This is a genomic window from Streptomyces sp. NPDC088810 (genome assembly GCF_044750305.1).
Lineage (GTDB): Bacteria > Actinomycetota > Actinomycetes > Streptomycetales > Streptomycetaceae > Streptomyces.
The window spans coordinates 767,738-876,282 of sequence record NZ_JBIVJQ010000001.1 but is presented as its reverse complement, the minus strand read 5'-3'; the positions used below and the strand labels follow the sequence as shown (position 1 = coordinate 876,282).

The following is a 108,545-nucleotide window of genomic DNA, read 5'->3' as shown; positions in this document are numbered from 1 at the left end:
GCGGGTGGCTGTCGCACAGCGCGGTCAGCTCGGGCAGCGCCCGCTCGGCCTCGCCGAGGGCGAGGGCGGCGGTGTGCCGGGCGCGCAGCGCGTCGAGCCGGCGGGTCTCCCAGCGGGCCGCCTCGGCGGTGCGGTCGGGCAGGTCGGCGAGCGCGGGGCCGCGCCACAGGGCGAGGGCGTCGTCGAGGACGGCGGCGGCCTTGGCGGGGTCGCCGTCGGCGAGGGCGCGCAGGCCGTCGCCGGTCAGCCGGTCGAAGCGGGCGAGGTCGACGTCGTCGGGTGCGGCGGTGAGCCGGTAGCCGCCGTCGGCGGAGGCGACGGCGTCGGGGCCGAGGGCCCGCCGGAGCCGGCCGACGAGCGCCTGCAGGGCGCCGGCGGCGTCGGCGGGCGGGTCGGCGCCCCACACCTCGTCCACGAGGACGCCCGCGGGCACGGTCCGGCCGGCCCGGAGCGCGAGCACGCTCAGCAGGGCACGCAGCCGCGCCCCGCCGACCGGGACGGCCGTGCCGTCGGGGCGGATCGCCTGGGTGGTGCCGAGCAGCGAAAAGCGCACGGGGTCCATTGTCTCCGTCAGTGGTCAGCGGCGGTCACCGGGTTGCGTCGGCGTGCCGCCGGGGACGTCCAGGGCGACGAGGACGCCGACGGCGCGGCGGACCCGGTAGGGAACCCGCCGGGGCGGTTGTTCCTCCTGCTCGAAGGCGTCGAACCACTTCGGGCAGGTGTCGACGGGTTCCAGGGTGGGGGCGCCGGGCACCGGCTCCAGGCGGCGCCCGGCCGCGACGAAGATCACCTCGCCGGGTTCGGCGGCGGGCGGTGCGACGGCGCGCGGGTCGTGGCGGGCGAGGAACTCCTGGTGCACCAGCTCGATGCCCCGGACCCGGCCGGTGGTCGCCCGGTCGGGGCCGCCGTGGTTCTCCACCCGGGCGGCGGCGCCGTAGTGGTCGTCCGCACGGGCCGCGGGGACCAGCCGCCAGGAGACCTCGTCCCCGACGGCGAACGGCGTGCCGCAGCACTCCATCTCCGCGTGGTCGTAGAACACCCTGATCCGTGGCATTCCCCCAGGGTCCAGGAACCCGACGGGCACCGCGAGACGTTTTCCCCGCGTGTCCGCGGCCGGTACGGTCGCAGTTCCCGACCGTCACCGGCCCGCACAGGAGCTCGCCCATGACCACCGCCACCACCCGCCACGGCGACCGGCAGATCAGTCCCGTGTTCGTCGGCATCCTGGCCGTGACGGCGGTGACCGGCTGGGCCACCTGGACCGGGTTCGCCGCGCAGCCGGGCATCGCGGTGTTCCTGTTCGTGACCGCGGCCTGGATCGTCTCCCTGTGCCTGCACGAGTACGCGCACGCGCGCACCGCACTGCACAGCGGGGACATCACGGTCGGCGCGAAGGGCTATCTCACGCTGAACCCGCTGAAGTACACGCACGCGCTGCTGAGCATCGTGCTCCCCGTGCTGTTCGTGATCATGGGCGGGATCGGTCTGCCCGGCGGTGCGGTGTTCATCGAGCGCAACCGGATCCAGGGGCGCTGGCGGCACAGCCTGATCTCGGCGGCGGGCCCGCTGACGAACGTGCTGTTCGCCGCGGTGTGCACGGCCCCGTTCTGGCTGGACGCGCTGGACGGTGTGCCCGCGGACTTCCGGTTCGCGCTGGCGTTCCTGGCGCTGCTCCAGGTGACGGCGGCGCTGCTGAACTTCCTGCCGGTGCCGGGCCTGGACGGCTACGGCGTGATCGAGCCGTGGCTGTCGTACAACGTGAAGCGGCAGGTGGAGCCGTTCGCTCCGTTCGGGCTGCTGTTCGTGTTCGCGCTGCTGTGGCTGCCGGCCGTCAACAGCGCGTTCTTCGACGTGGTCCACTCGGTCCTGCGCGCCCTCGATGTGGACCTCTTCTCCACGTACGGCGGGCAGGAGCTGTACCGGTTCTGGCAGGGCGGCAACCAGTGAGGGGCGGTCAGCCGGTGACGGACCCGCCCCGGGCCGCCTTGCCACGCTTCACGTAGTACCACGTCATGTTGGACGACAGGCCCGCCAGCAGCACCCAGACGATCCCCAGCCAGCTGCCCTGGACGAAGGAGACGACGGCGGCGGCCACGGCGAGGACGCAGACGACGAGGGTGTAGAGGGCGATGCGGGGCATGGGGGTCGGCTCCGGACTGTCGGGGGGACACTGCTGAGGCCACCAGTGTCCCCCATGGGCCGCCCGGCTCACACGTCGGTGACGCGCAGCCCGGCGTGTGCCTTGTACCGGCGGTTGACGGAGATCAGGTTCGCGACCAGCGACTCGACCTGGTGGGCGTTGCGCAGCCGGCCCGCGAAGATGCCGCGCATGCCCGGGATGCGGCCGGCCAGCGCCTGCACGATCTCCACGTCGGCGCGCTCCTCGCCGAGGACCATCACATCGGTGTCGATCTGCTCGATCTCCGGGTCCTGGAGCAGGACGGCCGACAGGTGGTGGAAGGCGGCGGCGACCCGGGAGTCCGGTAGCAGGGCGGCGGCCTGCTCGGCGGCGCTGCCCTCCTCCGGCTTGAGCGCGTAGGCGCCCTTCTTGTCGAAGCCGAGCGGGTTGACGCAGTCCACGACGAGCTTGCCGGCCAGTTCGTCGCGCAGGGACTTCAGGGTGTCGCCGTGGCCCTCCCACGGGACGGCGACGATCACGATGTCGCTGCGGCGCGCCGTCTCGGCGTTGTCGGCGCCCTCGATGCCGTGGCCGAGTTCCTCGGCGGCGGCCTGCGCGCGCTCGGCGGCGCGGGAGCCGATGATCACCTTCTGGCCGGCCCGGGCGAGCCGGTAGGCGAGGCCCTTGCCCTGCGGTCCGGTGCCGCCGAGCACGCCGACGACGTACCCGGAGACGTCGGGCAGGTCCCAGGGGTCCTTGGCGGGGGCCTTCTGTGCGCTGTCGGTAGAGGTCATGGCCCGACTCTACGTCCGCCGCCGGGCGCGTACCGGCTCAGGTCAGCCGGTGCACGGGCACCCGGCGGAAGGTGATCGTCTCGTAGGCGCCGAAGTCGCCGGTCTCGTAGAGCAGACCGACCGTGTGCGGATCGACGCGGACCAGGTCGGAGTAGGCGGCGGGCAGCCCGTCGACGGTGAACGCCGGGCGCCAGGTGGTGCCGCCGTCGGCGGAGGCGCGGATCGTCATCAGGGCGCGGGCGCCGCCGGGGTCGGCGGGGCCGGAGAAGAGCAGCAGGTCGGGGTCGCGGAGCTGGAGGACGGAGGCCTCGCAGACCGGCGCGGTCAGCCCGGCCTGCGGCCGGAAGGGCTTCACGAGGGTCTTCCCGCCGTCCCCGGAGTGGGCGTCGGCGCGGGTGCCGGGCGACGGGGAGTCGTTGCGGGTGTTGAGGTAGACCCGGCCGTCGGGGAGTTCGGCGGCGGTGGTCTCGTTGGCGTTGACGTAGCCGTCGGTGTTCTCGTCCAGGTAGCCGAGGTACCAGGTCTCGCCGCGGTCGTCGCTCAGCAGGCAGTGCCCGCTGTGGTACCTGGCCTCGGCGCCGGTGTCGGTGCCGGTGGGCGGCAGGGTGTGGTTGGCCGGGACGAGGACGCGGCCGGAGGTGAGCTGGAGGGCGTGCCCGGGGGTGGTGGCGTACCAGCGCCAGCCGGGCCGCTTCACCTGCAGGGTGATCTCCCTGGGCCGGGACCATGTCATTGCGTCGTCATCGCTGTGTTGCACCCACACCCGCCGCCCGTCGGCGTCCGCGACCTGGCCGCGCAGGATGGCGGCCTCGGTGGCGGAGGCGGCGGCCCGGATGTGCACCAGCAGGATCCGGCCGGTGTCCAGGACGACGGGGGCGGGGTTGCCGGCGAGGTTCTCGCCATTGCGCGCGGCCACCTGGAGCGGTCCCCAGGTACGGCCGCCGTCCGTGGACCGCTTCAGCACGATGTCGATGTGTCCGTGGTCGGCGGCGGAGTCGACGCGGCCCTCGCAGAAGGCGAGCAGCGTGCCGGACCGGGTGGCGACGACGGCCGGGATACGGAAACTGGCATACCCCTCGCGGCCCGCGCGGAAGGGGACGGTCACGTCGGTCATCCCGTCACCGTCCCCACGTCGGGCGAATTCGGGGTGAACTCCGCGTCACAACTGTCCGTTTGCGGCAGTATGCGGTCGCATGGACGCCGTACGGGTCGCGTTGCTGCGCGAAGTGCTCGCCGGGACCGAGTGGCTGGGGGCCACCCGGAGGTTCGCCGGAGTGCTGCGCGGGTCGGTGGTGGCACACGGGGGCGGGCTGCTGCTGGTCGGCACGCCTCGGTACGAGCCCTGGCACCTGGCCGCGCATCTGGTGGACGAGGCCGCGTGGTCGGGCACGCCCGAGCTGGCGCCGACGCTGGTACGGCATCACGCGCGCCCCTCCGATCCGCCCCACCTGGCCGTCGGCCCGGGCCGGATCGCGGCGGCGCGGCGCGGCGAGACCCTGCTGGTCGTAGCGCCGGAGGAGCCCGCGCCGCTGCTGGAGCGGGTGCACGACGCCCGGCGGGCCGGGGTGACGGTGCTGGCGCTGGGCGCGGGCGGGGGCGAGCTGGCCGCGATGGCGCACGACACGCTGGCCGTGCCGGCGGGGGCGGAGCTGGACCTGGACACCGTCCAGCACCTGGTCAGCGCGGCGGCCGGCGAGAACGGGGGCTCTCCGAGGGTGCGACGGGGTTTCCGGGACAGACTGACCCGCCTGACAGAGGCCCTGACAGCACCCCCGCCGGCCCCTTGGTGAACAGTCCGGTCAACCCGTGATCAGTCGGTGATCAGTCCCCGTCGGTCTTGCCGCCGGACGGCGCGTCGTGCCAGCGCGGGTCGTTCTCCCACTGGAGGTTGCGCTCGGCGGCGGTCTCCATCGCGTGCTGGGCCTCCTCTCGGGAGGCGTACGGCCCGAAGCGGTCCTTGCCCGGGCAGTCCGGGCCTTCCTCGACCTTCTTGTGCTCCAGGCAGTAGTACCACTCCCCCGGCTTGCCGGCGGTGCGCTTCTTGAACAGGGCCATGAACAGCTCCTCTCGCCACCGACATGTTCCCCCATGTCCGCTGGTTAGACTCGCTGGCATGTCTGGCCAGTCGCTGCTCGTACCAGGGGAGCTGTCTCCCACCCGTTCGGTCCCCGGAAACATCCGCCGCCCCGAGTACGTCGGCAAGCCCGCGCCGACGCCCTACACCGGGCCGGAGGTGCAGACCCCCGAGACCATCGAGGCGATGCGGATCGCCGGCCGTATCGCCGCGCAGGCGATGGCGGAGGCCGCGAAGATCATCGCGCCCGGGGTCACCACGGACCAGCTGGACAAGGTCGCCCACGACTACATGTGCGACCACGGGGCGTACCCGTCCACGCTCGGCTACCGCGGCTTCCCGAAATCGCTGTGCACGTCGGTCAACGAGGTCATCTGCCACGGCATCCCGGACTCGACGGTCCTCAGGGACGGCGACATCGTCAACCTGGACGTGACCGCGTACATCGGCGGGGTGCACGGCGACAACAACGCCACCTACCTGGTCGGCGAGGTGGACGAGGAGTCCCGGCTGCTGGTGGAGCGCACCCGTGAGGCGCTCGACCGGGCGATCAAGGCCGTGAAGCCGGGCCGGCAGATCAACGTCATCGGCCGGGTCATCGAGTCGTACGCCAAGCGCTTCGGCTACGGCGTCGTCCGGGACTTCACCGGGCACGGCATCAGCACCTCGTTCCACTCCGGGCTGATCATCCCGCACTACGACAGCCCGCACGCCACGACGGTGATGCAGCCGGGGATGACGTTCACGATCGAGCCGATGCTGACGCTCGGCACCCACGACTACGACATGTGGGACGACGGCTGGACGGTCGTGACGAAGGACCGCAAGCGGACCGCGCAGTTCGAGCACACCCTGGTGGTCACGGACACCGGCGCGGAGATCCTCACCCTGCCCTGACGCACCGCCCCGGCCGCCGCCCGGCCCGCTCCCTGACGGGGGCGGGCTTTCTCTTGTAGAGTTTTACCGACAGGCTGTCGGCAAAGGATGTGCCCATGGACCCCCACTCGTCGCACTCCTTCTCGTCCCTCATCCGGAGCGCCTCGCACGAGCAGCACGCAGAGGCCGAGACCTCGACGTTCATGAGCGACCTGCTCGGCGGCCGGCTCGGAGTCGCGGCCTACGCGCGGTACACCGAGCAGCTGTGGTTCGTCTACGAAGCACTGGAGAGCTCGGCCGAGCGGCTGGCGGCGGACCCGGTGGCCGGGCCGTTCATCCGGCCGGAACTGTTCCGACTGCCCGCGCTGGAGCGGGACCTGGCGCATCTGCGGGGACCCGGCCGGCGGGCGGCCCTGAGCGCGCTGCCCGCCACCAGGGCGTACGCGGACCGGGTGCGGGAGTGCGCCGAGCGCTGGCCCGGCGGTTACGTCGCCCACCACTACACCCGCTACCTCGGCGACCTCTCCGGCGGGCAGATCATCCGGGACAAGGCGGAGCGGACGTGGGGCTTCGCCAAGAAGGGGGACGGGGTCCGGTTCTACGTCTTCGACGCGATCCCCAACCCGGCCGCGTTCAAGCGGGGTTACCGGCAGCTGCTGGACCGGATAGGGGTGGACGACCTGGAGAAGCAGCGGGTCGTCGCGGAGTGCAAGCGGGCCTTCGCGCTGAACACGGCGGTCTTCCGGGCCCTCGGCGAGGAGTTCCCACTGTCCGCCTGAGCCCGGAAGACCGGGCCCCCCGCCGCCTGTGCGGGGGGAGACCCGGTTCGCATCAGCGCAGGTAGGTGCTGCAGTGGGCGCCGGACCAGGAGATGTGGTTCTCCAGCGAGCTCAGTTCGCCGGCGTACGGGCTGCAGACGGCCTCGCGGTCGTCCCCGGTGTCGTGGGCGGACGCGCCGGCCGTCGTCGCGCCGGTGGCGGCGAGGGCGGCGGCGAGGACCGTCGCTGCCAGGACTGATCTGATGCGCATGGTGCTCCTCTCGGGGAGGCGGAGTGGTCACGCCCAGAGGTCCCCGTTCGCCTTCGCACGCACACGCGGATCCACCCGAACGGGGGCGCGGACGCGTCAGCGCTCCAGGTGGACCCGGCCGCCGACCTCGACCCACCCGTGCGGCTGGGGCGCGGTGAGGATCTGCGAGCCCCGGCCCTGGACGATGTTGAGGGCCCGGCCCAGCCGGTCGGTGAGGAGCAGGGCGGCCGCGCCCGAGGCCTCGTCCTCCTCGATGCCCCCGGTGCGAACACCGGCTCCACCGGAGCGGATGTCGCCGCGCTCATCGACGCGGCCGGTGAAGGCGCGGGCCCGCACCCGCCCGGCGGCCTCGTCCTCCCAGGCCCAGGCGTACAGCCTCCCCAGGACTTCGTCCGGGGGGACACCCATCTCGCTTCGCTCACCCGGCGGCGGCACGTCGAGGGCGTCCACCTCGGCGGCGCTCGCGTACTGGCGCAGGGTGCGCGGCGGCACCCACTCGGCGCGGGCCTCGATCCAGCTGAACTCGCCGTCCAGCCGGGTCCCGACGACCCCGGCGGGGGTGACCAGTTCGGGTACGTCGAGCAGCCAGGCCGTGCCCACGCAGGCGTGACCGGCGAAGGGCAGGCGCAGGGCGGGGGTGTAGATGTCGATCACTCCGCGCTCGGGGTCGTCCACGAACACGGTCTCGCTATAGCCGAGTTTGGCCGCCAGCTCCTGCCGGTCGCTCCGCTCGGGCAGCACCGAGCCGTCGCGGACGACGCCCAGCTCGTTGCCGTAGCCGCCGTTCGGCCCGCAGAAGACGCGGAGTACGTCGTAGTCAGTCACCGGGGAATTGAAACATCGCGGCCTGAGCGACCGCTTCCCAGGCGGGGACACCGCCGGGCAGGGGCCAGGACCGGGTGCGGGCCTCCTCGTACGGCAGGCCGGAGACGGTGTCGGCGTAGGCCCGCGCCTGCGTCTCGCGCTGCTCGGCGCCCGCAGCGGCCGACCGCACCCGATGGGCTTCGGTCGCCTCGCGGACCTCCCGCCGCCAGTCCTCCTCGTCCGGCACCCGGGCGAGCACCACGCACGGCGGAGTGCGCCCCTCCGCGACCGCCGCGACGGCCCTGTCGTGCCCGTCGAGCAGCAGCCAGCCGTCGAGGGCGGTGACCCACCAGAGCAGCACCGGCGCGAGGGTGCCGTCGCGGGCGTGTTTGCGGTAGGCCCGCACCCGGGGCGCGTCCTCGGCAGAGAGCGGACGCAGGGGCACGACTCCGTGCCAGCCGTCTCCGGACCAGTCGAGGTGGCAGTGGGGCCACGGGCGGACGAAGTCGGCGGCGTGCCAGACGTACGGGGGGAACACCGTGCGCATCCGCAGATGCCAACGGGAGTCGTGCAAGGGGCCGTGGTGCGTCTCCTCCAGCCACCGGGCGCAGGCGTGCACCCAGTTGCCCGGGTCGCGCATCAGCGCGGAGCGCATCGGCGGGAGGGGCGGGCGGTAGCCGGCGTACCGGCTGACGTACACGCCCTGGTTCGCCTCCTCCACCCGGGCCAGCAGCAGCACCCGCTCGTCCTGCCGCAGCAGCATGCGGCCGCCGCCGGCCGTCTCGAAGCGCAACGGCGGCGGCCCCGGCCGGTTGCGTACCTCCAGCACCAGGCCGCCGGGCCCCAGCAGTTCTCTGCGCGCGCTCCCCATGGCCGCCACCCTGCCACCGCTTGGCGTCGCCTTTGCCGTTTGTTGCCGTCTCTTTTGAGACATCGCGATCAAGCCGTGTCTGTGATCTTTCTGTGAGAGCTGAATCACGACCCCGACGGATATGGGTGAGGTTAGCCTCATGTAAGTTAGGGCAGCCTCACCAGACCAGATCCGCTTGGAGCCTGCATGCGCGCCGTCCGACTGACCGTCACCGCCGCCGCCACCGCGGCGGCTCTGACCGCCCTCTCGGCCTGCACCGCGAAAAGCGATGCCAAGGACGCTGACGCCATCCAGGTCACGGCCGCCGACTCCAAGTGCGAGACCTCCAGCACGTCCGCACCGGCCGGCCAGGTCACGCTGAAGATCGAGAACAAGGGCTCGAAGGCCACCGAGGTCGAGATCCTGTTCCCGGACGACCGGATCGTCTCCGAGAAGGAGAACATCGGCCCCGGCACCAAGTACACGCTCACCGCCGAGGTGAAGGCCGGCTCGTACGAGATCGCCTGCCGGCCCGGCATGAAGGGCCACGGCGTCCGGCAGAAGCTCACCGTGACCGGCGGCGCCGGCACCGCCAAGCGCGACCCGAAGCTGGACACGGCCGTCGCCCAGTACCGCATGTACGCCCAGGACCAGGCCGACGAGACCCTGCCGAAGGCCGAGGCCTTCGTGAAGGCGGTCAAGGCCGGCGACCTGGACGCCGCGAAGAAGGCCTACGGCCTCTCCCGCCTCGGCTGGGAGCGCACCGAGCCGGTCGCCGAGTCCTTCGGTGACATCGACCCGAAGGTCGACGTCCGCGAGGACGGCCTGGAGGCCGGCCAGAAGTGGACCGGCTGGCACCGGCTGGAGAAGGCGCTCTGGCAGGACAAGAAGATCGGCGCTGAGGAGAAGGCCCTCGCCGACCAGCTGCTGACGGACCTCAAGGACTGGCAGGGCCGGGTCGGCAAGGCGGAGATCACCCCGACCTCCATGGCCAACGGCGCCAAGGAGCTGCTGGACGAGGTCGCCACCGGCAAGGTCACCGGCGAGGAGGACCGCTACGCCCACACCGACCTGGTCGACTTCAAGGGCAACGTCGAGGGCGCCCAGAAGGCTTACGAGCTGCTGAAGCCGGTCGCCGCGAAGAACGACCCGGCGCTGGCCAAGGAACTGGACAAGCAGTTCGCGGCGCTCGACACGCTGCTCGACCAGTACCGCTCGGACAAGACCTCGTACGACTTCGTCTCCTACGACAAGGTCACCAAGGACCAGCGCAAGGAGCTGTCGGACGCGGTGAACGCGCTCGCCGAGCCGCTGTCCAAGCTCGCCGCCGCGGTCGTGAAGTAAGCAAGGGGGACAGGGCGATGACCGAGACCCAGGAGACTCAGGCCACTCCGTCGCGTCGTGCGCTGATCGGCTGGGGCGGTGCCGGGCTCGCGCTCGGGGCCGCCGCGGCCGGCGGGGCCGTGGCGATGGCCAAGACGGGCAACGACATGGACCCGGCCGCCGCCGAGACCGGTGGCGCGGTGGAGTTCCACGGCGCCCACCAGGCCGGCATCGCCACCCCGGTGCAGGACCGGCTGCACTTCGCCGCGTTCGACGTGAAGACCGAGGACCGCGACGAGTTCGTGCAGATGCTCAAGGACTGGACCGAGGCGGCCCGGCGGATGACCGCGGGCAAGGCGGTCGGCGAGGGCGCCTACGGCGGGCTCGCCGAGGCCCCGCCGGACGACACCGGCGAGGCGCTCGGGCTCAAGCCGTCCCGGCTGACCCTGACCATCGGGTTCGGTCCGTCGCTGTTCGGCAAGTTCGGGCTCGCGGACCGGCGGCCCGAGGCCCTGGTCGACCTGCCCAAGTTCCCCGGCGACAACCTGGACAGGTCCCGCACCGGCGGCGACCTGTGCGTCCAGGCCTGCGCCGACGACCCGCAGGTCGCCGTGCACGCCATCCGTAACCTCGCCCGCATCGGCTTCGGCAAGGTCGCCATCCGCTGGTCCCAGCTCGGCTTCGGCAAGACCTCCTCCACCACCCCGGACGCGCAGACCCCGCGCAACCTGATGGGCTTCAAGGACGGCACCCGCAACATCGCGGGCACCGAGACCGACCGGCTGAAGAAGTTCGTGTGGGTCGGCGGCGAGGACGGACCGGACTGGATGACCGGCGGGTCGTACCTGGTCGCCCGGCGCATCCGGATGAACATCGAGACCTGGGACCGCACCTCCCTGCAGGAGCAGGAGGACGTGTTCGGCCGGGACAAGCGCGAGGGCGCCCCGGTCGGCAAGGCCAAGGAGCACGACGAGCCGTTCCTGAAGGCGATGAAGCCGGACGCGCACGTGCGGCTCGCGCACCCCGACTCCAACAACGGGATCACCATCCTGCGCCGGGGCTACTCCTTCACCGACGGCACCGACGGTCTCGGCCGGCTGGACGCGGGCCTGTTCTTCCTCGCCTACCAGCGGGACGTGCGCAAGGGGTTCATCCCGCTGCAGCGCAACCTCGCCGCGCACGACGCGCTCAACGAGTACATCCAGCACGTGGGTTCGGCGGTCTTCGCGGTCCCGCCCGGCGTCCGGGACTCCGGCGACTGGTGGGGGCGCACGCTGTTCTCGAAGGAGGCGTAGGCCCGTGTTCTCCAACTACCTGATCGGTCTGCGCGAGGGTCTGGAGGCGTCGCTCGTCGTCTGCATCCTGATCGCCTACCTGGTCAAGACCGGCCGCAAGGACGCCCTGCGGCCGATCTGGATCGGCATCGGCATCGCGATCGCCATCGCCATGGGCTTCGGCTGCGCCCTGGAGTTCGGCTCGCAGGAGCTGACCTTCCAGGCGCAGGAGGCCCTCGGCGGCTCCCTGTCGATCGTCGCCGTGGGCCTGGTGACCTGGATGGTGTTCTGGATGCGGCGCACCGCCCGGCACCTGAAGTCGGAGCTGCACGGCAAGCTGGACGCGGCCCTCGCGCTCGGCACGGGCGCGCTGGTCGCCACCGCGTTCCTCGCGGTCGGCCGGGAGGGCCTGGAGACCGCGCTGTTCGTGTGGGCGTCGGTGCACGCGGCCTCCGACGGCACCCCGCGCCCGCTGGTCGGAGTCGCCCTCGGCCTCGCCACGGCGGTGCTCCTGGGCTGGCTGTTCTACCGGGGCGCCCTGAAGATCAACCTGGCCAAGTTCTTCACCTGGACCGGCGGCATGCTGGTCGTGGTCGCGGCGGGCGTGCTCGCGTACGGCTTCCACGACCTGCAGGAGGCCGACTGGGTCCCGGGCATCAACCACCTGGCCTTCGACATCAGCGGCGCCATCCCGCCGGACAGCTGGTACGGCACCCTGCTGAAGGGCGTCTTCAACTTCCAGCCTGACCCGACGGTCGTTCAGATCACGGTGTGGGCGCTGTACCTGGTCCCGGTGCTCGCGCTGTTCCTCTCCCCGGTAGGGTTCGCCTCCGGAAAGGGGAAGGTGAAGGAGCCCGATGACCAGCGAACGCAGCCGTCGACGGCTTCGCAGGCGTGACCGGAACGCACTCATAGCGGCCTCGCTGACCGCTTTGTCGCTGACCGCGAGCGGATGCGTGGTGGTGCACGGGGAGCGTGTCGTGCTCCCCGCGAGCACCCGCGCCGAGGCCGCCAAGGCGCTCGCGGCGTTCACGACCGCGTACAACAAGGCCGACAAGGCCTACGACAGCTCCCTGGACGCGCCCTATGTCACCGGCGCCGTCGCCGACATCGACTCCGCCCGGCTGGAGGCCGGGCACGTCAACAACCCGTCGGGGAACCGGGCCCACACCCCGCTGACGCTGACGGACGTGAAGTACACGATCCCGAAGAAGGCCGGCTGGCCGCGCTGGTTCGTCGCCGACGGCCAGGGCAACAAGGGCGGGAACTTCCGCTGGGTGCTGGTGTTCACCCGCAACGACCTCGGCGAGCGGTGGCAGGTGAGCTATCTGACGCTGATGGCGCCCGGCACCGTACCGGAGTTCAAGAAGGACGCGGACGGCTGGGCCGAGGCCGTGCCGGCCGACACCGCGCAACTGGCCGTCCGGCCCGACGAGCTGAGCAAGACGTACGCCGCCTATCTCAAGAGCGGCGGGCAGACCTTCGCGGACGGCCGCGACACCAGCGGGCTGCGCGCGGACCGCAGGAAAGCGGCCAAGAAGCCGGGCCTGGTCCGGCAGTTCATCGACGAACCCCTCACCCACGGCGACTACGCGCCGCTCGCGCTGCGCACGGCGGACGGCGGGGCACTGGTGTTCTTCACCACACACCACTACGAGAAGCAGACCGCCTACACCGGCGGCACGGTGTCGGTCCCGAACAAGGACGTGCAGGCCCTGGTCAAGGGCGAGGTGAAGCAGTCCCTGACGCTGGAGTCGATCGCCAACGAGGCGGTGCTCGACCCGGCCGGCAGCGGCCCGGTGCGGATGCTGGGGCGCGTGCAGGGCCTGACGGCCGCGCAGGGCGAGTAGCCGGCCGGCCCGTCAGTGGTGCAGGGGCCAGGCCGCGCCCTGGGGGCCGGCCTCGGTCCCCACGTGCCGGGCGCAGGCGTCGGTGAGCGCCTCCAGCAGGCTGAGCGGGTCGGGCAGCGCATGCTCCGGGCCGCGCAGCCAGCGCACCTGCTGGCCCGCGTCGCCGGGCAGCCGGGCGGGCGGTACGAGGACGTAGGAGCCCCGGCAGTGCCAGCGCAGGCCGGGGTGCTCGTCCATCGTCTCCGGGTGGCAGTCCAGCTCGCACGGCCACCACTCGTCCTCGTCCTCGGGGGTGCCCCGGGTGAGGGTGAAGAACAGCATGCGGCCGTCGTCGCTCTCGGCGACCGGTCCGACCTCGACGCCGGAGCCGAGCAGCCGCTCCATGGCCTCCCGGCCGGCCTCCAGGGGCACGTCCAGCACGTCGTGGACCATGCCGGTGGCGGTGATGAAGTTCGCCTGCGGCTGGTGCCGGGCCCAGCGCTCGATCTGGGCGTGGTCGGTGGTGGACTGCGTCTGCCAGGCGAACGACACCGGGTGCCGGGCCGGGGTGGGACAGCCCACGCGGTCGCAGGAACAGCGGTAGCCGTCGGTGGGGTGCGCGGCGGGGGCGAGGGGCAGTCCCGCCGCGGCGGCGGCGAGCAGCAGGGCCTCACGGCCGCCTTCGTCGGCGGCCTCCTTCGGGCGGCGTCCGAGCAGCCACTGGGAGAGTTTGCCCTGCCGGCCGGTCCGGCCGCCGAACGTCGCGCTCATCTATCCCCTCGCCTCGCTGTTGTGCGGACAGCATGCCCTATCGTCCCATCTTCACGTGCTTCGGGGGTCTGAAAACCGGCGGGACGGGGGGCGGGCGGGGGTCAACGGGGCGCGATTCCGTGCAGGGCGTACTCGACGAGGGTGTCCGTGTACGCGTACGAGATCGGCCCGGTCCGTTGCAGCCAGCGTTGCGCGAGCGGCGAGACGAACAGTTCCAGGGCGATCCGGGGATCGACGTCGTGCCGTACCTGCCCGGCGTCCTGCGCTGAGCGCAGGCGGGCCACGTACAGCTGGAGCTGCGGTTCGAGGAGGGTGCTCACGAACTCGCGGCCGAGCTGCTCGTTGACGAGGCCTTCCGCGGCCAGCGCCCGGGAGGGCACTGCGAAGCGCGGGTCGAGCAGTTGGTCCACCGTGATCCGCAGCACGGCCTTGAGGTCGGCGGCGAGGTCACCGGTGTCCGGGATGACGTACGACTCCTGGCCCGCCTCCTGGGCCGCCTGCCTGGACAGGTCGAGGAACGCCTCCAGCAGGACGTCCGCCTTGGAGGACCACCAGCGGTAGATCGTCTGCTTGCCGACCCCGGCGCGGGCGGCGATCCCTTCGACGGTGGTCCTCGGGTAGCCCACCTCCCCCACCAGGGCGAGGGCGGCGGCGTAGATCGCTCTGCGGGACTTCTCGCTGCGGCGGGTGGCGTCGGGGGCGGGCTTGTCGACCATGGGGTCGAAAGTAACAAGCCACGGCCGTGGGCTACGAGGCGGAGTCGTACGGTGGCCAGGCGTCACCCCAGTCGGCGTCCCGGGCCGCCTTGTACAGGTCGCCGTGGCGCTTGGTGACCGTGGTGCGGCGCAGCCGCTCCTCGGCCTCGCACAGGTCGAGCAGCACCTGGCCCTTGCGGATCTGCGGGCGGCGGACCACCCGGGCGGCGGCGGGTTCGGCGGGCAGCCGGGTCGCGGCGACGTAGCTGAACTTCTCGTCCTCGTACGCCAGCGAGCCGCCCTTGACCTGCCGGTGCAGGGAGGAGCGGCCGACCCGGGCGGAGAAGTGGCACCAGTCCGTGCCCGGCGCGATGGGGCAGGCGGCGCTGTGCGGGCAGGGGGCGGCGACGCGGAAGCCGGCCCGGATCAGCCGGTCGCGGGCCTCGATGATCCGCCGGTAGCCGGCCGGGGTGCCGGCCTCGACGATCACGACGGTCCGCGCGGCGCCGGCGGCGGCGTCGACGAGGGCGGCGCGGTCGGGTTCGGCGAGTTCGTTGAGGACGTACGACACCGTGACCAGGTCGGTGTCGTCGAGTGTGAGGTCCGCGCCGATCCGGGCGCGCTGCCAGCGGGCGTCCGTCAGGTCCGGGTGGGCGGCGGCGAGCTGCCGGCCGAGGGTGAGCGCGGGCTCCGCCCAGTCCAGCACGGTGACGCTGCGCTCGCCGGGCCAGGTTTCCGCCACGGCCCAGGTGGCGGCGCCGGTGCCGCCGCCGATGTCGACGTGACTTCCCGGGGTCCAGTCGGGGGCGGTCTCCGCGAACGCCTCCAGCGCGGAGCGGACCGCTTCGAAGGTGGCCGGCATGCGGTAGGCGGCGTACGCGGCGACGTCGGCGCGGTCGCGGAGGATCGGGGCGTGGGTGGGGGTGTCGCCGCGGTAGTGGGTGATCAGGCGGTCCACGGCGGCGGTCACCTCCGTGGGGGGCAGACCGTCCAGCAGCTCGGCCAGTGCGGTGCGGAGGGGGTCGTTCACCCGGCGATTCTATGGCGCCCGGCGCCGGTGCCGGACGGCTGGGAGGGGGTCGGCGCCGGGGGGTCAGATCACTGCCTTGGCCAGGTGTGTCGCCAGGGTCGCTCTGGGGACGTTGTCCGGGTGGCGGCGTCTGGGGTGGACCGTGTTGGCCAGGAGGATCAGGAAGGTGTCCGTGGCCGGGTCGAGGATCAGGGACGTGCCGGTGAAGCCGGTGTGGCCCGCCGCGCCGCGGCCCGCCAGCTCGCCCATGAACCACGGCTGGTCCAGGACGAAGCCCAGCCCGGGCGGGGTGAACAGCAGCTCCACGAAGTCGGGGCCGAGGATGCGCGCGGGACCGTAGGAGCCGCCGGCCAGCAGGGTGCGGCAGAAGACGGCCAGGTCGGGCCCGGTGGAGAACAGGCCGGCGTGGCCCGCGACCCCGCCGAGCGCCCAGGCGTTCTCGTCGTGGACCACGCCCCGCAGCATCCCCCGGTCGGCCTTCGCCCACGGCCGCCGCTGGTCCTCGGTGGCCGCGGCACCGGGGCAGGGCCCGAACGCGGTGGCGGTCATGCCGAGCGGGCGGGTGATGCCGTCCCGGACGAGGACGTCGAGGGTGCGGCCGGTGATGCGCTCCAGGACGAACTGGAGCAGCAGCATGTTGAGGTCCGAGTAGAGGCGGTGGCCCGGCTCTGCGGACGGGGCCTCGGCGCGCAGCAGGTCCAGGCGGGTGGCGTCGTCGGGGCAGTCGTACAGGGGCAGCTCGGGGCGCAGCCCGGAGGTGTGGGTGAGCAGCTGCCGTACCGTGATGCCGTGCGCGGCGGCGGCGTGGAAGTCGGGCAGGTAGTCGCCGACCCGGGCGTCCATGCCGAGGGTGCCGCGCTCGATCTGCTGCACGGCGGCGACGGACGTGAACAGCTTGGTGAGGGAGGCCAGGTCGAAGGTGGTGCCGAGGGTGGCCGGGACCCGGGCGGCGGGCGGCAGTTCGACGCCGGTGCCGGTCTCGGGGTCGTAGGAGGCGTAGCGCACCGCCCAGCCGGCGGCCTCGGCGACGGCGATCACGGGCCCGCGGCCGGCCAGCACGACGGCTCCGGCCGCCCAGGGGCGTTCGCCGACGGTGAGGGCGTGCACCTCCTCGACCAGATGCCCGAGCGCGACGGGGTCGAGCCCGGCCCGTTCCGGTGTGCCGGTGCGCAGTCTCGGTGCGCTCAGCTCTCGTCTCCCTCCGCCCCGGCACGGGTGGTCTCCCGTGCCGTCCAGGGACGGCACAGTCCCACGAAGCAGGCCGCCGCGACCAGTGCCCCCGCCAGCTGGACGACGGCCATCGGGACGGCGGTGCGCTCCCCGGCGACGCCGACGAGCGGGGACGCGATCGCGCCGACGAGGAAGGAGGAGGTGCCGAGCAGCGCGGAGGCGGAGCCGGCGGCGTGCCGGGTGCGCAGCAGGGCGAGGGACTGGGCGTTGGGCAGGGTGACGCCCATGGCGGACATCAGGACGAACAGGGCGGCGGCGACGGGTACGAGCCCGGTGTCGCCGAGGGCGCCCGTGGCCATCAGCAGCAGGGCGGTCGCGGCGAGCACGATCACGGTCAGTCCGGCGGCGAGCACCTTGTCTAGGCTGACCCGGCCGACCAGCACCTTGCCGTTGAGCTGGCCGGCGGCCACCAGGCCGACGGAGTTGAGGCCGAACAGCAGGCTGAAGGTCTGCGGGGAGGCGCCGTAGATCTCCTGGATCACGAACGGGGAGGCGCTGACGTAGGCGAACAGCGCGGCGAAGGCGAACCCGCCGGCGAGCATGTAGCCGGTGAAGGGCCGGTCGGTGAGGAGGCCGCGCATCGCGCGCAGGGCCTCGCCCACTCCTCCGCGGTGCCGTTCGGCGGGCGGCAGGGTCTCGGGCAGCCGGGCCCAGACCAGGGCGGCGAGCAGCACGCCGACCGCCGTGAGGACCACGAAGACGCCCCGCCAGTCCGTCACCCGGAGGATCTGCCCGCCGACGAGCGGCGCGACGATGGGCGCGGCGCCGGATATCAGCATCAGCGTGGAGAAGAAGCGGGCCATGGCGACCCCGTCGTACAGGTCGCGGACGACGGCCCGGGCGATGACCACCCCGGCCGCGCCGGCGAGGCCCTGCACCAGCCGGAAGGCGATCAGCGTCTCGACGGTGGGCGCGAGGGCGCACAGGGCGGTGGCGACGAGGTAGACGGCGAGTCCGGTGAGCAGCGGGCGGCGCCGGCCCCAGCGGTCGCTCATGGGGCCCACGACCAGCTGGCCGAGCGCGAGTCCGGCCATGCAGGCGGTGAGGGTGAGCTGGACGGTGACGGCGGGGGCGTGCAGGGAGCGGGTGACCTCCGGCAGGGACGGGAGGTACATGTCCATGGCGAGCGGGGTCGTCGCGGTGAGGCCGCCCAGCAGGAAGGTGACGAGCGGGCCGGTGCGGCGCGGGGCGCGGGCCGGTGCCGGTGCGGAGGGGGACGGGTGGCCCTGTTCCGGTGTCGGTGCCGCCGCATGCTCCGGCATGTGCCCTCCCTGCTGCTCTTCCCCGCTTCTCTGACATCGGTGTCGCTGACGCGACCGGCACCTATGCTCTCAGCTCGTACACACTGCCGAGGCACACATGAGCGAGGGCGGGGCGGCGATGGCGAAGCAGAGCGTGCGGTGGGGGATCCTGGCGACCGGCGGGATCGCGGCGGCGTTCGCGGCGGATCTGGTCGGTCTTCGGGACGCGGAGATCGTGGCGGTGGCCTCGCGCCGGCAGGAGTCAGCGGAGGCGTTCGCGGAGCGGTTCGGCGTGGAACGGGCGTACGGCGACTGGGAGTCGCTGGCCACGGACCCGGACATCGATGTCGTGTACGTCGCCACCCCGCACTCGGCGCACCGGGCGGCGGCCGGGCTGTGCCTGGAGGCGGGCCGGAACGTGCTGTGCGAGAAGCCGTTCACGCTGAACCTGCGCGAGGCCGAGGAACTCGTGACGCTGGCGCGGGAGCAGGACCGCTTCCTGATGGAGGCGATGTGGATGTACTGCAATCCGCTGGTGCGGCGGCTGAAGGCGCTGGTGGACGACGGGGCGATCGGTGACGTGCGTACCGTGCAGGCCGACTTCGGGCTGGCAGGCCACCTCTTGCCGGAGGCGAGGAATGGAGCACTGCCGCCGGCGCACCGGCTGCGGGATCCGGCGCTGGGCGGCGGGGCGCTGCTGGACCTCGGGGTGTACCCGGTGTCGTTCGCGCAGCTGCTGCTGGGCGAGCCGGACGGGATCGCCGCGCGCGCGGTGCTGTCGGAGGAGGGCGTGGATCTGCAGACGGGCGCGCTGCTGTCCTGGGACGACGGGGCGCTGGCCTCGGTGCACTGCTCGATCGTCGGCGGTACGGGGGTCACCGCGTCGGTGACCGGCACGCGCGGCCGGATCGACGTCCCGTCCGGGTTCTTCCACCCGGACCGGTTCGTGCTGCACCGCGACGGCCGTGACCCCGAGGAGTTCGCCGCCGACCCCGCCGACGGGCCGCGCACCAGCCTGCGGCACGAGGCGCAGGAGGTCATGCGGGCGCTGCGGGCGGGCGAGAAGGAGTCGCCGCTGGTGCCGCTGGAGGGGACGCTCGCGGTGATGCGCACGCTGGACGCGGTGCGGGAGCGGATCGGGGTGCGGTATCCCGGGGACGCGGTCACGGCCTCCGCGTAACCGTATGGCGGACACCGGATTCCGTATGGCGGATGTTCCGCCTACGCTGCGGTGTCATGACCGACAGGAACTCGAAGATCGCGGTGGTGACCGGCGCCGGCTCCGGCATCGGGCGGGCCGTCGCCGTGGAGCTGCTGCGGGCCGGCTGGTCGGTGGCGCTGGCCGGCCGTCGCGCCGAGCCGCTCACGGAGACCGCGGCACTGGTGCCGGAGGCGGCCTCCCTCGCCGTACCCACCGACGTGTCCCGGCCCAAGGACGTGGACGCGCTGTTCAAGGCGGCCGTGGAGCGGTTCGGGCGGGTGGACCTGCTGTTCAACAACGCGGGGACCTTCGGGCCCGGCGGGGTGCCGGTGGAGGAGCTGTCCTACGACGCCTGGCGGCACGTGGTGGACACCAACCTCAACGGGGCGTTCCTGTGCGCGCAGGCGGCGTACCGGCGGATGAAGGAGCAGGACCCGCAGGGCGGCCGGATCATCAACAACGGCTCCGTCTCGGCGCACACGCCGCGCCCGCACTCGGTCGCCTACACCGCGACCAAGCACGCACTGACCGGCCTGACCAAGTCACTGTCCCTGGACGGGCGGCCGTACCGGATCGCGGTCGGGCAGGTGGACATCGGCAACGCGGCCACCGACATGACGGCCCGGATGCAGGCCGGCGCGCTCCAGGCGAACGGGGAGGTGGCCCCGGAACCGGTGATGGACGTGGCCGATGTGGCGCGCACCGTGCGGCACATGGCGGAGCTGCCGCTCGAGGCGAACGTGCAGTTCGCGACGGTGCTGGCGACGACGATGCCGTACATCGGGCGGGGCTGAGCCGCGCCCCCCGCCCGCACAAATGGAATTTGAACATCCGCGCTATTGCGGCCGGTCGCGCCCGTGTGCTCTTCTTTTCTCCACGAGAGCTTCACAGTTGGCACACAAAATGTCCGCAGCCACTCCGAGGGGGGAGGCGGCGGCCGTTCCACCGGGCCGGAGTTGGGGGTGGACCTCGCGGGCGGACCGCGGGTACACGCCGGCCGGTGGAACGGCCGCCGCACACCGTCTCAGGGCCGTCGTGCGCCGCGCGCCCCCGGATCGCCGCCCTCCAGGGCCGTCGCCGTCCGGGTCCGGCGCCTGCGCAGGGCCCAGGCGCCCAGGCCCAGCACCGCGAGCGCCCCGGCGGCGCCCTCCGTGACCTGCCACGCCGAGCCGCCCCCGGACGCCGGGCCGGGCGCGCCGGCCGCCGCCTGGACGGTCTTGCGCGCGGGTGCCCGGCTCGCGCCCGCCCCGCCCTCGCTGAGCGGTTCGACCAGCAGGCCCACGGGCTGCGCCGAACGCCCGTGGGTGAAGCCCCAGTCGAGCAGTGCGGCGGTGTGCTCGTAGACGGCGTTGCCGCCGGAGTCGGGGTGCATCACGGTGACCAGCAGGGTGCGCCCGCCCCGGGTGGCCGCGCCGGTGAAGGTGTTGCCGGCGTGGCTGGTGTAGCCGTTCTTGACACCGATCAGGCCGTCGTATGTCTTCAGACCCCATGCCCCGGTCAGCAGGCGGTCGGTGTTCTGGATCTGGAAGGTCTTCTTGCCGCCCGCCGGGAAGTCGGCGGTCCGCGTGCCGCAGTAGTCGCGGAAGTCGGCGTCCTTCAGGCCGTGTCGGGCGAAGAGCGTGAGGTCGTACGCCGAGGAGAGCTGCCCTTTGTGGTCGAAGCCGTCGGGGCTGACCACATGGGTGTCCAGGGCCTGCAGGTCCGCGGCCTTGGCCTGCATCTCGGCGACGGTCTTCGCGATGCCGCCGTTCATGCGGGACAGCACGTGCACGGCGTCGTTGCCGGAGCGCAGGAACACGCCCTGCCACAGCTGCTCGACGGTGTAGGTGATGCCGGGCTTGATACCGACGAGGCTGGAGCCGGCCGGGACGTCGGCGAGGTCCGCGTCGGTGACCTTGTACCGCTGGGCGCGGTCGAACTTCCTCAACACGGTGTCCGCGAACAGCATCTTGAGCGTGGACGCGGGCGCGAGCCGCCGGTGCGCGTCGAACGACGCGAGCACCTCCCCGCTCGCGCAGTCGGCGACCAGCCAGGAGCGGGCGGTGAGCTTCTTGGGCAGTGCGGAGGCGCCGCGCACCTGGACGCCGGTGCGGGCCAGCCGCTCGCCGCCGACGACGGCGGTCGTGGCGGCGGCCTCGGTGGCCGTGGACAGGGGAAGGGCGGCGGCCGTCAGCCCGAGGACGGCACGCCGGCTGAGCCGGGAACATTCGCGCACCCGGGGACCGTACACCGCTTCGAGCAGGGGATTCGCGAGCTGAGGCCGATACGGAGCGGAATGTGCCGCGTTATGAAAGTCAGATGAGCTACCCCGCTTTCGCGGTTCTACACATCTTTTGCCCGGGACCGCTCACCGGCCGAGCAGGCGGTCGATCTCGGCCGACTGCGCGGCGGTGAACGGCCCCTTCGCAAGCGCGCCGGCGTTCTCCTCGGCCTGGGCGACGGTCCGGAAGCCGGGGATGGGCACCGTGTGCCGGCTGCGGGCCCACAGCCAGGCGAGGGCGCCCTGGGCGAGGGTGCGGCCGTCGCTGGTGAGGACGGAACGCACCGCATCGATCCGGGCCAGCCACTCGGGATCGGCGCCGGAGCCGTCGTCCGCGAACCCGGGGAGCCAGGCGGGCGGCCGGCTGCGGATGTCCCCGGCCTCCAGCGCCCCGTCGCGCCGCCCGGCCAGCAGGCCCATGGCCAGCGGGCTGCGGTTGACACCGGCCAGTTCCAGCCGCTCGCACAGTGCCACGAGCCCGGGAGCGTCCTGCAGGACGTTGAGGCCGTACTGGACCGCGGTGCAGTGCGGGCCCTCGGCGAAGACGGCGGCCCGCTCGGGGTCGTCGGTGCTCCAGCCGTAGGCGCGTACGAGCCCCTCGCGGACGAACTCCTCGCAGGCATCGCGGAGTTCGGCGGCGCGTGCCGGGTCGGCGTCGGAGAGGTGCAGCTGGTACAGGTCGATGTGATCGGTGCCGAGGCGGCGCAGGGAGGCGGTGAGGGCCCGGCGGGCGTACTCCGGGGTGTCGTCGGTGCCGGTGAGGGTGCGGGTGGCGGCGTCGAAGACGTTGCCCCATTTGGTGGCGAGGACGACCTCGTCCCGCCGCTTGCCGAGGGCCCGGCCGAGGATCTCCTCGCTGTGCCCGGTGCCGTAGGAGTCGGCCGTGTCGAAGAAGGTGACGCCCAGGTCGAGCGCGCGGCGGACGGCCCGTACGGACTCGTCGTCGTCGACCTTCCCCCAGCCGACGGGCTGCCCGTCGGCGGTCCGGTGCTCACCCCCGATGGCCCAGCACCCGAAGCCGAGCGCGCTCACCTGGATGCCACTGCGTCCCAACGTCCGTGTCGTCATGGGCGTGGACGCTAGAGGTTGAAGTGCACGCGAGCACAAGCCTCTGAGGCCTGCTACGCCTGCCCGGTCTCGAACCGTGAGATCCGCCCGTCGTCGTCGACGGTGAAGTTCCACTTGGTGCGCATCTCGCCCCAGGCGTCGTTGCTGTAGCGGGCCAGCAGGGTCCGGCCGCCGTCGGACTCGTTGTCGACCTCCATGTGGCCGTGGGAGGAGAAGATCTCCCGGTCGATCCACTCGGCGAGGTCCCGGTCGGAGCCGTCGTCGGCCATGGTGGCGCCGGGCGCGAGCAGGGCCATGAAGCCCTCGCGGTCGTGCGAGTTGACGGCGTGCACGAACGCCCGGACGGCCGGGTCGCTGAGCTTGGCTGGCTGAATCGTCATGGCGTCAGGCTCACACCGCTCCCCCGGTCCCGCCACCCGAACGGCAGCCAGGACGAGCCGGGCGCCGTCGGCGGTGTGAGGGTGGGCACGCGGGAGGGGACCTGTCCGCCTGTCTGCTGGGGAGTCACCGTGACCTGTTACGACCGACGTGATCTGGGCCTGCTGCTGCTCCGGCTGGGCACCGGCGGGGTGCTGGCGGCGCACGGCGCGCAGAAGCTGTTCGGCTGGTTCGGCGGCCACGGCATCGAGGGCACCGGACAGTTCATGGAGTCCGTCGGCTACGCGCCCGGCAAGGCGAGCGCGACGGCCGCCGGCCTGGCGGAGGCGGGCGGCGGCGTGCTGCTGGCGCTGGGCCTCGCCACCCCGGCGGCGGGCGCGGCGGCGGCCGGCGCGATGGCGGGGGCCTCCGCGGTCCACATGCCGAACGGCTTCTTCGCCCAGGAGGGCGGCTACGAGCACGCGGCGAGCCTGGGCCTGGCCGCGGCCGGACTCGCCGTCACCGGCCCCGGCCGGCTCTCCCTCGACCACGCCCTCGGGCACGTTCTCGACCGCGGCTGGATGGTCCCCGCCGCCCTCGGTGCGACGGCGGCGGCGACGGCCGTCGTGGTGGGGGCGCGGAACCGGCGGGTGCGGCGGCAGCAGGAGGGCGAGCAGGAGGCCCTCTTCGAGGAGTGAGGCGCCCCCCGAGAGGCGGCGCGGCGAGATGTCTCCGCGCCGTCCGTCGTCAGGAGGCGAGGCTGTCGCTGTCCTCGCGGGCCTCGGCGACGGCGTGGGCGAGGTCGTCCAGCAGGCCGGCCAGAGCCGCGCGGGTCGGCTCGTCGGTGACCCGGCCGCCGGCGATCCTCAGGGTGGCCTGCGGGATGCGCAGCTCCCGCGGGATCACCCGGGCGTCCATCGCGGCGAGCGTCTCGGCGAGCCAGGCACGCGCCCGGTCGCCACCGGTGATCGCGGGGGACGCGCTGGCCAGGGCCACCGGCTTGGCGGCGACCTCGCCTCCGCCGACCAGCCACTCCAGGGCGTTCTTCAGCACGCCCGAGGTGCCGTGGGCGTACTCCGGGGTGACGATCAGCAGTGCGTCGGCCGCGCCGACCGCGGCCCGCAGCTCGGCCACGACCCCCGGGAGCGCGGTCTGCTCGACGTCGGCGTCGAAGAAGGGCAGGCGGTCCAGGCCCGGGTCGACGGCGAGTTCGCGCGGGGGCAGGGTCAGTTCCGCAGCCGAACGCAGCACGGCCGCGTTCAGCGACCCGGACCGCAGACTTCCGCACAGACCGAGGATCTTCACACCGGTCACCCTACGTTCCCGGGGGCCGGGGGTGGCGGGGGTGGCGGCAGACGAGTCGGGCTGTACGCCGGGTTCTGTTCCCCGGTGTCCTCGCGGACGCCGGGGCGACGGCCATCCATCTAGGGCCGGCGTTGCCGCCGGCCTCGTGCGGTCTACCCGCGGACTCGGGCGGGCAGCCCTCGATCGTCCGCGCAGGGACACCGGGGTGTCCCCTCTTGACCTTGCTCCGGGTGGGGTTTACCTAGCTGCCCAGGTCACCCTGGGCACTGGTGGTCTCTTACACCACCGTTTCACCCTTACCAGGGGCCGGAGCCCCGGGCGGTCTGCTTTCTGTGGCACTGTCCCGCGGGTCACCCCGGGTGGCCGTTAGCCACCACCCTGCCCTGTGGAGCCCGGACGTTCCTCGGGAAGCCCCCTAGGGGGACTCCACGCGGCCGTCCGCCCGGCTCGTCTGCCGTGCCGACCATCGTACCCGGCGGGAGCCGGGCCGCGGACCGGTGGCGGTGGCCAGGACCGAGCCGGCCAGGATGAGCGCGAACGCGGCCAGCACCGGGAGGGTGAGCCGCTCGTGCAGGAACAGCGCGCCCGCGGCCACCGCGACCGCCGGGTTGACGTACGTGATCACCGTGGCCCGGGTGGGGCCGGCCTCCCTGATCAGTTCCAGGAACGCGACGAAGGCCACCGCGGTGCAGATCACGCCCAGTCCGGCCAGCGCGGCCAGCACGCTGGGCGCGGGCACGGCGGACGGGCGGGTCAGCGCGGCGGCGGGGGCGTAGACCAGGGCGGCCAGGGTCAGGCAGGCGGCGGTCAGGTGGAGGGACGGGACCTCCTTGAGGCGGCGGGCCGCGATCAGGGGCGCGGTGGCGTAGCCCAGGATCGTCAGCAGGACCTCCAGCAGGGAGCGGGCGTCGCCGCCGGTGAGGTGCGGCAGGGTGAGGACCGCCACCCCGGCGAGGCCCAGGGCCAGGCCCGTCACGCGGCGGGCGCCGAGGTGTTCCGTGTCGCCGAGGAGCCGGGCCAGGACCACGCCGACGATCGGCACGCCCGCGATCATCAGGCCCGCCGTCGAGCTGGACAGGTGCCGTTCGGCGTCGGTGAGGGTGAACCAGGGGATCATGATCTCCAGGACCGCGAAGGCCAGCAGCGGGCGCCAGTGGGTCCGTATCGCCGTGCCGAAGCCGCCTTGGCGCAGGGCGAACGGGAGCAGCAGGAGCGCGCCGAGCGCGCACCGCGTGAACACCACCACCGGCGGGGACACCGCGTCCACCGCCACTTTGATCATCAGATAGGGGACGCCCCAGACCACTCCCATCAGGGAGAACAGGAACCAGCCGCGCGCAGTCATGCGGCCGAGTGTCGGCCTCCCGGCCCCGGGCTGTCTTGAACGCTGTTGCGATAGGCCGCGGGGGTCACCCCGAGCACCCGGCGGAACCAGCGGGTCAGGTGCGCCTGGTCGGCGAAGCCGACCAGGGGGGCCACCTCGGCGGGACGCAGGCCGCTCTCCAGCAGGACCCGCGCCTTGGTCACCCGGTGCTGGGCGAGCCAGGCGTAGGGGGGTATGCCCATCGTCGTACGGAAGGCGCGCAGCAGCTGGTAGCGGGAGAGGCCGAGGTCGGTGGCGAGCAGGGCGAGGGAGGGCGGGTCGGTGAGTTCGTCGGCGAGGCGGTCGCGGACCGTGCGGGCTATGGCGTCGGCGCCGGGGACGCGGTCGGGGACCGGTCTCGCGGTGGAGTGGCGCTGGGCGAGGGCGGTCAGCAGCCAGGGCAGGACGGACTCGGCCTGCAGGGCGTCGGGGCAGGCGCTCAGTTCCGTGTGGGCGGTGCGCAGGGCCGCGGCCAGCGCGGGGTCGTCGATGAGGGGTTCACGGAAGTGCGGCAGGCCGCCGAGGGTGCCGTCGGCCAGCAGGGACGGCTCGGCGTACAGGGCCCGGTAGGCGTAGCCGTCGGTGGCGTTGCCGGGGCCGCCGGTGTGCATCTCGCCGGGTTCGAGGACGACGATCCTGCCCGGGCCGGTGCGGATGTGGCCGCCCCGGTAGTCGATGATCTCGGAGCCGCCGACGCAGACCCCGATGGTGTACTCGTCGTGGGCGTGCGGGGCGTAGACGTGCCGGCGGAAGCTCGCGGTGAGCAGGTCGAGCGGGGGTCCGCAGCGGCCCAGCCGGGCCCGTGTCCACCGTGCCTGTTCCCCCATCGGACCCTCTCCTTCGCGACGCCCCTGCCCAGGGTGCAACGCCGTACGGTCCCGTTTCCATACCGTCGGGCCGGGCCCGGATCTCTGGTGACCAGCGCCTTCGCCGTCACCGGTCCCGAGGGGCTTCCGGCGAGCGCGGGCCGGGGCGGGGCGGGTGGTACGCCGTACCCTGGCGCGGAGGTCTACGTAAGGAGTACGTGTTGCTGGTCCTGCTGCCGCCCTCCGAAGGCAAGGCGAACTCGGGCGAGGGCGCCCCGCTGGAGCTTGTGTCGCTGTCCCTGCCGGGGCTGACCGCCGCCCGGGAGGCGGTGCTCGGGGAGCTGGTGGAGCTGTGCTCCGGCGACGAGGAGAAGGCCCGCGAGGTGCTCGGGCTGAGCGAGGGCCTGCGGGGCGAGGTCGCGAAGAACGCCGGGCTGCGCACGGCCGGCGCCCGCCCCGCCGGGGAGATCTACACCGGTGTCCTCTACGACGCCCTGGGCCTGGCCACGCTGGACGCGGCCGCCCGTCGGCGCGCGGCGGACTCGCTGCTGGTGTTCTCCGGGCTGTGGGGCGCCGTGCGGGTGACCGACCGGATCCCCTCCTACCGCTGCTCGATGGGCGTGAAGCTGCCGGGACTCGGCGCGCTGGCCGGGCACTGGCGGGCGCCGATGGCCGAGGTGCTGCCGGAGGCGGCCGGGGCGGGGCTGGTGCTGGATCTGCGGTCCTCGGCGTACGCGGCGGCCTGGCGGCCGAAGGGCGAGGTGGCCGGGCGGACGGCGACGGTACGGGTGCTGCACGCGCCGACCCGGAAGGTCGTCAGCCACTTCAACAAGGCGACGAAGGGCCGGATCGTGCGCAGCCTGCTGACCGCCGGGGCCGTGCCCGAGGGCCCCGCCGAGCTGGTGGCGGCGCTGCGGGACCTGGGGTACGCCGTGGAGGCGGAGGCGCCCGGGAAGGCGGGCAAGGCGTGGGCGCTGGATGTGCTGGTGGACGAGATCCACTGAGCACTCCCGCTGCGTTGCAGTATGCGCAACGCTCATTGCGCGTGATGCACTCCCTGGGCACGATGAGGGCATGACCTCGCCGCTGCCCTCCTCCTCGGCTGCCTCCGTCCTGGATCTCGCCCCCGTCGTGCCCGTCGTGGTGCTCGCCGACGCCGCCGACGCCGTACCGCTCGCGCGGGCGCTGGTGGCGGGCGGGCTGCCCGCGATCGAGGTGACCCTGCGGACCCCGGCGGCACTGCACGCGATCCGGGCGATCGCCGAGGGGGTCCCCGAGGCCGTGGTCGGGGCGGGCACGGTGATCACACCGGAGCAGGTGGGCGCGTGTACGGCGGCCGGGGCGCGGTTCCTGGTCAGTCCCGGCTGGACGGAGGCACTGCTGGCGGCGATGCGCGGGTCCGGGGTGCCCTTCCTGCCCGGGGTTTCGACCACCTCGGAGGTGGTCGCGCTGCTGGAGCGCGGGGTGCGGGAGATGAAGTTCTTCCCGGCGCAGGCGGCGGGCGGTACGGCGTACCTGAGGTCGCTCGCGGGGCCGTTGCCGCAGGCCCGGTTCTGCCCCACCGGCGGGATCGGCCCGCAGACCGCACCGGAGTACCTCGCCCTGCCGAACGTCGGCTGTGTGGGCGGGAGTTGGATGATCCCGGCGGAGGCGGTGGCCGCCGGGGACTGGGCCCGGATCGAGCGGCTGGCGCGAGCCGCGGCCGGGCTCAGGGACGCAGGTGAGAGGTGTCGTTGAACAGCCGTACGCTCGCGTTGCCGTCCGCGTAGTACGCCACCGCCGACAGGGAGGCCGCCGAGAGTTCCATCCGGAACAGCGACTCGGGCGGGGCGCCGAGGGCGAGCCGGACGAGGGTCTTGATCGGGGTGACGTGCGTGACCAGCAGGACCGTACGGCCCGCGTGGGCCGCGACCAGCTTGTCCCGGGCGGCGGCGATCCGGGTGGCCGTCTCGGCGAAGCTCTCGCCGCCGCCGGTGGGACGGGCCTCCGGGTCGGCGAGCCAGGCGTTCAGGTCGTCCGGGTGGCGCTCGCGGACCTCGCCGAAGGTCAGGCCCTCCCACGCGCCGAAGTCCGTCTCGCGCAGGCCGCCTTCGACCGTCACGTCCAGACCCAGGCGGGCGGCGACGATCTCCGCGGTCTCGCGGGTACGGGCGAGGGGGGAGGCCACGATCGCCTGGATCGTGCCGCGCCTGGCGAGTGCCTCGGCGACGCGGTGCGCCTGCTCGCGGCCGGCGGCGGAGAGGGCGGGGTCGGTACCGCCGCTGCCGGAGAAGCGCTTCTGGGGGGTGAGGGGGGTCTCGCCGTGCCGGAGGAGGACGAGGGTGGCGGGAGCGCCGAGGTCGGGGGCGGCGCTCCAGCCGGGGGTGCTGGTCAGGCGCTGCTCGCCGGGGGGTGCCGCCGCGGCGGCCTCCGTCTCGCGTACCGCTTCCGCTTCGACGTCGTCCTCGGCCGGAGCCGCCACCGGCCTCGCCTGACCGGCGGTCCGGCCCTCCGCCAGCGCCGCGCGGGCCTTCGCCGCACCCGCCGCCGCGTCCCCGGGCGGGCCCGACGGCCCGGGGACGGCGGGCGGGGTGTCCAGGGCCGCCCTGGACTCGGACGGGGACCACTGCCGGCCCTTCGCGCCCGCGTCCATCGCCTCGTTCGCCAGGCGGTCGGCGTGCTTGTTCTGCTCGCGCGGGATCCACTCGTACGTGACCTGGTCCGGCGGGAAGACCGACCTCGCCTCCGTGGCCAGGGGCTTCATCGAGGGGTGCTTGATCTTCCAGCGGCCCGACATCTGCTCGATGACGAGCTTGGAGTCCATGCGGACGTGGACCCGCGCGGCGGGGTCGAGCGCGTGGGCGGCGCGCAGGCCGGCCAGGAGGCCGCGGTACTCGGCGACGTTGTTCGTGGCGACGCCGATGTACTCGGCCGCCTCCGTCAGGGTCTGTCCCGTCGCCGCGTCGCAGACCACGGCCCCGTAACCCGCGGGCCCGGGATTGCCCCGCGACCCGCCGTCGGCCTCGACGATGAACTCCCGCACCCCTGAAGCCCCTTACAGACCCGACTCCGCCGTACGCACCAGGATGCGGCGGCAGTTCTCGCAGCGGATGACCGTGTCCGGCGCCGCCGAGCGGATCTCGTTCAGCTCCGTGATGGCCAGCTCCTGCCGGCAGCCCTGGCAGGTGCGGGCGTACAGCTTGGCCGCGCCGATGCCGCCCTGCTGCGCGCGCAGCTTGTCGTACAGCTTGAGCAGGTCCGCGGGGACGGACGCGGCGACGATCTCGCGCTCCTTCGTCACCGAGGCCACCTCGCCGTCGATCTCCTCGAACGCCGCGTCCCGGCGGCCGGTCGCGTCGTCGATCTTCGACTGCACGGAGGCGACCCGCCCCGTCAGTTCGCTCACCCGCTCCTGCGCGGCCTCGCGGCGCTCCATGACCTCCAGGACGACGTCCTCCAGGTCGCCCTGCCGCTTGGCGAGGGAGGCGATCTCGTGCTGGAGGTTGGACAGGTCCTTGGGCGAGGTGACCGCGCCGGAGTCCAGGCGCTGCTGGTCGCGGGCGGCGCGCTGGCGCACCTGGTCGACGTCCTGCTCGGCCTTGGTCTGCTCGCGGGCGCAGTCGCTCTCCTCGGTCTGCGCGGCCACGAGCAGGTCACGCAGCTGCGTGAGGTCCTTCGTCAGCGACTCGATCTCGGCGTGCTCGGGCAGGGACCTCCGCTTGTGCGCGAGCTGCTGCAGGCGGACGTCGAGGGCCTGGACGTCGAGGAGGCGGATCTGGTCGGCGGGCGCGGCGTTCAGTTGGGGGCTCCTGTTAGCTAGAGGGGGTGGTGGACGCCGCGTGGGCGGTCCAGGGGTCGGTGACCGTCTTGGAGACGTGGACGCGCAGGTCCCAGCCGTGGCGGTCGGAGATCTCGTCGAGCTGGCTCGCGGCCAGCTCGCACCAGGGCCACTCGGTGGCCCAGTGCGCCGCGTCGAGCAGCGCGAGGGGACCGTGGGCCACCGCCTCGGAGGCCGGGTGGTGGCGCAGGTCGGCGGTGAGGAAGGCGTCGACGCCGGCCGCGCGGACCTGGTCGAAGAGGCTGTCGCCGGAGCCGCCGCTGACGGCGACCGTGCGGACGACGGCGTCGGGGTCGCCGGCCACCCGGATGCCCTGCGCGGTGGCGGGCAGCCGCTCGGCGGCGCGGGCGGCCAGTTCGCGGACGGTGAGGGGGTGGTCGAGTTCGCACACGCGGCCGAGGCCCCGGCACCCGTGCGGGTCGGTGGGGTCCGGTACGAGGGGCCGTACGACGCGGAGGTCGAGGGCTCCGGCGAGGGCGTCGGAGACCCCCGGGTCGGCGGTGTCGGCGTTGGTGTGGGCGACGTGCAGCGCGATGTCGTTCTTGATGAGGGTGTGCACGACCCGGCCCTTGAAGTGCGTGGCCGCGACCGTGGTCGTCCCGCGCAGGTAGAGCGGGTGGTGGGTGACGAGCAGGTCGGCGCCGAGCTTCACGGCCTCGTCGACGATCTCCTGCACGGGGTCGACGGCGAACAGGACCCGGCTGACCTCCTGGTCGGGGTCGCCCACCACCGTGCCGACCGCGTCCCAGGACTCGGCCCGCTCGGCGGGCCACAGGTTCTCCAGCGCGGCGATGACTTCAGACAGACGGGGCACGGCCCAAGGCTACCTGGCTGTTCGGCGGGGCTGTACCGCATGCGTCCGGTCTGCCCCGGGTCAGCACAGACGCCCCGGTTTCCTCAGGTGAATCGCTTCTGCGCCACCCGTACGTGTGAAGCGGGAGACAGGGGGTCCCCCGCCTGTGCGTGCGAAAACTAGCTTCGTCGCCGGAGGTGACCGAACGATGACGGTCTGTGCTATCGAACCGCCGTCCGCGGGCGGGGCCGACGGCGTGCCGCGAGCGGGGTGCGCGATCACGGCGGACGGCTCGTACGCCGCCCGGCTCGCGCGGGACGGTGACTCGTGGTTCCCGGAGCGCTGGACCCTGGACGGCCCGGAGCCGTACGCGGTACCGCTGCCCGGCAACCAGCCGGAGGAGCCCGGCACCGAGGTGCAGCCGATGGGCGACGGGCGGGTGCTGATCCACCGGCTGGTGGAGCTGCGGCACGCCTTCGCGCTGCTGTATCCGACCGGGCCCGGCACCGGCGAGCTGCCGCTGGGCGCGGTGGAGTGCCCCGAGCCCGGCACCCGGCTCACCCTGCTGCCGCCGGCGCCGGGGGGCGTGCGGGCGTACGCCCTCGCCGTCGGGCCGCGCTCCAGCGTGGTGTGGCTGGTGGCGGGCGGGGCGTTCGGCCCCGAGCGGCTCGCCGAGGTGCCGGGGCGCTGCTCGGGCGGGGTCTGGCTGGACGGCGCCGGGCGGCTGCTGGCGCTCGACCGGGAGCTGGGCGGGCACACCAAGACGGTGGTGCTGGACCTGGAGCGCGGGGAGGTCTCGCCGCTGTTGCAGATCGCGGAGGGCAGCGTCGACCGGCTGCTGCTCGCCGACCCGGACAGCGGCCTGTTGCTGATCTCCTCCGACGCGCCCTCCCCGGGGCAGGAACGATTGGGCTGGGGCGTGCTCGGCAGCACCCTGCCGGTGCGGTTCCCGGAGTGCCTGCGGGTGCCGGAGTGCGTGGTGACGCCGTTCGCGATCCAGCCGGAGCAGGTGCTGGTGCCGGAGAACTGCGCGGTGGGCCTGCGGATCGACGGCGCGTTCGGCACCTGGGTGGGCACCTGGCGGCCGGCCGAGCGCCGGGTCCGGCACCTTCCGGCGCCCGAGGGCTGGCTGGCGGGGGCCGGGGTGTGGACGCGGGAGGGGCTGCTGCGGCTGCCGTACGCGACGGAGGAGGTGCCGTGCGGTGTGGCGGCCCTGACGGCACCGGTGGATCCCGTCCCGGAGAGCGGTGCCGAGGGGGTGCCCGAGCACGTCCCGCCGGTGGCCGAACCGGAGCCTGCGGTACGGGCGGTGACCCGGCCCGTGCCCTTGCAGCAGGCACCTCTGGGACGTCTTGTAACGAACTAGTGCCGGTTGGCGTGTGCGCCTGGATTCGGGCCGTGGTGTGCCGGTTAGACTCGCCCGGCTGTACGAAAGATCATGGTTGACGGGGTGAATACGTCCGATGAGCGACACCAGCACGACTGAGCAGCTGTCTGCCGACTCCAAGACCGCCGGCCACGGCCGGCACCGCGGCCCGGTCGCGGCCCAGGAGAGCGACACGACTCCGCACGGCCGGCACCGCAAGCCGGTCCAGGAGACGGTCGAGGCGGCTGCCTGACGGCAGTGAAGAGGAGGGGGCGTCCGCTCGGCGGGCGCCCCCTTTGCCTTGCCCCCCTTTGCCTTGCCCCCGAGCCCCTGTGTCTCATCCCCGCCTGAGCCCCAGCACCTCCGCCGCCGCGAAGGTCTCCCCCGGTGGCCGGTCCGCGTAGTGCGGGGTGAGCAGCGCGTCCAGTTCGTCGTAGGTGAAGGCCTCCTGCTTGCTGTCGAACTTGGCCTGCACCCGCGGCCGTTCGAGCACGGCGACCATGCCGCCGTGGACGACGAGCAGCTGGCCGTTGACCCCGGCGGCGGCCGGCGAGGCCAGGTAGCCGACGAGCGGGGCGACATGCTCGGGAGCGAGCGGGTCCAGGCCCTCGTCCGGTTTCCGCAGGCCCGCGAAGACGTCCTCGGTCATCCGGGTCCGGGCGCGCGGGCAGATGGCGTTGGCGGTGACGCCGTACTTGGCGAGGGCGAGGGCGGTGGAGGTGGTCAGGCCGACGATTCCGCCCTTCGCCGCCGCGTAGTTGGGCTGACCGGCGGACCCGGCCAGGAACGCCTCCGAGGAAGTGTTCACGATCCGCCCGTACACCGCTCCCCCGGCCGCCGCCTTGGCCCGCTGCCGCCAGTGCGCGGCGGCGAAGCGGGTGGTGTTGAAGTGGCCTTTGAGGTGGACGCGGATCACCGAGTCCCACTCGTCCTCTGTCATGGAGAAGACCATGCGGTCGCGCAGGATGCCGGCGTTGTTGACGAGGATGTCCAGCTTTCCGAACGCGGCGATCGCCGACTCGACCAGCTCGCCCGCCTGTGCGAAGTCGGAGACGTCGCCGGTGTGCGGTACGGCGGTGCCGCCGGCCGCCCGGATCTCCGCCGCGACCTGCTCGGCGGGCCCCGCCGACGCGGCACCCGAGCCGTCCCGCCCTGGCTGCCCGTAGTCGTTGACGACGACCGCCGCGCCGAGCCGGGCGAGTTCCAGGGCCTCGGCCCGCCCGAGCCCGCGTCCGGCGCCGGTGACGATCGCGGAGAGGCCCGCAAGTGGCAGTGGCATGCGGCGTCCTCAGATCTCGATGCAGGTGCGCAGGGCGGTCCCGGTGCGCATCTGGTCCAGCGCCTCGTTGATCCCGGCGAGCGGCACCCGGTGGGTGATCAGCCCCGCGAGGTCGACGCGGCCCGCCCGCCACAGGGCGATCGTGCGCTCGTAGGAGCGCAGCACGTCCCCGCCGCCGTACATGGACGGCAGGATGCGCTTCTCGTCGAAGAACAGCTCGAACATGCTGAGCTGGAGGAAGTCGTCCATGGCGCCGGCGCCGACCACGACGAGGGTGCCGCCGCGCCGGGTGGCGTCGTAGGCGGTGCGGGCGGTGGCGGACCTGCCGACGACCTCGAAGACGTAGTCGAAGCCCTCGCCGCCGGTCACCTGCTGCTTGGCGTCGGCCAGCTCCTCGGGCGAAACGGCCCTGGTGGCCCCGAACCTGAGGGCCGACTCGCGCCGGGAGGCGACCGGGTCGACGGCGACGATCTCGGCGGCGCCCTTCAGCCGCGCCCCCTGGACGGCGGAGATGCCGACGCCTCCGCACCCGATGACGGCGACCGACGAACCGGCGGCCACGTCGGCGGTGTTGAGGGCGGCGCCGAGCCCGGTGGTCACCCCGCAGCCGATCAGGGCGGCGATGTCGAAGGGCACGTCCTCGGGGATCGGTACGGCGCAGCCGGCGTCGACCACGACCTCCTCGGCGAAGGTGCCGGTGCCCGCGAAGCCGAACACAGCGCCGCCGGAGCGCCGGAAGTTGGGGGTGCCCGCGTTCATGAACCCGGCCAGGCACAGCTGGGTCTGCCCGCGCTTGCAGGCCGGACAGGCACCGCAGGCCGGCAGCCAGCACAGGACGACCCGGTCCCCGGGCTTCAGGTGCCGTACGCCGTCGCCCACGTCGAGGATCTCGCCGGCGCCCTCGTGGCCGGGCACGAAGGGGGCCGGCTGGGGCAGCACGCCGTTCATCGCGGACAGGTCCGAGTGGCACAGCCCGGTGGCGCGCACCCGGACCCTGACCTTGCCGGGGCCGAAGCCCACCGCCTCGACGTCGTCGAGGACCTCCAGCTTTTCCTGGCCGATCTCGTGCAGTACGGCTGCGCGCATGGTGCGGCTCCCCTCACAGGCTTCTCAGGAGTGCTGAACGATGGTGTCGGCGAGCACCGGAGCGTCCCCGCGCTCCACGGCACCCACCGTGACCCGCACCCGCCCCTCCTCGCGCCACATCCGGATGCGCAGGGTCTCCCCCGGGAACACGACCCCGGCGAACCGGGTGGCGTAGCCGCGCACCCGGGTCACGTCGCCGCCGAGCAGGGTGTCCACGACCGCCTTGAGGGTGATGCCGTAGGTGCACAGACCGTGCAGGATCGGCTTGTCGAAGCCGGCGAGCTTGGCGAACTCGGGGTCGGCGTGCAGGGGGTTGTAGTCGCCGGAGAGGCGGTAGAGGAGGGCCTGGTCGGTGCGGACGGGCCGGTCGACGGTCCGGTCGGGGTCGCCGGCGGGCGGGTCCCGGCGGGCGGAGGGTCCGCGGTCGCCGCCCCAGCCGCCCTCGCCGCGTACGAAGATCTGGGCGTCGTTGGTCCACAACGGTCCCTCGGCGTCGACGACTTCGGTGCGCATGACGAGGACGGCGGCCTTGCCCTTGTCGTACACGGCGGCGATCCGGCCGGTGGCGGTGGCGGTGCCGGCGACCGGGATCGGCCGGTGCAGGGTCAGGCTCTGGCCGCCGTGCAGGACCTTGGCCAGGTCGACGTCGACACCCGGCATGGACAGTCCGCTGATCACCCCGGGGGAGCCGGCGCCCGCGACGGTGGCGAAGCTCGGCAGGACGTGCAGCCGGGTCTCCAGGGTGTAGCGCAGCTCGTCCGGATCGGTGGCGGGGCTGTCCTTGTCCGGGTTGGCGCCCGCGCCGATGCCGAGGTGGTAGAGCTGGACGTCCTTGGCGGTCCAGCCGATCTCACCGGAGCGGGGTTCGGCGGCGAGGGCCTGGGCTGCGTCGATGGGCATGGTGCTCCTGACGGGTCTCGAGACCTCGGTGCGGACGTCCGCACCGTCGGCCGCACCGAGGTCGTCCACGCGCGGACCTAGAACGCGTTCCAGTCCGGCGCCCTCTGTATAGCCCAGCGCTCCGCAGTTGTGAAGGCTCCTGACGTCGTGTCAGCTCGGCTGGCGGAGGCTGTGACATCTGTCCCGCCCGGGTCCGTACACGTGTGTCTGCCGGGGGCGGGGCGGTTGTTCGTACGCTGTGCTGTCGTACCGCCGTCGGCGGGCACATCTGACCGGGGGAAACATCAGACATGACGTGGATGCGGGGAGTTCGCTGCCACATACGGACCCTGAGGACCGAGCGCCGTCGGTGGCGGGCCGACCTGGAGCGTTTCCGGGCCGCTCGACGGGCCACCCGGAAGCGGGGCGGGGAGCCGGACGTCGACCATCCGGGCCCGCCGCCCACCGGCTTCTCCCTGCTGCCCTGGCTGCTGATGGGCATGGGCTCCTTCTCCAACCTGCTCCAGGGCCGGACCCCGAACCCGTGGATCGGCGGCCTGGGCCTGCTGGCCTTCAACTCCCTCTACGTCTACGTCACCTTCCGCGCCTTCGACCGGGCCAAGCGGGAGTCGGCGTCCACCCGGGTGGCGCTGGGCCTGCTCGCCCTGCTCACCACGGGCCTGGCCCTCGGCTACGGCGGCAGCTGGCTGATGTTCTTCCCGCTGCTGGGCCTGGCCACCGGCGCCGTCCTGCGCGGGCCGTGGCTGGGCCGCACCGGCATCCTGCTGGCGGTGTACGCGGGTGCCGTCTCCGCCGTCCGCGACGACTGGGCGAACGCGACGACCATGGCCTACGGCACCTTCATCTCCGCCATGGTGACCGCGGCGATCCTCAGCCTGTCCGAGGCCGTACGGGAACTGCGGGCCGCCCGCGAGGAGCTGGCCCGGCGCGCGGTGGAGCAGGAGCGGCTGCGCTTCTCCCGCGACCTGCACGATCTGCTCGGGCACACGCTGTCGGTGGTCGTGGTGAAGTCCGAGGCGGCCCGCCGGCTGGCCCCGCGCGATCTGGTCGCGGCGCTGGCGCAGATCTCGGACATCGAGTCGGTGGGCCGGCAGGCGCTCACCGAGATCCGGGAGGCGGTGACCGGTTACCGCGAGGGCAGCCTGGCCACCGAGCTGACCCGGGCCCGGTCGGCGCTGTCCGCGGCGAGCGTGCAGCCGGTGGTCCGCCAGTCCGGGGCACCGCTCGCCCCGCAGACCGAGGCACTGCTCGGCTGGGTGGTGCGCGAGGCGGTCACCAACGTCGTCCGGCACAGCCGCGCGAGCCGCTGCGAGATCACCGTGGAGGGAGCCGCCGAACAGGTCCGGCTGACGGTCACGGACGACGGCAGGGGCACCGGCACCGGCGGCGGTGCCGGCGGTACCGGGCTGAAGGGGCTGGCCGAGCGCCTCGCGGCGGCGGGCGGCTCCCTCACGGCCGGCCCGGCGCCGCGCGGCGGCTTCACGGTCACCGCCGACCTCCCGGCCGGCGGTGCCGAGGCGGCGTCGCCTGCGGCTACGGGGCCCAGGGCGAACCGGCCGCCCAGCTGACGTCGTTCGCCCAGGACGTGGCGCTGTCGAAGGCGTTGGATCCGCCGTTGCTCGCTATGTACAGGTTGTAGTCGTAGTGGCGCAGGTACCTCGTCGGGTAGTTGTACGAGGCGAACGAGGTGCCGGTGCCGCTCTTGCCGGTCTGCGGGCAGAAGGTGGCGTCGGCGCGGAACCGGGCGGTGCCGTCCATGGGCTGGCGGTAGACCCGGTAGTCGGAGTGGCGCAGGAAGTCACCGGGATAGTTCCGCGACTCGAAGGAGACGCAGGAGCTGTCGGCCAGGCCCCGGCGGACGATCCAGGTGGCGTCGCCCTTGTCGACGGACGAACTGCTCGACGTCACCGGGGAGATGACGGCCGCGTTGTTCTGGTGGCGGACGTAGTCGCTGGTGCAGCAGGAGGTCGTGGCGCGCAGGGAGATCTCCGAGCCGGGGTTGAGCGTGCCGGTGCTGCCGGTCGGGCCGCCGTAGCCGACGGAGACGATGTCGGCCTGGACGGCGTTGTCGGCTGCGTCGGTCGGGATGCCGGAGGTCATCACGCCCTCGAAGAAGGAGCCGATGGAGCCGTTGCTGTTGTCGCCGCCGGTGCCGAGGACGATCGCGCCCTCCTGGTGCATCGGCGAGTAACCGCCCGCGGTCGGCTCACCCCCGGAATAGGTGGTGGTCAGCCCGCCCGACCGGGCGTTTCCGTATTTCAGCGCGAAATGGTCCCGGCCGTTGTTCTTGAGCAGCGCGGTCACGAACGGCAGGGGTCCGGTGCCGGTGTTGGAGGTGTTCCTGCTGTAGCCGGCGTCGGACTGGAACAGCCCGTTCTCCAGGTCGGCCTGCACCCACGGCCCCTGCCCGTAGCAGGGCGAGAACCAGCACTCGGTGCCGAAGTTGATGGCGTCCATGTGGCCGTTGCCGGTGTCCAGGTTGTTGGTCTCGGCGTTGCCGTAGTCGAAGCAGCAGCGGTTGTTGACGTGCGTGCCCGAGGTCACCATGTACATCCCCTCGGCCTGCCCGTTCACGGCCACGCCCGAGGTGGAGTTGTCCCGGTAGCCCATGCCGGCGGAGATCTCCAGACCGTAGACCTGGTGGCCGCCGACGGTCACCGGCAGGGCGTCCGCGGGCGCCCCCACATCGGCGGCCCCGGCGCCGCCCGCGCCCTCGATCGTGAGGTCGTTGTGGCGCGGGGACTGGTCGTAGATCTCGGTGATGATGCAGGTCGTGCCGGAGCAGAAGGAGTCCTGGGCGGCGGCGTTGGCATACCCGCCGGCGGCCGACAGACCGATGTTCGTCTTCGCCCCGTCCGAGGCCCGCTGCACCTGGTACAGCGGCCCGTTGTACGACCCGTACAACGCCCGGACCAGGCTGTGCGCGGCCACACAGGGGGTGCCGGCGGCGCCGTAGAGGTCGCAGGGCAGCGAACTCGCGGCGGCGGCCGGGGGCGCGCCGGTGCCGAGGAGCAGCGCGGTGAGGGCGGCACAGACGGCCAGGAGGGAGAGGAGGGCGCGGGGGGTTCTCATGGGTACGGTGCACCTCGGGTTCGTCGAAAAGGGACGTTCGAGATACCGGACGCCGTTCGACCGATATACCGAACCTGTTCATGTGCCGAATTTCCCGGGATTCCTGCGAAGGCAGAGGCGATTGTTTGGGGGTCGCCCAAAGCCGTCAACCCCCGCCGCACCGAACCATGCCGATTCTTTGCAGCCGAGCCCTTACCGCCGACCCGTCACAAACCGGCGAGCAGGCCGTGGAGCGGGGCCGGAATGCGGGCGGGGTCGAGCGCCTCGGCCAGAACGCGGCCGTAGTGGATCTTGCGGCCCTTCTTCGTGCCGAGGAAGCGCCGCAACTGCTGCTGCGGGCTGCGGCCTTGCTGTGCGGGCTGGCGCAGGAAGGTCTCCAGGGCACGCACGTCGCCCTCGGCCCGGACCAGCTCCGCCACCCGGGACACACCCAGCGCCCGGATCAGTTCGTCCTCCAGGTCCGCCGCGCAGACGAAGAACCCGTGCCGTGCCGCACCGGCCCGCTCCCAGCCGCGGGCGTAGTAGCCGCGCTCGCGCTCGTCGCACAGCCCCGTGAGGCGCAGGTCCAGCCCGGGCGGCCCGAGGAGGCGGGCGAAGCGCCCGACGTTCATCGCCCCGCCCATCGACAGGACGCAGACCCCTTCGGCCGCCAGGTCCCGGCCGCGGCGCGCGGCCAGCGCGCCGACCGCCGCGGCGTCGCTCGGCCCTTCCAGCAGGACGACCGTCCGGACGGACAGCCGCGCGGCCAGCTCCCGCGCCGGGCCCTCGGACCCCCCGGCCGCCCACGCGGTGACCGCCTCCCGGAACGCCCCCAAGTCAGCCATGGGACGAGTCTGCGCCCTGCACCGCCGCGCGGGTAGCCGATTTCCCCCGGGCACGAGGGCCGTGCGACGGCCGGGAGGAGGCCGTCTCTTCAGGGGGCAGCCGTATGTGCCCGGGGTCGTACCGGTGCGGTGCCGGCCCGGCTCCCCCGGCCGCGTGCCGCCGTAACCTGGCTCCATGAACGAGATGCCCCGGGACCGCCGGCCCGCGAAGTGCATCCGGGTGCTGCTCGCCGAGGACCAGGGCATGATGCGTGGCGCTCTCGCCCTGCTGCTCGGTATGGAGGAGGACATCGAGGTCGTGTCCCAGCTGGGGACGGGGGACGGCATCGTGGACGCCGTGCTCACGCACCGGCCGGACGTGGCCCTGCTGGACATCGAACTGCCGGGCAGGAGCGGGCTGGACGCGGCGGCCGAGCTGCGGGACCAGGCGCCCGACTGCCGGGTACTGATCCTCACCACCTTCGGCCGGCCGGGCTATCTGCGCCGGGCCATGGAGGCCGGTGCGGCCGGTTTCCTCGTCAAGGACGGGCCGGTGGAGGAGCTGGCCGCGGCGATCCGGCGGGTGCTCACCGGGGAGACCGTGGTCGATGCGGCGCTGGCCGCCGCCGCGCTCAGCGCCGGGCCGAATCCGCTGACGGCCCGCGAGTGCGAGGTGCTCCAGGCGTCGGTGGACGGGGCGACCGTCGCCGACATCGCCGGGAAGCTGCACCTGTCCGAGTCCACCGTCCGCAACTACCTCTCCTCCGCGATCGGCAAGACCGGCACCCGCAACCGGGCCGAGGCGGTGCGGGAGGCCCGGCAGCAAGGCTGGCTGTGAGCGGTGCCTCCGCCGCCCCGGCTCACTTTGTCACGTCCGCCTTCTCGTAGGTCGTCCCCTCCGGGGCGACGCACACGAACCAGTTCCCTCCCGGGTAGCCCGCCACCGGGCGGATCAGCGAGGTGCCGTCATCGGCGGCGGGCGCGGATCCCGCCGGCCGGGCCACGGTGGAGCGGCCGTCCTTCCAGCGGCAGGTGACCTCACGGGCGGTCTTCGCCACATGGCCGACCACCAGCCGTTCGGGGGCCGCGGGGCCGACCTCCTCCAGGCTGACGGCCGCGGCCTGGAGGTCGCTGCCCGAGAGGCGGTCGACCCTCTTGTGCGTGTCGGACATGACCACCAGGGAAAGGCCGTCGCCGTAGGACCGCATCGAGAAGTACGACGTCTTCCCGACCAGGTCGGCGGCCTTGTCCACCTCCGGCCCCAGGCCCCTCCGCTTCATGGCGTCGAACTGCCGGTGCGCCTCCCACGTGTCACGCGGCGCACCCCACACCTCGACCCACACCCGCCACCGCTTGCCGTGCTCGGTGCCTCGCGCCAACTCCGTCTGCTGCGGGTCGTACACATGTCTCTCCTCGCCGGATGCCGGGCCGGACGCCGGCGGTGTCCCCCGGTCGGCGCGCTCCCCGGGCAGCCCGCCCAAGGCCAGCGTCGCCCCCGTCGAGCCCGCCAGCACCAGGGCCGTGGCCGCCGCCACCGCCCAGCGCCGCGCCCTGCGGCGCCGGCCACCGCGGATGACGGCCTGGACCGGGGCTGTGCCGATCTCGGCCTCGTCCGCCGCGTCCGCGAGCAGGAGCGCGATGTCCGTCTGCGTCATGTCGTGGTTCTCCCGGTCCGCGCTCATCACTTCCGTCCTCCGTACGTCACCGTGTCGGCCAGTCCCGGTACGGCGCGGAGTTTCGCGATCCCCTTGGCCGCGTTGCTCTTCACCGTGCCGACCGAGCAGCCCATCGCCTCCGCCGTCTGGGTCTCCGTCAGGTCCTCCCAGTAGCGCAGGACGACCGCCTCCCGCTGCCGCGGGGGCAGTTGGGCGAGCGCCTTGAGCAGGGCGCTGCGGTCGTCGGCCTGGGCGATCCGGTCCCCCGTGTCCGCCACCTCGCGCACCAGGCCGGAGTCGTCCTTCGGCGCCAGGAACTCCCTGAGCCTCCGGCGGTGTCTGCGCGCATGCGCGTTGATCATCACCCGCCGTACGTACGCCTCCGGGTCGTCGGCGGCGCCGACCCGGCGCCAGGCCGCATAGACCTGTTCGAGCGTCGACTGGACCAGGTCCTCGGCGGCGTGCTGCTCCCCCGTGAGGAGAAATGCCGTGCGCACCAACCGCGGCCAGCGGCCGACCACGAAGCTCTGGAACTCCTCGTTCCGAGTCTGCTTCCCGTCCCCCATGGGCACCTCCTAGATATTCAAAGGAGTCCATGGGCCGCCCGGACCGTTGCCCGGTCCGCGCGATTCGGCGAATTTCCCGGGCCTGACGCCGCTCTCCTACACCGCCGCCGCCCGCAGCACCGTCACCACCGCCGCACCGCCCAGCCCGATGTTGTGCGCGAGGCCGACCCGCGCCCCCGGCACCTGCCGCGCGCCCGCCTCGCCGCGCAGCTGCCACACCAGCTCGGCCGTCTGCGCCAGACCGGTCGCGCCCAGCGGATGGCCTTTGGAGATCAGCCCGCCGGACGGGTTCACCACCCACCGCCCGCCGTACGTCACCGCCCCCGACTCCACCAGGGCGCCCGACTCCCCCGGCGCGCACATGCCGAGCGCCTCGTACGTCAGCAGTTCGTTGACGGAGAAGCAGTCGTGCAGCTCGATCACGTCGACGTCCTCGATACCGAGCCCGGAACGGCCGTAGACCTGCCGTGCCGCCGCCCGGGACATCGGCTGCCCGACGACGTCGATGCAGGAGCCGGAGGCGAAGGACTCCTCGGTGTCCGTGGCCATGGCCTGCGCGACGATCTCCACCAGGCCGGTCAGGGAGCGTTCCTCGGCGAACCGCTCGGACACCACCACGGCCGCCGCCGCGCCGTCCGAGGTCGGCGAGCACTGCAGCTTGGTCAGCGGCCGGTGGACCGTACGGGAGGCGAGGATGTCGTCGACCTCGTACACGTCCTGGAACTGGGCGTAGGGGTTGTGGGCCGAGTGGCGGTGGTTCTTGGCGGCGACGGCGGCGAGCTGCGCCTCGGTGGTGCCGTACCGCTCCATGTGCTCGCGGGCCGCGGCGCCGAAGATCTGCGCGGTCGGCGGGGTCGCCGCGAAGCCGTGCCGGGCGGCCATGACGCCGTAGTGCCGGGCCACCGGGGACGCCGAGAAGTCGCCGCCGTCGGCCCCCGCCCCGAGCGCCCCCTTCTTCATCCGCTCGAACCCCAGCGCCAGGACGCAGTCGGCCGCGCCGCCCTCGACCAGCTGCCGGGCCAGCATGAGCGCGGTCGCGCCGGTCGCGCAGTTGTTGTTGACGTTGTAGACGGGGATGCCGGTCAGGCCGAGCTCGTAGGCGGCGCGCTGGCCGGCGGCCGAGGGCTGGAAGCAGTAGCCGACAGGAACCTGTTCCACGTCGATGTAGGCGACGCCCGCGTCCTCCAGCGCGGCGGTCCCCGCCTCCCGCACCATGTCCCAGTACTGCCAGGGTCTGGTCTCGGGCTTCTCGAAGCGGGTCATTCCGACCCCGGCGACATAGGCCTTCATGGCGCGCAGACTAGAACGTGTTCCACCAACATACCAGCCCCTGACAGCCGGTCAGAATTCCATGGAACGGTCAAGGATTCGTTAGAGGCCCGAAGCAACGGAATAGTTGCCTGTGCATACGAGGTTTACCCACCACTTATGACACGCGGAAGGCCTCACCCCATGCCAGACACGACGACCGACCAGCCCAGCCGGAGAGCGGGCGGCGCCGTTGTCCCCGTGCTCGCCTTCGCGGGCATCGTGGTCGCGGTGATGCAGACGCTGCTCGTGCCGGTCATCAAGGACCTGCCGCAGCTGCTGGACACCGCCCCCAGCAACGCCACCTGGGTGCTCACCTCGACCCTGCTGTCCGGCGCCGTCGCCACCCCGATCATGGGCCGGCTCGGCGACCTGTACGGCAAGCGCCGCATACTGATCCTCAGCCTCGCCGTGATGGTGGCCGGCGCCCTGGTCAGCGCGGTCACCAGCCAGCTGCTCGTCATGATCGCGGGCCGTACCCTGCAGGGCTTCGCCATGGGCGCGATCCCGCTCGGCATCGGCCTGATGCGCGACATGCTGCCCCGCGAGAGGCTCGGCTCGGCCATGGCCCTGATGAGCTCCTCGATCGGCGTCGGCGGCGGCCTCGCGCTGCCCGCCGCGGCCCTGGTCGCCCAGCACACGGACTGGCACGCCCTGTTCTACGGCGCCGCCGGTCTCGGCGCGCTCGCCATCGCCCTCACCCTCCTCGCCGTACCGGAGTCCCCGATGCGCGCCGAGGGCTCCTTCGACCTGCTCGGCGCGCTGGGCCTGTCCGCAGGCCTGGTACTGCTCCTGCTGCCCATCACCAAGGGCAGCGACTGGGGCTGGTCGTCGGGTACGACGCTCGGCCTGTTCGCCGGGGCCGTCGTGGTCCTGCTGCTGTGGGGCGTGTTCGAGCTGCGCGTCCAGGCGCCCCTGGTCGACCTGCGCACCACCGCCCGCCGCGAGGTGCTGCTCACCAACCTCGCCTCGATCATGGTCGGCGTCAGCTTCTACGTCGTCTCCCTCGTCCTGCCCCAGCTGCTCCAGCTGCCCACCGCCACCGGCTACGGCCTCGGGCAGTCCATGGTCGTCGCGGGCCTGTGCGTGGCCCCGCTGGGCCTGACGATGATGTTCACGGCCCCGGTCTACGCCCGGCTGTCCGCCCGCTACGGCCCCAAGGTCACCCTGATCACCGGCCTGCTGATCATCGCGATCGGTTACGGCGGCGGCCTCGGCCTGATGGACGCGGCCTGGCAGACGGTCGTCACCTCCGTGGTGCTCGGCGCGGGCATCGGCCTCGCCTACTCCTCGCTGCCCGCGCTGATCGTCGGCGCGGTCCCGGCCTCGGAGACCGGTGCGGCCAACGGCCTGAACACGCTGATGCGGTCCATCGGTACGTCGGTGTCCAGCGCCGTCATCGGCATGGTGCTGGCCAACACCGCGAACGACGTGGGCGGCGTCGCGGTCCCGACCATGCACGGCTTCCGGGTCTCCTTCCTGATCGCCACGGCCGCCGTCGCGGTGGGCCTGCTGCTCGCGCTGTGCCTGCCGAAGGCCGTCCGGCCGGCCCAGCACACGCAGCTGCGGGCGAGCAGCGAGGAGGAGGCCAGCCTGGAGCGGGCCGAGGAGGTGCTGCGCGGGTTCCGGGGACGGGTCCTGGACGCCGGCGGCGCGCCCGTCGCCCGGGCCAAGGTCACCCTGATCGACCGCCGGGGCCGGCAGGCCGGCGCGACCCTCTCCGAGGCGGACGGCAGCTATGTGCTGGCGGTGCCGGGGGAAGGGGCGTACGTGCTGGCCGCGCGGGCCTCCGGCCATGGGCCGCTGGCCTCCTCGGTGACGCATTCCGGTGCGGAGCGGGCTGTCGATCTGGATCTCGCCCTGCCCGGGGAATCGGTGAGCGCCTAAGAGCTCGGGGACAGCCCGCGCCCCTTCGGGGCGTTGCACGTACCCCCTGTCATCATGGGCGGTCGGACTGACGTACGACCGAAAGGCGCCCCATGCCCGCCGCTCCCAAGCCCGAGATCCTGGCCGCGTTCGAGGCGGCGAAGGGGTTCATGCCCCTCGACGAGGGGCTCGCCCTGTACGACGCCGCCGTCAGCGCCGGCCGGCTCGGGCTGCCGGTGCTGGAGGTGGGCACCTACTGCGGGCGGTCCACGGTCCTGGTGGCCGACGCGGCCCGGGCGGCCGGGGTCACCGCGCTGACCGTCGACCACCACCGGGGCAGCGAGGAGCAGCAGCCCGGCTGGGACTACCACGACCCGGAGACGGTCGACCCCGAGATCGGCCTGATGGACACCCTCCCGGCCTTCCGGCGCACGCTGTTCAAGGCGGGCCTGGAGGAGCACGTGGTCGCCCTCGTCGGCCGGTCCCCGCAGGTCGCGGCGATCTGGAACTCCCCGCTCGGGTTCGTGTTCATCGACGGCGGCCACACCGACGAGCACGCCACCGCGGACTACGAGGGCTGGGCGCCGCACGTCGCCGAGGGCGGGCTGCTGGTCATCCACGACGTCTTCCCCCATCCGGAGGACGAGTTCACCGGCCAGGCGCCGTACCGGGTGTACCTGCGGGCCCTGGAGTCCGGGGCGTTCACGGAGGTGTCGGCGACCGGCTCGCTGCGTGTCCTGCGGCGAACGGGAGCGGGGATCTGACGCCCCGGTTAGAGTCGCAGACGTGTCGTACACAGGCCCGGACTTCGATCCCCCGCAGCAGCGTCGGCCCCGGCGCGGCCCGCTGACCGTGGCGCTCGCCGCGCTGGTGCCCGGCGCGCTGCTCGGCTGGATGGTGTACGAGGCGGTGGGCGGCGGGTCGGGCGGCGAGGACCGTACGGTCTCCCCCGCGCCCCTCCCGCGCAGCGCCACGGTGTCCTCCGCGACGCCGCCCGCCTCCCCGAGCGACGACGCCAAGGCGTCCGGCTCCCCCTCCGCACGGCCGGGCGGCACCGGCCCGCTCGAGGGCAGGGTCGTCGTCATCGACCCGGGGCACAACCCGGGCAACTTCCGGCACACGGCGGAGATCAACCGCCAGGTGGACATCGGAACCAACCGCAAGGAGTGCGACACCACCGGGACGTCCACCGACGACGGCTACACCGAGGCGCGGTTCACGCTCGACGTGGCACACCGGCTGCGGACCCTGCTGGAGCGTCAGGGCGCCACGGTGAAGCTCACGCGCGACGGCGACAGCCCGGCGTGGGGTCCGTGCGTGGACGAGCGGGCCCGGATCGGCAACACCGCGCGCGCGGACGCGGCGATCTCGATCCACGCCGACGGCTCCGCCGAGGGCAACCGCGGCTTCCACGTCATCCTGCCGGGGTCCGTGCACGCCGGTGCCGCCGACACCCGTGCCATCGTCGGCCCGTCCCACGACCTCGGGGTGCGCATCGCGGGCAACTTCCTGCGCGAGACGGGCGAGCCGCCCTCCAACTACCTCGGCGACGGTACCGGTCTCGTCACGCGCACGGACCTGGGTGGTCTCAATCTGTCAACGGTTCCCAAGGTGTTCATCGAGTGCGGCAACATGCGCGATAGCAAGGACGCGGCACTGCTGACCAGCGGCGCCTGGCGGCAGCGGGCGGCGCAAGGGATCTCTGAGGGAATCGTGAGTTTCCTGCGCGAGTCGTGACCGGCGGGCGGAACCGGGCGGACAGCCGGATCTTGCGGACGGTAGTGTCTACCGACGACGAGACGACTACGAAGGACCTGAAGTGAATATCCGCTCCCTCACTAGAGGCGACGGCGTGGTGATCGGAGCAGCGGTGGTGCTGTTCATCGCGTCGTTCCTCACCTTCCAGAGCTACTCCTTTTTCGGCGCCTCGGCCGACGGGAACGCGTGGGACAGCCTGGGCATGGGCCTGGGCGTCTACATGGGTGCGGTGCTCGGTGCCGTCCTCATCGTCGTCAACCGCTGCCTGCCGCAGCCCCGCAAGGTGCTCGGACTCGACCTCGCCCAGGTCGGCACCGCGTTCCCGGTCCTGACGGCCTGGGTGCTGCTGTGGACGTTGATCGACACGCCTGACGGTGCGGACGTCGGCGCCGGTCTCGTCCTCGGTTTCATCGCCGCCCTGGTTCTCGCGGGTGCCGCCATCGCCACCCCGCTGGTCCCCGCCCTCCAGGCCGCCCTGCTCCCGGCCCCCAAGCCGGTCGCCCCGCAGCCCTACGGCGCCCAGCCGCCCGGTGGTTACGGCTACCCGGGCGCCCAGCCGCAGCAGCCTTACGGTGCGCAGCCGCAGCCGGGCCAGCCGTACGGGCAGCAGCCGCCGGCCGCGCAGGCCGCCCCGGCGCCGCAGCCGGCCGCCGCCGACTTCTCGCCGTTCTGGTTCGCCGTGCCGGTGACCCGCCCGCTGTTCGCGGAGGACGGCTCGCCCACCCCGATCGCCGAACTGGCGCCGGGCACCTGGTACCTGGCCGTCGAGCAGCGCGGGGCCGCGCTGGTCGCGCAGACCCAGGACGGCCGCCGTGGCGTGCTCCAGGACACCTCGGGCATCCAGCGCGGCTGATCCGGCCGCCGCACCGCACCGGCCCCCCGCCCTTCCGGGCAGGGGGCCGTTGTCGTACAGTCGGCTCCCGGCTGGTATCTGACGGATCGTCAGGAGGCAGGCACATGCGGCTCGGTCTCGCACTCGGCTACTGGGGCCGCGGTCCGGACGCCGGCCATGTGCCGCTCGCCCGGGAGGCGGAACGGCTCGGCTACGACTCGGTGTGGACGGCGGAGTCCTGGGGCTCGGACGCCTTCACCCCGCTGACCTGGATCGCCGCGCAAACCTCGACGATCAGGCTGGGTACGGCCGTTGCGCAGATGGCCGCCCGCTCGCCGGCCGCCACCGCGATGCACGCGCTCACCCTGGACCACCTCTCCGGCGGACGCGTGCTGCTCGGGCTGGGCCTGTCCGGGCCGCAGGTGGTGGAGGGCTGGTACGGCCGCCCGTTCCCGGCGTCGCCGCTGACCGCGACCCGGGAGTACGTGGACGTCGTACGGCAGGTGCTGCGCCGCGAGGCGCCGGTGGCGGTGGACGGACGGTTCCACCCCCTCCCCTACCGGGGCCCGGACGGCACCGGGCTCGGCAAGCCGCTCAAGCCGATCACCCATCCCCTGCGCCGCGACCTCCCCGTCCTCCTCGGCGCCGAGGGCCCGCGGAACGTCGCCCAGACGGCCCGCATCGCCGACGGCTGGCTGCCGCTGTACTGGGCGCCGAGCCGGCCCGAGGTGTACGGGGACGTGGTGCGCACGTTGCCTGAGGGGTTCCTGGTGGCGCCGATGGCCCGGGTGAAGGTGTGCGACGACGTCGCCGAGGGGCTGCTGCCCGTGAAGGCCATGCTCGGCTTCTACATCGGCGGGATGGGGAACGCGGCCCGCAACTTCCACGCCGACCTGATGGCCCGCATGGGGTACGAGGCCGAGGCCCGGCGGATCCAGGAACTGTTCCTCGCCGGGCGCCGGGAGGAGGCCGTGCTGGCCGTGCCGGACGCCTTCGCCGACGAGATCTCCCTGGTCGGCCCGCGCGAACGCATCGCCGAGCGGCTGGAGTTGTGGCGCGCGGGCCCGGTGACGGACCTGCTGGCCCTGTCACCGGACCCGCACAGCCTGCGGGTGCTGGCGGAGCTGAACTCCTAGCCCTTGGTGAGCTGGGAGCCGGAGGGCACCTGGTCCTTGACCGGGGCGCCGGCGCTCTGGCCCGCGTCCTTGACCTTGCTGATCATGTCGCCGAAGGGGCCGACCGCGCCCTCGTCGCCCTTGCGGAGCTTGGACGGCAGGTTCTTCAGGGCCTCGATGCCACTGGTGAGGGGCGCGAGCGCCTTGGAGAGGGTCGGGTCGGCCTGGGCGTTCTTCTGGGCCGCCTTGAGCCGGTTGTAGGCGAAGGCGCCGGCCAGGGCGGCCTTGACCAGGGCCAGCTTGCGGCCCTTGGCGCCCTTCTTGAACTTGCCGGCCTTCCAGGGCTTCACGATCCACTGGTAGGTCGCGCCGGCGGCGAGGCCCGCGTCGATCACGAAGCGGGTCTTGGCGAACTTGCGCTTCTCCGCGGACGTGGTCGGGCTGGGGGTGACGGCGGCGGGCTCGGCCCGCACCTCCCCGGTCTCCTGCGCACTGCTCGTCGTGCTGGTCCTGGTACTGCTCGCCTGCTCACCGCCGCAGGCCGTGGCACCGGCCACCAGGGCACAGCACAGGGTGAGCGCCACGACGAGGCGCCGTATCGGTACGGGCACGAGGTCCTCCGGACGTGTCCTCCCCGAGCGGTCTGCTTCCTCCGGCAGCCTCACCCGAGCCGGCCGGATCCGCCACCCGGGGGACGCCGTCCGGGTGCCGTCCCGGTTCCGTCCGGGTCCTGTCCGGGTTTCACCGGCCGTCGCCCGGCAATCCGCAAGGTATGTCCCCTCGATATCGCAACGGTGCGAATCAGGCCGGGACGGTCATCGCGATCGTCGCCGACATCATGGCGCTGATACTCGGCCTGTGGATCCTGATGTACCTGCTGGACGCGAACCGGGCCAACAGCCTGGTCCAGTTCGTCCACGACGCGGCCTCCTGGCTGGCCGGGTGGTCGCACGACCTGTTCACCTTCGACAAGGCATGGGCGCGGGTCGTCGCCGGATACGGCCTCGCCGCCGTGGTCTACCTGTTCGTGGGCCACGCCATCGCCAACCGGATGCACCGGCACTGACCGCTCAGCGGCAGCAGTCGGGATCGAGCCCCGCCGGCAGAAGGTCGCCGCCGAACACCGCGCACGTGGCGTCGTGGCCGCCCAGTGCGGCCACGGCCAGCAGCAGGGAGCCCGCCGTCCAGGTGGTCAGCTCGCGGGGCCAGATCGCGTCGTCGTCGAAGACGTAGCCCGTCCAGTACAGGCCGCTGTCCGGGTCCCGCAGGTGCTGGATGGACTGGAGGATCTCCAGGGCGCGGTCGGACTCGCCCATCGCCCACAGGGCCAGGGCGAGTTCGGCGGACTCGCCGCCGGTCACCCACGGGTTGGGCACCACGCAGCGCACCCCGAGCCCGGGGACGACGAACCGGTCCCAGTCCGCCTCGATACGGGCCTTGGCCTCCGCTCCGGTGAGCGCGCCGCCGAGGACCGGGTAGTACCAGTCCATCGAGTAGCGGTCCTTGTCCAGGAAGCGCTCGGGGTGGCGGCGGATCGCGTGCCGCAGCGCCCCGGCCGCCAACTCCCAGTCCGGCTGGGGCTCTTCCCGCTCCTCGGCGATGGCGAGGGCACAGCGCAGGGCGTGGTGGATCGAGGAGCTGCCGGTGAGCAGGGCGTCGGCGGTGGGCGTGCCGTCGTCCTCGCGGCGCCAGCCGATCTGCCCGCCCGACTGCTGCAGGCGCAGCACCCACTCGACGGCCGCGTAGACGGTCGGCCACATCCGGTCCAGGAACGTGTCGTCGCCGGTGGACAGGTAGTGGTGCCAGACGCCGACGGCTATGTAGGCGACGAAGTTGGACTCGCGGGCGCGGTCGGTGACCTCGTCGTGGGCACCGTCGGCGTAGGCGGCGTACCAGGAGCCGTCCTCGTTCTGGTGCCGGGCGAGCCAGCCGTAGGCCCGCTCGGCGGCCTCGTGCTCGCCGGCCGCGTCCAGGGCCATGGCGGCCTCGGTGTGGTCCCACGGGTCGAGGTGATGCCCGCGGAACCACGGGATCGCGCCGTCCTCCCGCTGCACGGCGAGGATGCCGCGGACGGTCGCGGCGGCCTGCTCGGCGGTGAGGACCCCGGGCAGGACGAGGTGTTCCGTCCGGGGGGTGGTCACTTGGCGGCCACCCCGTCGGTCTCGGCGAGCCGGGGCAGGTGCGGCTTGGTCGCGTAGACCACGAAGCTCTTGCCGATCAGCGGGTTCAGCGCCTGCTCGGCGAGCCGGGTGGCGAGCGGCTTCTTCATGATGTCCCAGACCAGCAGCTTGTGGTACGCCCGCACCGGCAGCGCCTTGTCGTTGTCGACGCCGAACGCGCACTTCAGCCACCAGTACGGCGAGTGCAGCGCGTGCGCGTGGTGGGTGCCGTACGGCTTCAGGCCCGCCTCGCGGACCTTCCCGACCAGTTCGTCCGCCTTGTAGATGCGGATGTGGCCGCCCTCGACCTCGTGGTAGGCGTCGGACAGCGTCCAGCAGACCTTCTCGGGGCCGTAGCGCGGCACGGTGATCGCGATGCGGCCGCCCGGCTTGAGCACGCGCACCATCTCCGCGAGCACGCCCTTGTCGTCGGGGATGTGCTCCATCACCTCGGAGATGATGACGACGTCGAAGGACTCGTCGGGGAAGGGCAGGGCCAGCGCGTCGCCCTCCATCGCGGTGGCGGTGGCGCCCTCCGGTGCCTCCCCGGCCTCCTTCATCGCCGCGAACCACTTGGCGACCTCGCGGATCTCCTCGCCGTTCTGGTCCAGCGCCACGACCTGGGCGCCGCGCCGGTAGCACTCGAAGGCGTGCCGGCCGGCTCCGCAGCCGAGGTCCAGGACACGGTCGCCGGGGGCGAGCGGGAACCGGGAGAAGTCGACGGTCAGCACGTGGCCCTGCTTTCGGAGGAGACGCCTGCAACACTTGCCGGGGCCGCGGAGCGGCCGGGGGTCGGGGCCGCGGAGCCGCTGTGGCCCGCCGCGGGGCGGTGGGGGCCCGCGGAGCGGGCGATGGCCTCGCGGTAGTGGGCGACCGTGCCCTCGGCGGCGCGGGCCCAGGTGAAGTTGCGCAGCACCCGTTCGCGGCCCGCACGGCCCAGCCGCACCCGCAGCTCCGGGTCGCCGAGCAGCCGGCTCAGCCCGGCGGCCAGCGCCCCCGCGTCGCCGGGCGGTACGGCCAGACAGGTCTCCCCGTCCGGGCCGGCGACCTCGGGGATCGCGCCGCCGGTGGTGGCGAGCAGCGGGGTGCCGGTGGCCATGGCCTCGGCGGCGGGCAGCGAGAAGCCCTCGTACAGGGAGGGCACGCAGGCCACCTCGGCGGAGCGGATCAGGTCGACCAGTTCGGCGTCGGAGATGCCCTTGACGAAGTCCACGGCGCCTTCGAGGCCGTACCGCTCGATCGCCTGGGCGACCGGGCCCTTCTGCGGGCGCTTGCCGACGACGACGAGGTGCGCGGCCGGGTGCTCGGTGCGCACCTTGGCGAGCGCCTCCACGAGGAACACCAGCCCCTTCAGCGGCACGTCCGCGCTGGAGGTGGTGACGATCCGGCCCGGCACCTCGGGGACGGCCGGATTCGGCGAGAACAGGTCGGTGTCGGCGCCGATGTGGACGACGTGGACCCGGTCGTCGCGGACGCCGAGGTGGTCCACGATCTCCTGGCGGGAGCTGCCGGAGACGGTGAGGACCGAGGGCAGCCGGCGGGCGACACGCTTCTGCATCCGGGTGAAGGCGTACCAGCGGCGCACCGAGTAGCGGCGCTGCCAGGTGTCGGCGGCGTCCAGCTCCAGCTGCCGGTCCACGGTGATGGGGTGGTGGATCGTGGTGACCAGGGGGGCGCCGATGTCGCCCAACAGGCCGTACCCGAGGGTCTGGTTGTCGTGGACGACGTCGAACTCGCCGCGCCGGGCGCGCAGATGGCGGCGGGCGCGCAGCGAGAAGGTCAGCGGCTCGGGGAAGCCGCCGGTCCACATGGTGCCGACCTCCAGGGCGTCGATCCAGTCCCGGTACTCGTCCCGCCCGGGGGTGCGGAACGGGTCGGGCTGGCGGTAGAGGTCGAGGCTGGGCAGCTCGGTGAGGGTGAGACCGGGGTAGCCCTCGTCGAGGACGGGGTACGGCTGCGAGCCGATCACCTCGACGCGGTGGCCGAGCCGGGCCAGCTCGCGCGAGAGGTGTCGTACGTAGACACCCTGCCCGCCGCAGAACGGGTTCCCCTTATAGGTGAGGAGCGCGATGTCGAGCGGTCGCTCGCCGTCGGCAGCGGGTTCCTGATCGGCACCCGCTTCCCGGGCCTCAGCGGTCACTCCGTGCCCCCTTCTGCCTGCACTGTCCCGCGAGACTACGACGGGACGCTAATCTAGAACAAGTTTCAGACTTGATCGTTCAAGAGGCTCTGAATCTACCGGCAGGTAGGGGCGCTGTGAGCAGTGGATCAGGTGATTCGCGCCACGGCGCGCGGCCCTGCCATCCTGTCTGATCACGAGCCCTACAGACACCCTCACCGACTGTCACGGAACGGGACCCATGCCTGCGGAAGCCAGCACCTCGCGCCCGGCCTCGTCACCCCTCACGGAGCGGCAGGAGGCCCGCCGGCGCAGGATCCTGCACGCCAGCGCGCAGCTGGCCAGCCGGGGCGGGTTCGACGCGGTGCAGATGCGCGAGGTCGCCGAGTCCTCCCAGGTCGCCCTCGGCACGCTGTACCGCTACTTCCCGTCCAAGGTGCACCTGCTGGTCGCCACCATGCAGGACCAGCTGGAGCACATGCACGGCACCCTGCGCAAGAAGCCGCCCGCGGGCGACACGGCGGCCGAGCGGGTCGCCGAGACCCTGATGCGGGCCTTCCGCGCCCTCCAGCGCGAGCCGCATCTGGCCGACGCGATGGTCCGTGCGCTCACCTTCGCCGACCGCAGCGTCTCGCCGGAGGTCGACCAGGTCTCCCGCCAGACCACCGCGATCATCCTGGACGCGATGGGCCTGGCGGACCCGACCCCCGAGCAGCTCTCCGCGGTCCGCGTCATCGAGCACACCTGGCACTCGGCCCTCATCACCTGGCTGTCGGGCCGCGCCTCCATCGCCCAGGTGAAGATCGACATCGAAACGGTGTGCCGCCTGATCGACCTGACGGACCCGGCCGCGCGCAGCTGACCGACCCGACGGATCCGGCCCCTCGCCTCCGGTCCGGTCACCCCCGCCTCCGGCGCCGCAGCGCCCCCAGGAGCCGGTCGAGCACCTTGAGCGCCGCGGTGCGCCGGGCCGGCCGGCGGGACCACACGGCGGGCAGGACGACCCCGGCCCAGACGGCGAGGAAGACGAGCGCGGCGAGCAGGACGGGCAGCTGAGCGGCGACCGGCAGCTGAAAGATCACGGCATTCCCTCCGGGACGAACGACCGACGACGTGCACGACGACCTTCGCCCCCTGGCGCACCCTTCTGGCCGTACCCCGAATCCCCCCGAACTCCGGGCGAAACCCGCAGGTCAGGCCGTACCCTTCGGAGACATCCGCCGAATCGCACCGAAGGGGTGGGGAGTTGGCCGCACCACCGGCGGGTCCCGTCGCGGACTTCTGCGCCGAACTGCACCTCCTGGTGCGCAAGTGCCGCGTGTCGCAGGGCGAGATCGCCGAGGTGCTCGGACTGCGCAGCACCAGCACGGTCTCGGAGCTGCTCAACGGGCGGCGGCGGAAGGTGCCGGACTGGGACGTCGTCCGGAAGATCGTGAGCCTGTGCACCGAGCGGAACGGATCCCAGGCGCCGCCCCCGGGGATGAACCTCGACGCCGGGTACTGGAAGAGCAGGCACACGGAGCTGGAGCGGACGGCGGAGACGGCGCCCGAGCGGGTCGGGCGGCTACCCGGGCCGGTGGCACCGGTGCCCACGCCGCGCGTCCATGCGACGGACTGCGTCGAGATGGGCGTCGGGGAGGCGGTGCGGCTGTTGGCCGGGGGCCGCGAGCAGCTGATGGCCGCGGTGGACACGCTGATGACTCCGCCACGAGGCGACCGAGAGGAGCCTCATGCCCTGGCCCGTCTCCTGCGCTACCTCCCGGGGCGCGTACGAGCGGCACACGGGGTCGAACGTGCCGCACTCCTCCAGGCCGCGCGTGTCGTGCTGGTGGCTGCCGCGGTGGTGAGGTCCACGAATCTCGCCGACGCCTACCCGCTGATCCGGGACCTGGCAGACGGGACCCATGGGACGCATGCGTCCCCGCTCGCGCCCTTCAGGACCGGCATCGACGCCGTCCAGGCGTCGCGCATCACCGCCGAATACCAGCGCCTGGCGGCGGTACTGGCCGATGCCTGCACCGAGTTCGCGCTGGTGGCGGGCGTGCCCTCAGCCGTCGGGGACGGCCCGGCGGCCGGCCCTGCTCCCACGGGGCTGGCCGGGCTCGGCGACCTCCTGGCGGAATGCACCGGCCGGCCGGGGGACTTCGCACCCGCCGCAGCGGTACTCCGGGCCCCGATCGCGTCCATCGATGCTCCCGGCCCGCGCCTGCCCAGCCTCGCGGACGGCTACGTCACCCCGCGCTACCGGCTCGCACCTCCGTCCCGGAACGCACGGTCCGGGGTCGCCTCGGACAAGTGGTGGGGCCGGCAGCCGTTGTACGACGACATCGAGCGGTTCCTCGCCGCCCACGTCCTCGGCCTCCCCGCCCTGCTGGCGCCGCTCCTCGTGCTCGGCCACCCGGGCGCCGGAAAGTCCCTGCTCACGAAGCTGCTGACGGCCCGGCTCCCGGCCGGTGAGTTCCGCCCCCTGCGGGTGGAGTTGCGGCACACGCCGGCGGAGACGGACCTGCAGACCCAGCTGGAACATGCGCTGAAGCGGAACACCGGACGGGAGGTGACCTGGCCGGACTGGTACGACCAGGAGCCCGGCGGCCCCCTCCCCGTGGTCCTGCTCGACGGATTCGACGAACTGCTCCAGGCCGGTGCGCACAAGCTCGGTCGCGGGCGCCAGTGGGGCTATCTGCAGGAGATCAAGGAGTTCCAGACGCGTGAGGCGGGGCTCGGCCGCCCGCTGATCGTGATCGTGACGAGCCGCACGGTGGTCGCCGACCGCGCGGACATCCCGTACACCAGTCAGGTGATCCGCCTGGAACCCTTCGACGAGCCGGAGATCGAACGGTGGCTCGCCGTCTGGAACGCCACCAACCAGGACCACTTCGCCCGGCACGCCCAGCCGCCGCTGCCCCTCGAGGTCGTCCTCCCCCACCGGGACCTGGCCGCACAGCCGCTGCTGCTGCTCATGCTGGCGCTGTACGACTCCACCGGTCACGCCCTGCGCCTGCTGGGGAACGAGGACATCAACCGCACGCAGTTGTACGACCGGCTGTTGCGGGAGTTCGTCCGCCGCCAGGTCGACAAGGACGGCCCGCTGCCTCCGGCCGAGACGGCCACCGCCGTCGACCGCGAACTGCACCGGCTGTCCGTGGTCGCCCTCTCGATGTTCCACCGGGGTGCCCAGGCGATCAGCGGCGAGGACGCCGACCGGGACCTGCGGGCACTCGGCGCCTCGGCACCCGGTGCGGCGGACGATGGTTCGGGACTGCTGTTCGGCCGCTTCTTCTTCGTGCACGAGGCGCAGGCCGTCGTCACGGAGCAGCGGCTGCGCAGCTACGAGTTCATGCACGCGACCTTCGGCGAGCATCTGGCCGCCCGGCTGATCGAGCAGGCGCTGCGCCGGCTCGCCGCGGGCCCGGCGTCGGACGACGGCGAGTCGTACGCGCTGCTGTCCTTCGCCCCGCTCACCGACCGGGCGCAACTCGTGCAGAACCTGCGGGACATGCTCGCGGCCTGGCCCGCGGACCGCGTCCGTGCCGCCTTGGTCCCGGCCCTGGTCGGCCTGTTCCGCACCGTCGGATGGGACGCCGGGCACCGCACGCCCGTCGCCTACGCGCCGGTGCGGTTGCGCAGGGCGTACCGGGATGCCGTGTACGAGGTGAACCTGCTGCTGATCGCCGTACTGGCGGCGGGTGCGGTGCTCGGCTCGCAGCTCGTCGACGCCGACGGGGACGCGGCGGACGGGTGGCGGCGGCATGCGCTGCAGTGGCAGGGGCAGCTTTCCGTGGAGTCCTGGACCGCGCTGACCTCGACGCTCCACGTCGAACGCTGCTGGCGCCCCGATCCGGGGGAACGGGGCACACAGCGGCCGGACGTGAAGATCAGCATGCGCGAGTCTCCGCTCACCGACCACGTGCTCAACTGGTCGCTCCGGACGTCTCCGCCCGGCAGGACCAGAGCGCTGTCGCCCGCGCTGGAGCGGCGGCCGGCCTTCGCGCAGCGCGTCACGGATCTGATCAGGCGGGTCTCGTTCGTCTGCGACCGCGACACCGAGAAGCTGCTGCATCTCGGCTATCCCGTGCTGCTGCAGTTCCCGACCACCGTCTCCCTCTCCGCCGACTTCGCAGGCACGGGGCACCGGTCGGCGCTGCAGCCGCTGCTCGCCCTGCTGACCCGCGACGTCTACGCACCCGAGGCACTGCCCGACCTGTACGCCGAATGCCTGCACCACTCGATCGTGCCCGAGTCGGACGAACGCAACGCCTACCTCGAAGCCGTACTGCGCCAGCTCGTCCACGACGCCCCCGACCTGCCCGACGAGGCTCTCGCGTCGGTGCTCTCCCTGCTGCGGCACGTGCTGAGCGAGGGAGAGGTGCGCATCACGGAACGGATGGAGCACGCGCTCCTGGAGTGCCTGGCCCACGCCGTGGACCGAGGGAGCCCGGCCCTGGCCGACACGTCGGCCCTGCTGCTCCCGCTCCTCGTCCGGGACGCTCCGACGCCCCTGCGGTCCCTGCTGGAGACCACTCGCCTGAGCCGTTCCACGCGCACGTGGCGCTGGTCGGGCTCCCTGACCGGCGCAGCCGCCGCCCACCGCCTCGACCAGCTCCTGGACAGCCTGGATCTGCCCGCGGTCGCCACCACCCACCCCACGGCCCTCATCAGCCTCCTGCGCCTCGCGGCGGAGCTGGGCCTGGACGACTGGCTGGCCGCGCACACGGCGGAGATCCTCGCCGCGCTGCCGCCGGCAGCCTTCGGCCTCCTCCGCCCCTTGGACCTCCCCCACCTTCGCGCGGCCCTGCCACCGGGCGCCTACGCCGGGCGGTTCGAGCAGGTGGAGCGCACCTGGCGCGGCCAGGAACCGACGCCACCCTGACGCCCCGCACATGAAAGACCTACGAGACGGGTTCCCTTCGCCGGCATGGTCCGGATCAGGTATTGGGGGTCGCCGTACGGCCTGACTGCTGCCTTCCGGCCTCTCAGCCCTACCGTCGCTGTCGGCCCGGGCGGATGCCTGAGCGTCTCGCCCAAGTCGGCTACTCCGGTGGGGCTCCCTCACTCGCCTCGTAGGCTGATACCAGCATAGAACGGGACACCGCTGACGGAACCGTCCAATTCCCACCATTTGCCAACATGGGGTCCGACGCGCCTACTCCTCCGGCGGAAACACCGCTTCCCCGCTGTCCCGCAAGGTGATCACGATCGCCTCCACCGGGCAGTTCTCGGCCGCTGCCAGGATCTGTTCGCTGGCGTCCGTGTCCGGGGCGGTCGGGCGGGACTGGCGGGCGGGGTCGAGGTGGAAGCCGGCCGGGGCGTGGTGGAGGCACTGGGCCGAGCCGATGCAGAGCGACCGGTCGACCTCTACGTGCCAGCGGTCGCCCATCGGCTACGCCCCCGCCGGGAGGTGGATCATCTTGTGCTCCAGGTACGCGCCGTACCCCTCCGGACCGAACTCCCGCCCCAGGCCCGAGTTCTTGTAGCCGCCGAACGGGCCGAGCATGTCGAGGCTGAAGGTGTTGACGGAGTAGGTGCCGGTGCGGACCTGCCGGGCGATGTCGACGCCGTGCTCGGTGTCCGCCGTCCACACGCTGCCGGACAGGCCGTAGTCGGAGTCGTTGGCGATCTTCACGGCCTCGACCTCGTCGCCGTACGGCAGCAGGCAGATGACCGGGCCGAAGATCTCCTCGCGGGCGATGCGCATGGAGTTGTCGACGTCGCCGAAGAGGGTGGGTTCGACGTACCAGCCGCGCTCCAGGCCGTCCGGGCGGCCGCCGCCGGTGAGGATCTTGGCGCCCTCCTCCTGGCCGATGCGGATGTAGTCCAGGTTCCGCTGCTGCTGGCGCCGGGCGACCAGCGGGCCGACCTGGGTGGCCGGGTCCAGCGGGTCCCCGACGACGAGCGCGCGCGCCGCCTGCGCGAAGGCGTCGGCGAACTCGTCGTAGCGGGCGCGCGGGACGAGGATGCGGGTCTGGGCCACGCAGGCCTGCCCGTTGTTCATCCAGGCCGCCGGGACGATCCCGGAGACGGCCGCCTCCAGGTCCGCGTCCGGCAGCACCAGCGCCGCCGACTTCCCGCCCAGCTCCAGGGTGACCCGGGTGAGGTGGCGGGCGGCGACCTCCATCACGCGCTTGCCGGCCGCGACCGAGCCGGTGAAGGAGACCTTGTCGACGCCGGGGTGGCCGACCAGGTACTCGCTGACCTCGCGGTCGGCGGGGACGATGGACAGCACGCCGTCCGGGAGGCCGGCCTCGCGGGCGATCTCGCCGAGGAGGTAGGCGTCCAGCGGGGACTCCGGGGACGGTTTGAGGACGACGGTGCAGCCGGCCAGCAGCGCGGGTGCCAGCTTGGCGGCGGCGACGAACTGCGGGACGTTCCAGGGCACGACGGCGGCGACCACGCCCACCGGTTCCCGCCGGACCAGGATCGGGCCCAGTACGCCGTCCCTGCGTTCCTCGTGGGGGAAGTCCCGCGCGACCCGGATCGCCGCGTCCCAGACCATCATGGCGCCGAGCGCCTGGGCGAGGACGCTCCAGGAGTACGGGGAACCGTTCTCCGAGGAGATCACCCGGGCGATCTCCTCGTGCCGGGCGGCGATGCCGTCCTTGATGCGGGTGACGACCGCGATCCGCTCCTCCAGCGTGGCCCGGGGCCAGGGCCCTTCGTCGAAGGCGCGGCGCGCGACGGCCACGGCCCGGTCGACGTCGGCCCGGGACGCGTGCGGCACCCGGCCGATGACCTCCTCGGTGTGCGGCGAGATCACCTCGATCACGTCCCGGCCCAGCGGGTCGGTCAACTCCCCGCCGATGAACAGCTGTCCGTGTTCCACGAGCTCGGTCATGGCCGACTGCCTCCCGCCGCACCGCACCGCATCCGTCGTTTCTGACGCTATTTCAGAACTGATACCAGTTCTAGTTGAAGTAGTCCACGGAAGCGACGAGAATGCCCTTGACCAGCGGTTTCCCGGCGATCAGGGGCGGGTGCGGATCCCGTGGGCCGTCAGGGATCCGTCGGGGACTTGTGGGCCGTGCGGTACATCGCGTCGACAGCCTTCCGCGTACGCGTCTCACTGCTCGGCATGAGATGGGTGTAGGTGCGGAGCGTGAACCCGGCGTCGGCATGGCCGAGGTAGGCGCTCAGGGCCTTGATGCTCTCCCCTGCGTCGATTAGGACCGAGGCGTCTACGGCTTCGCGACCCGGCGCCTGCCCCTGCTCCTGGCCGACGCACTCATCGCCGCCCAGTCCTATCAGGGCCGAGAGCGAGAGCGGGCACACGAGCTGACGGCCATGACGTACCAGGGCGCGGCCATGGTGCTCACCAAGCTCGGTGAGACCGACCTGGCATGGATCGCAGCCAACCGCGGCTTGGCAGCAGCACAGCAGTCCGGCAACCCGGTCGTCACCGGTTCTATCTTCCGATCCGTCGCGCACTGCCTGCTGTCCAACGGCCGGTTCGACGCAGCCGTCCAGCTGGTCGGAGACGCGGGCGAATACCTCAGGCCTGGACTCCAGGAGCCGACTCCCGAGTTCCTGTCCATCTACGGAACCCTGTTCCTGGCCGGGTCCATGGCCTCAGCCCGTGCGGACGACCGGACCACCACGCGGACCCTCCTGGACGAGGCGAAACGGGCAGCCGACCGACTCGGCACCGACGCCAACCACGTCTGGACCGCCTTCGGGCCGACGAACGTCGCCATTCATCGAGTGGCCACGGCGGCTGAGCTGGGCGACATGCAGGTCGCGGTCGACCTCGGCCCGCAGATCGACACGACAGGACTGCCGACGGAACGCCGTACGCGACACAACCTCGAAGTAGCCCGAGCCCTCAGCGCCTACAACCGGATGGACGACGCGCTGGCCAAGGTCCTCGAAGCAGAGAGCTGGGCACCGGAGCAGGCGCGGAGCCACTACCTGGTACGGGAACTGGTGCTCACCTGGGTGCAAGGGCGGCGCGGCCGGCCGAGCCGGAACCTGGCGGACCTGGCCGACAGGCTGCGCGTGGTCTGACCTGGGTACCCTCGGCTGCATGGCGCCGAATGCACACGAAGCGAAGATGGCGCACCCGCGTATGGCAGCGGGTGCGCTCTTCTTTGATGCCGTCGGACGAGTCCTCATGGTCGAGCCCTCCTACAAGGACTACTGGGAGATCCCCGGCGGGTACGTCGAGACCGGCGAGTCCCCGCTGCACGCCGCCATCCGTGAGGTCCAGGAGGAGCTGGGGATCACACCTCCCATCGGGCGCCTACTCGCGGTCGACTGGGCCCCCAACGAGGCCGAGGGCGACAAGGTGCTGTACCTGTTCGACGGCGGCCAGCTCACCCAGGACCACCTGGAAGCGATCACCTTGCAGCCGGAGGAGCTGAAGAGCTTCGCGTTTGTCCCTCCGAAGCAGATCACCGAGCGTACGATCCCGCGCCTGGCCCGACGCATCCTCGCAGCCGCAGAGGCCCGCAACGAAGCTGCACCGGTCTACCTTGAACACGGACAGAAGCCTGGCAGCGAGGCGGCATGACGACGCCCCGGACCATGAGCCGAGAGGAAGCCATCCTGCTCGTGCAGCGACTCATGGACGCCGACTACGCCGACGAGGCGGAAGCCGACCAGCTCATCGCAGCAGTGAAACGCGGTCTCGGCTGCCCACACATCAGTGACTACATCTTCTGGGACCTCGATCCGCAGCTGACGGCTGAGAAGGTCGTGGACCGAGCACTGGCCCACGAGCCGTTCGCTCTGTGATCATAGTGCGGTAAGACTTTCCCTACTTCATCAAGGCCCGCGCACGGCGCGGGCGCGCGCCGCCTGTACGGCGGGGCCGCCGCCCTGTCTTCGCCAGCGGCGGCCCCGCCCGGCGGCGCGCCGGCGGCAGCGGGCATGCAGGGGAAGACACCCTCTGTGGCTGGGGCGGTCGGCTCCACGGCTTTAGGCAGCCAATTTGGCGCGAGCCTCGAAGATCATGGCCCAAGATCGGGCACTAACGGGCAGGCTCACAAACCTGCCCGATCCGCTGGCTAGCGTAATGGGCCATGATCACTCGCGCCAAATCAGCTCCAGCCCAAAGGCGTTCCACCGACCTTTTGGCGCAGGGAGTCGTCCGAGCTATGAGAAATGCGTGGTCATGTGACTCAAGAAGTCATCTGCCGCCATCTCTTGAGTGGAGCTGCCGACCCTTACGAAGAAGCGACCATCATAGCTGATTGGCTTCCCAACCGACTTCGGCCTCATCTCCCATAGCAGCAAGCCGTCACAGTAGACGGGCTTGAAGGTGTGAGCCAAGCTATTAGCGAACTCCGGCGCGAGTTTGGAGGTTTGAATCTTGCTCTGCCATTTACGCCACCACTTATCAACATCATACCCGAGGTGGCTGATCTGCTCTGCGGTGCCAACAACAAGTTGGCCCTGAATAAGAAGAGCCTTGACACCGAAGAGCTGTTCAAGCCGAGCTGCCGCAGACGGCTTGTCTGCTACACCTATCAGAATCAGCCCCTCAGCAGCCTTCCCCTGGTTAGCCATTCCAACGGCTGTTTGGATCACTTGCTCGAACAGCTCGGCATCTTCCGCCGGCGGATCAGAGAGAGTGCAGAATCCCTGCTTCAGCTCGATGAGAGGTTCTTCAGCGATTGGCCCCTGAAGAAGGGAATCGATGTACATACGCGAATTCAGTTGGATGGTAGCGCGTCGCGGCTCCGGCTTATAGAAAGCCCTCTTCAGTTTTTTCTTAACGTCCGGATAGAGGGCCTGCTTTTTCTCCTTACCCCAGGCACTGCCTCCCGTGGGAATGGAAAGGCCTCGACCCCAGAAGTTGTCCAGGACAGTACGCACAGCGTCGTGGGACTTCGGGACCATGCCATCGTCGAACGTCAGGGAATACAGAGCCGCGAAAACAGCTTGGAACTGCCGCTGCGTTCCTTTGTCGTAAGTCTCGAGCTTCACCATGTGCCGACCGAGTGAGCCATGCCCTTGCATGACATCGTCGATCAGGCCGACGACGGAGAGGATCCTCTGGTGCAGTTCCTCTACGCCTACAGCGTCAACTGCTCGGTTCACCTCTTCGGACGAGGCACTGCGGATCTTCCTATGAACCCCGTAGGCCATGTCACGGTTCTGCCAACCGCTGGTTGGCCAGGGGCGAATCACGGCATCAAGGACCAGATCCAACACCATTTCTTCATCACCAGAAGACCTGATGTCGTCTTGCGCGACAATGTCATGGCGGACCCAGAACATGTCTTCCATGGCGAGACCATACTGAAGTCCTCGACGAGAGATGCTCAACTGATCCATATCGTTCAGAGCAACGGTTTCAGAGAACGTCCCGTCCCCCCGGATTGAGGCACTAGCCCGCCTAACCACATCAGCGAGCGACCCCAGAACTCCCGCCTGTCGGATTTCCTGAAGACTCAGGCGCCTACCGCCGCTATTAATGCGACGGAACACTTCGTCGATTGCGGAAGTGGACGCATCCCGGTAAATGGAAACCGGGATCTGATAATTCGCAATAGCGAGCGATTCGGATCGCGAAAGCTTCTCCTCGCCCTGCTCAATGTCGCCGCCGTCAAGGCGTGCTTTCGTGTCGCCGATCGTATCAAGGTCGAAGTATTTGCCATCGTAGGCAAATTTATTCTCCATGAAGGAGAAAAATGCGTCCAGACGCTGCAGACCGTCGATGATCTCGTACGTTTCTACGCCGGACTTTTTGCGCTGTGCCAGCAGGATCAAAGGGATGGGTAGCTCGTTGACCACAGAGTCGATGAGCTTCACTTTCTCTTCGACGCTCCATACCAGCTTGCGCTGATAGCGCCGGTTGACGGAAAGCCTCTTATTGAAGTAGAGATTGTAAAGGGTTTGAAGGCTCTGCCCCTGCACGGAAAGCTCAGAACTCTGCACGGGCTAACCCTAGGTTCATCACAATGTCTTTGCAACGGACTTGACAAAAGTGGGCGATCCGTCCGCACCCCTGCGCCGTTGGGCCTTCAGGTGGCCGCTGGCTAGTCCTGTTGGTGAGGCAGACCGGTGATCAGTAGGCCGACATAGCGGCTTCGCCCGTCGCACCTGTCGGCAGTGACGGCAGCGCTGACGGCAGCCATGGCGGACGGCAGCAGCGCTTGGCGACCCGGCGCGGCGGCGCTGGTCGATCGGACCAGCGCACCACGGCGTGCCCGAATCTTCTAAGCGCCGGCACTGGCGCCACGAGCACCGCTCTAAAGGCTGGGCCGTCTCTGGGCCGTCCGGCAGTAACCAACATCGACAAGCGATGACGGGGAGCGGAGACATCAGCACAGGTCAGCTCAACGCCCCACCGCATCCGTCGACTTGAGCACCCACTGAAACCAGTTCTAGTTATAGTGGGCCATGGCCGTGGGGCGGAGGGGCGGAGGTCCATGGTGGTGGCGTTCGATCACGGCGGGGGTGTGCGGGCCGTTCAGGTGCCCATCCCGGACAACCCCCTCGGGTACACGCTGGTGTACGTGGTGGACACCGACCGGGGTCCCGTACTGATCGACACCGGGTGGGACGACCCCGGGTCCTGGGAGGCGCTGGCGGCGGGGTTGGCGGCCTGCGGCACGGGGGTCGGGGAGGTGTACGGCGTCGTCATCACTCACCATCACCCGGATCACCACGGTCTGTCGGCGCGGGTGCGTGAGGCCTCCGGCGCCTGGGTGGCGCTGCACGCGGCGGACGCGGCGATCGTGCGGCGGACGCGGGAGACCCGGCCGGAGCGGTGGTTCTCGTACATGGCGGCCAAGCTGACGGCGGCCGGGGCGCCGGAGGAGCACGTGGCGCCGCTGCGGACGCCCCGCGCGCGGACCCTGCCCGGCCTCTCCCCGGCCCTGCCCGACCGGGAGATCGTGCCCGGCGAACTCCTCGACCTGCCCGGCCGCCGGCTGCGTGCGATCTGGACCCCCGGGCACACGCCGGGCCATGTCTGCCTGCACCTGGAGGAGGAGCACCCGGCCCGACTCGCGGGCCACGGGCGCCTGTTCAGCGGCGACCACCTGCTGCCCGGGATCACCCCGCACATCGGCCTGTACGAGGACCCCGACGACGCGACGGTCACCGATCCCCTGGGGGACTACCTGGACTCCCTTGAGCGGATCGGCCGGCTCACCCCCGCCGAGGTCCTCCCGGCCCACCAGCACCCCTTCACCGACGCCCCGGGCCGCGTCCGCGTCCTGCTCGACCACCACGAGAGCCGTCTGGCCGGCCTCCTCGCCCTCCTCGCCGAGCCCCTCACCCCGTGGCAGCTCGCCGAGCGCATGGAGTGGAACCGCCCCTGGAACGACATCCCCTACGGCTCCCGCAACATCGCCGTTTCGGAGGCGGAGTCCCACCTGCGCCGCCTGGTGGAACTGGGCCGGGCGGAACCGGTACCGGGCAGCGACCCGGTGACGTACGCGGCCGTGTAGCCCGTACGCCTCAGCCGGCCCCCACCCACCCCGCTCGCCTCACCCCAATCCCGCCGACTCCCGCTCGGCCTCCGTCAGCGGCGGCCCCGCCAGTGGACCCTTGCGCGGGCCGAAGCAGACGTTCCACAGCATGTCCGGGGCGAACAGGCGGGCCGCCGGGGTGCGCAGGCTCATCACGTCCAGCAGGCCGCGCAGGGCGCGCGGGTTCTCGGAGCCGGCGGCCACGGCCTTGTCGACGTAGGCGGTGACGAGGCGTTCGACGAAGGTCGGCGGCTGGGGCGCGGCCCCGGGGTAGTAGGCGTCCTGGCCGACCGCGAGGTTCCACGCGTTGCCGACCGGCCGGGCCACCGCGCGCTGGACGCGGCGGGCGGTGCCGGGGGCGGTGGGGCCGTACCGGTCGAGGGTCCGGCCGAGGGCGAGGGCACTCTGCGCGGCGACGGACAGGCCGTGGCCGTAGACCGGGTTGTAGCCGGCGACGGCGTCGCCGAGGACCGCGAAGCCCTCCGGCCAGGCCGCGGCCTTCTCGTAGAAGCGGCGGCGGTTGGCCGTGCTGCGGGTGATCACCGGGTCGGTCAGCGGCTTGGCCTGGGCGAGGAGCCGGCCGATCACCGGGTCCTTCAGGCCGGTGAGCGCGAAGTGCTCGAACGCGTCGGGGTCGGCGGAGGGTTCGCCGCCCCGGGTGCCGGAGAGCGTGACCAGCCAGCGGTCGCCCTCGATCGGTACGACGACCCCGCCCCGGCCGGGCGCGTCGCGCGGGTCGGCCTGCACGTTCACCACCGGGTAGCGCAGGGTCGCCGTGGCGCCGGGGGCCGCGTAGACCCGGCTGGCGTAGGTGACGCCCGCGTCGACCACCCGCTCCTCGACCGGGGCGTGGCCCAGTGCCTGCAGCCAGGTGTCCGCGTGGGAGCCGCGCCCGCCGGCGTCGATCACCAAGTCGGCGTGCAGCGTCTCACCGGCGGCCACGCGGACGCCGGTCACCCGGTGCCGGTCGCCGGCCAGGCCCGCCACCCGGGTCCCGTCGCGCAGGGTGATCCGGCGCCGGGCGAGGACGTCGGCGCGGATCACCGCGTCCAGCAGGTCCCGGCTGCACACGATCATGTGGTGGCGGGAGTCGGTGAACCGCCTGAACCACTGCCCGGACGGCGCCTTGCTGACCAGGTCGCGCATCACGCCGATGAGCCCGGCGCCCTGCGCGGTCAGTTCCCCGGTGATGCCCGGCAGCAGCTGCTCCAGCGCGGCCACCCCGCCGGACCAGAGCAGATGCGCGTGCCGCGCCTGGGGCAGACCCTTGCGCGGCTCGGGGCCCGCCGGCAGCCGGTCGGCCTCCACGATCGTCACCTCGTGGAAGCGGCTGGCGAGCACGGACGCGGCGAGCATGCCGGCCGTGCTGCCGCCGATGACGAGCGCGGTACGGCGGGCGGTGGGTATGTCAGGCATGTGAGGTGAGACCTTCCGTGGCGACCGCCTGCCGGCGGAACCTTTCTACGGCCGCCGCGTGGAGGCGCAAGGCGTGGGCGACGGACTCCAGTTCGCTGTCCGGGACGGAGACGGAGCCGGGGTGGCCGTCCGGCAGCGGACGGTCGCGGTCCTCGGGCGCGTGCAGCGCGTCGGCCGCGACGAGGATGTCCACCGCGGCCGCGATGCCCCGGGCGGCGGATTCCGGGTAGCCCACCGCTTCCGCCGCCTGCCGCGTCCGCTCCCGCCGGTGCGCGCTCAGGTGCGGGGCCAGCTTGAGGAGGCCGTCGTTGATGGCGGCCCGGCGCAGCTCCAGGCGGAGGGCGGCACCGCTGACCCGGCCGGTCGCGGGCGCCGCCGGCGCGGTGACGGTCAGCATGGTCTGCCACAGCGGCTTCAGGCGCCGGTGCGTGCGCACCAGCCGCCGGTGCTCGGCCGCCCACGGCCCGGCCTGCCCGGCGAGGAAGCCGACGGCCACCAGGACCGCCTCGGCGATGGCGAACGGCGGGGCGACGTACGTGGACAGCCAGTCCCAGTCCCGGCCGCTCCACCGGGCGCCGATCGCGGCGAGCTTGGCCAGGTCGAAGATGAGCCCGAGGGCGTAGGCCTCCTGGAGGAAGATCACCGCCCGGCGCAGCCAGGTGTCCTCGATCTCCCGGAACCAGGCCCACAGCATGCCCGCCGCGACCAGCGCGGACACCAGGTGGGCGACGAGGTAGAGCAGGACGAACTCGCGCATCCAGGGCGTGCCGGCGTAGTAGGTGTCGAGGTCGCGGGTGCGCTCCACGCGGTGGTCGCCGAGCAGGAACGTCGTCCACAGGCCGACGATGATGACGGTGTACGCCATCCAGACCAGCCGGGTGCGGCGGCGGCGCACGGCGGACGGCGGCTCCCGCCAGGTGATGATGAGCCACAGGCAGGCACCGCAGTACGCGGTCAGCAGCGAATAGACCCACAGGCCTGCGAAGTTGGGGATGCCGGAGAGTACGTTGATGCGGTGCAGGTTGGCCGGCGGCAGCGAGGCGAAGACGATCGCGCCGATGCCGAGCAGCAGCGCGGTGGCCCGCAGGATCGGGTCCTGCCAGGCGCGCCGCAGCAGCGGCAGCTTGATCACGAAGGCCACGGCGAGCAGGGCGGCCGGGACGGCGTAGGCGGCGAAGGAGCCGGCGAGGTCCCAGCGCATCACGGCCCGCCGATGTTGCCCAGGGAGGACGACAGCCGGTCGGTGAGGGTGTCCTGCGTCATCCGGCCGGCCGCGCCCGGCCCGACGACCTTGGAGAACTTCGCCGCCAGGCGCAGCCCGCACTCCTCGGCCTCCCACTCGGCCTCGGCCGCCGCCGCGGCGGGCGAGCGGGTGGCCATGGCCGCCACCCGGTCCCAGGGGACGTCGTCCTCGGCGCGGGACAGCAGCCGGCGGGCGGCGGCGGGCAGTCCGGCCGGGTAGTGCACGTCCAGCGTGCCGTAGTGGATGTGGCCGATCTCGTGCCCGGCGATGACGAACTTGTGCGGGTCCGGGGCGCGTTCCTCGACCACGACGATGTAGTCCTCGTCCCGTGCCAGGGTGATCCCGGAGACGTCGAGGCCCGGCGGGAAGGCGACGAACTTGAGCCGGACCGGGCGGTCCAGCTGGGGACTGAGCGTGGCGCACAGCGCGTGCAGGAAGGCCTCCGGCCCGGTCGGCGGGGTGAGGCCGCGGACGGTGTCGCGTACGAGCCGGTCGAGGAAGCGCCTCGGGGACCTCGGGTGCTTGGAGGGGGCCGCCGGCCGAGGACGCCTGGCCGGCTTCGGGGCCCCGGCGGTCGGTTCAGGCACGCCCGGTGCCCTCCGCCCGCTCGGAGGCAATGATCATCTCGGCCAGGTCGGCGAGGGTGGCGAGCTGCCGGGCGTTCATCTGCGGGGCCCGGGCGGCCAGTCGTACCAGCCCGCTCTCGCGCAGCCGCAACAGCGGGTCCGCCTCGGCCTCCAGGGCCTGCAGCACCGGTTGCAGCGCCTCGTGCAGCGCCTCCGGCTCGTCCGCCGTGAAGAAGCCCGCGGGCAGGCCGAAGAAGCGGCGCAGCCGGTCGGCGTGTTCCAGGCTCGGCATCCCGCTCTTGCGCCACTCGCTCAGCCACTGCCGGCTGGTTCCGGCGATCCGGGCCAGCTCGTCCAGCGAGTACCGCTTGCCGTCCGGGCGGCGCCGGCTCTCACGGATGAAGTCCAGCCGCTGGCGCACGCGTTGGGCCAGGCAGGCCTCGGGGGCCCGGCCGCCGGAGAGCAGTTCGACGACGACGCCCACGGGGATGCCGGTGCGGTAGGAGAGGCCGGCCACGTCGAGGGCCTCCGGCAGTCGTCCGGGGCGGCCGGTCAACTCGCCGAGCCGGTCCAGGACATCGGCCAGCGAGGCGTAGGCGTCACTCACCGAGGTCCCCCCTGGGCGTGTCATCCGTTCGGTGGCTGGGCTGACGCGAGGCTACCCGTTCGCCCGTTCGGCGACCAGACGTGACAACGCTCCCTGCCTAATAACGCAGCTATCGTTGACAGTTAGGGGCGCCGTGGGTGAGGATCACTGCACGGAGAGCAAGATCCGACCCGCCCCGGGTGCCGCCTATGGGGGAGCGGCACCCGGGGTGTTTCTTGTCCGCCCTCTCCTCGAGGAAGGTCCAGGCACCATGGCGCAGCCCGTCGTGCTCCTCGGGGCCGGCCGCCGGGAGACGTGCGACGAGTTCCCGCTGGCCCGGATCGCCGCGCTCCGCCCGGTCGTCCTGGTCGACCCGGACCCGCCCGCCTGGGCGCGCCCGTACCTCTCGGCGCACCTCGCGGCCGACCCGGCCCGGGAGACCCAGGCGGCGGAGGCGGTCCTGGCCCACACGGCCGGGCATCCGGTCGCCGGCGTCCTGACCTGGTCCACCGAGCACCTGGCCGCCGCCGCGCGGATCACCGGCCGGCTGGGCTTACCGGGCCTGCCGTACGAGACGGCCGCGGCCTGCGCCGACCCGGTGGCGTTACAGGCCCTGCTCCTGCGGCACCGGCTGCCGACGGCCGGCCCCGGTGACCCGGAGCAGACGCCCGACCCGCTGGTGTCCGCCGAGACGGTGGTCCTGGACGACGAGGTCCGCATCGTCGCCCTCACCCGTACGACCCCGGGCCCGCCGCCCGCCCGTGTCGCGCTGCGGCACTGCGTCCACGCCCACGACGGCCTCCTGCACAACCGTTTCCTGCGCCAGTGCGTCGAGCGGACCGTCCGCGCCCTGGGCCTGGCCCACACGGTCGCGCACGTCACCCTCCGGCTGACGGCCCGCGGCCCCCGCGTCCTCGACGTCGCCCCGCACCTCCCCGGCGACCTGATCCCGCTGCTCGTGGAACGCGCCACCGGTGTCGACCTGGCCGCCGCCGCGGCCGCCCTCGCCACCGGCCGGCACCCCGAACTGACCCCCACCCGCCAGCGTGCCGCCGCCGTCCAGTTCGCCTACCCGACCGTGACCGGCCGCCTGACCCACCTCCGCCTGGACCCCGCCGCCGACCACGACCCGGCCGCCGACCGCATGCTCCTCACCCACCGCCCAGGCGCCCCGGTGACGGCGGCCCCGCACGCGAACACCGGCGACCGCCTGGCCCACTGGGTGGTCACGGCCGACAACCCCACGGACTGCGAAACGGCCCTGCGCCGCCTGGCCCGCCACCTGACGGCAACGGTCCTGCCGACGACCGACGTGTACGCGGCCTAGGCCCCGTCCACCGCCCCCCGGCCCGTGACCCCAATCACCGCCCCCCTGTGCCCACAGCCACCCCTCGGCCTCCGCGGGGCGGCCGGTAAAGTGGCGGGGTCGTCATCACACCCGTACGGGGGGAAGCCGGTGTAATTCCGGCGCTGACCCGCAACCGTGTGCCGCCGGAAGGGGCGGTGAGCCGGACTGCCCCGGGCGGGACGTTGACCGGCTCGCGTGCGCCGGCGGTCCGCCGCGCACGGCACCGTCGAGGTCTACGGAGCCGAGCCGCCCGGGGTGTCTCCCGTGCGCTGCCCGGCTCCCCACAGGAGAGGCAGTCGCCGACCATGAACGTCCGCCGCAGTGCCGCGGCTCTCGCCGCCGTAGGCGTGCTGGCCGCCGCCGCGCCCGCCACGGCCGCCGACCCGTCCCCGTCCGCGCCGCCGAAGGCGACGGTCCCGCACGGCCTGTACGGCAAGAGCGACCCGACGTACGACGGCGTGTGGCGGCAGTCGCTCACGCTGCTCGCCCAGCGCACCCTCGGCTACCGGCCCGCCCCCGCGGCCGTGGACTGGCTCGGCGGGCAGCAGTGCGCGAACGGCTCCTTCGCCGCCTTCCGCGCCGACACCGCCAAGCCCTGCGACGGCAAGACCAAGTCCGACACCAACAGCACGGCCGCCGCCGTCCAGGCCCTGGCCGCGACCGGCGGACACGGCGGTGCCGTCGGCAAGGCCGTGAACTGGCTGAAGTCCGTGCAGAACAAGGACGGCGGCTGGGGTTACTACCCGGGCGGCTCCAGCGACGCCAACTCCACCTCCGTCGTCATCGGCGCGCTCACCGCGGCCGGCACCGACCCGGCGAGCGTCCACACGTCCGGCAAGTCGCCGTACGACGCGCTGCCCGCCTGGTCCATCCCCTGCGACCAGGACGGCGGCGGCGCCCTCGCCTACCAGCCGGACAAGAAGGGCAAGCTGCTCGCCAACGCGGACGCGACGGCGGCCGGCGTGCTGGGCGCGCTCGGCAAGGGGTTCGCGGCGGAGGCCGGCAAGTCCCCGGCGCAGGACGCCTGCGCGGAGGCCGACCACCCCACCCGCGAGCAGGTCGCCGACAACGCCGGCGCGTACCTGGCGACGACCCTCGCGAAGACCGGGCACCTCCGGTCGACCCTGCCCGGCGCCAAGGACCAGCCGGACTACGGCAACACCGCGGACGCCGTCGTCGCGCTCGCCGCGGACGGCCGGACCGAGCCGGCGAAGAAGGCGTACGCCTGGCTGGAGAAGAACGCCGGCCCGTGGGCGGTGCAGAGCGGCCCGGCCGCGTACGCCCAGCTCATCCTCGCCGCCCACGCGATCGGCGAGCAGCCGGGCGACTTCAACGGCACCAGCCTGGTCAGCTCCCTCAACGCGCTCGGCCCGGCCCCGTACATGGACTCCGCCACGGGGCACTCGGAGAGCACGGAGAAGTCCGACGACTCGAACACCGGTGTCTGGTGGATCGTCGGCGTCGGGCTCGTCGCCGGCATCGGTATCGGCTTCCTGCTGAGCGGCCGGAAGAAGCGCCGGCCGTGACCGTCGTCCGCCGTGCCGTGCCGGTGCTCGCCGCCGGGCTCGCCGCGCTGCTACTCCTCGCCTCCGCCGGGCCGGCCGGGGCCGCCGGCTACCGCTACTGGTCCTTCTGGGAGCGCGCCGGCGGGCACTGGACGTACGCCACCCAGGGGCCGGCGACCGTCCGCCCCGACGACGGCGCGGTGCAGGGCTTCCGGTTCGCGGTGAGCGCGGACTCGGCGGACGCGAGCCGGCCGCGCGGTACGGCGGACTTCACCTCCATCTGCGCCGGTACGCCCGCCGCTTCCGGTACGAAGCGTGTCGCCCTCGTCCTCGACTTCGGCACCCGCGCGGACGCGCCGTCCGGTGAGACGCCGCCCGGTCGCCGTACGGCCTGTGCGCGGGTGCCGGAGGACGCGACCAGCGCCGACGCGCTGGCCGCCGTCGCCAAGCCGCTCCGGTACGACACCAACGCCCTGCTGTGCGCGATCGCCGGGTATCCGGAGGCGGGGTGCGGTGAGCAGGTCTCCGCCGAGAGCAAGCGGAGCGGAAGCGGAACCGACGGCGGTCCCTCGCTGGGGCTGCCGATCGGTGTGGGGGTGGTCGCCCTGCTGGCGGGGGCGGCGGTGTGGCAGGCACGGCGGCGGCGCGATGAGTCCCGGTGAGTGCGATCCGGCTCCCACCCGGCGCCGAGCGGCTGTGCACCCCGGCGCCTGGTGGGTCTGGGCGATATGCCTCGGGACCGCTGCCACCCGGACCACGAACCCCCTCCTCCTCGGGCTCCTCATAGCGGCCTCCGCGTACGTCGTGGCCACGCACCGCTCCCCCACTCCCTGGGCCCGCTCCTACACCGCCTTCGTCAAGGTCGCTCTCGCCGTCCTCCTCGTCCGCGTGCTGTTCGCGGTGGCGCTCGGCTCCCCGATCCCGGGCACGCACACCCTGCTCACGCTGCCCGAGGTCCCGCTGCCGCACTGGGCGCAGGGCATCCGGCTGGGCGGCCGGGTCACCGCGGAGGCGGTCGTCTTCGCCGCCTACGACGGGCTGAAGCTCGCCGCGCTGCTCGTCTGCGTCGGCGCGGCGAACGCCCTCGCCAGTCCGACCCGGCTGCTCAAGTCCCTGCCGGGCGCGCTGTACGAGACGGGCGTGGCCGTGGTCGTCGCCCTCACCTTCGCGCCGCACCTGATCGCCGACGTGCAGCGGCTGCGCGCCGCCCGCCGGCTGCGCGGCCGGCCGGACCGGGGCCTGCGCGGGCTGCTGCAGGTCGGACTCCCGGTCCTGGAGGGCGCGCTGGAGCGCTCGGTCGCGCTCGCCGCCGCGATGGAGTCCCGCGGCTACGGCCGTACCGCCGAGGTCCCCGCCCGGGTCCGCCGTACGACGGCCGCGCTCACCCTCGGCGGCCTGCTGGGCGTGTGCGCGGGAACGTACGGGCTGCTGACGGCGGAAGGAGGCGCGTACGGGCTTCCCCTGCTGCTCGCCGGAGTCGTCGCCGCGCTCGCGGGGCTGCGGCTGGGCGGCCGGCGTTCGCTGCGGACGCGGTACCGCCCGGACCCGTGGGGGCCGCGCGCCTGGCTGGTCACGGGCTCCGGTGCCGCGGTGGCCGCGCTGCTCACGCTCGCCTCCGTCCGCGATCCGCAGGCCCTGCACCCGGGGGTCGTCCCGCTCGTCGCGCCCGCCCTCCCGCTCTGGCCCGCCGCGGCCGTCCTGCTCGCCCTGCTGCCCGCCTTCGTCCCCCAGGAGCATCCGTGATCCGCTTCGAGGATGTCAGCGTGACCTACGAGGGTGCCGCCGGACCCACCGTCGCCGGGGTCGGCTTCGAGGTGCCCGAGGGTGAACTGGTGCTGCTCGCCGGTCCGTCCGGGGTCGGCAAGTCGACCGTGCTGGGCGCGGTCAGCGGGCTGGTCCCGCACTTCACCGGCGGCACCCTGCGCGGCCGGGTGACGGTGGCCGGCCGGGACACCCGTACCCATCAGCCGAGACAACTGGCCGACGTGGTCGGCACGGTGGGCCAGGATCCGCTGGCGCACTTCGTGACGGACACCGTGGAGGACGAACTCGCCTACGGCATGGAGTCGTTGGGCCTCGCCCCGGAGGTGATGCGGCGCCGGGTGGAGGAGACCCTGGACCTGCTGGGCCTCGCCGGACTGCGGGACCGCCCGATCGCCACCCTGTCCGGCGGGCAGCGGCAGCGGGTCGCGATCGGCTCCGTCCTCACCCCGCACCCGCAGGTACTGGTCCTGGACGAGCCGACCTCGGCGCTGGACCCGGCCGCCGCCGAGGAGGTGCTGGCCGTGCTGCAACGGCTGGTGCACGACCTGGGAACGACGGTCCTGATGGCCGAGCACCGCCTGGAGCGGGTGGTCCAGTACGCCGACCGCGTGGTCCTCCTCCCGGCCCCGGGCGCGGCCCCGGTCGTGGGCCCCCCGGCCGAGGTCATGGCCGTCTCCCCGGTCTACCCCCCGGTGGTCGCCCTGGGCCGCCTGGCCGGCTGGTCCCCCCTGCCCCTCACCATCCGCAACGCCCGCCGCCAGGCCACAGCCCTCCGGGACCGCCTGGCTCGCGCAACCACGGACCCGGGCAGCACCCTGCCGGCGCCGGCGAGCGAGCCCACCCCCGCCCGGCAGCGGCAAGGCGCGCCTGACACCCCCCGCCGCTCCCTCTTCCGCCGCCGCCCCGCCCCCGCCGACGTACCCCCGCGGACGCACACCGCCGAGGTCCACGCCCTCTCCGTCCGCCGTGACCGCGTCCAGGCCCTCCGCCACGTGGACCTGACAGTGGCCCCCGGCGAAACCATCGCCCTCATGGGCCGCAACGGCGCCGGCAAGTCCACCCTCCTCGGCTCGCTCGTCGGCCTCCTGGCGCCCACCTCCGGAGACGTCACCGTCGGCGGAGTCACCCCCCACCGCACCGCGCCCAGGGACCTGGTACGCCACGTCGGTCTCGTCCCGCAGGACCCGCGCGACCTGCTGTACGCGGACACGGTCGCCGCCGAGTGCGCGGCGGCCGACCGGGACGCCGGTGCCGAGCCCGGTACCTGCCGGTCGCTGGTGTCCGGCCTGCTGCCGGGCGTCGCGGACGGCACGCATCCGAGGGACCTGTCGGAGGGCCAGTGCCTGGCGCTCGCGCTGGCCGTGGTCCTGACCGCGCGCCCTCCGCTGCTCCTGCTGGACGAGCCGACCCGCGGCCTGGACTATGCGGCCAAGGCCCGCCTGGTCGCCGTACTGCGCGGGCTGGCGGCCCAGGGACACGCGATCGTGCTGGCCACGCACGACGTGGAGCTGGCCGCCGAGCTGGCCCACCGGGTGGTGCTGCTCGCCGAGGGCGAGGTGATCGCGGACGGCCCGACGGCGGAGATCGTGGTGTCGTCCCCGTCGTTCGCGCCGCAGGTGACGAAGATCCTGGCCCCGCAGCGGTGGCTGACGGTGACCGAGGTCCGGGAGGCGCTGGCATGAGCCGCACCACGCCGACGACACCCAGCACACCGACCGCACGTGTCCACGCCGTCCGCCTCGGCCCCCGCTCGCTGGCCGCGCTCGCGCTGACCAGCGCCGTAGGGGTGGCCGCCCTGTTCTGGCCCTTCCTGGCCCCGCCCGCCTCGCACCTGAGCGCCCACGCCCAGGACGCGCCGTGGCTCTTCGCGGGCCTGCTGATCCTGCTGGTGGCGGTGGTGGCGGCGACGATCTCGGAGTCGGATCTCGGGCCGAAGGCCGTGGCCATGCTGGGCGTGCTGGCCGCGACGGGGGCGGCGCTGCGGCCGATCGGCGCGGGTACGGCGGGGATCGAGCCGATGTTCTTCCTGATGGTGCTGAGCGGGCGGGTACTCGGCCCCGGCTTCGGGTTCGCACTGGGCTCGGTGACGATGTTCGCGTCGGCGCTGCTCACCGGCGGGGTCGGGCCGTGGCTGCCGTTCCAGATGCTGTCGATGGGCTGGTTCACCATGGGCGCGGGCCTGCTGCCGGGCCCGGTGCGGCTGCGCGGCCGTATCGAGCTGCTGATGCTCGCCGGGTACGGCTTCCTGGCGGCCTTCGCCTACGGCACGGTGATGAACCTGGCCGGCTGGACCTTCCTGGACAGCGCCGCCTCGAACATCTCCTTCACCGCCGGTGCCCCGGTCGCCGTGAACCTGGCCCACTTCGTGGCGTACTGCGTGGCCACCTCGCTGGGCTGGGACCTGGGCCGGGCGGTCTGCACGGTGGTGCTGACCCTCGCGCTCGGCCCGGCGGTGCTGCGGGCGCTGCGCCGGGCGACACGGCGGGCCGCTTTCGAGACCACGGTCACATTCGACGGTCCCGTGGGGTGAGGACTCGCTTCCGCCACGTGAGCGAGACGGTGAAGCACCCCACATGACGCACGTCACCTACGACCCGGGGCCGTAGTCCCATTTGTCCGATACATCCGTTCGTGCACCCCTCCTGACCTGCGGATTGCGAGCCACGTCACAGAGTGGACGTTTCCCGGCCATCCGGCCACAACTAGTAAAAGGGGTCATTGCGGGCGGCTTCCGGGCCTGCTTCTCTGGACGACGTCGCCAGGCACCACGAGCCCACCCGGGCCGCGGCTCCGACGCATACGGCCACAGCGTGTGGTCCTTCCATGCGGGCGATCCACTGTCCCCGACGCAAGAGGTTCTCCGTGTCCGTCTCCTTCATCCGCCGCATCGCTTCCCCGAAGAAGGCCCTCACCACCGCCGCCGTGGCCGCCGCCACCGCCGGCCTGGCTCTGACCGCGGCGCCCGCCCAGGCCGCCACCTCCTCCGCCTCCTCCGCCCAGGCGATCGCGCACCGGATGATCCCGGACGCCGCGCAGTTCAACGCCTTCAGCAAGATCGTCGAGCACGAGAGTGGCTGGAACCCCAGCGCCACCAACAGCTCGTCCGGCGCCTACGGCCTGGTCCAGGCCCTGCCGGCTGCGAAGATGGCCTCCGCGGGCGCCGACTGGAAGACCAACCCGGCCACGCAGATCAAGTGGGGTCTGGACTACATGAACTCCCGCTACGGCAGCCCGGTCAAGGCCTGGAACTTCTGGCAGGCCAACGGCTGGTACTGAGCCGCCATTCCCCGGCAGCACCCCGGCTGACCCAGCACCCGCACCCTCGCCTCCGCTCGGCGAGGGTGCGCGCGCATGTCCGGGCACGCGCCCCGACCGCTGTTCCCTACCGTGTCCCCGTGACGGAACCTCGGAGGACTGCGGAGGAACGATGACTACGCCGACGCCGCCGGTGGAGCGGGACCCGGAGACGCGTGGGCTGCGACTGGTGGCCGTACTCCTGATACTCACCGTCGTCAGCGGCCTGATCGACGCCGTCAGTTATCTGGGCCTGGGCCGGGTCTTCACGGCCAACATGACCGGCAATGTGGTCGTGCTCGGCTTCGCCGCGGCCGGCGCCCCCGGCTTCTCCGTCCCGTACACGGCCACGTCCCTGGTCTGCTTCCTGCTCGGCGCGGTGACGGGCGGCCGGACGGCGGCCCGCTTCGGCCGGGGATCCCGCCGCCGCTGGGCCCGGCTGACCCTGGCGGCCGAGGCGGTGCTGGTCGGCGGGTCGGCGGTGGTCGCCTTCGCCTGGCCGGGCGCCACCGGCACCCGGTACGCCCTGATCGCCCTCACCGCCTTCGCCATGGGCCTGCGCAACGCGACGGTCCGCAAACTGGGCGTGCCCGACCTGACCACCACGGTCCTGACGATGACGCTGACCGCCCTCGCCTCCGAGTCCCGTCTCGGCGACGCCACGGGCCACCGCTCCCCGCGCCGCTCGGCCTCGGTCCTCGCCATGGCCGCCGGCGCCTGCCTGGGCGCCTGGCTGGTCCTCCACCACGGCCTGGGCACCCCGCTCCTGCTCGCGGCACTGGCGTCGGGGGTCATGGCGGTACTCGCGTCGGGCCGGGAGTGAGGCCGCACACCCGTCCGGCCGGCCCCCTCAGCCGTGGCTGACCCGCAGCTCCTTCACGCCGTTGATCCACGCCGAGCGCAGGCGGCGTGGGGGGTCGGTCAGGTGGAGGTCGGGCATGGTGTCGGCCACGGCGTTGAAGATGAGGTCGATCTCCAGGACCGCGAGGGACTTGCCGAGGCAGTAGTGGGGACCGCCTCCGCCGAAGCCCAGGTGGGGGTTGGGATCGCGGGTGATGTCGAAGGTGTCGGGGTCGGTGAAGACCTCGGGGTCGTGGTTGGCGGAGGCGTAGAAGAGACCGACCCGGTCGCCCTTCCTGACGAGGACCCCGCCCAGCTCCGTGTCCTGGACCGCCGTGCGCTGGAAGGAGTTGACCGGGGTCGCCCAGCGGACGATCTCCTCGGCCGTGGTCGACGGGCGGTCGCGGCGGAAGAGCTCCCACTGGTCGGGGTGGGTGAGGAACGCGTGCATGCCGTGGGTGATGGCGTTGCGGGTCGTCTCGTTGCCGGCCACCGCGAGCATCAGCACGAAGAAGCCGAACTCGTCGGAGTTCAGGTTGCCCTCGTCCTCCGCCGCCACCAGGGTCGTCACGATGTCGCGCGCCGGACAGCGTTTGCGCTCGGCGGCCATGTTCATGGCGTAGGCGATGATCTCGGCGGCCGACTGGCGGCCGACCTCCTCGGTGATCGCGTACTCGGGGTCGTCGTAGGCGATCATCTTGTTGGACCAGTCGAAGATCTTGGACCGGTCGTCCTGCGGAACCCCGATCAGCTCCGCGATCGCCTGGAGCGGCAGTTCGCACGCGACCTCGGTGACGAAGTCGAAGGGCCCGGAGCGGGCGCGGGCGGCGGCGGCGATCGCCTCGGCGCGGGCCCGCAGCCGCTCCTCCAGCGCGCGGATGGAGCGTGGCGTGAACCCGCGCTGCACTATCTGCCGGACCCGCGTATGTTCCGGTGGATCCATGTTGAGCAGGATCAGCCGCTGCGCGTCGATCGCGTCGCGTTGGATGTGCTCGTTGAAGCGGATGATCGCGGTGTTGAGGGAGGAGGAGAACAGTTCCGGGTGCGTCGAGACGTACTTGACGTCGGCGTGCCTGGTCACGGCCCAGTAGCCGGCGTCGGCGAAGCCCGCGATGCCGTGCGGCTGCGGGATCCAGCGCACCGGCTCGGTACGGCGCAGCTCGGCGAACTCCGGGAGGGGCACACGGTGGTGCAGCAGATCGGGGTCGGTGAGGTCGAACCCGTCGGGCAGCGCTGGACAGGGCATCGGCGACTCCAGCCATCTGACGGTCCATCAGCGGGTGCCGTGAAGGTAGTAACGGGTTCTACAAGTAGCAAGAGGCACGGCACCCCCAATCGGGGCGGAACGCGCGCAGATCGCACCCTCGGCACCTGCAAGACCCTTGCGGTGATGGACGTCACGTCAGCAGACTGCTGAGCAGAACTAGAACGCGTACTAGTTCTGGAGGAGAGCCCTCTCGGAGAGGACCCGCACCCATGGCCGCGGAACCCGTGATCGTCGAAGCCGTCCGCACCCCGATCGGCAAGCGCGGCGGCGCGCTCGCCAACCTGCACCCCGCCTACCTCCTGGGCGAGACCTACCGTGAACTCCTCGGCCGCACCGGCATCCCCGCCGACGCCGTCGAGCAGATCGTCGGCGGCACGGTGACGCACGCCGGCGAGCAGTCCATGAACCCCGCGCGCACGGCCTGGCTGACCATGGGACTGCCGTACGAGACCGCGGCCACGACGGTCGACTGCCAGTGCGGGTCCTCGCAGCAGGCCTCGCACATGGTGGCCAACATGGTCGCGGTCGGCGTGATCGACGTCGGCATCAGCTGCGGTGTCGAGGCGATGTCCCGGGTCCCGCTGGGCTCGGGCTCCAAGCACGGCCCCGGAAAGCCGTTCCCCGACGAGTGGAACGTCGACCTCCCCAACCAGTTCGAGGCGGCCGAGCGGATCGCGCGCCACCGTGGCCTGACGCGGGAGGACGTCGACGCGCTTGGGCTTCTGTCGCAGGAGCGGGCGGCGCACGCCTGGGCGGAGGAACGTTTCAAGCGGGAGACCTTCGCCGTGCAGGTGCCCACGACGGAGGAGGAGCAGTACGCCGGACAGGGCATGTGGCGCCTCGTGGACAAGGACGAGGGCCTGCGGGACACGTCCCTGGAGGCGCTGGCGGGCCTGAAGCCCGTGATGCCGACGGCGGTCCATACGGCGGGCAACTCGTCGCAGATTTCCGACGGTGCGGCGGCGATCATGTGGGCGTCCAAGCGGATGGCTCGCGCCCTGAAGCTGAAGCCGAGGGCGAGGATCGTCGCCCAGGCGCTGGTGGGCGCCGACCCCCACTTCCACCTGGACGGCCCGATCGACGCCACGCGCGCGGTACTGGGCAAGGCGGGCATGTCCCTGAAGGACATCGACCTCGTGGAGATCAACGAGGCGTTCGCGTCCGTGGTCCTGAGCTGGGCCCAGGTCTTCGAGCAGGACCTGGAGAAGGTCAACGTCAACGGCGGTGCGATTGCCCTGGGCCATCCGGTGGGGGCCACGGGGGCGCGGCTCATCATCACCGCCCTGCACGAACTGGAGCGCAGAGACAAGGAGTTCGCGCTCATCACGATGTGCGCGGGCGGCGGCCTGGCCACCGGGACGATCATTCAGCGGCTGTAGCCGACGTCCAGGCGACGAAGCGGGTGAACGCGGCGGGGTCGACGGTGAGGATCGGCCCCGCCGGGGTCTTGGAGTCGCGGATGGCGAGGGTGGCGGTGGGGGTTTCGGCGACTTCTACGCACTGGCCGCCTTGGTCGCCGCTGTAGCTGGACTTACGCCACTGAATCGCCCTGTTCTGCATAGCGTTCCTCCATCACTCGCCGGATCAGCTCCGCCGAGTCCTTGAGTGAGAGTGCGGCGGCCCGGAGATGATCGTAACGGAGCGAACAGTCCTTGACCGTGTCCGGATTCGCAGTTGGATGCCCGCTGCCGTACCCCTCGGTGTAAACGATGCTCGGGTCTGCGGTGAAGCGATAGACGTCGAACGGGCCTTGCAAACCCGCGTGCGCCCCGGCCGAGAACGGCAGGATCTGAACGTTGATCAGAGGGTTCCCCTCGAAGGTCAACAGGTGCGCCAGTTGCTCTCGCATGGTCTCCGGGCCGCCCACCTCCTGGTACAGCGCCGCCTCGCTCAACACTGCCCAGAAGATCGGTGGATCCTTCTTCTCGAAGACACGCTGGCGAGCCAACCGCGCGGCGGTGCGGTCATCGAGTTTGTTCTGGTGCAGCGCGCCAAGCACCGCACGGGCGTACCTCTCAGTCTGGAGGAGACCCAGCACCAAGTGCTCTTGGAAGGAGGAAATCGCAGTGGCCCGTGCCTCCAGCTCGGCAACTTCCTGGAACCACGCCGGAAGTTGACTACGAAGCACCAGCTGAACGAGCCGCGAAAGCAACCCCCCGGTCCCCAGCGCCGCATCCACCCGCTCGCTGAATTCCAGCGTGGGCACCTTCCTGGCCGTTTCGATCTGGCCGATCAGCGACCCGGTGTAGTTGACGATCTCGCCGAGCTGCCGCTGCGTCAGGCCGGCGGCCTCCCGGCACCGGCGCAACTCGAAGCCGTAGTAGTCGAGCGGCGAGGCGCCGGGGTCGAGGGTGTTGATGTTCACCACGGCAAGTCCCCTCTCGGGCACGTTGTGTTCAGTCAGTAGCACACCGTAGTGATGCGACGTCAGCCTCGTCCTGTGAACCTCAACTTTCCCCACACCCCCCAGTACCGCATGCAGCTCACCGTGGGCGAGCACTCGGTGCGCCACATCCGCCGCATCGTCCGCTCGCTGCTGGACGAGTGGCAGTTGCAGGAGCTGACGTTCGCCGTCGAACTGGGCGTGAGCGAGCTGGTCACGAACGTCGTACGGCACGTACCCGACCGCCGCTGCACGCTCGTCGTGGCACGGCAGACGGCGGGCGTCCGGGCAGAAGTGACCGACGGTTTCGCCGGGCGGCCCCGGCTGGAGCCGGACGTGGACCGGGACGCGGAGAGCGGGCGGGGTCTGACGCTGCTCGATGCCGTGGTGGACAAGTGGGGGGTGTCGCCGGGGGCCGGCGGCGGAAAGACGGTCTGGTTCGAGTGCGGGTTCCAGGACGTTGCCCGGAGGCCGACTGAAACGTGACCGTGGTCTGACGGCCGACTGGCTAAGGTCGGTTGCCATGACTGAGCAGCGTACGGACGAGTTCTTGGGCTGGATGGGACAGCACGCATACGACGCGAAGGCAGGCCAGGCCAGTACAGGCATGCGTGCCGGAATCTCTCTCACCGCGGTACGCGGGAGCGATGCGGCCGACTGGCTGCTGCGCCTGGGTGCTGCACGAGAAGCCGTCGAAGCGGCGGTCCCCTACCGGGACTACCGGCTGCCCGATCCGCCCGAGCCGGTGTCGCCGGCCCAGCCGTACTCGGTGAGCATGTTCGGCACCTGCGGGGAGTGGACGTACGTCCTGGAGGACGATCTCGCGGCGACCTGGTTCCTCGCCCAGTTCGACAACCCTGGCGTCCTGCCCCGCCCGGAGGAGGAGATGGTGTGCGTGTCGCTCAACCTGCACGACGCGCCCGGCATGATCGCCTATTCACCGCCGGGGACCGGGGACGTGTGGACCGCGGAGTTCGGCCGGGGGCTGCTCGAGGACGCGTTCGGCACCGTGGACGATCCCTCGGGCGAGCTGTCCGCCTTCGACGAGGCGCTGGCCCGTGCCGGCGCGATGTACTCCAGGCTCGACTCGCCGAGGCCATGGCCGGAGATCCGGGCGGAGGAGTGGGCGGCGGCCGTGTACCGGGCGGTCGGCCGCCATTTCGGGATCTCGGTGAGCCGCGCGGAGGTGGAGCAGGGGCTGCTGCCCGCCGTCGCACTGCCTCTCCCGCAGTAGGAGCGGCACGTGCGGGGTGGCACACCGGTCGGCGTGCCACCCCTCGTGCCCTCAGGGTCCGTCCGACAGCGAACCGCCTAGCTGGTGCGCATGGTGCACGTGAACGTGCCGTTCTTGTCCTGGCAGTCCCCGCTCATGCTGGTCTCGAGCCAGTAGGGGTCCTTGTCCATCAGCCGCATGTTCTTGGCGAACCCGGAGAAGGCAGCCATGGAACCGCTGTTGTGCCTGCCCGATATCGCGGATCGGCCGCACACCTCCTTCCAGGTGGGCACCTTCCCGTCGATGTTGTAGAGGTGCACGGCGCCGTCGGTCTTCTTCGTGAAGGTCTGCACGCACTGGCTGCCGGAGTCGACCGGATTCAGACCGCCCTCGGCTTTGGGCATGCCACCACTGTTGTAGGTCGAGTTGAATGCGAACTCGTCACAGTTGGGCTTGTCCGTGGCGCCGTCCATGGCGCCGGCGTCGCCGTACTTGTTCGCCCAGTCCTTCTCGTCGCAGATCACGTCCCTGTTGTTCTTGCCGTCCGCGCGCGTTCCGCCGGGCAGGTAGTAGAGGGGGGTGTCGCCGGTCCGGACGCCCATCCGGTTGGGCAGCTTCTCCTGCAGCAGCCACGCGTGCGCGGCAGCCTGCGGGTACTTGGCCGCGTTGAAGGTGTAGGTCGGTGCGACGTTGACGAACACGCAGCCGCTCGTGCCGTACTGCGCCTTCGTGTCGCAGCGGATCTCTTGCAGTTCCGACGGATCGGCCAGGCCCCACTGGAACCCGGTCTGCACACCGGGAGCGGGCACGTTGCCGCCGATCAGAAGGCCGTCGAGGCGGAAGTCGGTGTCGAAGTCGTAGGTGGCCTCCTTCTGCGAGTCGTCCCAGTTCCAGGTCGTCTTCAGGTTGGCGTCATGGGTGTCGGTGCTGGACTGCCAGATGGGTTTGCCGTCCCATGCGTCCAGCTCGGCCTTCCCGGGGTCCTTGCACTGTGTGTGACCCGTGCAGAACTGGTCCGCCATGACCATCTCGATCGCTCGGAAGACCGGCGGGATCAGAACGGGGTGGATGTTCACGCGCTGGGTGAAGGTGTTGGTGCCGTCCAGGGTCAGCTCACGCGTCAGGTCGAAGAAGGCGGTGCCGATCGGCTCGCCGTTCTGCCGCAGGACGGCCGGGAGCGACTTGGTCTCGCACTCGATCGTGCGGGTCGCCCAGGCCCCGGAGGTGTTGTTCGCGCACCAGTCGACCATCCCGCCCCTGCCGGCCACGGCAGCCCGCCGCTCCGCCTTCTTGGCGATCTCCTTGGGCAGCTTCTCCAGCGGCGCACCGAAGCATGCCTGGTACCCGTGCCTGTCCACCGGACCGCAGGACTCCCTGGGCGGAGACACGCGGGCGGGGTTGGCCGGAGCGTTCAGCGGCCGGGTCACCTTGCCGGTGTAGGTCTGGTTCTTCTGGTCCGGGTTCGGGCTGCTGGGGTTGGGGTCCGGCAGCTTGAGGTCGACCGCGTGGGCCCCGTTACCGGTCCCGTCGCCCGTGAACGCCACGGACACGGCGTCAGACGCGCCGCCGTCATTGGCCGTTCGGACGTTGAGGACGTGGTCACCGGCAGTGCGCGCGGACGCGGCAGCCGCACGCAGACCGGTGTCGATCGTCACCGAGGTCTTTCCGGCGGCGTCGACGCGCTTCCAGGCGGCCTGGTCGAGCTGCCACTCGACCCACTTCGCGCTGTGGCCGGCGGGAAGGGAGACGGTGAATTCACCGGGCTTGCCGTTGTTCACCACGCTCGTGGGCTTGGCCGGCTTGGCCGGAGCGGGGACGGCGACCTTGAACGTGGCCCAGGGGGACCAGTCGTTCTCGTAGACCTTGCTGGTGGCGTCGTACCCCGAGGAGCGGACCGCGTAGGTGACGCCGTTCTTGAGTCGGCCCGCAGGGACCGTCACAGAGGTCGGTTTGCCGGTGTCCACCTCGCCGGAGACGAGGACGCCCCACTCGTTGTCATCGGTCAGTCTGACGACCGTGTCGGTGGGCTTGCCGCTGGAGTCGGTGGTGTGGACCTCGAACGTCGAGGTCGTCTTGTGGCCGCTGGTGGCAGTGACCGTGTTGCGTAAGGTCGGCGTGCTGCTGTTGACCTGCCACACGCCGTTCGTCTTGGTGAACGGTGGTCCCGCCTCGGGTGCGTTGGGCGTGTTCGGCGCGGCGGCTGTGGCTGCCCGGGCGCCGGCGCCGTGGACGGGCGGCGGGGTGTCGGAGCTGGCTGCGTAGCTGGTGACGGCGGTTCCGGAGCCGAGCACGACGGCGAGTATCGCGCCCAGTACGGTCCGCCGCCGTCTTCTGGCGAGGGGTATCAACCTGTGGCCTCTCTGTGAGTCGACGGTGCGGCCCACCCCACCAGGCCGGATCAATCGGAACCATGTTCGAAATCATGGTTTGAGCAGCGCCGGGATATTTGAGCCATCAGGGAGTCCCCTACGGTTTGGAGGCGTTCGAGCAGCAGCGCAAAACCGCGATCACCACAGTCCGGGGACCGGCCGGTTGCGCGTCCCGGGCGCGAGAAGGATCACAGTGAGCAGGTGGAATGGCACTGCGCGAGGGGGCAGACGTACCTGCGTATCCGTGCTTTGGCTGCACTGTGCACCTAAGTGCATACGGCATGTAAGGGGCAGAAGTCCCCCTATGGTCGTTTTTCGGCCCGTCGTACGTCACCGCCGCCGTCCGGGTCCGTCCCTGTTCCCGTCGAAAGGTAGGCGAGCCTCGTTTTGGCGACCGCCACAGCCGCTCTCCCGCATCAGAAGACCCGACGGGCCTCCGAGGCCCACGACGTCACCGTCACCGACCCCGCGCTCGTCAAGCGCGCCGTGAAGGCGGCCGCGCTCGGCAACGCCATGGAGTGGTTCGACTTCGGTGTCTACAGCTACATCGCAGTCACCCTGGGCAAGGTCTTCTTCCCGTCCGGCAACCCGACCGCGCAGCTGCTGTCGACGTTCGGCGCCTTCGCGGCGGCCTTCCTGGTCCGCCCGCTCGGCGGCCTCGTCTTCGGCCCGCTGGGCGACCGCGTGGGCCGGCAGAAGGTCCTCGCCGTCACCATGATCATGATGGCGGCGGGTACGTTCGCGATCGGCCTGATCCCGTCCTACGCCACCATCGGCGTCGGCGCGCCGCTGCTGCTGCTCGCCGCCCGGCTGGTGCAGGGCTTCTCCACCGGCGGCGAGTACGCGGGCGCGACGACGTTCATCGCCGAGTACGCGCCCGACAAGAAGCGCGGCTTCCTCGGCAGCTGGCTGGAGTTCGGCACCCTCGCCGGCTACATCGGCGGCGCCGGCCTGGTCACGCTGATGACGGCCCTGCTGTCCTCGGACGACCTGACCGCCTGGGGCTGGCGCATCCCGTTCCTGATCGCGGGTCCGATGGGCATCATCGGCCTGTACCTGCGGATGCGGCTGGAGGAGACCCCGGCGTTCGCGGCGGAGGTCGAGAAGGCCGAGGCCGCCCGGCCGAAGGTGCCGCTGCGCGAGATGATCACCGGCCAGTGGAAGTCCCTGCTGCTGTGCATGGGCCTGGTCCTGGTCTTCAACGTCACCGACTACATGCTGCTGTCGTACATGCCGAGCTACCTCACCAGCGAGCTGAAGTACGACGAGACGCACGGGCTGCTGGTCGTGCTCGCGGTGATGGCCCTGATGATGATCGTCCAGCCGTTCGTCGGCGCGCTGACCGACCGCGTCGGGCGGCGACCGGTGATCGCGGCGGGCTGCGCGGGCTTCCTGCTCCTGTCCGTCCCGGCCCTGCTGCTGATCCGCCAGGGCAGCCTGCCGGCCGTCGGCCTGGGCATGGGCGCGCTGGGCCTGCTCCTGGTGTGCTTCACCGCGGCCATGCCGGCCGCGCTGCCCGCGCTCTTCCCGACCCGGGTGCGCTACGGGTCCCTGTCCGTCGGGTTCAACGTGTCCGTGTCGCTGTTCGGCGGGACGACTCCGCTGGTCGTGACCGCGCTGATCGGGGCGACGGGGAACATGATGATGCCCGCCTACTACATGATGGCCGCGGCTGTCGTGGGCGGTGTCGCGGTGTGGCGGATGTCGGAGTCGGCGGGGCGGCCGCTTCCTGGTTCGGCGCCGTCCGTGGAAGGCCGCCAGGCGCCGTAGGGGTGCGGGCCGTCTGCCGGGTACGGGTCCGCCGTGGCCCTTCGCGCGGTTCCCCGCGCCCCTGAGGAGCCGCACTACCGTCGGCACCGGAGCGCCGCCCCGGCCTTCCGATAGTCCTGCCGGAGACGGCGCTCTGCTGCGATCATCGGAGCAGGACACTCGGGAAAGGCAGCAGACGCTATGAGCGGGTCGCAGGTCTGGGACGACGTCGACGACTACTTCATCAGCAACCTCTCACCGGACGACGAGGCGCTGCGCGCGGCCCTGCGCGACAGTGATGCCGCCGGGCTGCCCGCCATCGCCGTCACGGCCGCGCAGGGCAAGTTCCTCCAGCTGCTCGCCCAGGTGCAGGGCGCCCGGAACATCCTGGAGATCGGCACGCTCGGCGGGTACAGCACGATCTGGCTGGCCCGCGCCCTCCCCGAGGACGGCAGGCTGATCTCGCTGGAGTACAGCGCCAAGCACGCCGAGGTGGCCGTACGGAACATCGCCCGCGCGGGCCTGGAGCGGATCGCGGAGGTGCGGGTGGGGCCGGCCCTGGAGTCGCTGCCCAAGCTCGCCGACGAGAACCCGGCCCCCTTCGACCTGGTCTTCATCGACGCGGACAAGGTCAACAACCCGCACTACGTGGAGTGGGCGCTCCGGCTCAGCCGGGCGGGCAGCCTGATCGTCCTGGACAACGTGGTGCGCGGCGGCCGGGTGGCCGACCCCGGCAACACCGAGCCGGACGTCGTCGGCACCCGCGCCGCGATCGAACTGATCGCCGGCCACCCCCGGTTGACCGGTACGGCGATCCAGACGGTCGGCAGCAAGGGCTACGACGGGTTCGCGCTGGCCCGGGTGCTGGGCTGACGGCGCGGACGCGCGGTGGGCCGGCTCAGAGGTCGTGGTAGAAGCCGACGTTGACGCTGCGCGACGCGGTGCGGTCCTGGATGACGATCTCGCCGGACCCGCCGTGCGGCAGTGCCACGGTCGCGCCGTAGCCGACGGGCTGCACCTGCGCTCCGACGGCGAGCCGGACCTCGGACGCCGGGTCGGGCTGGGACCCGCGCAGCCAGGTCAGCTGCCAGGTGCCGTCCGGGCCGCACACGAACTCCAGGTGGACGCGGGAGACGAACAGCCAGTCCTCGGGGGTGGCCAGCCGGCACACCGCCCCGTCGCGGCCGACCCGCAGGACGGCGCCGGGCTCACTGGGGGCCTCGGCCATCGTCATGCCGGCGGTGGCGCCCTCGTCGGCCCCGGAGACGGCGGCCATGGTGAGTTCGAGCACGAGCGTTCCCCCTGAAACGTCCTGGTGTGGTGCTGATGTGCGGCGGGCGCGGTGCCGTACCGCCGCCGAATGATAAAACGCCCGGCGGGACCGCGTCCGGCACAATGGGTTCATGACCGAGCGAAAGCCACCGGGCGTGCCGTTCGAGACCTGGGTGGACAAGCAGATCCGCGACGCGCAGGGGCGCGGGGAGTTCGACCGGCTGCCGGGGGCGGGTGCGCCGCTGCCGTCGGAGGTCGACTCCACGTACGACGAACTGTGGTGGGTCAAGCGGAAGTTGATGCGTGAGGGGCTCGCCGTGCTGCCGCCCGCGCTGGCGCTGCGCAAGGAGGCGGAGGACGCGCTGGAGGCGGCGTACGCGGCGCCCTCGGAACGGATCGCCCGGAAGATCATCGAGGATGTCAACGTCCGGATCCGGGACATGATGTTCAAGCCGCCGCCCGGTCCGCCGCTGGGGAAGAAGCCGTACGACGTCGAGGAGGTTGTACGCGAATGGCGGCAGCGCAGGGCTGCCGCCAGGGGTGAGGGGGGCGTGGCCGGCTCAGCCGTGTAGCAGCCGCCCGGCCAGCTCCCGGTAGTCGCGCAGGGCGAGTCGCAGTTGCTCGGTGTCGGTCTCCGCCGCGGGGCCGCGCTCCTCGGTGCCCTGCCACGACATGCGCAGGGTACGGCGGCGGCGCGTCACGGCCTCGGTGAACCGCGTGGTGATCTCCTCCAGGGCCCGGTCGGCCTCTTCGACGGCCTCCCTGGGGTCGTCCACGAAGCCGACGGCCACCTCGCGCAGTCGGCGCTCCCACCGGTCCGTCTCCTCGTGCGGGAGCAGCGGGGCGCCGGTGCCGGAGTGCGCGCCGGCGGTCGCCGGTGCCGCCGGCCAGGAGTCCGCTCCCCGCCCGTTGGCCGTACGGGCCTCACGCCCACTGGCCGCAGCGACGGCGGGCGCACCGAGCCCGTCGTCCGGCATGACCCCGTCCTCGCCCACGGCGTCCGCGTCCGGCCGACCGGTGCCGGCCGTGTCCGGCCCCAGCCCCTCCGTACCGGGCCGCAGCCCCTCCGAGCCGTGCTCCCGCCCCGGGGCCGACTCGCCCTCCCGAACCCCTGCCGGGCCCGGGGGCGGCTGCGGGGTGTCCTCGGGCGTACGGTCGTCCCCGGTCAGCCCTTCCCGCCCGGACCCGGCCACGCCCGAAGCCCGACCACGCCCGTCCGCACCCGGGGCCGGCCCGCGTGCACTCTCGCCCGTCAGCCGGTCGCCCGCGCTCTCGTCCGTCAGCCGACCGCCCGCGCTCTCACCCGCAAGCCGGTCGCTCGATCCCCCGCCCGCAAGCCGGCCACCCGCACTCTCACCCGTCATCCGGTCACCCGCGCTCTCGCCTGTCAGTCGGGCGCTCCCGCTCCCGCCGGGAATCCGGCCGCCCGCGAGCCGGCCGCCCGTGTTCTCGGGCGAGGTGCGGGGCGTGTTCGGGGTCGGTTCGCCGGGGAGGTGTTCGTCCGGGCGGGGTTTTCTCGGGCTGCGGTGGGCCGGGAACGCGTCGCCGGGGGACCACTCGTCCCGGTCCGGCGACTCCTGCTCCGGCGTCCACTCGTCCCCCTGGGGACGGGTGAAGCGTTCGGTGCGGTGCCGGTCGCCGCCGGGGCCGTTCGTCCTGTCCGTCATGGCGTTCAGCTCTCCTTCGGTCGGCTCCGGTGCAGAGCCCACGGCGTGTGGGAGCGGGCGTGGGAGCGGGCCGCGGCGGCCTGCGCCGGACGCTCCGCACCGGCCGGGGCCCGGTGCCGGCCGGGCTCGGCGCTGGTCAGCTCGTCGAAGAGGGCGCGCGCGCCGAGCAGCGCCGACCGCAGCTCCTCGGTCTCCGCGCCGGACTCGCTCCCGCCGCCTGCGCCCAGGCGGGCGGCCCGGTGGACCTGCCGGTAGCCGTCGACGTGCTCGGGGTGGTGCACGGACAGCGCGGCGAGCTGCTCCTCGTACCGCCCGCCGTCCGGGTAGCCCCGCACCGCGGCGAGTTCCGCGAGCAGCCGGTCGGCCTCGGCCACCGCCTCCCGGGGCGACTCGACGAAGTGTTCCTGCACGGCCGTCCAGCGGTCCGCGTACCGCTGCCGCTCGGCGCCGTCCAGGGGCCGCTCCCGCAGGTCACCATGACGTTCGACGCGCTCGGCAAGCTCTCGTTCGGCGGCCTTGGTGTCCCCGTCGTGCAGGGCCACGGCCCGCTCGTACTCGGGCCCGAAGCGCCGCTTCAGACTGCTCCCGCCGTGCCTGCCGCGGCTGCGCGCGACCAGGGTGGCCGCACCGACGACCACGACCGCTGCGATCACGATCAACAGAATGATCAGGCCTGTGGACATGGTTGCCTTCCGCTCGGACCGGCCCCGCTGGCCGGTTCTCCTTTCGGGTGACCCGGAAGCAGGCCCACAAACGGTTCGCGGGGCGCAGGGCGGCTGCGGACAATGGCCCGCATGGCATGGACGATCGCTCCGGAACCGTACGACTCCCCGGCCGCCACCGCGCTGTGGCGGGCGTACTACACGGAGGTCAGCGACCGCTGGTACCTGCTGCACGAGGGGCACCGCACCGACCCGGACGAGCTGGAGCGGGAGGTCGCCGCGCACTCGGGCGCCGATCTCGCGCCACCGGGCGGGCAGTTGCTCGTCGGGCGGTACGACGGCACGCCGGCCGGCTCGGCGGGCGTACGGCTGCTGGACCCGGACACCGCCGAGCTGACCCGGGTGTTCGTGCTGCCGGAGCGGCGCGGCCGGGGCGGGGCCCCGCTGCTCGTGGCCGCCGCCGAAGAGGCCGCGCGGGCCCTCGGCGCCCGGCGGATCGTCCTCGACACCCGCAGCGACCTGGTCGAGGCCCGCGCCCTGTACGCCCGGCTCGGCTACACCGAGACCGGCCCGCACAACTCCGACCCGTACGCCGAACACTGGTTCCGCAAAGAGCTGGTGCCGGTGCAGACCGTCAACTGACCTTTGTCACCGTTCCGTTGTGCGGGCGTTCGCTCTCGGCGCCGCAGAGTTCGCCGGTGAGGTCACGGACCAGTCGGCTCAGGTCGGTCTCGCGGCCGGGCTGCCACCAGTCGCCGAGCAGTTCGGCCAGGGACTCCTCACGGGCCGTGGCGAGCCGTTCGGCGACCTCGCGGCCGGTGTCGGTCAGGACGAGGTCCAGGCCCCGGCGCTCGGCGAGCCGCCGCTCCTCGACCTGGCGGGCGGCGGCCATGACCGCCTGGAGCGGGACCGGGCTGCGCTCGGCCAGCACCGCCGGTTCCACGGAGCCGTAACGGCGGATGCGCAGCAGCATCCAGCTGGCGGCGGGCAGCAGGTCGTACCCGGCCCGTTCGGTGATCTTCACGTAGACCTCGCGGCGGCCCTCCCGGGTGCCGAGCACGGACAGGGCACGGCACACCTCGTCGTAGGAGGAGCGCTCGACCGGGTTGGGCGGGAGGGTCTCGGAGACGTCGGGTGCGGTGACCGAGCCGCGCAGCCGGTCCTCCTTCAGGAACCAGGCCAGCAGGAAGCCGAGGAGGGCGACGGGGGCGGCGTAGAGGAAGACGTCGGTGATGGCGGACGCGTACGCGTGCAGGGCCGCCGGGCGCAGCGCGGGCGGCAGGGCGGCGATGCCCCGCGGGTCGGCCTTCAGCGCGTCGGCACTGGCGCCGGCCGGCAGGCGTACGCCCCTGAAGGCGTCGGTGAGCTTGTCGCCGAGGCGGCTCGCGAAGACCGTGCCGAAGACGGCCACGCCGAAGGAGGCGCCGATGGAGCGGAAGAAGGTGGCGCCGGAGGTGGCGACGCCGAGATCCTCGTAGGAGACGGCGTTCTGCACGATGAGCACCAGGACCTGCATGACCAGGCCGAGGCCGAGGCCGAAGACGAAGAAGTAGACGCTCATCTCGGCGGTCGCGCTGTGCTCGTCGAGCCGGTGTAGGAGCAGCAGACCGAGGGTGGTGACGGCGGTACCGGCGATGGGGAACACCTTCCAGCGGCCGGTGCGGCTGACGATCTGCCCGGAGACCGTGGAGGACAGCAGCAGACCGGCCACCATGGGCAGCATGTGCACGCCGGACAGGGTCGGCGAGATGCCGTGCACGACCTGGAGGAACGTCGGCAGGTAGGTCAGCGCGCCGAACATGGCGAAGCCGACGATGAAGCCGATGACGGCCGCGAGGCTGAAGGTGCGGATGCCGAAGAGTCTGAGAGGCAGCACGGGTTCGGCGGCGCGCCGCTCGACGGCGACGAACGCCACGGCCAGCAGCACGCCCAGCACCGCGAGCCCGATGATCGGCGCCGAGTCCCACGCCCACGTCGTACCGCCGAGCGAGGCGACGAGCACCAGGCAGGTGGCGACGGAGGCGATCAGGAACGTGCCCAGGTAGTCGATGACGTGGTGGGCGGTGCGGCGCGGGATGCGCAGGGCGGCGGCGATCACGGCGAGCGCGACCACGCCGACGGGCAGGTTGACGTAGAACACCCAGCGCCAGCTGAGGTGCTCGGTGAACAGTCCGCCGAGCAGCGGTCCGAGCACGCTGGTCGCGCCGAACACGGCCCCGAACAGGCCCTGGTAGCGGCCGCGTTCGCGGGGCGGCACGAGGTCGCCGACGATCGCCATGGACAGCACCATCAGCCCGCCGCCGCCCAGGCCCTGCAGCGCCCGGAAGGCGATGAGCTGCGGCATGTTCTGCGCCATGCCGCACAGCGCCGAGCCGATCAGGAAGATCACGATGGCCGTCTGGAACAGGCGCTTGCGGCCGTACTGGTCGCCGAGCTTGCCCCACAGCGGGGTCGCGGCGGTCGAGGCCAGCAGATAGGCGGTGACGACCCAGGAGAGGTGCTCCAGGCCGCCGAGGTCGCTCACGATCGTCGGCAGCGCGGTCGACACGATGGTCTGGTCGAGCGCGGCGAGCAGGAGCCCGAGCAGCAGGGCGCCGATCGGGACCAGCACGCTGCCCGGAACGTGTTCGCCGCTGCTCACGTCCTTGGCCGTGCCGTGCGTGTCCAGGGCCATGGAGACCTCCCGGGGCTCGGGGTGCACCTCTTCCATCGTGGTGGGTGTCACCACTTATGGCCTGTTGAGTCCTGCGGAGGCGGAGGGGATCCGCATACTCTCTGAAGTTCCCGAGGGGAGGGGAATCAGGCGTGACGGGAGAACAGGGCACGAGGTGCCCGGAGTGCGGGGCTCCGCGGGGGGCGGACCACACGCCGTCGTGCGACTGCACCGAGCGGGCCGCCGAGGCACTGCGCCAGGCACGCACGGCCGAGGCGGCAGCGGCGGAGGACTTCGATCCGCTGCGCATACGGCCGTATGTCGAGGTCCCGGACGCGGCACCGCCCGCCCCGGCGGCACCGCCGCTCGCGACGACCGGCGGGCAGCAGCCCCGCCCCGCCCCACCGGACACCCCCACCCGACCGCTTCCCGGCGTCGCCCCCGACCCCGCCCCGCCCGGGCGCCGCTCCCGCCGCACCCTGCTGCTGGCCGCCGGGGGCGCGGGCACCGCGGTCCTCGCGGCCACCGCGTTCGCCCTGCTCTCGTACCACGCCCCGGCCCACGACCGAGGGGCTCAGGAGATCAGGGAGCGCATCCCGACGGCCTCGCCCCAGCCACCCACGTCGGCGAAGGCCCCGCCGCCCCCAGCGACGATCCGCCCCCCGGCACCCTCTGCTCCGGCACGCCCGACCCCGGCCCCCTCCTCCCCCTCACCGTCCCCGAGCCCCACACCCTCTCGCACGCCCTCGCCGACCCCCTCCACCACGACGGCGTCCGCCACCCCGCAGACCACGCCCGCCATGGCACCGGTCCTACGACGCGGCGACACCGGCCCCCAGGTCACCGAGCTCCAGCAGCGACTACGCCAACTGAACCTCTACGGCGACCGGATCGACGGCAGCTTCACCCGCCCCGTGGAGGACGCGGTACGCAACTACCAGCTGGCGCGGGGGATCACGGGCGACACGCTGGGCGAGTACGGGCCGGCGACGAGGAAGAGCCTGGAGGCGGAAACGACGGAACCGTAGGCGCCGGGGCCGCAACCCGCCCAAGGGGCGCGGGGCCGTATCGCCATGCGGGTCCGCCGCGCGGGCGCGAGCAACCACCGCGCACCCGCATCCGGCGACCCGGCCTGTGCCGGCCGGGTCAGCCGACCCGCAGCCGGATCACACCGTCCGCCGTGGTCTCGACCGCGACCTGCGTGAGATCCCGCACCACCACATCCGGGTCGTGGAAAGCGGCCCGCGGCCCCACCCCCACCACGGTCATCCCAGCGGAGCGCCCCGCCGCGATCCCCGCCCCGGAGTCCTCGAAGACCACACAGTCCGCGGGGCCGACGCCCAGCTCGGCGGCGCCCTTGAGGAAGCCCTCGGGGTCCGGCTTGCTCGCGCCGACCGACTCGGCGGTGATGCGCACGGCCGGCAGCGGCAGCCCGGCGGCGTTCATGCGGGCGGTGGACAGGGCGACGTCGGCGGAGGTCACCAGCGCGTGCGGGACCCCGTCCAGCGCGGCGAGGAACGCGCCGGCACCGGGGATCTGGACGACGCCGTCGGTGTCGGCGGTCTCCTCGGCGAGCATGCGGGCGTTGTCGTCGAGGTTCTGCTCCATGGGCCGGTCGGGCAGCAGGACGGCCATGGAGGCGTGGCCCTGACGTCCGTGCACGACCTTCATCACCTCGTCGCCGTCCAGCCCGTGCCGCCCGGCCCAGCGCCGCCAGATGCGCTCGACCACGGCGTCCGAGTTGACGAGGGTGCCGTCCATGTCGAGCAGGAGGGCGCGGGCGGTGAGGACGGTGGGCGTGGCGGTGGCCGGCATCGGCAGCTCCAGAGGGAAACAGGCCCTGTGCGGGGAGGGACAAGGCGGCCCCGCCCGCCGGTCAGGGAAAACGGGCGGGAGCCACTTTGTTTCTCCACGGTACAAAACCTGAGGGGCTCCCGCCACCACCCCCGGCGAGCATTCACCTGGCGTTCAGCTCAGCCGCTCACGGCCTCCCACAGGCTCCACACGCCGAGCGCCAGCATCAGCAGCGCCGCGATCTGCGTGATCAGCCGCAGCGGCACCCGCTTCATCAGGGCCTTTCCGCCGACGATGCCGAGCCCGGCGACGGCCCACAGGCCGAGCACCGCGCCGAGGCCGACGGAGATCGGGTCGTCATAACGGGCGGCCAGGTTGGCGGTCATGATCTGGGTGAGGTCACCGAACTCGGCGACCAGGATGAGCATGAAGCCCGTACCGGCGACCTTCCAGAAGGACTGGTCGGCGGGCTTCTTGATCTCCTCGTCGTCCTCGTCCTTCTTCAGCAGCAGCATCGCGGCACCGCCGAGGAAGAGGACACCGGTGAGGGCGTGCACGATCTGCTGCGGGAGCAGGGTGAGCACGCTGCCGGCCGCGACGGCGAGCACGACGTGCAGCAGGAAGGCGGCGGCGACGCCCGCGAAGACGTACGAGGCGCGGTAGCGGGTGCCGAGGACCAGGCCGGCGAGCGCGGTCTTGTCCGGCAGTTCGGCGAGGAAGATGACGCCGAAGACGAGCGCCGTCACGGTGATGCTGATCAAGGTTCCTCAATCGGTCGGGGCTGCCCCGCCGAGAGTGCGGTACGTCACGCGATGACACCTCGGCACGGCAGCACACTCGGCGCCCGCGCCGGGGGGGGCACGGGCGTGCACTGCTTGCCGAAGGTCTCGCTGGCGGGCCTCGCTGGAACGCGGTCCGCCTCCGGGCGCCGGCTCAGACTCGCTGAGCAGTATGTCGACGGTCCGGCGAAGAGCTACTCCCCTTCTGCGCTCCCCATCGTACGGGATGTGAAAGTTCCGCCGTCAACCTTGTCGTGACATGCGCACGTCACTAACTTCTTACCGAGCGCTCACCCCCCGGCAACACGGCACCGCGAGCATTCCCTCGCTCGCGCTCCAACACCCCGACCCCACAAGGGAGTTCACGCATGTCCAGGTTCTACGCGCGTCGACGGACGAGCATACTCGCGGCCCTCACCGGCCTCATAGCCTCCGTCGCCCTGTTCAACTCCCCGAGCGCCTCCGCCGCCCTCCCCACGCCGGTCAGCGCCACCACCGCCCGCAGCTACCTCTCCCAGCTCACCGTGGCCACCGAGAACCGCACCGGGTACAGCCGGGACCTCTTCCCGCTCTGGATCACCATCAGCGGCGCCTGCAACACCCGCGAGACGGTCCTCAAGCGGGACGGCACGAACGTCGTGACCGACTCCTCCTGCGCCGCGACCAGCGGGAGCTGGTACTCCCCGTACGACGGCGCCACCTGGACCGCGGCGTCCGACCTCGACATCGACCACCTCGTGCCGCTGGCCGAGGCCTGGGACTCCGGGGCGAGCAAGTGGACCACCTCGCAGCGGCAGGCGTTCGCGAACGATCTGACCCGGCCGCAGCTGATCGCCGTGACCGACAACGTCAACCAGGCCAAGGGGGACCAGGACCCGGCGACGTGGGTGCCGTCGCGGTCGGCGTACCTGTGCACGTACGTGCGGGCGTGGGTGCAGGTGAAGTACTACTACAACCTGTCGGTCGACTCCGCCGAGAAGAGCGCGCTGACGAACTATCTGGCGAGCTGCTGAGTTCTCGGGTGCGCACCGTGGGGCTTTCGGCCGTTCTCCGGGCGCGCGTCCACTGCGGCGGCCGGTACTCACAGCGCACCGCCCGCCCGGGAACAGCTGACCGCGCCCGCGCGGCGCAGCCGCAGATCTCACCCAGCCCCGCGCCCCTGGGGAACTGCGGCGGCCGGCACCCCCATGGCACCGCACGCACGCCCGCCCGGGAACAGCTGAGTGCGGTCGCGGGGCGGGTGCGCTTCAGGAAGCCGGGCGGCGGCGGACCAGGAAGCCTGCTGCTGCTCCCGCGCCGAAGAGGGCGGCCAGGGAGACGCCCGTGGACAGCCAGGTGGCGCCGAGCCACTGGGCGCCGTAGTAGCCGAGGGCGACGCTGTAGCCGGCCCAGGACAGGCCGGCCAGGGCCGACCAGGGAAGGAAGTCGCGGGCGCGGCGGTGGGCGGCGCCCGCGCAGAAGGAGACGATCGAGCGGCCGGCGGGGGCGAAGCGGGCGAGGACGACCAGCGCGCCACCACCCCGGGCGAGGGCCTCGCCGAGACGTTCCTGCGCGGTGGTGAGGCGCCGGGAGCGGGCTATCGCCCGGTCCAGGCGCTCCCCGCCGCGCCAGGCCAGCCGGTAGGCGACCAGGTCGCCGAGGACGGAGGCGGTCGCCGCGGACAGGATCAGGGCCAGGATGTCCGGCACGTCGTGCGGGACCTGGCCCGCCGCCGCGCCGGAGCCCGCCGCCGCTGCCGTGGCGGCCGTGATGACGAGGACCCCACTCGGGAGCACCGGCAGGAACACGTCGAGCAGCACCGACAGGGCCACCACGGCATAGATCCATGGTCCGGCCGCCAGCGACCCCACGCTTTCCAACACCACGACTCCTGTCGCTCCCCCGTTGACAGCCATACAGCGTACGCCGGGGGTGTGACAGGAGATGCGCGGGGGGTTCGCGGGGCGATCACGGGGAGTTCACACGGCACCCCGCTCCCGCATACCGCAGGTCAGGCCGCCAGCGGGCTCCGCTCCGCCGCGGGCTCGCCGTCCGCCGCGGTGCGCCGGCCGAGGAGCCGGTCCACGCCGAAGGCGCCGGAGCCGGTGAAGACCAGCAGGAAGAAGCCCCAGCAGAACAGCACGGACAGCTCGCCGCCGTTCTGGATGGGCCACAGGGCCGCCTGCTGGTGGACGTCGAAGTAGGCGTACGCCATCGAGCCGGAGGCGATCAGCGCGGCCCCGCGGGTGCCGAGGCCGAGCAGCACCAGGCCGCCGGCGACGAGCTGGATCACGGCCGCGTACCAGCCGGGCCAGGTGCCGGCCGCGATCGTGCCGCCGTTGGTGCCCGCGGCGCCGCCGAGGACGCCGAACAGGGAGGCGGCGCCGTGCACGGCGAAGAGCAGGCCGAGGACGATGCGGAAGAGCCCTACGGCGTAGGGCTGAGCGGAGTTGAGACGTGCGGACATGAGGGGGTTTCTCCTCTTCGGTGTCGGTCGGGCCGGCCGGGGACTGAGCGGGCCGGTCGTGGGGGCGGCGGTACCGAATGGGAGACCAGGTTAGGGGAACCTAATCGATGCTTGCAAGTTCAACATCTAGCTTTCAGCGCACTGGCTCCGGCCTCATGTACGGCCGGAGTCGACCGACCGCCCCCGCACCTCCAGCCCTCCGAGCAGTTCTGCCGTGGCCTCGGCCACCGCGGCCACCGCCCGGTCGAAGACCTCGCGGTTGTGGGCGGCGGGGGCGCGGAAACCCGAAACCTTGCGTACGTACTGCAACGCGGCCGCGTGGATCTCCTCGTCCGTGGCCTCACCGGGCAGCACGGGCGGGCGCAGCGTCTTGATGCTCCGGCACATGTGCCCAGTCTCGCGCACCCGTCCGCCCCCTGCGATGATCACTGCCGAGGCGGCCACCGACATCCGGGGCCGACCACCGAAGGGAACAACTCCATGACCCACCCGCTCACCGTGGCCGTCCTCGGCCCCGGCGGAACCGGCGGACTGCTCGCCGCCCTGCTGTCCCGCTCCGGTCACCGCGTGATCTGCCTGGCCGGCGAGACCACCGCCGACACCCTGCGCCGTACCGGCATCACGGTCCGCAGCCGGCAGTTCGGCGACTTCACGGCGGCCGTCGACGCGGACACCGAGCTGCGCGAACCGGTGGACGCCTGCCTGGTCACCGTGAAACACACCGCGCTCGACGCCGCCCTCACCCGGGTCCCGCCCGCCGCCCTCGGCGACGCGCTGCTCGTCCCGCTCCTGAACGGGGTCGAACACCCCGCGACCCTGCGCGCCCGCTACCGTCCCGACCGGGTCGCCCCGGCCGTGATCCGCGTCGAGTCCACCCGGACCGCCCCGGGCGTGATCGAACACGGCAGCCCGTTCACCGAGGTCGACCTGGCCGGGGACGCCGTACCCCGCGCCCGCCTCGACGCGCTGGCCGGTCACCTCTCGGCCTCCGGTACGACCGCCCGCGTGGCCGGGGACGAGACGGCGGCCCTGTGGGCCAAGATGGCTTTCCTCGCCCCGTTCGCCCTGCTCACCACCCGGTACGGCGTCCCGCTCGGCACGGCCCGCAGCCGGCACCGGGACGAGCTGGAGGCACTGGTCGCCGAGACCGCGGCGATCAGCCGGGCCTGCGGCGGCCCCGCGGACCCGGCCCAGGCCCTGGCCCGGTACGACGCCTTCCCGCCCGCCACCAAGTCCTCCATGCAGCGGGACGCCGAGGCGGGCCGCCCGCTCGAACTCGACGCGATCGGCGGGGCGTTGCTGCGCGCGGCCGAGCGGCACGGGGTGGCGGTGCCGGTGACGGAGCGGCTGGTGCGGGAGCTGGCGGCGGCCGACCACTCGTTCGACTGAACCCACGCCCTGAGCCGCCGTCCGCCCTCGCCACCTGAAATCGAACAGGCGTAGCATTGTCGCGTGGCTACGACCTATGAATTCCCCAGTGACCTCCTCGCCGGCCAGGAGGAGCTGCATCAGGTCCGGGCCGAGCTGTCGGCCCTGCTCAAGCGGCTGCCCTGGTCGGTCGAGCCGATGGACGGATTCAGCGACGACACCGGCTGGCGCAAGGTGGAGCGGCCCGCGTCCCCCGGCTGGACGGAGGACGAACAGGCCGAGGTGGAGAAGCTGCGGCGCCGCGAACACGAACTCGCGGTCTTCGTCAGCACCCACCGCTTCTGGGCCGAGCTCGCGGGTGCGGACCGCGTGGAGGCCCGCACCCGCCTGAAACACGCCCACGAGCAGACGGAGCAGGAGTAGGACACGGAAAAGCCCCTCGGAGACATCTCCGAGGGGCCGACCCGGTGGGCGCGGACGGTTTCGAACCGCCGACATCCTGCTTGTAAGGCAGGCGCTCTACCCCTGAGCTACGCACCCGGGAACAGGTCGTCAGCGTACATCACCGGTGTCCGCGGGCGGAAAGTCACGATGCGTACCGCGAACTGATCGGCCCGTGTGTTCGTCTTCAACGGGTGGGAGAATGGCACCACCCAGCGCGAACCACGGCACGGGAGAGGGATGTGACGGCGACACCGGGCACGCCAGCGATACAGCCGTACCCGTCGTCGTCCGCCCGGGAGCGGCGTGGGCTCGCGCCGTTGCGGGATGCCGCGCTGCTGATGGGGCTGCCCGTGCTGGTCGCGTTCGCGTTGCCCGCCGCGTTCGCCGGTGGTGGCACGCGACGCTGGTTCGGCGGCCGGGCGGAGAGTCAGCGGGCCGATGCGCAGGCCGCGAAGGACGCGGCGGCGACGGCGTTCTACGAACTCGACACCGCGCAGCGGGATCTGCGGATCTCCGTGGAGACCATCGCGGCGGTGGACGACTCCCCCGCCGCCCGGCGTGCCGTGTCCGACTTCGAGGCGCTCGGCCGCCGGATCGACGAGGTCAGCCGGCAGTACATCGAGGCCGTCGACGCGCATGACCTGGACCGGGACGATCTGGAGGCCGGCACGGCCGTCCGGGCGCGGGCGGAGCTGACCGCGGCCAAGGACGAGTTGGTGCGGGTCCGGCAGGAGCTGGACCGGTTCGGCGACTCGCTGGGGCCGCTGCTGGGCAAGGCGGAGACGCAGTTGGCCCGGCTGGCGCCCGCGGTGGAGCGGGCCCGGCAGTCGCTGCTGGCCGCGAGCAACGCCCTGGACGCCGTACGGGAGAAGAGGCTGCGGGCCGACGAGCCGGCCGCGCGGCTGGCGGCCCTGTCGCCGGAGCTGACCAAGCTGAACCAGGGTGCCGGGCGGCACGGGGTGCAGGCGACGCTGGAGCGGGCCGAGCGGGTGCAGCGGGAGGCCGGGGCGATCCGGGCCGAGGCCGAGCGGCTGCCGGAGCGGGCGGCCGAGATCGACCACCGGCTGGTGAGCCTGCGTACCCGGGCCGAGGCGCTGACCACGCGGGCCGGCCAGGTGGAGCCGGTGCTGAGCGAGCTGCGCCGCCGGTTCGCCGCCGCGTGCTGGCAGGATCTGCAGCAGGTGCCCGCACAAGCCGCGGAGAACGTGCGGCAGGCCGAGCTGAAGCTCCGCGAGGCGCAGGCGGCGCGGGAGGACCAGCGGTGGGCGGACGCGACCTCGCTGCTGTCGACGGTGCGGGCGCTGCTGAACGCGACCGACGAGGCGGTGTCGGCCGCCGGTGACCGGCTGAGCAGGCTGAACGCGGTGCAGAAGGATGCGCACGCGGAGATCGAGCGGACCCGGTTCGCGATCCGGGACGCCCAGCGGCTGGCCATGACGGGCCGTACGACCCCCGATCCGCGGCACGCGCGGCCGCTGGACGACGCGGTGGCCCGGCTGGAGCGGGCGATCGGCACGCTGGAGGGGCGGCATCCGGACTACTGGCACTTCCTGACCGAGACGGAGGAAGTGCGGCGGGCCGTGGCGCGGGTGGTGGCGCAGATCCGCGAGGAGCGCGGCGGCGGGCACTGACGTGCGTGTTGCCGGGTGGTGCGGGGCAGCGGATATTAAGAGGACGGATGGCCTCCGCTAGCGCCCGAGGGAGGCGGACATGGCCACACACGCAGTGCACTCGAGGAACGACCGGCAGCGGATGCGGCTGGACGACCACCTCCCCGTCGACCACCGGCTCAACCTCGTCTACCGGATCGGTGCGGGCCTGATCGGCGTCTTCCTGGTCGTCTTCGGCATTCTGGGCCTGATCAACCACATCGGCTTCTTCAGCATCGGCGGTGACACGGTCGCCGGGCTGAACAGCAACGGCGCGCTGAGTGTGCTGTCGATCTGCATCGGCGCGGTGCTGCTGGTCGGCATGGTGATCGGCGGGAACGTCGCGTCGACCCTGAACATGGTCCTCGGCGTGCTGTTCCTGCTGAACGGCTTCCTGTTCCTCGGCCTGCTGGACACGACCAGCAACTTCCTGGCCTTCAAGATCCAGAACGTCTTCTTCAGCTTCATCGTGGGCCTGTTGCTGATGACCTTCGGCATGTACGGCCGGGTCGGCCATGCCCTGCCGCACGACAACCCGTACTGGCGGGCCCGCCACCCCGAGACCTCCCCGCAGGAGCAGCGCACGGGGCCGGAGGGGCCTGTGCGGCAGGAACAGCGGGAGGAGCAGGGGCGGCGGCGCCCGCGTCAGCCGGGACCGGGTCAGGTCCTGTAGGCGTAGAACGCCGCGTTCGGGTACGAGGCGACGAGGCTGGCCACCGACCTGTTGTAGGTGTTGGTGGAGTGGTAGCTCACGTACGGCAGGCCCCGGCGGTCCCGGTAGGTGACGATCATCGAGTGGTCCTTGGACCCGTCCCGGTTGAAGTCCATCTGCAGCACGTCACCGAGGTCCAGCTGGTAGACGTTGGCGAGGCTGGTGGCCCGCTTCGAGGACAGGGCGAACCAGGAGAACTCGTTGACGCCGACGAACGAGTCCGACTGGATGTCGGAGTTGCCGAACCACTTGTGGAAGTCGTACGTGTAGCCGGGTACGTGCTTCCAGCCGCCCGCCTTCAGGGCCTGGCTGACGAAGTTGGTGCAGTCGCCGCCGGCGCCGTGCCCGTTGAAGTCCGGGTAGGCCGGGTTGTAGTTGTTCCAGTACTTCTGCGCGTACGCGACCATGGCCTTGTAGTCGTAGCCGGTCGCGGAGAAGTTCTTCGCGTTGGCCGGCGCGGGCCAGGTGGTGGCCGAGCGGGCCGCCGAGGGCGGGCCGTCGTCCTCGCCGGTGGTCTTCACCGAGGTGACGGCGGGCTTGGCGACCTGGTTCACCGCGAGGTAACCGTCATCGGTGTCCCGGATGCCGGTGAGCTGCCAGGTGCCGTGGCGGTCGGCCTGGAAGGTCAGCTCGTGGTGGGCCTGGAAGCCGGTGGACTTCGGTCCCTTGGTGGGCGCCTTGTCGTAGGCCAGCGTCGTGGTCTCGGTGACGGCGACCTTGGCGCGCCGGCCCTTCACCTGGGTGGCGTCGAGCGTGACCTTGGTGCTGCCCGCGCGGTACGTCTCGCCCAGCCGGGCGAGCCGGCTGCGGCGGTCGCGCAGCGTGTCCAGTGCGGACTTCTCCTCGCGGGTCTGCCCGCCGGACAGGCGCACGGATCCGGAGAAGCCGGACGCGTGCCGGGTGTCGGCCGTGCCGGCGCCGTCCACGAGGGCCTGGGTGCGGTCGGTGAAGACCGCGTCGGCCAGCCGCTGGAAGGTCGCCTTGGTGGCCGCGTCCACCGTCGGGTCGTCGGTCACGGCCGCGCCGGCGCTCCAGTTGGGCACCAGGGCCACGCCCGCGACCACGGAGGCGGCCGCGGCGGTGACTATGGCCGTACGGCGCCGTCCACGGCTCAGTCTTCTAGATTTCAATGATGTTCCCCTCTACGCCGGTACACCTACCGGGCGAGGGGCATCTTGCCACGGCGGGTGTGCCGGTTGTGAAGGGGGTTGCACAAGTGGAATCCCCCGAGCGTACTTGTCACTTGACGACGGCGGACCAGTCGGGCGACTGGGCGGGGTCGAGGGTGCGCAGGGCGGCCAGGGTCTGCGGCTTCTGCGCGTCGAGCCAGTCGGCCAGCTCCTTGAAGGAGACGCACTTGACGCCCTTCTTGGTGCAGACGTTCTTGACCACTTGGTCGATGGACTTCATGTAGATGCCGCCGTTCCAGTCCTCGAAGTGGTTGCCGATGAACAGCGGGGCCCGGCTGCCGTAGTAGACGCGGTTGAAGCCGGCCATGTACGAGTCGACGGTCTGCTGTTCCCACTGCGGGAACTTGGCCGGGTCGCCCTGGGTCTCGCCGTCGGACTGGTTGTAGAGGAAGTTGAAGTCCATGGACAGGCCCTGGTACTTGCCGCTCTCGTACGGCAGCATCTGCAGCGGGAAGTCCCATATGCCGTTCTTCTTCGACGGCCAGATCTGGAAGTCGCCCGGCGAACTGGCGTCGTAGCGCCAGCCGTAGCTCTTGATGGCCTTCAGCAGGTTCGGCTGGCCCTCCAGGCAGGGCGCCCGGCCGCCGGTGACTTCCTTCTTGAAGTCGAAGGGCAGCGGCGGGAGGTCCTTGAAGCCGGTGTTCGTCTTCCAGCGCTCCACGAAGGAGTAGAACTGGTCGATCTCGCTCTTCCACTCCTTCACGCTCCAGTCGCCACCGCCCTTGGCCCCGCAGAAGTGGCCGTTGAAGTGGGTGCCGATCTCGTTGCCGTCCTCGTACGCCTTGCCCAGCTGCTCCACGGTGGTGCGGATGTGGTCGTCGGTGGCGTAGTCGATCGCGGCGTCGCCCGGGGAGTGCATGGGGCCGTGGTAGAGCGCCTTCTTGCTCTTGGGCAGCAGGTAGATGCCGGTGAGGAAGAAGGTCATGTGGGCGTCGTACTGCTCGGCCAGCTCCCGGTAGTGCGAGAACAGGTGGTCGCTGCCCTCCAGCGCGCCGTCCCAGGAGAAGACCACGAACTGGGGCGGCTTCTCACCGGGCTTGAGCGGCACCGGCTTCAGCTGCCCCTTCTGCGGCCCGGTATAGGAGGTGGAGCCGTCACCGAGGACCTTGGTCTTGCCGTCCCATTCCGGGGTCTGGCTGGCCTTCGGCGCGGTCGTGGGCTTCTTGCCCGCGCTGGCGGCCGGGGTGCCGCTGCCGTCCGTGCCGGACAGCGCCAGGAACCCGGCCACCAGCGAGGCCACGACGAGGAGGGCGGCCAGCGTCAGGATCTGCGGCCGGGTGGCACGGGGTGCACTGCGGCGGGGGGCTCGACGGCGGCCTGAGGACGACATCTTGCGGGGCATGCGCGGCTCATTCTGCGGAAGGGGAGGGTGCACGGGCCCGGCTCAGCCGAGGCCCGTCGCTGCCGACCAGAGGGCATACGGGACGCTGCGGGCGGATGTGCCGGCCAGGCCCTTGAGCGGCAGGGGCTCTAGGGACTTGGCCAGGTCGATCCGGTAGACGACGATCGCGGTGGACACGGAGTCGGCCGTGCCGACGTACCAGGCGGCGGTGTCCTTGTCGGTGGTGCCGGCCTTCCCGGACACCCCCGTCCGGCCGGCCGCCTCGGGATGGGCGGTGCGGAAGGAGTCGGTGAGCGCCTCGGTGACCTGCTCGGCCACCTTCTCGCCGATCGCGCGCTTGGGGCGCGGGGTGGCCAGCGGGACCGGGGAGCCGTTGCGGGTGATCCGGCGCACCGAGTACGGCTCGGTGTGGGTGCCGCCGGCGGCGAAGGTGGCGTAGCCGCTGGCCATCCGGATCGCGCTGGGCGTGGAGTTCCCCATGGACAGGGCGGGCACCTGGGGGCCGATGCTGGAGGACAGCAGTCCGGACGCCTCGGCGGTCTGGCGCACCTTCTCCAGGCCGGCGTCCATGCCGAGCTGCATGAACGGCGTGTTCACCGACTTCGCGAGCGCCTCGCGCAGCGTGATCTGCCCGTACGACCTGCCGCCGTCGTTGTGCGCGGAGACCTTCTTGCCGCTGCGGTCCCAGTACGGCCCCTCGGGCGTGGTGACGGGCACGCCGTCGTCGCCGTCGTAGACGCTGTCCGGGGTGACGGGGGTGGCGGGTCCGCCGCGCGTCTTGTGCACACCGTGTTCGAGTCCGGCGGCGTAGACGAACGGTGTGAACGCGGTGCCGGCCGGGACGGTGGTCGCGTTGGACTCGTTGTAGCCCTGCTTGCGGTGGTCGGGGCCGCCGTAGACGGCGAGGATCCGGCCGTCCGGGGCCACCGAGGCGGCGCCGTAGTGGCCGTCTTTTGCCGCTGCCGGGTTGTCCTGCCCGGCCTGCTTGCGGGCCTTGGTGACGGCGTCGGTGAGCGCCTTCTCCCGCTTGCGGTCGAAGGTGGTGTAGATCTGGTAGCCGCCGAGGTCGAACTGCTGGTCCGTCAGGTGCCCGGACTTCTTGGCGTACTGCGAGGCCAGTTCCACCAGGTAGTCGCTCTGCGCACCGGTGTTGTACAGCGGGTTGCTCTTGAGCGGCTCGGGGAACTTGGTGTATTTGGCCCGTTCCTGCGGCGACAGCTTGCCGATCTCGACCATGCGGTCGAGGATCCAGGACCAGCGCTCGGCGGCCCGCGCGTGGTTGGCCTTGCTGAGCGTGGGGTCGTACAGGCCGGCGCCCTTGAGCAGTCCGGCGAGCATGGCCGCCTCGGAGGCGTTGAGCTTGCCGACGTCCTTGCCGTAGTACGCCTGGGCGGCGCGCTGGATGCCGTAGCTGCCGCGGCCGAACCAGCTGGTGTTGAGATAGCCCTCGAGGATCTGGTCCTTGCTCATCTTGTTGTCGAGCTTGAGGGCGATCATCGCCTCGGTGAATTTGCGGCTTATCGTCTGGTTCTGGGTCAGATAAACGTTTTTTACGTATTGCTGGGTGATGGTCGATCCACCCTCGGTGTCCCCCTGGCCCAGCGTGCGGAACACCGCGCGGGTGATGCCTTTGGCGGATATGCCCGGGTCCGAGTAGAAGCTCTCGTTCTCGGCCGCGAGCACCGCCCAGCGGACGTCCTCGGGTATGTCCTTCAGCGGCATCGCCTGCCGCTGCACCCAGCCGGTCCGGGCCATGGGCGTGCCGTCGGACCAGAAGTAGACGTTGTCCTGCTGGGTGGCGTACGAGTTGAGGTTGTCCGGTATGTCCGTCATGGCGTACGCGGTGACGAGGAACGCGCTCAGCAGACCGAACGAGGTCAGGGTGGCGCCGATCCACTGGCGCCAGGAGGGTATCCAGCGCCGCCAGCCGGCGCGGCCGGGCCGCGGGTAGACCGGCTTCAGACGGCGCGCGTACGGGGCCGCACGGCGCGCGTACGGGGCCAGCGGGCCCAGCAGGCGGCCGACCGCCTGCGCGGCCGCGCTCGCGGTCTGCTCGCGCCCGGCGGAGCGCGCGCTGCGCCGGCGCTCGGCCCGGCCGCCGTCCGGAGCGGGTGGCTCCGGTGGTGGCGGGACGCGCAGCTGCATGGTCTCGTCCGCCCTGAGGGCGTCGACTCTCAGATGCAGGGTCTCGTCGGCGCCCAACGGCTTCTCGCCACGGCGACCCCCCATGGGGCCGTCCTCCCCCTGCGACGCATTGGTCACGCCTGCGTCTCCCTCCGCACTCGGTCTTGCTCGCGCGGGTGAGCTGAGCATCCTCGCAACGGCGTTCACAAATTATCAGTAACGTTTTCGAATGCCCTGCACATATGCCGGATAGAAAGCAACACTCATGAAACATTGAGACGTCGCCGGCCGGGCCTTGACGGCTAACCTGGGTGCATGCCTCGTTACGAGTACCGCTGCCGGACCTGCGGCGACACGTTCGAACTCAGCCGTCCGATGGCTCAGTCCGCCGCCCCCGCGTCGTGCCCCGCGGGGCACGACGACACGGTGAAGCTTCTGTCGACCGTGGCGGTGGGCGTGTCGAACACCACGTCCGCGCCCGCGCCGAGGGCCGGCGGGGGCGGTTGTTGTGGCGGGGGGTGCTGCGGCTAGGTCCACCGTGGATGCCGCGCCGTGCCGTCGTTCGGCTGCCGTGCCGCCCTCAGAAACTCCCGCAGGATCCGCTCGCCCGCCAGGACGCCTCGCTCCGGCAGGGCGGTGATCTCCGGGGCGGTCCAGCCCGCGTCGGCCAGTTCGCCGTGGGCGGGGCGCCAGCCGCGGTCGGCGGCGAGCAGCAGGTCGGCGTCGAGCAGGGAGTCACCGGCGGCCAGCGTCAGCTCCGCGCCGGTGCGCCGGGCGACCTCGCGGACGGCCGCGCTCTTGGTGAGCGGCTTCGGTACGGCGTAGATCTTGCGGCCCTGCAGGGACACCGTCCAGCCGCGGTTCTCGGCCCACACCGCCAGCTCCTTCACCCAGTCCCCGGGCAGCAGCTCGCGCTCCACCACCAGGTAGGCGAACAGGTCCTCGGCGATCCGGTGCTTGCGCACCCACACCGGGTCGGCGGAGCGCAGCAGGTGCTCGCTGACCTCCGCCAGCGGCGCGCACTCGTCGGCGAGCCGCGCCTGCACGCGCGCGTGCCAGTCGGCGTCGGTGACTCCGTCCACCAGCAGGTGCCCGCCGTTGGCGCAGATCGCGTACGCCGGCGGCGGACCCGGCAGGTTGATGCGCTGGTACTGCTTGCGCGTCCGGGTCGTCGTCGGCACGAACACGGCCGCGTCCCCGAGGTCGGTCAGCATCCGGGCCGCGGTCTCCGTCATGTAGGACAGCGGCTTGGCCTCGTGCACCTCCACGCACAGCAGCCGGGGCGCCCGCGCGTCGGGCATGGTCAGCGCGAGGGCCGCCGAGGAGTAGATCAGCGTACGGTCGAGGTCGCTCGCCACCAGCACCGGCATCAGACGTTCACCGCCTTGCCGTCGGCGCCCGTGGCGCCCCGCGTGTACTTGGGGTGGATCAGTCCGACGCAGGTGTACGGCAGGTCGCCGACCTCCTCGACCGGCACCCCGCGCTGCTCGGCGAGCAGCCGCACATGGTCCAGGTCGGCGCCCGCCCCCGCCCGCGCCAGGATCTTCCACGGCACCCGGCGCAGCAGCACCCGGGTGGTCTCACCGACGCCCGGCTTGACCAGGTTGACGTCGTGGATGCCGTACTCCTCGCTGATCCGCTCGACCGCCCGCCAGCCGGCCCAGGTGGGGGTGCGGTCCGCGGCCAGCAGC

Annotated in this window: 111 protein-coding genes, 1 tRNA gene, 1 other RNA gene, 2 pseudogenes and 2 riboswitches (2 of these 117 running past the window's edge); of the genes and pseudogenes, 51 read left to right on the top strand and 64 right to left on the bottom strand. The window is 72.3% G+C overall.

The genetic code is table 11. The annotated features are described in order from the left end of the window. Positions 1–562, bottom strand: the beginning of a protein-coding gene (locus ACIP4Y_RS04030) for a BTAD domain-containing putative transcriptional regulator (RefSeq protein WP_401387400.1). 2,690 nt of this gene lie to the left of the window's left edge; 562 of the gene's 3,252 nt are visible here — the first part of the coding sequence; it begins with the start codon at positions 560–562; its stop codon lies off the left edge, out of view. Between the two features lie 15 nt (positions 563–577). Continuing rightward, positions 578–1,054 (bottom strand): DUF6578 domain-containing protein, encoded by a 477-nt coding sequence (locus tag ACIP4Y_RS04025; protein WP_358640746.1) that lies wholly within the window; start codon positions 1,052–1,054, stop codon positions 578–580. Positions 1,055–1,164: 110 nt separating this feature from the next. Between ACIP4Y_RS04025 and ACIP4Y_RS04020 the strand changes: the two genes are divergently transcribed. Continuing rightward, on the top strand, positions 1,165–1,947 hold the full coding sequence (locus ACIP4Y_RS04020) for a site-2 protease family protein (RefSeq protein ID WP_401387397.1): 783 nt from the start codon (positions 1,165–1,167) through the stop codon (positions 1,945–1,947). 7 nt (positions 1,948–1,954) lie between these two features. Here the strand turns inward: ACIP4Y_RS04020 and ACIP4Y_RS04015 are convergent, their stop codons facing one another. The 3 genes from ACIP4Y_RS04015 to ACIP4Y_RS04005 form a co-directional block, all read right to left on the bottom strand. Beyond that, positions 1,955–2,140 (bottom strand): hypothetical protein, encoded by a 186-nt coding sequence (locus ACIP4Y_RS04015; protein WP_401387395.1) that lies wholly within the window; start codon positions 2,138–2,140, stop codon positions 1,955–1,957. A 68-nt stretch (positions 2,141–2,208) separates the two neighbouring features. Then, entirely contained in the window at positions 2,209–2,913 is a 705-nt protein-coding gene (gene npdG / locus ACIP4Y_RS04010; RefSeq protein WP_401387392.1) for an NADPH-dependent F420 reductase, read from the bottom strand. A 37-nt stretch (positions 2,914–2,950) separates the two neighbouring features. Continuing rightward, complete coding sequence (locus tag ACIP4Y_RS04005; protein ID WP_401387389.1) at positions 2,951–4,027, bottom strand: exo-alpha-sialidase; 1,077 nt, start codon at positions 4,025–4,027, stop codon at positions 2,951–2,953. 79 nt (positions 4,028–4,106) lie between these two features. On the opposite strand from ACIP4Y_RS04005, the gene ACIP4Y_RS04000 reads away from it, so the two are divergent. Further along, positions 4,107–4,703 carry a hypothetical protein gene (locus ACIP4Y_RS04000; RefSeq protein ID WP_401387386.1) on the top strand — a complete coding sequence of 199 codons (597 nt, stop codon included), beginning with the start codon at positions 4,107–4,109 and terminating at the stop codon, positions 4,701–4,703. Between the two features lie 31 nt (positions 4,704–4,734). Here the strand turns inward: ACIP4Y_RS04000 and ACIP4Y_RS03995 are convergent, their stop codons facing one another. Then, complete coding sequence (locus ACIP4Y_RS03995) at positions 4,735–4,968, bottom strand: hypothetical protein (protein ID WP_358640757.1); 234 nt, start codon at positions 4,966–4,968, stop codon at positions 4,735–4,737. Positions 4,969–5,026: 58 nt separating this feature from the next. On the opposite strand from ACIP4Y_RS03995, the gene map reads away from it, so the two are divergent. Together map and ACIP4Y_RS03985 are read left to right on the top strand one after the other, a co-directional pair. Then, the gene (map, locus tag ACIP4Y_RS03990; protein ID WP_358640759.1) at positions 5,027–5,884 is read left to right on the top strand and encodes a type I methionyl aminopeptidase; all 858 of its coding nucleotides are present in this window, start codon (positions 5,027–5,029) and stop codon (positions 5,882–5,884) included. A gap of 95 nt (positions 5,885–5,979) precedes the next feature. Beyond that, positions 5,980–6,642: a heme oxygenase (biliverdin-producing) gene (locus tag ACIP4Y_RS03985; RefSeq protein WP_401387382.1), complete on the top strand. Its 663-nt coding sequence runs from the start codon at positions 5,980–5,982 to the stop codon at positions 6,640–6,642. A 52-nt stretch (positions 6,643–6,694) separates the two neighbouring features. On the opposite strand, the gene ACIP4Y_RS03980 is transcribed toward ACIP4Y_RS03985, so the two are convergent. From ACIP4Y_RS03980 to ACIP4Y_RS03970, 3 genes are all read right to left on the bottom strand, one after another. Then, positions 6,695–6,892 (bottom strand): hypothetical protein, encoded by a 198-nt coding sequence (locus ACIP4Y_RS03980; RefSeq protein ID WP_401387379.1) that lies wholly within the window; start codon positions 6,890–6,892, stop codon positions 6,695–6,697. Positions 6,893–6,988: 96 nt separating this feature from the next. Further along, positions 6,989–7,717, bottom strand: coding sequence for a PhzF family phenazine biosynthesis protein (locus tag ACIP4Y_RS03975; RefSeq protein ID WP_401387376.1), 729 nt, complete (start codon positions 7,715–7,717; stop codon positions 6,989–6,991). Beyond that, on the bottom strand, positions 7,710–8,567 hold the full coding sequence (locus tag ACIP4Y_RS03970) for a hypothetical protein (RefSeq protein ID WP_401387373.1): 858 nt from the start codon (positions 8,565–8,567) through the stop codon (positions 7,710–7,712). The genes ACIP4Y_RS03975 and ACIP4Y_RS03970 overlap by 8 nt, the downstream gene beginning before the upstream one ends. Before the next feature lie 186 nt (positions 8,568–8,753). Between ACIP4Y_RS03970 and efeO the strand changes: the two genes are divergently transcribed. Genes efeO through ACIP4Y_RS03950 form a run of 4 tightly spaced genes read left to right on the top strand, consistent with a single transcriptional unit; the run spans position 8,754 to position 12,993 of the window. Further along, complete coding sequence (gene efeO / locus ACIP4Y_RS03965) at positions 8,754–9,890, top strand: iron uptake system protein EfeO (protein ID WP_401387370.1); 1,137 nt, start codon at positions 8,754–8,756, stop codon at positions 9,888–9,890. 17 nt (positions 9,891–9,907) lie between these two features. Then, positions 9,908–11,164, top strand: a complete 1,257-nt coding sequence (efeB, locus tag ACIP4Y_RS03960; RefSeq protein WP_358640771.1) for an iron uptake transporter deferrochelatase/peroxidase subunit — start codon at positions 9,908–9,910, stop codon at positions 11,162–11,164. 4 nt (positions 11,165–11,168) lie between these two features. Further along, positions 11,169–12,041 (top strand): iron uptake transporter permease EfeU, encoded by an 873-nt coding sequence (gene efeU, locus ACIP4Y_RS03955; protein WP_358640773.1) that lies wholly within the window; start codon positions 11,169–11,171, stop codon positions 12,039–12,041. After that, on the top strand, positions 12,001–12,993 hold the full coding sequence (locus tag ACIP4Y_RS03950) for a hypothetical protein (protein WP_401387366.1): 993 nt from the start codon (positions 12,001–12,003) through the stop codon (positions 12,991–12,993). Before efeU ends, ACIP4Y_RS03950 begins: the two co-directional genes overlap by 41 nt. Positions 12,994–13,005: 12 nt before the next feature. Here the strand turns inward: ACIP4Y_RS03950 and ACIP4Y_RS03945 are convergent, their stop codons facing one another. The 5 genes from ACIP4Y_RS03945 to ACIP4Y_RS03925 form a co-directional block, all read right to left on the bottom strand. Beyond that, positions 13,006–13,743 (bottom strand): bifunctional DNA primase/polymerase, encoded by a 738-nt coding sequence (locus tag ACIP4Y_RS03945; RefSeq protein ID WP_401387363.1) that lies wholly within the window; start codon positions 13,741–13,743, stop codon positions 13,006–13,008. 101 nt (positions 13,744–13,844) lie between these two features. Next, entirely contained in the window at positions 13,845–14,459 is a 615-nt protein-coding gene (locus tag ACIP4Y_RS03940; RefSeq protein WP_401387360.1) for a TetR/AcrR family transcriptional regulator, read from the bottom strand. A gap of 31 nt (positions 14,460–14,490) precedes the next feature. Further along, positions 14,491–15,468 carry a small ribosomal subunit Rsm22 family protein gene (locus tag ACIP4Y_RS03935; RefSeq protein WP_401387357.1) on the bottom strand — a complete coding sequence of 326 codons (978 nt, stop codon included), beginning with the start codon at positions 15,466–15,468 and terminating at the stop codon, positions 14,491–14,493. Between the two features lie 63 nt (positions 15,469–15,531). Then, positions 15,532–16,713, bottom strand: coding sequence for a serine hydrolase domain-containing protein (locus ACIP4Y_RS03930; RefSeq protein WP_401387354.1), 1,182 nt, complete (start codon positions 16,711–16,713; stop codon positions 15,532–15,534). Next, positions 16,653–17,960, bottom strand: coding sequence for a multidrug effflux MFS transporter (locus tag ACIP4Y_RS03925; RefSeq protein WP_401387351.1), 1,308 nt, complete (start codon positions 17,958–17,960; stop codon positions 16,653–16,655). Before ACIP4Y_RS03925 ends, ACIP4Y_RS03930 begins: the two co-directional genes overlap by 61 nt. Positions 17,961–18,078: 118 nt before the next feature. On the opposite strand from ACIP4Y_RS03925, the gene ACIP4Y_RS03920 reads away from it, so the two are divergent. Further along, entirely contained in the window at positions 18,079–19,119 is a 1,041-nt protein-coding gene (locus ACIP4Y_RS03920) for a Gfo/Idh/MocA family protein (RefSeq protein WP_401388664.1), read from the top strand. A 56-nt stretch (positions 19,120–19,175) separates the two neighbouring features. After that, a complete protein-coding gene (locus tag ACIP4Y_RS03915) occupies positions 19,176–19,934 on the top strand; it encodes an SDR family oxidoreductase (protein WP_401387348.1) in 759 nt (252 codons plus the stop codon). A gap of 230 nt (positions 19,935–20,164) precedes the next feature. Here ACIP4Y_RS03915 and ACIP4Y_RS03910 read toward each other — a convergent pair whose 3' ends face one another. The 3 genes from ACIP4Y_RS03910 to ACIP4Y_RS03900 form a co-directional block, all read right to left on the bottom strand. After that, entirely contained in the window at positions 20,165–21,355 is a 1,191-nt protein-coding gene (locus ACIP4Y_RS03910; RefSeq protein WP_401387345.1) for a D-alanyl-D-alanine carboxypeptidase family protein, read from the bottom strand. Positions 21,356–21,487: 132 nt separating this feature from the next. Further along, positions 21,488–22,468, bottom strand: coding sequence for an aldo/keto reductase (locus ACIP4Y_RS03905; protein ID WP_401387342.1), 981 nt, complete (start codon positions 22,466–22,468; stop codon positions 21,488–21,490). A gap of 53 nt (positions 22,469–22,521) precedes the next feature. Next, positions 22,522–22,848 (bottom strand): nuclear transport factor 2 family protein, encoded by a 327-nt coding sequence (locus ACIP4Y_RS03900; protein ID WP_358640792.1) that lies wholly within the window; start codon positions 22,846–22,848, stop codon positions 22,522–22,524. 129 nt (positions 22,849–22,977) lie between these two features. Between ACIP4Y_RS03900 and ACIP4Y_RS03895 the strand changes: the two genes are divergently transcribed. Next, positions 22,978–23,523 carry a DoxX family membrane protein gene (locus ACIP4Y_RS03895; protein WP_401387339.1) on the top strand — a complete coding sequence of 182 codons (546 nt, stop codon included), beginning with the start codon at positions 22,978–22,980 and terminating at the stop codon, positions 23,521–23,523. Between the two features lie 49 nt (positions 23,524–23,572). Here ACIP4Y_RS03895 and ACIP4Y_RS03890 read toward each other — a convergent pair whose 3' ends face one another. The 4 genes and pseudogenes from ACIP4Y_RS03890 to ACIP4Y_RS03875 all read right to left on the bottom strand — a co-directional run bounded on the left by ACIP4Y_RS03890 (position 23,573) and on the right by ACIP4Y_RS03875 (position 26,320). Beyond that, positions 23,573–24,130, bottom strand: a complete 558-nt coding sequence (locus ACIP4Y_RS03890; RefSeq protein WP_401387336.1) for an NADPH-dependent FMN reductase — start codon at positions 24,128–24,130, stop codon at positions 23,573–23,575. Between the two features lie 47 nt (positions 24,131–24,177). Then, positions 24,178–24,580: RNase P RNA component class A (gene rnpB / locus ACIP4Y_RS03885), an RNA gene on the bottom strand. Between the two features lie 115 nt (positions 24,581–24,695). Then, positions 24,696–25,412: pseudogene (locus ACIP4Y_RS03880) on the bottom strand (DMT family transporter); the annotation flags it as partial. A 59-nt stretch (positions 25,413–25,471) separates the two neighbouring features. Continuing rightward, positions 25,472–26,320, bottom strand: coding sequence for an AraC family ligand binding domain-containing protein (locus tag ACIP4Y_RS03875; protein ID WP_401387333.1), 849 nt, complete (start codon positions 26,318–26,320; stop codon positions 25,472–25,474). A gap of 200 nt (positions 26,321–26,520) precedes the next feature. Between ACIP4Y_RS03875 and yaaA the strand changes: the two genes are divergently transcribed. Both yaaA and eda read left to right on the top strand, forming a co-directional pair. Continuing rightward, a complete protein-coding gene (yaaA, locus tag ACIP4Y_RS03870; protein ID WP_358640800.1) occupies positions 26,521–27,303 on the top strand; it encodes a peroxide stress protein YaaA in 783 nt (260 codons plus the stop codon). Positions 27,304–27,373: 70 nt separating this feature from the next. Next, the gene (gene eda / locus ACIP4Y_RS03865) at positions 27,374–28,036 is read left to right on the top strand and encodes a bifunctional 4-hydroxy-2-oxoglutarate aldolase/2-dehydro-3-deoxy-phosphogluconate aldolase (protein WP_401387330.1); all 663 of its coding nucleotides are present in this window, start codon (positions 27,374–27,376) and stop codon (positions 28,034–28,036) included. Here eda and ACIP4Y_RS03860 read toward each other — a convergent pair. Genes ACIP4Y_RS03860 through ACIP4Y_RS03850 form a run of 3 tightly spaced genes read right to left on the bottom strand, consistent with a single transcriptional unit; the run spans position 28,008 to position 30,930 of the window. Further along, the gene (locus tag ACIP4Y_RS03860; protein ID WP_401387327.1) at positions 28,008–29,321 is read right to left on the bottom strand and encodes a bifunctional RNase H/acid phosphatase; all 1,314 of its coding nucleotides are present in this window, start codon (positions 29,319–29,321) and stop codon (positions 28,008–28,010) included. The genes eda and ACIP4Y_RS03860 overlap by 29 nt on opposite strands. A 12-nt stretch (positions 29,322–29,333) precedes the next feature. Next, positions 29,334–30,077, bottom strand: a complete 744-nt coding sequence (locus tag ACIP4Y_RS03855; RefSeq protein ID WP_401388661.1) for a zinc ribbon domain-containing protein — start codon at positions 30,075–30,077, stop codon at positions 29,334–29,336. 13 nt (positions 30,078–30,090) lie between these two features. Beyond that, the gene (locus ACIP4Y_RS03850) at positions 30,091–30,930 is read right to left on the bottom strand and encodes a Nif3-like dinuclear metal center hexameric protein (RefSeq protein ID WP_401387324.1); all 840 of its coding nucleotides are present in this window, start codon (positions 30,928–30,930) and stop codon (positions 30,091–30,093) included. A gap of 187 nt (positions 30,931–31,117) precedes the next feature. Here ACIP4Y_RS03850 and ACIP4Y_RS03845 point away from each other — a divergent pair, with 187 nt between their 5' ends. Further along, positions 31,118–32,275 carry a hypothetical protein gene (locus tag ACIP4Y_RS03845; protein WP_401387321.1) on the top strand — a complete coding sequence of 386 codons (1,158 nt, stop codon included), beginning with the start codon at positions 31,118–31,120 and terminating at the stop codon, positions 32,273–32,275. 97 nt (positions 32,276–32,372) lie between these two features. Further along, a complete protein-coding gene (locus ACIP4Y_RS03840; RefSeq protein WP_358640807.1) occupies positions 32,373–32,528 on the top strand; it encodes a hypothetical protein in 156 nt (51 codons plus the stop codon). An 84-nt stretch (positions 32,529–32,612) separates the two neighbouring features. Here the strand turns inward: ACIP4Y_RS03840 and ACIP4Y_RS03835 are convergent, their stop codons facing one another. From ACIP4Y_RS03835 to ACIP4Y_RS03825, 3 genes are read right to left on the bottom strand one after another with little or no spacing between them, the layout of a single operon-like run. After that, on the bottom strand, positions 32,613–33,554 hold the full coding sequence (locus tag ACIP4Y_RS03835; protein WP_401387318.1) for a 3-oxoacyl-ACP reductase: 942 nt from the start codon (positions 33,552–33,554) through the stop codon (positions 32,613–32,615). A 9-nt stretch (positions 33,555–33,563) separates the two neighbouring features. Then, positions 33,564–34,640 carry a Zn-dependent alcohol dehydrogenase gene (locus ACIP4Y_RS03830; RefSeq protein WP_401387315.1) on the bottom strand — a complete coding sequence of 359 codons (1,077 nt, stop codon included), beginning with the start codon at positions 34,638–34,640 and terminating at the stop codon, positions 33,564–33,566. A gap of 24 nt (positions 34,641–34,664) precedes the next feature. Continuing rightward, on the bottom strand, positions 34,665–35,540 hold the full coding sequence (locus tag ACIP4Y_RS03825; protein ID WP_401387312.1) for a MaoC/PaaZ C-terminal domain-containing protein: 876 nt from the start codon (positions 35,538–35,540) through the stop codon (positions 34,665–34,667). A 290-nt stretch (positions 35,541–35,830) separates the two neighbouring features. Between ACIP4Y_RS03825 and ACIP4Y_RS03820 the strand changes: the two genes are divergently transcribed. Then, positions 35,831–37,108: a sensor histidine kinase gene (locus ACIP4Y_RS03820; protein WP_401387310.1), complete on the top strand. Its 1,278-nt coding sequence runs from the start codon at positions 35,831–35,833 to the stop codon at positions 37,106–37,108. Here ACIP4Y_RS03820 and ACIP4Y_RS03815 read toward each other — a convergent pair. After that, positions 37,074–38,612 carry an alpha-L-arabinofuranosidase B gene (locus ACIP4Y_RS03815; protein ID WP_401387307.1) on the bottom strand — a complete coding sequence of 513 codons (1,539 nt, stop codon included), beginning with the start codon at positions 38,610–38,612 and terminating at the stop codon, positions 37,074–37,076. The genes ACIP4Y_RS03820 and ACIP4Y_RS03815 overlap by 35 nt on opposite strands. A gap of 206 nt (positions 38,613–38,818) precedes the next feature. Next, positions 38,819–39,436, bottom strand: a complete 618-nt coding sequence (locus ACIP4Y_RS03810) for a TOPRIM nucleotidyl transferase/hydrolase domain-containing protein (protein ID WP_401387304.1) — start codon at positions 39,434–39,436, stop codon at positions 38,819–38,821. Between the two features lie 175 nt (positions 39,437–39,611). Here ACIP4Y_RS03810 and ACIP4Y_RS03805 point away from each other — a divergent pair, with 175 nt between their 5' ends. Next, positions 39,612–40,253 (top strand): response regulator, encoded by a 642-nt coding sequence (locus tag ACIP4Y_RS03805; RefSeq protein WP_401387301.1) that lies wholly within the window; start codon positions 39,612–39,614, stop codon positions 40,251–40,253. A 22-nt stretch (positions 40,254–40,275) separates the two neighbouring features. On the opposite strand, the gene ACIP4Y_RS03800 is transcribed toward ACIP4Y_RS03805, so the two are convergent. From ACIP4Y_RS03800 to ACIP4Y_RS03790, 3 genes are all read right to left on the bottom strand, one after another. After that, positions 40,276–41,100, bottom strand: a complete 825-nt coding sequence (locus ACIP4Y_RS03800; protein WP_401387298.1) for a hypothetical protein — start codon at positions 41,098–41,100, stop codon at positions 40,276–40,278. Then, positions 41,097–41,636, bottom strand: coding sequence for a SigE family RNA polymerase sigma factor (locus tag ACIP4Y_RS03795; protein ID WP_401387295.1), 540 nt, complete (start codon positions 41,634–41,636; stop codon positions 41,097–41,099). Before ACIP4Y_RS03795 ends, ACIP4Y_RS03800 begins: the two co-directional genes overlap by 4 nt. Before the next feature lie 96 nt (positions 41,637–41,732). After that, on the bottom strand, positions 41,733–42,926 hold the full coding sequence (locus tag ACIP4Y_RS03790; protein ID WP_401387292.1) for a lipid-transfer protein: 1,194 nt from the start codon (positions 42,924–42,926) through the stop codon (positions 41,733–41,735). 162 nt (positions 42,927–43,088) lie between these two features. On the opposite strand from ACIP4Y_RS03790, the gene ACIP4Y_RS03785 reads away from it, so the two are divergent. The 5 genes from ACIP4Y_RS03785 to ACIP4Y_RS03765 all read left to right on the top strand — a co-directional run bounded on the left by ACIP4Y_RS03785 (position 43,089) and on the right by ACIP4Y_RS03765 (position 48,536). Further along, on the top strand, positions 43,089–44,831 hold the full coding sequence (locus ACIP4Y_RS03785; protein ID WP_401387290.1) for an MFS transporter: 1,743 nt from the start codon (positions 43,089–43,091) through the stop codon (positions 44,829–44,831). A 92-nt stretch (positions 44,832–44,923) separates the two neighbouring features. Further along, positions 44,924–45,574, top strand: a complete 651-nt coding sequence (locus tag ACIP4Y_RS03780; RefSeq protein ID WP_358640826.1) for a class I SAM-dependent methyltransferase — start codon at positions 44,924–44,926, stop codon at positions 45,572–45,574. Between the two features lie 22 nt (positions 45,575–45,596). Beyond that, positions 45,597–46,547: an N-acetylmuramoyl-L-alanine amidase gene (locus ACIP4Y_RS03775; RefSeq protein WP_358640828.1), complete on the top strand. Its 951-nt coding sequence runs from the start codon at positions 45,597–45,599 to the stop codon at positions 46,545–46,547. A gap of 115 nt (positions 46,548–46,662) precedes the next feature. After that, a complete protein-coding gene (locus ACIP4Y_RS03770; RefSeq protein WP_401387285.1) occupies positions 46,663–47,421 on the top strand; it encodes a hypothetical protein in 759 nt (252 codons plus the stop codon). A gap of 104 nt (positions 47,422–47,525) precedes the next feature. Continuing rightward, positions 47,526–48,536 (top strand): LLM class F420-dependent oxidoreductase, encoded by a 1,011-nt coding sequence (locus ACIP4Y_RS03765; RefSeq protein ID WP_401387283.1) that lies wholly within the window; start codon positions 47,526–47,528, stop codon positions 48,534–48,536. Here ACIP4Y_RS03765 and ACIP4Y_RS03760 read toward each other — a convergent pair. After that, a complete protein-coding gene (locus tag ACIP4Y_RS03760) occupies positions 48,533–49,126 on the bottom strand; it encodes a hypothetical protein (protein WP_401387280.1) in 594 nt (197 codons plus the stop codon). The genes ACIP4Y_RS03765 and ACIP4Y_RS03760 overlap by 4 nt on opposite strands. Before the next feature lie 161 nt (positions 49,127–49,287). Here ACIP4Y_RS03760 and ACIP4Y_RS03755 point away from each other — a divergent pair, with 161 nt between their 5' ends. Then, positions 49,288–49,581: a hypothetical protein gene (locus ACIP4Y_RS03755; protein WP_358640836.1), complete on the top strand. Its 294-nt coding sequence runs from the start codon at positions 49,288–49,290 to the stop codon at positions 49,579–49,581. 4 nt (positions 49,582–49,585) lie between these two features. On the opposite strand, the gene ACIP4Y_RS03750 is transcribed toward ACIP4Y_RS03755, so the two are convergent. Genes ACIP4Y_RS03750 through ACIP4Y_RS03740 form a run of 3 tightly spaced genes read right to left on the bottom strand, consistent with a single transcriptional unit; the run spans position 49,586 to position 52,814 of the window. Next, the gene (locus ACIP4Y_RS03750) at positions 49,586–50,656 is read right to left on the bottom strand and encodes a prenyltransferase (protein WP_401387276.1); all 1,071 of its coding nucleotides are present in this window, start codon (positions 50,654–50,656) and stop codon (positions 49,586–49,588) included. After that, positions 50,653–51,405, bottom strand: coding sequence for a class I SAM-dependent methyltransferase (locus ACIP4Y_RS03745; RefSeq protein ID WP_358640840.1), 753 nt, complete (start codon positions 51,403–51,405; stop codon positions 50,653–50,655). Before ACIP4Y_RS03745 ends, ACIP4Y_RS03750 begins: the two co-directional genes overlap by 4 nt. Further along, positions 51,399–52,814, bottom strand: coding sequence for a glycosyltransferase family 4 protein (locus tag ACIP4Y_RS03740; protein WP_401387272.1), 1,416 nt, complete (start codon positions 52,812–52,814; stop codon positions 51,399–51,401). Before ACIP4Y_RS03740 ends, ACIP4Y_RS03745 begins: the two co-directional genes overlap by 7 nt. Positions 52,815–53,034: 220 nt before the next feature. On the opposite strand from ACIP4Y_RS03740, the gene ACIP4Y_RS03735 reads away from it, so the two are divergent. Then, positions 53,035–53,655, top strand: coding sequence for a TetR family transcriptional regulator (locus ACIP4Y_RS03735; protein ID WP_358640844.1), 621 nt, complete (start codon positions 53,035–53,037; stop codon positions 53,653–53,655). Positions 53,656–53,692: 37 nt separating this feature from the next. Here ACIP4Y_RS03735 and ACIP4Y_RS03730 read toward each other — a convergent pair whose 3' ends face one another. Then, a complete protein-coding gene (locus ACIP4Y_RS03730; RefSeq protein WP_358640846.1) occupies positions 53,693–53,875 on the bottom strand; it encodes a hypothetical protein in 183 nt (60 codons plus the stop codon). Between the two features lie 164 nt (positions 53,876–54,039). Here ACIP4Y_RS03730 and ACIP4Y_RS03725 point away from each other — a divergent pair, with 164 nt between their 5' ends. Continuing rightward, positions 54,040–57,663, top strand: a complete 3,624-nt coding sequence (locus ACIP4Y_RS03725; protein ID WP_401387268.1) for an NACHT domain-containing protein — start codon at positions 54,040–54,042, stop codon at positions 57,661–57,663. Positions 57,664–57,678: 15 nt separating this feature from the next. After that, positions 57,679–57,854, bottom strand: a riboswitch (TPP riboswitch). Positions 57,855–57,936: 82 nt separating this feature from the next. Here the strand turns inward: ACIP4Y_RS03725 and ACIP4Y_RS03720 are convergent. The 3 genes and pseudogenes from ACIP4Y_RS03720 to ACIP4Y_RS03710 all read right to left on the bottom strand — a co-directional run. Next, a complete protein-coding gene (locus ACIP4Y_RS03720) occupies positions 57,937–58,170 on the bottom strand; it encodes a ferredoxin (protein ID WP_401387265.1) in 234 nt (77 codons plus the stop codon). A gap of 3 nt (positions 58,171–58,173) precedes the next feature. Next, positions 58,174–59,625 carry an aldehyde dehydrogenase gene (locus ACIP4Y_RS03715; RefSeq protein ID WP_401387262.1) on the bottom strand — a complete coding sequence of 484 codons (1,452 nt, stop codon included), beginning with the start codon at positions 59,623–59,625 and terminating at the stop codon, positions 58,174–58,176. A gap of 158 nt (positions 59,626–59,783) precedes the next feature. Next, positions 59,784–59,963: pseudogene (locus ACIP4Y_RS03710) on the bottom strand (site-specific integrase); the annotation flags it as partial. A 108-nt stretch (positions 59,964–60,071) separates the two neighbouring features. On the opposite strand from ACIP4Y_RS03710, the gene ACIP4Y_RS03705 reads away from it, so the two are divergent. From ACIP4Y_RS03705 to ACIP4Y_RS03695, 3 genes are read left to right on the top strand one after another with little or no spacing between them, the layout of a single operon-like run. Continuing rightward, the gene (locus tag ACIP4Y_RS03705) at positions 60,072–60,791 is read left to right on the top strand and encodes a hypothetical protein (RefSeq protein ID WP_401387259.1); all 720 of its coding nucleotides are present in this window, start codon (positions 60,072–60,074) and stop codon (positions 60,789–60,791) included. A gap of 19 nt (positions 60,792–60,810) precedes the next feature. Further along, complete coding sequence (locus ACIP4Y_RS03700; RefSeq protein WP_401387256.1) at positions 60,811–61,296, top strand: NUDIX domain-containing protein; 486 nt, start codon at positions 60,811–60,813, stop codon at positions 61,294–61,296. A 14-nt stretch (positions 61,297–61,310) separates the two neighbouring features. Further along, on the top strand, positions 61,311–61,520 hold the full coding sequence (locus ACIP4Y_RS03695; protein WP_401387253.1) for an e9imm peptide: 210 nt from the start codon (positions 61,311–61,313) through the stop codon (positions 61,518–61,520). A 360-nt stretch (positions 61,521–61,880) separates the two neighbouring features. On the opposite strand, the gene ACIP4Y_RS03690 is transcribed toward ACIP4Y_RS03695, so the two are convergent. Beyond that, positions 61,881–63,668 carry a DUF262 domain-containing protein gene (locus ACIP4Y_RS03690; protein ID WP_401387250.1) on the bottom strand — a complete coding sequence of 596 codons (1,788 nt, stop codon included), beginning with the start codon at positions 63,666–63,668 and terminating at the stop codon, positions 61,881–61,883. 494 nt (positions 63,669–64,162) lie between these two features. Between ACIP4Y_RS03690 and ACIP4Y_RS03685 the strand changes: the two genes are divergently transcribed. After that, positions 64,163–65,188: an MBL fold metallo-hydrolase gene (locus ACIP4Y_RS03685; RefSeq protein ID WP_401387248.1), complete on the top strand. Its 1,026-nt coding sequence runs from the start codon at positions 64,163–64,165 to the stop codon at positions 65,186–65,188. 39 nt (positions 65,189–65,227) lie between these two features. Here ACIP4Y_RS03685 and ACIP4Y_RS03680 read toward each other — a convergent pair whose 3' ends face one another. Genes ACIP4Y_RS03680 through ACIP4Y_RS03665 form a run of 4 tightly spaced genes read right to left on the bottom strand, consistent with a single transcriptional unit; the run spans position 65,228 to position 69,041 of the window. After that, positions 65,228–66,625: an FAD-dependent oxidoreductase gene (locus ACIP4Y_RS03680; RefSeq protein ID WP_401387245.1), complete on the bottom strand. Its 1,398-nt coding sequence runs from the start codon at positions 66,623–66,625 to the stop codon at positions 65,228–65,230. After that, positions 66,618–67,826 (bottom strand): MAB_1171c family putative transporter, encoded by a 1,209-nt coding sequence (locus ACIP4Y_RS03675; protein ID WP_401388658.1) that lies wholly within the window; start codon positions 67,824–67,826, stop codon positions 66,618–66,620. Before ACIP4Y_RS03675 ends, ACIP4Y_RS03680 begins: the two co-directional genes overlap by 8 nt. After that, positions 67,826–68,455 carry a hypothetical protein gene (locus tag ACIP4Y_RS03670; RefSeq protein ID WP_358640859.1) on the bottom strand — a complete coding sequence of 210 codons (630 nt, stop codon included), beginning with the start codon at positions 68,453–68,455 and terminating at the stop codon, positions 67,826–67,828. Before ACIP4Y_RS03670 ends, ACIP4Y_RS03675 begins: the two co-directional genes overlap by 1 nt. Next, complete coding sequence (locus tag ACIP4Y_RS03665; protein ID WP_030341168.1) at positions 68,448–69,041, bottom strand: helix-turn-helix transcriptional regulator; 594 nt, start codon at positions 69,039–69,041, stop codon at positions 68,448–68,450. Before ACIP4Y_RS03665 ends, ACIP4Y_RS03670 begins: the two co-directional genes overlap by 8 nt. Before the next feature lie 250 nt (positions 69,042–69,291). Between ACIP4Y_RS03665 and ACIP4Y_RS03660 the strand changes: the two genes are divergently transcribed. The 8 genes from ACIP4Y_RS03660 to ACIP4Y_RS03625 all read left to right on the top strand — a co-directional run bounded on the left by ACIP4Y_RS03660 (position 69,292) and on the right by ACIP4Y_RS03625 (position 77,754). Next, positions 69,292–70,347, top strand: a complete 1,056-nt coding sequence (locus tag ACIP4Y_RS03660) for a hypothetical protein (RefSeq protein WP_401387240.1) — start codon at positions 69,292–69,294, stop codon at positions 70,345–70,347. A 79-nt stretch (positions 70,348–70,426) separates the two neighbouring features. After that, positions 70,427–70,556: riboswitch (cobalamin riboswitch) on the top strand. 117 nt (positions 70,557–70,673) lie between these two features. After that, on the top strand, positions 70,674–71,894 hold the full coding sequence (locus ACIP4Y_RS03655; protein ID WP_401387237.1) for a prenyltransferase/squalene oxidase repeat-containing protein: 1,221 nt from the start codon (positions 70,674–70,676) through the stop codon (positions 71,892–71,894). Then, positions 71,891–72,535, top strand: coding sequence for an SCO2322 family protein (locus ACIP4Y_RS03650; RefSeq protein ID WP_401387234.1), 645 nt, complete (start codon positions 71,891–71,893; stop codon positions 72,533–72,535). The genes ACIP4Y_RS03655 and ACIP4Y_RS03650 overlap by 4 nt, the downstream gene beginning before the upstream one ends. After that, on the top strand, positions 72,522–73,616 hold the full coding sequence (locus tag ACIP4Y_RS03645; protein ID WP_358635181.1) for an energy-coupling factor transporter transmembrane component T: 1,095 nt from the start codon (positions 72,522–72,524) through the stop codon (positions 73,614–73,616). Before ACIP4Y_RS03650 ends, ACIP4Y_RS03645 begins: the two co-directional genes overlap by 14 nt. Next, positions 73,613–75,319, top strand: coding sequence for an ABC transporter ATP-binding protein (locus tag ACIP4Y_RS03640; protein WP_401387230.1), 1,707 nt, complete (start codon positions 73,613–73,615; stop codon positions 75,317–75,319). Before ACIP4Y_RS03645 ends, ACIP4Y_RS03640 begins: the two co-directional genes overlap by 4 nt. After that, positions 75,316–76,167: an ECF transporter S component gene (locus ACIP4Y_RS03635; protein ID WP_401387227.1), complete on the top strand. Its 852-nt coding sequence runs from the start codon at positions 75,316–75,318 to the stop codon at positions 76,165–76,167. The genes ACIP4Y_RS03640 and ACIP4Y_RS03635 overlap by 4 nt, the downstream gene beginning before the upstream one ends. Before the next feature lie 332 nt (positions 76,168–76,499). Further along, positions 76,500–76,913: a lytic transglycosylase domain-containing protein gene (locus ACIP4Y_RS03630; RefSeq protein WP_358635187.1), complete on the top strand. Its 414-nt coding sequence runs from the start codon at positions 76,500–76,502 to the stop codon at positions 76,911–76,913. Between the two features lie 151 nt (positions 76,914–77,064). After that, positions 77,065–77,754, top strand: coding sequence for a YoaK family protein (locus ACIP4Y_RS03625; RefSeq protein WP_401387224.1), 690 nt, complete (start codon positions 77,065–77,067; stop codon positions 77,752–77,754). Positions 77,755–77,781: 27 nt separating this feature from the next. On the opposite strand, the gene ACIP4Y_RS03620 is transcribed toward ACIP4Y_RS03625, so the two are convergent. Continuing rightward, the gene (locus tag ACIP4Y_RS03620) at positions 77,782–79,017 is read right to left on the bottom strand and encodes a cytochrome P450 (RefSeq protein ID WP_401387221.1); all 1,236 of its coding nucleotides are present in this window, start codon (positions 79,015–79,017) and stop codon (positions 77,782–77,784) included. A gap of 230 nt (positions 79,018–79,247) precedes the next feature. On the opposite strand from ACIP4Y_RS03620, the gene ACIP4Y_RS03615 reads away from it, so the two are divergent. Then, positions 79,248–80,417 (top strand): steroid 3-ketoacyl-CoA thiolase, encoded by a 1,170-nt coding sequence (locus tag ACIP4Y_RS03615; protein WP_401387218.1) that lies wholly within the window; start codon positions 79,248–79,250, stop codon positions 80,415–80,417. On the opposite strand, the gene ACIP4Y_RS03610 is transcribed toward ACIP4Y_RS03615, so the two are convergent. Together ACIP4Y_RS03610 and ACIP4Y_RS03605 are read right to left on the bottom strand one after the other, a co-directional pair. Beyond that, positions 80,401–80,598 carry a DUF397 domain-containing protein gene (locus tag ACIP4Y_RS03610; protein WP_358635195.1) on the bottom strand — a complete coding sequence of 66 codons (198 nt, stop codon included), beginning with the start codon at positions 80,596–80,598 and terminating at the stop codon, positions 80,401–80,403. The two genes, ACIP4Y_RS03615 and ACIP4Y_RS03610, sit on opposite strands and share 17 nt — an antisense overlap. After that, positions 80,570–81,406, bottom strand: a complete 837-nt coding sequence (locus ACIP4Y_RS03605; RefSeq protein ID WP_401387214.1) for a helix-turn-helix domain-containing protein — start codon at positions 81,404–81,406, stop codon at positions 80,570–80,572. The genes ACIP4Y_RS03610 and ACIP4Y_RS03605 overlap by 29 nt, the downstream gene beginning before the upstream one ends. A gap of 108 nt (positions 81,407–81,514) precedes the next feature. Here ACIP4Y_RS03605 and ACIP4Y_RS03600 point away from each other — a divergent pair, with 108 nt between their 5' ends. Beyond that, entirely contained in the window at positions 81,515–81,907 is a 393-nt protein-coding gene (locus ACIP4Y_RS03600; protein WP_358635599.1) for an ATP-binding protein, read from the top strand. 37 nt (positions 81,908–81,944) lie between these two features. Then, the gene (locus ACIP4Y_RS03595) at positions 81,945–82,655 is read left to right on the top strand and encodes a hypothetical protein (RefSeq protein ID WP_401387211.1); all 711 of its coding nucleotides are present in this window, start codon (positions 81,945–81,947) and stop codon (positions 82,653–82,655) included. A 77-nt stretch (positions 82,656–82,732) separates the two neighbouring features. Here the strand turns inward: ACIP4Y_RS03595 and ACIP4Y_RS03590 are convergent, their stop codons facing one another. Further along, a complete protein-coding gene (locus ACIP4Y_RS03590) occupies positions 82,733–84,925 on the bottom strand; it encodes a hypothetical protein (protein WP_401387208.1) in 2,193 nt (730 codons plus the stop codon). Between the two features lie 465 nt (positions 84,926–85,390). Here ACIP4Y_RS03590 and proP point away from each other — a divergent pair, with 465 nt between their 5' ends. Next, complete coding sequence (proP, locus tag ACIP4Y_RS03585; RefSeq protein WP_401387205.1) at positions 85,391–86,773, top strand: glycine betaine/L-proline transporter ProP; 1,383 nt, start codon at positions 85,391–85,393, stop codon at positions 86,771–86,773. A gap of 180 nt (positions 86,774–86,953) precedes the next feature. Beyond that, positions 86,954–87,625: an O-methyltransferase gene (locus ACIP4Y_RS03580; protein WP_358635205.1), complete on the top strand. Its 672-nt coding sequence runs from the start codon at positions 86,954–86,956 to the stop codon at positions 87,623–87,625. A gap of 25 nt (positions 87,626–87,650) precedes the next feature. Here ACIP4Y_RS03580 and ACIP4Y_RS03575 read toward each other — a convergent pair whose 3' ends face one another. Beyond that, positions 87,651–88,043: a hypothetical protein gene (locus ACIP4Y_RS03575; protein ID WP_401387202.1), complete on the bottom strand. Its 393-nt coding sequence runs from the start codon at positions 88,041–88,043 to the stop codon at positions 87,651–87,653. A gap of 112 nt (positions 88,044–88,155) precedes the next feature. Between ACIP4Y_RS03575 and ACIP4Y_RS03570 the strand changes: the two genes are divergently transcribed. Beyond that, positions 88,156–88,596 carry a DUF1992 domain-containing protein gene (locus ACIP4Y_RS03570; RefSeq protein ID WP_401387199.1) on the top strand — a complete coding sequence of 147 codons (441 nt, stop codon included), beginning with the start codon at positions 88,156–88,158 and terminating at the stop codon, positions 88,594–88,596. Here the strand turns inward: ACIP4Y_RS03570 and ACIP4Y_RS03565 are convergent. Both ACIP4Y_RS03565 and ACIP4Y_RS03560 read right to left on the bottom strand, forming a co-directional pair. Continuing rightward, the gene (locus ACIP4Y_RS03565) at positions 88,585–89,691 is read right to left on the bottom strand and encodes a hypothetical protein (protein WP_401387196.1); all 1,107 of its coding nucleotides are present in this window, start codon (positions 89,689–89,691) and stop codon (positions 88,585–88,587) included. The two genes, ACIP4Y_RS03570 and ACIP4Y_RS03565, sit on opposite strands and share 12 nt — an antisense overlap. 5 nt (positions 89,692–89,696) lie before the next feature. Beyond that, entirely contained in the window at positions 89,697–90,374 is a 678-nt protein-coding gene (locus ACIP4Y_RS03560) for a hypothetical protein (protein ID WP_358635213.1), read from the bottom strand. A 102-nt stretch (positions 90,375–90,476) separates the two neighbouring features. Between ACIP4Y_RS03560 and ACIP4Y_RS03555 the strand changes: the two genes are divergently transcribed. Further along, a complete protein-coding gene (locus tag ACIP4Y_RS03555; protein WP_401387192.1) occupies positions 90,477–90,995 on the top strand; it encodes a GNAT family N-acetyltransferase in 519 nt (172 codons plus the stop codon). On the opposite strand, the gene ACIP4Y_RS03550 is transcribed toward ACIP4Y_RS03555, so the two are convergent. Beyond that, positions 90,988–93,027: a DHA2 family efflux MFS transporter permease subunit gene (locus ACIP4Y_RS03550; protein ID WP_401388655.1), complete on the bottom strand. Its 2,040-nt coding sequence runs from the start codon at positions 93,025–93,027 to the stop codon at positions 90,988–90,990. The genes ACIP4Y_RS03555 and ACIP4Y_RS03550 overlap by 8 nt on opposite strands. 131 nt (positions 93,028–93,158) lie before the next feature. Here ACIP4Y_RS03550 and ACIP4Y_RS03545 point away from each other — a divergent pair, with 131 nt between their 5' ends. Then, positions 93,159–94,034, top strand: coding sequence for a peptidoglycan-binding protein (locus ACIP4Y_RS03545; protein WP_401387190.1), 876 nt, complete (start codon positions 93,159–93,161; stop codon positions 94,032–94,034). A gap of 118 nt (positions 94,035–94,152) precedes the next feature. Here the strand turns inward: ACIP4Y_RS03545 and ACIP4Y_RS03540 are convergent, their stop codons facing one another. Continuing rightward, a complete protein-coding gene (locus tag ACIP4Y_RS03540) occupies positions 94,153–94,821 on the bottom strand; it encodes an HAD-IA family hydrolase (protein WP_401387187.1) in 669 nt (222 codons plus the stop codon). A 158-nt stretch (positions 94,822–94,979) separates the two neighbouring features. Further along, a complete protein-coding gene (locus tag ACIP4Y_RS03535; protein ID WP_401387184.1) occupies positions 94,980–95,561 on the bottom strand; it encodes a TMEM165/GDT1 family protein in 582 nt (193 codons plus the stop codon). Positions 95,562–95,947: 386 nt separating this feature from the next. On the opposite strand from ACIP4Y_RS03535, the gene ACIP4Y_RS03530 reads away from it, so the two are divergent. Continuing rightward, positions 95,948–96,592 (top strand): HNH endonuclease family protein, encoded by a 645-nt coding sequence (locus tag ACIP4Y_RS03530; protein WP_401387181.1) that lies wholly within the window; start codon positions 95,948–95,950, stop codon positions 96,590–96,592. A gap of 234 nt (positions 96,593–96,826) precedes the next feature. Here the strand turns inward: ACIP4Y_RS03530 and ACIP4Y_RS03525 are convergent, their stop codons facing one another. The 3 genes from ACIP4Y_RS03525 to ACIP4Y_RS03515 all read right to left on the bottom strand — a co-directional run bounded on the left by ACIP4Y_RS03525 (position 96,827) and on the right by ACIP4Y_RS03515 (position 98,412). Continuing rightward, on the bottom strand, positions 96,827–97,441 hold the full coding sequence (locus ACIP4Y_RS03525) for a DedA family protein (RefSeq protein ID WP_401387178.1): 615 nt from the start codon (positions 97,439–97,441) through the stop codon (positions 96,827–96,829). A 128-nt stretch (positions 97,442–97,569) separates the two neighbouring features. Beyond that, positions 97,570–98,025 carry a DoxX family protein gene (locus tag ACIP4Y_RS03520; protein ID WP_358635226.1) on the bottom strand — a complete coding sequence of 152 codons (456 nt, stop codon included), beginning with the start codon at positions 98,023–98,025 and terminating at the stop codon, positions 97,570–97,572. Positions 98,026–98,178: 153 nt separating this feature from the next. Beyond that, entirely contained in the window at positions 98,179–98,412 is a 234-nt protein-coding gene (locus tag ACIP4Y_RS03515; protein WP_358635228.1) for a DUF2277 domain-containing protein, read from the bottom strand. 93 nt (positions 98,413–98,505) lie between these two features. Between ACIP4Y_RS03515 and ACIP4Y_RS03510 the strand changes: the two genes are divergently transcribed. Both ACIP4Y_RS03510 and ACIP4Y_RS03505 read left to right on the top strand, forming a co-directional pair. Beyond that, positions 98,506–99,414 carry a ketopantoate reductase family protein gene (locus ACIP4Y_RS03510; protein ID WP_401387174.1) on the top strand — a complete coding sequence of 303 codons (909 nt, stop codon included), beginning with the start codon at positions 98,506–98,508 and terminating at the stop codon, positions 99,412–99,414. A gap of 63 nt (positions 99,415–99,477) precedes the next feature. Beyond that, positions 99,478–99,816: a hypothetical protein gene (locus ACIP4Y_RS03505; protein WP_358635232.1), complete on the top strand. Its 339-nt coding sequence runs from the start codon at positions 99,478–99,480 to the stop codon at positions 99,814–99,816. Positions 99,817–99,861: 45 nt separating this feature from the next. Here the strand turns inward: ACIP4Y_RS03505 and ACIP4Y_RS03500 are convergent. Further along, positions 99,862–99,933, bottom strand: a tRNA-Val gene (locus tag ACIP4Y_RS03500). Between the two features lie 143 nt (positions 99,934–100,076). On the opposite strand from ACIP4Y_RS03500, the gene ACIP4Y_RS03495 reads away from it, so the two are divergent. Next, positions 100,077–101,468, top strand: coding sequence for a hypothetical protein (locus tag ACIP4Y_RS03495; protein WP_401387171.1), 1,392 nt, complete (start codon positions 100,077–100,079; stop codon positions 101,466–101,468). A 79-nt stretch (positions 101,469–101,547) separates the two neighbouring features. Further along, on the top strand, positions 101,548–102,159 hold the full coding sequence (locus ACIP4Y_RS03490; protein WP_401387168.1) for a DUF4383 domain-containing protein: 612 nt from the start codon (positions 101,548–101,550) through the stop codon (positions 102,157–102,159). On the opposite strand, the gene ACIP4Y_RS03485 is transcribed toward ACIP4Y_RS03490, so the two are convergent. From ACIP4Y_RS03485 to ACIP4Y_RS03475, 3 genes are all read right to left on the bottom strand, one after another. After that, complete coding sequence (locus tag ACIP4Y_RS03485) at positions 102,147–103,250, bottom strand: amidase domain-containing protein (RefSeq protein WP_401388652.1); 1,104 nt, start codon at positions 103,248–103,250, stop codon at positions 102,147–102,149. The genes ACIP4Y_RS03490 and ACIP4Y_RS03485 overlap by 13 nt on opposite strands. 187 nt (positions 103,251–103,437) lie before the next feature. Continuing rightward, positions 103,438–104,730, bottom strand: a complete 1,293-nt coding sequence (locus ACIP4Y_RS03480) for a hypothetical protein (protein ID WP_401387165.1) — start codon at positions 104,728–104,730, stop codon at positions 103,438–103,440. 42 nt (positions 104,731–104,772) lie between these two features. Beyond that, positions 104,773–106,959 (bottom strand): transglycosylase domain-containing protein, encoded by a 2,187-nt coding sequence (locus tag ACIP4Y_RS03475; protein ID WP_401387162.1) that lies wholly within the window; start codon positions 106,957–106,959, stop codon positions 104,773–104,775. Positions 106,960–107,169: 210 nt separating this feature from the next. Between ACIP4Y_RS03475 and ACIP4Y_RS03470 the strand changes: the two genes are divergently transcribed. Continuing rightward, a complete protein-coding gene (locus ACIP4Y_RS03470) occupies positions 107,170–107,385 on the top strand; it encodes a zinc ribbon domain-containing protein (protein ID WP_401387159.1) in 216 nt (71 codons plus the stop codon). Here the strand turns inward: ACIP4Y_RS03470 and ACIP4Y_RS03465 are convergent. Both ACIP4Y_RS03465 and ACIP4Y_RS03460 read right to left on the bottom strand, forming a co-directional pair. Beyond that, positions 107,382–108,224: an HAD family hydrolase gene (locus tag ACIP4Y_RS03465; protein WP_401387156.1), complete on the bottom strand. Its 843-nt coding sequence runs from the start codon at positions 108,222–108,224 to the stop codon at positions 107,382–107,384. The two genes, ACIP4Y_RS03470 and ACIP4Y_RS03465, sit on opposite strands and share 4 nt — an antisense overlap. Next, on the bottom strand, positions 108,224–108,545 hold the 3' end of the coding sequence (locus ACIP4Y_RS03460; protein WP_401387153.1) for a phosphoribosyltransferase. The gene runs 2,123 nt beyond the window's last position; the window shows 322 of its 2,445 coding nt (coding positions 2,124–2,445); the start codon falls outside the window, past its right edge — the gene reads right to left on this strand; its stop codon occupies positions 108,224–108,226. The genes ACIP4Y_RS03465 and ACIP4Y_RS03460 overlap by 1 nt, the downstream gene beginning before the upstream one ends.

Excerpts from the sequence above, each read along its gene's own strand:
- ACIP4Y_RS04025 (WP_358640746.1), bottom strand. The coding sequence starts at position 1,054 with ATGCCACGGATCAGGGTGTTCTACGACCACGCGGAGATGGAGTGCTGC.
- ACIP4Y_RS04020 (WP_401387397.1), top strand. The coding sequence starts at position 1,165 with ATGACCACCGCCACCACCCGCCACGGCGACCGGCAGATCAGTCCCGTG.
- ACIP4Y_RS04015 (WP_401387395.1), bottom strand. The coding sequence starts at position 2,140 with ATGCCCCGCATCGCCCTCTACACCCTCGTCGTCTGCGTCCTCGCCGTG.
- npdG (WP_401387392.1), bottom strand. The coding sequence starts at position 2,913 with ATGACCTCTACCGACAGCGCACAGAAGGCCCCCGCCAAGGACCCCTGG.
- ACIP4Y_RS04005 (WP_401387389.1), bottom strand. The coding sequence starts at position 4,027 with ATGACCGACGTGACCGTCCCCTTCCGCGCGGGCCGCGAGGGGTATGCC.
- ACIP4Y_RS04000 (WP_401387386.1), top strand. The coding sequence starts at position 4,107 with ATGGACGCCGTACGGGTCGCGTTGCTGCGCGAAGTGCTCGCCGGGACC.
- ACIP4Y_RS03995 (WP_358640757.1), bottom strand. The coding sequence starts at position 4,968 with ATGGCCCTGTTCAAGAAGCGCACCGCCGGCAAGCCGGGGGAGTGGTAC.
- map (WP_358640759.1), top strand. The coding sequence starts at position 5,027 with ATGTCTGGCCAGTCGCTGCTCGTACCAGGGGAGCTGTCTCCCACCCGT.
- ACIP4Y_RS03985 (WP_401387382.1), top strand. The coding sequence starts at position 5,980 with ATGGACCCCCACTCGTCGCACTCCTTCTCGTCCCTCATCCGGAGCGCC.
- ACIP4Y_RS03980 (WP_401387379.1), bottom strand. The coding sequence starts at position 6,892 with ATGCGCATCAGATCAGTCCTGGCAGCGACGGTCCTCGCCGCCGCCCTC.
- ACIP4Y_RS03970 (WP_401387373.1), bottom strand. The coding sequence starts at position 8,567 with ATGGGGAGCGCGCGCAGAGAACTGCTGGGGCCCGGCGGCCTGGTGCTG.
- efeO (WP_401387370.1), top strand. The coding sequence starts at position 8,754 with ATGCGCGCCGTCCGACTGACCGTCACCGCCGCCGCCACCGCGGCGGCT.
- efeB (WP_358640771.1), top strand. The coding sequence starts at position 9,908 with ATGACCGAGACCCAGGAGACTCAGGCCACTCCGTCGCGTCGTGCGCTG.
- ACIP4Y_RS03950 (WP_401387366.1), top strand. The coding sequence starts at position 12,001 with ATGACCAGCGAACGCAGCCGTCGACGGCTTCGCAGGCGTGACCGGAAC.
- ACIP4Y_RS03945 (WP_401387363.1), bottom strand. The coding sequence starts at position 13,743 with ATGAGCGCGACGTTCGGCGGCCGGACCGGCCGGCAGGGCAAACTCTCC.
- ACIP4Y_RS03940 (WP_401387360.1), bottom strand. The coding sequence starts at position 14,459 with ATGGTCGACAAGCCCGCCCCCGACGCCACCCGCCGCAGCGAGAAGTCC.
- ACIP4Y_RS03925 (WP_401387351.1), bottom strand. The coding sequence starts at position 17,960 with ATGCCGGAGCATGCGGCGGCACCGACACCGGAACAGGGCCACCCGTCC.
- ACIP4Y_RS03920 (WP_401388664.1), top strand. The coding sequence starts at position 18,079 with ATGGCGAAGCAGAGCGTGCGGTGGGGGATCCTGGCGACCGGCGGGATC.
- ACIP4Y_RS03915 (WP_401387348.1), top strand. The coding sequence starts at position 19,176 with ATGACCGACAGGAACTCGAAGATCGCGGTGGTGACCGGCGCCGGCTCC.
- ACIP4Y_RS03905 (WP_401387342.1), bottom strand. The coding sequence starts at position 22,468 with ATGACGACACGGACGTTGGGACGCAGTGGCATCCAGGTGAGCGCGCTC.
- ACIP4Y_RS03900 (WP_358640792.1), bottom strand. The coding sequence starts at position 22,848 with ATGACGATTCAGCCAGCCAAGCTCAGCGACCCGGCCGTCCGGGCGTTC.
- ACIP4Y_RS03875 (WP_401387333.1), bottom strand. The coding sequence starts at position 26,320 with ATGGGGGAACAGGCACGGTGGACACGGGCCCGGCTGGGCCGCTGCGGA.
- eda (WP_401387330.1), top strand. The coding sequence starts at position 27,374 with ATGACCTCGCCGCTGCCCTCCTCCTCGGCTGCCTCCGTCCTGGATCTC.
- ACIP4Y_RS03845 (WP_401387321.1), top strand. The coding sequence starts at position 31,118 with ATGACGGTCTGTGCTATCGAACCGCCGTCCGCGGGCGGGGCCGACGGC.
- ACIP4Y_RS03840 (WP_358640807.1), top strand. The coding sequence starts at position 32,373 with ATGAGCGACACCAGCACGACTGAGCAGCTGTCTGCCGACTCCAAGACC.
- ACIP4Y_RS03835 (WP_401387318.1), bottom strand. The coding sequence starts at position 33,554 with ATGCCACTGCCACTTGCGGGCCTCTCCGCGATCGTCACCGGCGCCGGA.
- ACIP4Y_RS03830 (WP_401387315.1), bottom strand. The coding sequence starts at position 34,640 with ATGCGCGCAGCCGTACTGCACGAGATCGGCCAGGAAAAGCTGGAGGTC.
- ACIP4Y_RS03825 (WP_401387312.1), bottom strand. The coding sequence starts at position 35,540 with ATGCCCATCGACGCAGCCCAGGCCCTCGCCGCCGAACCCCGCTCCGGT.
- ACIP4Y_RS03820 (WP_401387310.1), top strand. The coding sequence starts at position 35,831 with ATGACGTGGATGCGGGGAGTTCGCTGCCACATACGGACCCTGAGGACC.
- ACIP4Y_RS03815 (WP_401387307.1), bottom strand. The coding sequence starts at position 38,612 with ATGAGAACCCCCCGCGCCCTCCTCTCCCTCCTGGCCGTCTGTGCCGCC.
- ACIP4Y_RS03810 (WP_401387304.1), bottom strand. The coding sequence starts at position 39,436 with ATGGCTGACTTGGGGGCGTTCCGGGAGGCGGTCACCGCGTGGGCGGCC.
- ACIP4Y_RS03805 (WP_401387301.1), top strand. The coding sequence starts at position 39,612 with ATGAACGAGATGCCCCGGGACCGCCGGCCCGCGAAGTGCATCCGGGTG.
- ACIP4Y_RS03795 (WP_401387295.1), bottom strand. The coding sequence starts at position 41,636 with ATGGGGGACGGGAAGCAGACTCGGAACGAGGAGTTCCAGAGCTTCGTG.
- ACIP4Y_RS03790 (WP_401387292.1), bottom strand. The coding sequence starts at position 42,926 with ATGAAGGCCTATGTCGCCGGGGTCGGAATGACCCGCTTCGAGAAGCCC.
- ACIP4Y_RS03785 (WP_401387290.1), top strand. The coding sequence starts at position 43,089 with ATGCCAGACACGACGACCGACCAGCCCAGCCGGAGAGCGGGCGGCGCC.
- ACIP4Y_RS03780 (WP_358640826.1), top strand. The coding sequence starts at position 44,924 with ATGCCCGCCGCTCCCAAGCCCGAGATCCTGGCCGCGTTCGAGGCGGCG.
- ACIP4Y_RS03765 (WP_401387283.1), top strand. The coding sequence starts at position 47,526 with ATGCGGCTCGGTCTCGCACTCGGCTACTGGGGCCGCGGTCCGGACGCC.
- ACIP4Y_RS03755 (WP_358640836.1), top strand. The coding sequence starts at position 49,288 with ATGTCCCCTCGATATCGCAACGGTGCGAATCAGGCCGGGACGGTCATC.
- ACIP4Y_RS03735 (WP_358640844.1), top strand. The coding sequence starts at position 53,035 with ATGCCTGCGGAAGCCAGCACCTCGCGCCCGGCCTCGTCACCCCTCACG.
- ACIP4Y_RS03720 (WP_401387265.1), bottom strand. The coding sequence starts at position 58,170 with ATGGGCGACCGCTGGCACGTAGAGGTCGACCGGTCGCTCTGCATCGGC.
- ACIP4Y_RS03715 (WP_401387262.1), bottom strand. The coding sequence starts at position 59,625 with ATGACCGAGCTCGTGGAACACGGACAGCTGTTCATCGGCGGGGAGTTG.
- ACIP4Y_RS03705 (WP_401387259.1), top strand. The coding sequence starts at position 60,072 with ATGACGTACCAGGGCGCGGCCATGGTGCTCACCAAGCTCGGTGAGACC.
- ACIP4Y_RS03700 (WP_401387256.1), top strand. The coding sequence starts at position 60,811 with ATGGCGCCGAATGCACACGAAGCGAAGATGGCGCACCCGCGTATGGCA.
- ACIP4Y_RS03695 (WP_401387253.1), top strand. The coding sequence starts at position 61,311 with ATGAGCCGAGAGGAAGCCATCCTGCTCGTGCAGCGACTCATGGACGCC.
- ACIP4Y_RS03685 (WP_401387248.1), top strand. The coding sequence starts at position 64,163 with ATGGTGGTGGCGTTCGATCACGGCGGGGGTGTGCGGGCCGTTCAGGTG.
- ACIP4Y_RS03680 (WP_401387245.1), bottom strand. The coding sequence starts at position 66,625 with ATGCCTGACATACCCACCGCCCGCCGTACCGCGCTCGTCATCGGCGGC.
- ACIP4Y_RS03675 (WP_401388658.1), bottom strand. The coding sequence starts at position 67,826 with ATGCGCTGGGACCTCGCCGGCTCCTTCGCCGCCTACGCCGTCCCGGCC.
- ACIP4Y_RS03660 (WP_401387240.1), top strand. The coding sequence starts at position 69,292 with ATGGCGCAGCCCGTCGTGCTCCTCGGGGCCGGCCGCCGGGAGACGTGC.
- ACIP4Y_RS03655 (WP_401387237.1), top strand. The coding sequence starts at position 70,674 with ATGAACGTCCGCCGCAGTGCCGCGGCTCTCGCCGCCGTAGGCGTGCTG.
- ACIP4Y_RS03645 (WP_358635181.1), top strand. The coding sequence starts at position 72,522 with ATGAGTCCCGGTGAGTGCGATCCGGCTCCCACCCGGCGCCGAGCGGCT.
- ACIP4Y_RS03635 (WP_401387227.1), top strand. The coding sequence starts at position 75,316 with ATGAGCCGCACCACGCCGACGACACCCAGCACACCGACCGCACGTGTC.
- ACIP4Y_RS03625 (WP_401387224.1), top strand. The coding sequence starts at position 77,065 with ATGACTACGCCGACGCCGCCGGTGGAGCGGGACCCGGAGACGCGTGGG.
- ACIP4Y_RS03620 (WP_401387221.1), bottom strand. The coding sequence starts at position 79,017 with ATGCCCTGTCCAGCGCTGCCCGACGGGTTCGACCTCACCGACCCCGAT.
- ACIP4Y_RS03615 (WP_401387218.1), top strand. The coding sequence starts at position 79,248 with ATGGCCGCGGAACCCGTGATCGTCGAAGCCGTCCGCACCCCGATCGGC.
- ACIP4Y_RS03610 (WP_358635195.1), bottom strand. The coding sequence starts at position 80,598 with ATGCAGAACAGGGCGATTCAGTGGCGTAAGTCCAGCTACAGCGGCGAC.
- ACIP4Y_RS03600 (WP_358635599.1), top strand. The coding sequence starts at position 81,515 with ATGCAGCTCACCGTGGGCGAGCACTCGGTGCGCCACATCCGCCGCATC.
- ACIP4Y_RS03595 (WP_401387211.1), top strand. The coding sequence starts at position 81,945 with ATGACTGAGCAGCGTACGGACGAGTTCTTGGGCTGGATGGGACAGCAC.
- ACIP4Y_RS03580 (WP_358635205.1), top strand. The coding sequence starts at position 86,954 with ATGAGCGGGTCGCAGGTCTGGGACGACGTCGACGACTACTTCATCAGC.
- ACIP4Y_RS03570 (WP_401387199.1), top strand. The coding sequence starts at position 88,156 with ATGACCGAGCGAAAGCCACCGGGCGTGCCGTTCGAGACCTGGGTGGAC.
- ACIP4Y_RS03565 (WP_401387196.1), bottom strand. The coding sequence starts at position 89,691 with ATGACGGACAGGACGAACGGCCCCGGCGGCGACCGGCACCGCACCGAA.
- ACIP4Y_RS03560 (WP_358635213.1), bottom strand. The coding sequence starts at position 90,374 with ATGTCCACAGGCCTGATCATTCTGTTGATCGTGATCGCAGCGGTCGTG.
- ACIP4Y_RS03555 (WP_401387192.1), top strand. The coding sequence starts at position 90,477 with ATGGCCCGCATGGCATGGACGATCGCTCCGGAACCGTACGACTCCCCG.
- ACIP4Y_RS03550 (WP_401388655.1), bottom strand. The coding sequence starts at position 93,027 with ATGGCCCTGGACACGCACGGCACGGCCAAGGACGTGAGCAGCGGCGAA.
- ACIP4Y_RS03540 (WP_401387187.1), bottom strand. The coding sequence starts at position 94,821 with ATGCCGGCCACCGCCACGCCCACCGTCCTCACCGCCCGCGCCCTCCTG.
- ACIP4Y_RS03530 (WP_401387181.1), top strand. The coding sequence starts at position 95,948 with ATGTCCAGGTTCTACGCGCGTCGACGGACGAGCATACTCGCGGCCCTC.
- ACIP4Y_RS03520 (WP_358635226.1), bottom strand. The coding sequence starts at position 98,025 with ATGTCCGCACGTCTCAACTCCGCTCAGCCCTACGCCGTAGGGCTCTTC.
- ACIP4Y_RS03515 (WP_358635228.1), bottom strand. The coding sequence starts at position 98,412 with ATGTGCCGGAGCATCAAGACGCTGCGCCCGCCCGTGCTGCCCGGTGAG.
- ACIP4Y_RS03510 (WP_401387174.1), top strand. The coding sequence starts at position 98,506 with ATGACCCACCCGCTCACCGTGGCCGTCCTCGGCCCCGGCGGAACCGGC.
- ACIP4Y_RS03490 (WP_401387168.1), top strand. The coding sequence starts at position 101,548 with ATGGCCACACACGCAGTGCACTCGAGGAACGACCGGCAGCGGATGCGG.
- ACIP4Y_RS03480 (WP_401387165.1), bottom strand. The coding sequence starts at position 104,730 with ATGCCCCGCAAGATGTCGTCCTCAGGCCGCCGTCGAGCCCCCCGCCGC.
- ACIP4Y_RS03475 (WP_401387162.1), bottom strand. The coding sequence starts at position 106,959 with ATGGGGGGTCGCCGTGGCGAGAAGCCGTTGGGCGCCGACGAGACCCTG.
- ACIP4Y_RS03470 (WP_401387159.1), top strand. The coding sequence starts at position 107,170 with ATGCCTCGTTACGAGTACCGCTGCCGGACCTGCGGCGACACGTTCGAA.
- ACIP4Y_RS03465 (WP_401387156.1), bottom strand. The coding sequence starts at position 108,224 with ATGCCGGTGCTGGTGGCGAGCGACCTCGACCGTACGCTGATCTACTCC.